The organism is Flagellimonas flava, assembly GCF_900129665.1.
Lineage (GTDB): Bacteria > Bacteroidota > Bacteroidia > Flavobacteriales > Flavobacteriaceae > Flagellimonas > Flagellimonas flava.
Genome location: NZ_FQWL01000006.1, coordinates 5,001 through 119,596 on the forward strand (window position 1 = coordinate 5,001; position 114,596 = coordinate 119,596).

Here is a 114,596-nt window from a genome sequence, read left to right on the forward strand (position 1 = left end):
GACACATTTCAATTTAAAAAACTTAAACAGGATGAATCGATTTCTTCTTCTAACATTTTTGTTGGTATCCTTTATGGGAAGTTCCCAAGAAAATCAGATAAAAGCGCTGGTTGGCGGAACGCTTATAGACGGATTTGGTGCAGACCCTATTAAGAATAGTGTCATTCTTATTAAGGGAGAAAGAATTATAGAGGTCGGGAACATCGCAAACACCAAAATACCCTCAGGGGCCGAAATTATTTCCACGGAAGGAATGTCCGTTTTACCGGGGTTATGGGATATGCATGTCCATACCAAACTAACGGGTCATTCGGATTATGGATATTGGGACAAAGTATACCAACCACTTTGGCAAGATGTGATAATGCCCGCTTCCGTCCACCAATTGCTTTTGGCCGGAGTTACCAGTGCAAGGGACTTGGGCGCCCCTTTGGAACCCAGTATCGCGGTGCGTGATGCGGTAAACAATGGCGAAATACCTGGAGCCACCCTTTACGTCTCCGGGCCGTTTATACAACATAAACCTTATCCAGGTACCGAGAATTCAAGATGGGGTGTTGATAGTCCTGAAGATGGTCGAAAGAAGGTAAGGAAATTGGCTCAGGCAGGAGTGGATGTCATCAAGTTGATTGACCATGATCGGATGACAATGCCCGAAGTCAGAGCTGTTGTCGATGAAGCCCATAAGAACAGTTTGAAAGTGGTGGCACATAGCCACAGACCTGAAGAAATACGGAGAGGTTTGGAAGTTGGTGTGGATTGTTTTGAGCATACGGGCCTGTCATCTGCTCCCAGATATCCCGATGATATTATGGAAATGATCAAGGAACGCACGGCCGACATGAGCCAGGGGCCATTATTTTGGTGCCCAACCGTAGAAGTTTTGTACAATTTTGAATATAACAGGGATAATCTTGAATTTGTAGATGATGATTCGTGGCATTTGGGATTACCAGATACCATTATTACGGACATTAAGAACAGCATTCAACACCCTGACCGACTTCCATATTTTCAACTAATGCCATCAAGGAAGCCCACCTTGGAGACCAAAATCAATCAACTATTGGATGCTGGTGTAGTTTTGATGATTGGAACGGACAGTGGAATCCCCATGAAGTTCCATAGCCAATCTACGTGGCACGAATTGGATGTTTGGGTAAATGAATTTGGCATTGACCCCATGTATGCTATTCGTGGGGCTACGTATTGGCCAGCACTTTGGATGGGCGTTGCAGATGATGTTGGTACGGTTACTCCTGGTAAATACGCAGACATTATTGCCGTTAAAGGAGATGTATTGAGGTACATTAGCCTACTACAAGATGTGGATATGGTAATCAAGCATGGTAAACGTTATAAATAGAGGTTCTTGACCCCCCGTCCCAAATCTGAATTGCTGGAAGAAAAATGGAATGCCTATTCCCATGCGCTTGGCATTGTCCTTTCCCTATCTGGGATGTTTTTTTTGTTTCAACAGAATTTGGACGAAAAGCCATTCCTATTTGAAAGCATTTTTGTGTACTGTATATCGCTGATACTGCTATTTAGCGCTTCCACTATTTACCATGCAGTCCAAAACCCAAAACTTAAAAAGAAACTTCGTATTCTGGACCATATCAGTATTTATTACCTGATTGCCGGAACCTACACTCCCGTTTGCCTTACGGTACTTGTTGGTTCAAAGGGATGGTTACTTTTTTATTTGGTATGGGGAATAGCCTTATTTGGAACAATTTTGAAACTTTTTTTTACTGGGAAATTTGAAGCCTTTTCCCTTGCGCTCTATGCCATTATGGGATGGATTATTGTGTTGGATGGATCATACCTTGTTGATAATATATCCTCGCAAGGGCTTTTTTACTTATCTCTTGGAGGAGCATTTTATACCTTGGGTATCTTCTTTTATGCTAAAAAGAGCATTCCATTTAACCATTTGATATGGCATTTTTTTGTCCTCGGAGGCGCAATTAGCCATTGGATTATGATTTACAAAGTTTTACCGTGAATAGTTGTTGCATAAAGAGAGGGCAATTGCCCTCTCCTTGATTTATAATCCATTAAAATATTACTTTTTTAAAAGGCATAAGCTGGAATAGCTGCCAACCCGTTATAACGCTGCTGGCCACCTGTTCCAATTTGGTGAATATGGATAAGTTTGTTGTTCTCCAAATCCACTTGTGCAATATGAGTATTGGTAGTTTCACTAAATTCGTGAAGTAGAGCATAGATGATCCCGGAATCATTATGAATTAGATTTCTTATTTCATAATCTACAGGGTTCTCATTGGAAAAACCTTCCATGGTCAATACCATGACTTCAAGCTCTGTTAAAGTCAAATTTGATTTATAAATCTTAATTTGATCCAAGTTACCTGTACCCACAATTATTTCTTGGTTGCTTCCGCCATATGTCAATCCCAAACCACAGCATGGAAAATCATCTCCGTTAAAATCTATGGATTCATTAAGTAAGCCGGATGAATCAAAACTTGCTAATGCCGACACAAAAGGAAACTGTATTTCCAGGGTAGCAAGTATTGAGTTTTCAGGACTAATGATTAAATCCGTAATTTTTTCCCAGATTTTGTTATCATTCTCATCATTGTTTTCATTCCTTAGTTTGGCTTGAAAGTTCGTTGGATCAATGGAATATAGTTTAGACCGATCTGCCCCAAAACTGGTTGTGGAAACATAAAGTTGCCCATCATTATAATTGTAAACAACTCCACGTATCCTTATTAGTGGTTCCTCTACTGTTTTCATAGCTGTAAAAGCAGGCGTTAACCCCCCATCGGTCAAGTCCAAAACATAAAATTGCCCGGTATCTCGATTTGAGACCAACAGCTCTACCTTATCCGTTACTGAAGCGGAGATGGTCAAATCTGATTCTTTAATTACAAACTTTGCCACATCACTTTCCGTATCTGCAGGAGCAATTGAAGACCCAGACCAATCAAAATAAAAGTCTTCTTCGTAAATGTCTACTTCCCCATTATTGATTTTAACCCAAAGCTCATCGCCTTTGGATAAATCCTTGGGTATTTCAGCAGTATAGGAACCCCCATTGTTTAAAGAGTACAAAAATGACAGTTCTCCAGGAGCCGTATAAGCGTCATCATTGATGGTTGTTTGAGTGATATTGTAAAACACTTCACTCACTGGTGGATTGACATCGTCGGAAGTGGTATTTGGGTCATCATCCTTGCCACAATTCACATTCAGAAATACCCATCCGCATACCAATGCGTATAGGGCTAATTTTCTCATTTTCATTTTAAAAAGGTTTTAAGGTTATGGCGCGAATGTAGTTGGGTTCTCCACGCCGATTAGGGATCAATGGACAGAACCCCGTTCTGAATTGACGGATGCCCGTTTTGGATTGACGGATCTTTTGAACGTTATGGGAAAAATGGGATTTTACAGAAAGTAGGCCAAACCAACACCTAAAATGATCACAACCAGTTTGCGCAGGTTAAAGGAATGCCCTTGGGAACTTTCAAATAGGATAATGGTAGAAATGTGGAGGAAAACCCCAATAGCCAAAGAAGTCAATAAATAACCTCGGTCCTCTACCCAAGAGGAATGATGGGCCAAATAGCTTCCCATTGGGGTCATCAGTGAAAAAGCACCCATGAAGAGCAAAGTTGTTACTTTTTTCATCCTGGAATTCAATAGGAAGATACCTAGAACTATCGCAACAGGGATTTTATGAATGACAATACCATAGAGGATGGGTTGACTGTCGTAAATGGGGACTCCTTCTACAAGTGCATGAACGGACAGACTCAAAAACAATAACAGGGGAAAACGGTTTTCCTCAAGATTCAGGTGCATATGACCATGTTCTGCCCCTTTCGAGAAGAATTCCAGAAAGATTTGGAGTAGAACACCGGACAAAATGAGTATTGCCACAAGGCGTGGGTTATCGTGCTGGTAGACATGGGGCAGCAACTCAAAGAAAATTAGTGCCAACAAAAAGGCCCCGCTGAATGCCAACAACAGATGCACCTTTTTTTTATCCTTGGGTTGGGCAAACCAAGCAAAGGCAAATCCTCCCCAAACGGCTAAAATAGGAAGCAAAAAAATCAACAATACGGGAAAATCCATAGGCTAGGTTGAAGGCGCAAAAATAGCCTATTTTTACGGAAACTTATTTGTTGATAATGGCGGGAAACTTTAGAATGTTGGCCAAGACCCTATATGGTTTCGAGCCTATTTTGGCGAAAGAACTTAGGAATCTTGGAGCTGGAAGGGTAGAGGAAGGCGTGCGCAATGTTACATTTGAAGGTGACACTGGTTTTATGTACAAGGCCAATCTTTGTTTGCGAACAGCCTTGAAAGTCATGAAACCCCTTTCCAAATTTAAGGTGCACAACGAAAAGGAACTGTATCGCAATGTACTGGAGATGGATTGGCCAGAACTCTTTGATGATGACAAGACCTTTGCCATAGACACCACTATGAATTCGGATGTTTTCAGAAATTCCATGTTCGTATCGCAACGGGCCAAGGATGCCATTGTGGACAAGTTTAGGGCGGTCACCAAAAACAGACCTAACGTGGATTCCCATGACCCGGATATTCGAATAAACATACATCTCTATAAAAATAACTGTACCATTTCCCTGGATAGCTCAGGTAGCTCACTACACCAAAGGGGGTATAGGATTTCTACGAACATTGCACCAATCAACGAGGTGTTGGCGGCCGGTTTGCTATTGCATAGTGGATGGGATGGACAGACCGACTTTTTGGACCCGATGTGCGGCAGCGGAACCTTTTTGATAGAGGCCGCCATGATCGCATGCAATATTCCTGCAAATATCAATAGGGATCATTATGCCTTTATGAACTGGAAAGATTATGATGCTGAACTCCACCAAAAAATAGTAGATGCGAGTTTGAACAAAACCAGGGAATTTCGTCATCGTATTCTGGGATACGATAAGGCTCCGTCCGCGGTAAGGAAGGCACAAGAAAACGTTGATAACGCAAATCTGACCGAATACATAAATATAGAACGAAAGGACTTTTTTAGGACGGAAAAACCTGTGGAAGCTAAATTGCATATGGTGTTTAACCCCCCATACGGGGAACGATTACCCATAGCGGCTGACGATTTTTATGGGCGTATAGGAGATACCCTAAAACAACAGTACTCTGGCACCGAAGCGTGGATGATCAGCTCCAACATGGAAGCCTTAAAATATGTGGGGTTACGGCCATCACGAAAGATCAAAGCGTATAACGCCAAACTAGAGTCGAGACTTGTAAAGTATGAGATGTATGCGGGAAGTAAGAAGGCTAAGAATCAATCTAAATAGTTTACAATTTATTTACATTAAGTTCTATTTTAATTAACTTTACTGAAATCTTTGTGGAGCAATATGTCTAAAAAGAGCAAGCTTAAAAAACAACTAAAAAAGGCCAATAAAGAGGTAGCCAAACAAAAGAAAAAGGCCAAAAAGGCGCTTAAGTTGGTAAAAGCGTATAAGAAAGAAAAGGTAAAGAAAAAGGCGATTAAAAAAGTGTCCAAATTGGCTAAAGCCCAGAAATTGGAAGTAAAGAAAGCAGTAAAAAAAGCAACAAAGGCTAAAAAAGCCTTTAAGAAAGTAGCTTAAACTTAAGCGATACTATCCTAACTTTAAAAAGGAGTCAATTTTGGCTCCTTTTTTATATGGGAATATCTACAAAGTGCGCAATGGTGCACGACTCAATATATTTTTCCATTCCCGCTGGAATATGCGCTTGGTTCCAGTTTTGACCGGCAAAATTTATGATATCCTCTTTCGTGGCCCATTTTGATACCATGAGATAAGTTTTTGGATTCCAAGTCGTGGGCCTTGCAATTTCCAAGTTCAAAAGTCCATGTTGGCTATTGACCAAAGGAACCGATATTGCTTTAAATTTCTCTTCAAACTCGTTGTGAAGTTCCAATGGAACTTCTGCAGTAAAGACCCTAATAATCATAATTGACGGATTACTATTTCTATGACATTTTTATTTATCGGACCAAACGGCCAATTCATTTCCAGTAGGATCTTTAAAATGAAAGCGACTTCCACCAGGGAACGAAAAAATGGGTTTGGAAATTATTCCCCCCTCATCTTCTATACGCTGTTGGATTTGGGAAAGATTCTCGTGGTAAAGTACCACTAGGGCTCCATTCACGACTGGGTCATCAGCTTGCTCAAAACCACCTTCAAGACCACTGTTGTCAAAGGCGATATAAGTTGGGCCATAATCCGTAAAAGTCCAGCCAAAGGCATTTTGGTAGAATTGCTTGGTCCTTTCCAAATCCTTGGCCTTGAACTCAACGTAATTGATATGGGAATTTTTCATTGCGGTAGACTTATTGGGACTCGGCGGGAAGCTCTTTTTTCTTTTTTGACTTTTTATAAAAAGGTATCAAATAAGAGATGGTGTAATTGTAGCTGACACCAAAATTACTGCCGTCGGTAATCCTATTGAACCCGGGTATCCAAAGATTGGGAAAACGTTCCGCTTCCGAATTTGTTATCAAGAACCCCAACCTTGCGCTCATTCCAATATAAATATTGGCAAAGAGCTCTGCTTTGAGCCCTACCACAAATTCTAACCAAGAGGCGTTTAAGCCACTAAACTCCTCTCCCGGTTGAGCACCGGGTAAAAGTTCTGTTGGGTTAAAAAAACGATTTCCTTCAAAAATGCTGTACTGGTTCAAGGTTTGACTAAATGTGGCGTAGGAATACCTTCCCCCAATGGTAATGGCATTGTTCATACCAAACCAGTTTTCATATGTGTTGATATCGACGCCCAGTTTTAGATAACTACCAGAGGTAGTATAGTTGTACAGCGGTGTGCCTCCCAGGTCTTCGGTCTGCGTTTTTTCCTCATTTCCCAATTCACCGGCGAGATAAAGTTTTTGGGTCAATCTGTAATCACCTACAATTTCAAAACCAGTGTAATCGTCATCTAGGAAGGTGAATAACGGCCTATTCAAATCAATACCAACACGAAGACCATATTCTTGCTTATATTCCACCGTATCCTTGGGCTGTAGGTCTATAGGTTCATCCTGGCCAATTGCCGCAAATCCAATGGAAAAAATTAAAATGCTAATGAAATATTTTGACATGGATATTGTTGGAGTTTTCTACAGTTTGCTGTACCACATTAATATCTTGAATCCAGTTTTCGGCGCTTTCCGGTAAGGTGATGGATAGGTTATCGAATTGGGCCACAAAGCCACACGCCCTTGAAACAAACTCTTCCCTTACTGCATAATTGACGGTCAATTGGTCAATGTTTCCGGTTTCTTCACCTGTATCTGCATCGTCTGCAGAGTCCGAAATAAATTCAAATTGGGTGCTTCCGGTGGAAATTTGCAACGGAATGGATAGCGAATCAGGGGAATTTGTTCGATCACTAAATCTAAATGCATCGGAATCGGATAGGATTTGATCGTTGTCAACAGCCCTTATTCTGATTGAAGGCACATCCTTGAATACAGTGGTATCTTCAATGTCATAGAAACCAACAACAATTAAAGGGGTGTCACCGTCAACACAGATATCATCTTTTTCACAGGAGGCAAAATGAATCAATAAGAAAGCAATAAGTAAGCTGGGGAGTATTTTCTTCATTAAAAATTAAAAACAGACATTATCAAAAATTATACCCGTCTTTCCAAAAGTACAACATTTTCAACATGAAAGGTCTGTGGGAACATGTCCACCGGTTGCACTTTTGTGACCTTATAATCTTCCTTCATAAGTGCCAAATCCCTGGCTTGAGTGGCACTGTTGCAGCTCACATAAACAATTTTATCTGGAGCCGCCTGTAAAAGCTGTTCCACAACCAATTTGTGCATCCCATCTCTAGGCGGGTCCGTAATCACTACATCTGGACTTCCGTGTTGGGCTATAAAATCTTTATTGAACACATTTTTCATATCGCCAACATAAAAATCCACATTGGAGATATTGTTGTGTTTTGCGTTGGCCTTAGCATCCGAGATGGCCTCGGGAACCGATTCTACCCCAATGACTTTTTTTGCCCCTTTGGCAACAAATTGGGCAATGGTGCCAGTACCAGTGTACAGGTCATATACCAATTCATCTCCGGTTAGCCCGGCAAAATCCCGAGTAATTTTATACAGTTCGTAAGCTTGACTTGAATTCGTCTGATAGAAGGATTTGGCATTTATCTTAAACTGCAATCCCTCCATTTCCTCAAAAATATGATCGCGTCCAGAAAAACATATCACTTCTTGGTCGTAAATGGTGTCATTCGATTTCTGGTTAACTACATATAAAAGGGAAGTGATTTCCGGAAAACTTTGTTGGATATGACCTAACAAAAGCTCTCTTTGATCCTTGGTGTCTTCAAAAAATTGTAGCAAGACCATAATTTCACCGGTTGATGCGGTTCGGAGCATCAGTGTGCGTAAAAGACCTTCCTGTTGTCTTGGGTTGTAAAAAGAAAGTCCATTTTTGACGGCAAATTTTTTAATTTCTTTACGGATTGCGTTCGACGGGTCTTGCTGAAGATGACATTGTTCAATGTCCAAAATCTTGTCCCACATACCTGGGATATGAAACCCAAGGGCGTTTCGGTCCGGAATTTCCTCTTCAGACTTGATTTCCTCTTCGGTCAGCCATCGACTACTGGAAAAGGAAAATTCCATTTTGTTTCGGTAGAAATACTGTTTTTGTGACCCCAAAATAGGAATGATGGCTGGCAGTTCCAGATCACCAATCCTTAGTAGGTTATTTTCTACCTCTTTCTGTTTAAAATAGAGTTGGTGCTCATAACCCATATGTTGCCATTTACACCCTCCACAAACCCCAAAATGTTCGCATTTTGGTTCGGTTCTTTTATCAGAAAGCGTATGGAACTTCGTTGCCTTCCCTTCAAAATAGGCTTTTCTTTTTTTTGTGGTCAATACATCCACAACGTCACCTGGGACAGCATTGGAGAGGAAAATTACCCTACCGTCGGGTGCCTTGCCCACAGCTTTTCCTTTTGCTCCGGCATCAACTACTTCAACATGTTCAAACGTTCGTTGCCTATTCTTTCTACGCATGGCGCAAAAGTAATCATCGGTTTCCATAAAGAACAAGTAACTTGTGAAAATGTACATAGAAAAACCATCCGTTTTTGAACCTTTTTGATGGCTGTTCGTCCTTGTAGTAGATATTCGTATGAAAAGAACAGGATACGTATTTGATGGATTGATGGTACTGGAATACCAATCCGGTAACAAAAAATCGCTTGCCCTTCTGGTAAAACGCCATCATAAGCGCTTATGCCATCATGCCTATCGCTATACCTTGGATGTGGATGCCTCACAGGATATTGTTCAGGATTCTTGGGGGGTGATCATCAAAAAACTGGGAACATTGAGGGACCCGGATAGCTTTAGCAGTTGGGCCACTAGAATTGTGACTCGAAGAGCCTTGGATTACTTAAACAAGGCTAAACGAGACAAGAAGCACCTGGAAACCTACGAAAGGGAGTTTAACTTCCAAGATACTTTGGAGGGAAAGAATCTTCGGTTGCAGCGGCTGTTGGAGGCCATTAAAGAGCTCCCTGAAAACCAACAAACAGTACTTAGACTGTTCTATACCCAAGAATATTCGCTCAAGGAAATAGCGAATATCATGGAAATATCAGTCGGAACAACCAAATCACGCTTGTTCCATGCAAGGGAAAAATTGAAAAAAATCATTTTAAATCAAAAGCAATGAAAAAAGAGATGGAAGAAATAGATAAGTTGATCAAAGAGGCTTTATCTCAGGAGGAAGCAAAATTTTACGACGAACTGGGCGAGCAGAATATACTGGAAAAACTAGGCGGTGTCTTTAAAGGAAAAACTGCGTGGTTGGCCATTATCATGAACCTGGTCAATCTGGTTATCTTTGGCCTGTTGATTTATTGCGTGGTCGAATTTTTGGATACAGAGGTGACCAATGAACTTATAAAATGGGGTGTTGGCATTACCGCTTGTTTGGCCAGTATGAGTATGATTAAATTGTTCGTTTGGATGCAGATGGATAAAAATGATATACTTAGGGAACTAAAAAGACTGGAGCTTCAGGTTTCGGCATTGGCCCATAAAAAGTAGGATGTTACCTGAAAATTGTTGAAATATTTAATATTTTTGGGGCTCTACTAGGGATGATTTCTCTCCCACGCTGCTTTTTCGAGTCTTCGGAAGAATAAAGGTACAGAAGGAATAGTTGTTTTATCAATTTAAAAATTACTAAAATGGCTGTTTTAGAGCACTTAACGTCGCAGCAAGCGATAGATTTAGAAAACAAGTACGGAGCCCACAACTACCACCCACTTCCTGTAGTATTGAGCAGGGGGGAAGGCGTATATGTTTGGGATGTTGAAGGTAAAAAGTATTATGATTTTTTATCGGCATATTCCGCAGTAAACCAAGGGCATTGCCACCCCAAAATTGTAGGGGCAATGATGGATCAGGCGAAAACATTGACGCTTACTTCAAGGGCCTTTTACAACGACATGCTTGGAAAGTTTGAAAAGTATGTCACCGAAATTTTCAGCTTTGATAAGCTTTTGCCCATGAACACTGGTGCAGAAGCTGTTGAAACAGCAGTAAAAATCTGCAGAAGATGGGCCTATGAGAAAAAAGGCATTCCAGAAAATCAGGCCAAAATTATTGTTTGTGAGAACAATTTTCATGGGAGAACGACCACAATAATCTCGTTTTCGAACGACCCGGTGGCCCGAAAAAATTATGGCCCTTATACAGAAGGGTTCATCAAAATAGCTTACGATAACCTCGAAGCTTTGGAAGCTGCTTTGCAATCCAATTCGGATGTAGCAGGATTTTTAGTTGAACCGATTCAGGGAGAGGCTGGGGTTTATGTTCCCACAGAGGGGTATTTATCCGAGGCCAAAGCTTTGTGCGAAAAACACAATGTACTTTTTATAGCTGATGAAGTACAAACCGGAATTGCCAGAACGGGGCGTATGTTGGCGGTGGATCACGAAAATGTTAAGCCTGATATTTTAGTACTGGGTAAAGCACTGTCTGGAGGGGCATACCCGGTATCGGCAGTATTGGCCAATGATGAAATTATGGATGTGATTACCCCGGGCAGTCATGGGAGCACCTATGGTGGAAATCCCGTAGCGGCGGCCGTTGGTATGGCTGCTATGGAAGTGGTGCATGAAGAAGGCCTAGCAGAAAATGCCCAAGAATTGGGGGAGCTTTTCCGAAGCGAACTGAACAAATTCATTACTACCTGTGATTTAGTTGTAAAAGTGAGGGGAAAGGGATTACTTAATGCTATAGTAATCAATGATACTGAAGAAAGTTCCACAGCTTGGAACATTTGTTTGGCATTGCGTGACAACGGTTTGTTGGCAAAACCCACCCATGGGAATATTATACGTTTTGCACCTCCCTTGGTAATGAATAGGGAGCAGTTGCTGGATTGTGTTTCCATTATCATAAAAACGCTCCAAGAATTCGAAAAATAAAACCGATATAGGTTTGATAAAAGGGCTTGGTTTACCAAGCCCTTTTTTATGGAGTATATTTCTTTTTTGGTCTTATTTCTGTCTCAAGAAACCACTTTTTCCAAGAGTTTTATCGTCATTTCGTCTGCATCCCATGTCGCATTGATCCCAATAGGGAAAGTAAAATTGCCGGGGACATGTCCAAAACTCATACCATAAGCAGCAGGAATATTCAAGGGTGCAATTCTATCCATGAGCACTTCCTTTAAGTTAAAGGAAATAGGATTGGAACTTGAATTGCAACCTGCACAAACCCCAAACACAATCCCTCTTGCCTTTTTAAATGTTGGACCTTCGATGAGTTGTGTCAGCATACGGTCCATTCTATACGGTGCTTCCTCAACATCTTCTATGCAAACAATGGCGTCCGTAAAATCAATCTCATGAGGTGTTCCAATAAGGGCATTGATCAAGGTTAAACTGCCACCAACCAGCTTTCCCGTTGCAGTGCCGGAAGTAATGGTATAACGTTCATATTCTGGATTTTCCAAGAGTTCTGGGTCTTCCAGGACCACATTTTTGATGGTTTGGGATTGCCTTGGTCTTTGAAGTGTTTTTCTAAGTTGTTCCTTGCTGTAAGCATCATTTAGGGTGCTGCCCACTGGACCATGGAAGGTGATTAACCCCGTTTCCTTATAGATACCGTTTAACAGGGCCGTAATGTCGCTGAAGCCAACCAAAATCTTGGGATTGGATTTAATGGTATCATAGTTGATCATATGCATGATACGGGTACAGCCGTATCCACCCCTAGCACAAAGAATGGCATCGATTTCAGGGTCTGCAAACATAGTGTTGAGGTCAGTGGCCCTTTCCTCATCCGTATTGCTGAAGTAGCCATGATTCCCAAGGATACGGTCCGTGTGAAAGGGAATAAAGCCCATGTCCATCAGGGTATCTTTCATTTCTTTCATAACCTCCGGTTTAACAGCGTAACCCGGAGCAATGAGTCCTATTGTATCTCCTTTTTTTAGTCGCTTTGGAAGTATTTTTGATGTGCTCTGCCCCCAATGTTTTACTACAGGGTCAGTTTTGGGCAGCACTGCTGAAACAGACAGCAAGGCCGAGAGATTGATAAATTGCCTTCTTTTTATCATGAAAAGATATTTTGGATATTACTTAAACAAAAATAGCCACCATAAATATGGTGACTATTTTTCACTTTTTGTCATTGCCTGTTCAGGGCAAGGCTATATGTTTTTGATCAGGGAGCGGCAGCACCACCTTTGGCTTTTGCCCTTCGTAACTGTCGCTGGATTTTCTTGATGGCCGATTCAATGGACTTCTCTGGTTCAATAATGTTGTACTCGCCCCAGAAATCGGGATCCGAGAATCCGACCGCCTCATCACTAAGAATAATGGACTTTTTAAGTCTTTCCCTGGATTTTGGCGCGTTTCCTTGTAAATTTCTCTCCCAATCCGTCACGGCCATTTCGGCAGTCATACTATAAACGGAATTGAACAATTTATCTTCCCAATCCACCTTAAATTCCAGCAATACATTGCTGTAGCCATAATACCATTTTCCACCTTTCTCACGGTAATCCACACGATAGGCTACTTCAGTTGGCCATACATCTACTTTGGCAGGTTTTTTCCGTACAAAAAGTCGGGCAGCCCTGTGCTTATCGGTAATGTTCAATGTGTAAATGGCACTGGTAAGGGTCCTTTTCTCTACATCAATAAAGAGCTCCCCCGTGTACAAAGGTTCTTTTATACTTTCCCACTGCTTAAAATTTATAACATAAATCAGTTGGTCATTAATACGGGTGGAACGACTAAAAGTGAATTTATAGTCTGCTATGGAGCCATCGGCAAAAATATAATCAGGGTACTTCATAATATCCACATATAAAGTATTGAAAGGGCCTCCTTGGAGTTTTAGCGCAATGGTGTCCAATTTACTGTAATCGGTGCTCTTTCTGGCTTTGTACAACTCCACCGCATCCTTCCGAACTGAACTGTAGGGAGTTTTGTAAATATTTACCACCGCCTCTGAAAGTGAGACATTTCTTCTACGCTTTTTAATGGTCTCCCGGTAAAAGGCGGTCATCAATGTTGGGTCATCAAAATAGTTATCCCCTTTTCTTGCCAAAGTTTCTTTGACCAAAGCGGCCGCATCCTTAGGGGCGTTAATATCCACTTCGGATAGTTCCGTTACGGAAATCACCAAGGAAATCTTGTTTTTGTTGGGTTTTAGTTGGGAAAGCAAAATGTTTTTACTCTTATAGCCCAAGAAAGATACCACAACGGTCCCATCCGTTAATTCCGAAGGAATTTTAAGGATAAAATTTCCTTCAGTATTGGTAATGGTACTAATATTTGTTCCTTCCAGTGAAAGGGTAGCGAACACCAAAGGCTTTTTAGAGGAAGCATCAATCACTTCCCCTTTGTATTGTTTAAACTTTGTTTCGGTTTCTTGGTTTTGGAACGCAAGGGAGGTCTTGGTTCCAAAAGCTATTAAACATATTAAGGTCAAAGCTGCCGTTAAGGTCTTTTTTTGAATTCTTCTACAATTTTCATCCATGTTTACTGCGGTTTTTGATTAAAAAACTACTACTCTAAATTAATGATTTTTAGCGATATAATTGAATCTAAGTTTTTGCATCCGGTGTTGGATTTCAGTCAATTGCAGAATTTGATATTCGTGCAAGACTAAATTGCGTCTGCCAGATTCCAAGCCAATCTGGTTTTTTTCCATCGGGATAAGTTTCATCAAATAGTTTCAGGGTCAGTGTATTTCCTGTATATTGATAATGATAGAATTGCTTTCCTCCCTCAAAACCCGGTACTTTCGCCATGTGTGCCGTGGTAATGATGGTAGAATCGGAATTAACGTAACTACCGGTATTAAAAACTATGGAACCAAACCCTTCCAAAACTTCATTCTCAGTGGGATTACTTAAATTTTGAAATGGAGTTCGTTCATGTTCCAGGGGAGTCCAGCAAATACTATAACGGTCCGGAGTTACCAAGAAAATCCCTTTTTGTGCCGGAATTCTACTTACGATAGTATCGTTGGAAATCCATTGGACCTTTTCAATGGCCCAAGAACCCAATAAAGGATTTCTTTCAGCCTTTTCTCTTTTTGTACAGGACAGCACCAACGGAGACAGTAGTATGCAACAATATTTTAACCAGTTCATCACGGACAATACTTTCCATAAATGTAAAATGAAGAGGTATCAAAGTTGTCTCTTTGTGTAAACCTTTACCATTTTTAGGTTAAGATGCTCGCTTGGGATTCATGTATTGGGTGGGGTTTTGCTTCTCAAATTTTTTAAAAGCCTTATAAAAGGAGGCACGGTTGTTAAAACCAACATCATAGGCAATTTGGGCGATCGTGGCCTTCTCTTCGGTTTGGGTGAGCAACTTTTTGGCGGCCTCAACCCGGTATTTGTTTACAAAATCGAAAAAGGAAAGATTAAAATGCTGGTTGATGATTTGGGAAGTATGGTTTCTGGATAGATTGAGTTTTTTGGCCAGATCATCTAAACGCAGGGTGCTCTCCAAATAAGGCTCTTCCGACACCATAATGCGTTGCAGCTTGTCCCTCATTTCCAGGGATAAGGATTTGGATAGGCCAGTTTTTCTGTACTTTATAAAAGGAATTACTTCTTGAAGAGCCTTTCCTGCAAAGATTTCCGGCTGTACAAACCCAAAGAAGCTTAGTATTCCAATAAAACCAACAATTACGATATCTACAAAATAGTCGTAAGCCGGATTCATCAGATTGAAACGGGTTAGAAAGATATAGGAGGAAAAAGCTATGGCGAAGCCAAAATAAGACCCAATAAACCATTTTAACCATTTGTTCTGACGAAACCCTGAATTCCTGTGTGGACCAAAATGACGAAAGGTCAAAAAACCATAAAAAAACATCATGGCAATAACGACCCAGATACTTCCAACGGGCATCCAGGTATGTTGTCCAAAAGAGCCTTTTTGGAGCACTTCCAGTTTCGCATCAGTACCCAAAAAATAGAAGGGAGCATTTAATAGTATGAGCACTACAATTGGAACAAGGAATAGTACATCCGACATCTTAAATCCCGGTTTTACCAGCACACTTCTGCAAAATATATAGACGAGAGGGCCATAGGTAATCCATAAGGGAAAATGCGTATTGGTCAGGTGCACAAATTCTGGTTCCCCCAATTTATTAGACCATTTTAAACAGTTGTAGAGCAGTTCATAAGAGAAAAGAAGGGTGTAAGCCCCTAATAGGATGTTGGCAAACTTATTTCCCTTTTTTTTGAAGAAAAAAAGAAAGCCTATGCCAGTTCCTATTGCAACGAAAAAGAGAAAAAGGACAATGTGCCAAGCCATGTTTTATAGTTGAGTTCCAAAGATACGCTTACATGAAATTTTGATGTCTCTTTGTGTAGGGAGATACAATACGGAGTAAGGCCTTGGACAGAGAAAGGGTTAGTTTTTCGAATGTAGGAGTGCCAGGATTTCTTGGTTTTGGGTCATTTCAAAAACAGTAGTACCGTAGGTTGTTTCGATGTCCAGTCTAGGTTTGAAAGGCAATAACATTTTTATGAATTCCGCATTGCCATAAATAACGGCCCAGGTTAGGGGAGAGAATGTATTGATCTTATCCACTACATTGATGTTGGCGCCTCTTTCGATGAGTCTTAGACCAGTGGATGTATCATTCTTGATGGCGGCAGCAATTAGTGGTGGTAAAACAAACCTACTATCGGTACGATTTACATCTGCGTTGTGAGCCAAAAGATAGTCCACTACCTCGAGCTGTTCAAAATAGATAGCTCGATTCAAGGCGGTATGACCAGTCGGATTCATACCGTTAATATCGGCTCCCTTGGACAGGAGTAACTTCACCGTTTCCAAATGCCCTTCTTCCGAAGCTATCACCAGCAAAGGCGTCCCCGAAGCGTCAGTACTATTTGCATTTTGTTCCGATACTATTTGACTTAAGGTGTTTAATTCATTGAGTTTGACAGCATCTGCCAAGGTTTGTTTTTCCGAATCCAATGACACCGTCGTTACGCCATTTTTTAATAGGAGAGCAACAATTTCGGATTTCCATTCTTTAAGGGCCACTTGCAATACCCCTTTGGCATGGATACTTGCTAGATCGGTTTTTGCTCCGTGTTTCAGGAAAAGTTTAGTGAGCTCGGTTTGACCATAGTAGGCGGACCAATGAATTACCGGGTCACCATTTTTATCAATACTGTTCACGTCTGCCCCAGCCTCTAAGAGCAATCGGGCCATTTCGGGGCTGTTTACATTGCTGCATTGCATCAAGGCGGTGGTACGGAGATTGTCATGGTTGGCAAGATTGGGATTGGCGCCCTTATCCAGCAGAACTTTTAGAAGTTCTGGATGCTTTTGTCGAACCACAATGGAAATGGGATAAAATCCAGCTGAATCCTTTACATCCTTGAAATGAGTTGGGGATTTCTTGACTGTTTGTAGATCATTCTCCTTTAGGGCCTTAAAAAACGTATCGATTTTTTTTGGCGATACTCTCGTGTCCTGTGACCAGCCAATTGAACAACAAGATGCCATTAACAGCACCCAAAAATGTTTGCGCATTTGTTTTCTTTTTGCCAAAATAACCCACCCTGAGAAAAAGAATGTCTCTTGGTGTAGGCGAAAAGATTTTCTCCTATAAAATGAATGTGGAAACTAGTTCACCATAAATAGAGCATTGGCAAAAAAGAGCTTTCCATTTTCCCAAAATCCCCTGAATAGTGGGTTGTCCACCATATACACTACCTTGCCCTGCCCCACTTGCTCAGCTCCAAATAGTAGGGAGTTGCTCACTTTTTTTATGGCTTCGCTACCTGCAAAACCAGATATGGGTCTTGGATTTTCCCCTTCCAGATATACGGCGTTTCCGTTGGGCAAGTACTCGTAACCAGCGTTTCCGAGTTTAAGTGTAAAATAGGCATTGCCATAGCCATAGGCCAACGGATGTGTATGGTCCACTTTGGCTTTAAATATTGCTCCCGTAATGGCATTTTTAATACGTTCCCTTTGCGAGTTTTTATGTGGTTTGGGCTTATTTGCTGTGGAATCTTCTTCTAACTTCTTTTTTTGGATACCAAAGCCCTTCTCGCCATCAATACCGTTAATGGCACCTCCCATGGCAATAAGCTTACCCCCGGCTTTAACCCAATTTTTTAATTTTTCCAGCTGCTTTTCACCAAAATGTGTTGCATAATTCCCACTGGGAAGAATGAGCGTATGGTAATCTTTTAAATCCACTTTGTCTGCATAGTCGCTATCTATAACAGTAATTGGGTAGTGCAGCTGTTGTTCAAAAAAGTGCCAAATCTCTCCGAAACGAAGGGTAGAGGTCGGACCCCCTGATAGGATGGCAATTTTGGGTTTGGTGATCATTTGTACATAGGAAGAGCCAAAATCCTTTCCAGAGTCCACATAACCTGTGTTGGATGGGGTTAACTCTTGCCCAAATTCCTTACTTATCCTGGATAGCTCCGCAATAAAGTCAGGTTTGTTTTGGTTATCTCCCTTGGTGATGATTAAGCTGCCCCTTGAAAATGATTTTCCCTGAATGGAAAAAGGATGATCGGCCTTTCTTACACGAATGTCAGCTTTCAATAAGGCGGCCAAAAAACGGGCATCTTGCATGCTGTTCCAATCCGAAATATATGCGTAGGTATCTCCAGTAATCGTGTTGCTGATGGATGGCACTTCACTCTTTTGGCCTGAAACCAATGCTGTGGAAGCCACCGCATTCAATCCATAGGCGTAAGGAAGGGACCAAGCAGTAATATCATAGGTAAGGGAATCACTCAGCTTTGCCTTTGGTTCAAACAAGACCTTTACCAAGGTGCCTTTTGTCTGGTTAGTGGATACCACGAGGCTATTTTTTGGCACGGACATGCTGCCATTTGCCCCCGTTTGATAGTTGAATCCCTTTACGGAACTGACTGAAGGAGTTCCATATTCAATATTGTGTTTGCCCAATAGTTTCTTTAGCGCCTCTATCTTGTCTTGATTGCCGCTCAAGACATAGCTCTTGTACCTAAAGTTTTGATTTTTGTAGAACTTTCTGAATTCCGAATTCAGTTTTTCCGAATTGTTGGATGAAACTTCCACTGTGGAAAGTCCAGTGGTATGGTGATGGGTAAGACGATCTTTTAACGTAAGGGTATCCCCAATCCGCGTGATAACACCCAAACCTCCACGGCCACTTCCCCCTTGCTCGTAGGTCATTCCTATAGCGCCATTATAGGTAGGATAAGTGTCACCATAGCTGGGATAGAATAGGTCAAAAATTTCCTTGGTGAAATAGAACCAACCATTGGCATCAAAATATTTAGCGTGATTTTTACCAAGGGTCACCTGAAAGTCGCGCTGGAAATCAGTGATTACTTCATGGTAAGGTTCAGCCGCTGGGGCAAAATAATAGGGATTATCCACACCTTGTTCATGAAAGTCCACATGTACATGGGGCAACCATTTGTTATACACTTTTAGACGTTGCTGGCTTTCTACCTGTGTCAACCAGGCCCAATCCCGATTTAAATCGAACATATAGTGATTGCTTCTGCCACTCCACCAGCCTTCATTGTGCTCCTTACTGTTTGGGTCTACCTGATACGGTTTGTTCTTATACTGATTGTACCAATTGCTATAACGATCTCTTCCATCAGGATTTATGCAAGGATCCATGATAACAACCGCATTGTCCAAATAACTGCGTTTTGAAGTCAATAGCTCATAAAGGGTTTGCAAGGAAGCTTCCGTACCTGCACTTTCGTTACCATGTACATTGTAGCTCAACCAGACAATTGCCTTTGAAGCATTGCCGCCATCTCCTTGGGTGTCCTTTAGATGTTCCTGGCGAATGTTTTCCAGATTGGTAATATTATCGGCAGAAGAGACATAGGCCAACAACAAGGGCCTTCTTTCATTGGTTTGGCCATAGGTAGTCAATTTCACCATGTTCGGCATGGTCTCGGCCACATATTCGTAATAATCTACGACCTCATGGTGTCGTGTAAACTCAGTACCAAGTTCGTACCCCAAGAACTCGGACGGCGATTTTAAATTTTGTGCGGAAATAAAAACAGTGGAGAAAACAAAAATCGAGAATAAAAATCTTGTCATGTAAGATGCTGTTAGTTCGAATCAAATCTAACAATAAATTACAGAATAGCCATTTTTGAAATGGGAGATACGGTATGCGTAATTAACTTATTTTTAGGATGAGAAAAAAAGAAGAGAATTATCTTTAGCACCTCATTTTGAGCTTTAATGGAAGTAGAGTGTATACCTTTTAAGGAAACGGGTTATTTTTCCAAATTGATTTGCGATTATCTGGATCAAAAAGAAGATCTAAAACCTTTTTTCAACCGATTCCCCCAAATTCAAAATTTTAAAGAGCAAATTCAGGATAAGGCTAAAAACTATCCCATGGAAAATAGGGCAGTTTTGGTTGATCGGTTACAGGCCCAATATCAGGATTTCGAGATATCCGAAGCTACAAAGGACAATTTGGAGTTGCTAAAATCTGAAGGCACCTTTACAATTACTACAGGTCACCAGTTGAATCTTTTTACTGGACCTCTTTACTTTCTTTATAAGATTGTGTCCACCATTAATCTCACCAAGAGGTTAAAAGAACAGTACCCAAAATACGATTTTGTACCGGTTTATTGGATGGCTACGGAAGATCATGACTTTGATGAGATCAATTATTTTAATTTCAAAGGCCAAAAGGTACAGTGGAACCGGGAGGCTTCAGGTGCAGTGGGCCATTTGGATACAGATGGTCTGGACCCTTTGTTAGAGACTTTTGCTGCTGGCCTTGGGGATACCAAAAATGCGGAATACCTCAAAGAGTTGTTTTCGGCATCCTATCTAAACCATTCCAATCTGGCTGATGCAACCCGTTATTTAGCCAATACACTTTTTGGTGCCCAAGGGTTGGTCATTGTGGATGGCGATGATGTTGGGCTAAAGCGACTGATGCTTCCCTATGCCAAGCAGGACATCTTTGAACAGTTGCCGTATGAAAAGGTTACCGAATCCATCCAGCAATTGGAGGAAAAAGATAAGGATTACAAAATCCAGGTCAACCCAAGGGAAATCAACTATTTCTATCTGAAGGACGGAATCCGGGAACGACTTCAAAAAAAGGACGGCTATTTTGAAGTGGTCAATACGGATATCAAATTTTCCCAAGAAGAATTGGAAAAGGAGTTGAATGAATTTCCGAGGCGGTTCTCACCTAATGTAATCGCCAGGCCGCTATATCAAGAGGTAATTCTTCCTAATCTTTGTTACATAGGGGGAGGAGGGGAGTTGGCCTATTGGCTGGAACTCAAATCCTATTTTGAAGCTATGGGAGTGACCTTTCCCATGCTGTTACTTCGGAATTCCGCCTTGGTCATGACCAAAAAGCAGAAATCTAAATTGGAAAAGTTGGAGCTGAAAACAACTGACTTGTTTTTAAGACAGCATAGTTTTATAAACAAAAAAATCAGGGAAATATCCAACATCAATATCGACTTTTCCGAACAGAAAAAGTTTTTGGAGGAACAGTTTCAGGGTATGTATCAATTAGCAGAACAGACTGATAAGACCTTTCTTGGAGCTGTAAAAGCTCAGGAAGTGAAACAGAAGAAAGGTTTGGAGGCCTTGGAAAAGCGATTGTTGTTGGCTCAGAAACGAAAACTCAAGGACCATGTCGTAAGGGTAACGGACATCCAAAACCTTTTGTTTCCAAATCAATCTCTTCAAGAACGGCAATTGAATTTTTCAGAACTTTATTTGGAGTTTGGGGACCAACTCATTCCCCAACTGATGCGAAACCTGGACCCACTTGCCGGTCAATTTCTGGTTTTAACGTTTTAAATCTGTATTTTTTTGTTTTAGATAACTTTCTTAAAAACAGAAGTTTAGCTTCCATTTTTATCGATTCGAAGCATTTTTTTTCAAAAAAAATAAAATATAGGTAGGGTATTTTGGAAGCTAGTTGTTTTACTAGTGAAAATTGCTATGAAATTTTTAAAAATATGAGGTAAACTCATATGTTTAGGTTGGTTTTGATTTTATTTGAAAGCCCCGGAGTGGTTCCCGGGGCTTTTGTTTTTAACTAACTTAAATTAACCTTAGTCAATGACCCAAGGTCCTTCAAACCTATCCTGACCAATAGTGGCCGAGGAGAACCATTCATTGAGTTCATCGCCAGTATCCTCTATGAACAGGAATCGACTACTGCTCCCACCTATTGAAAATTCTGTGGTTGCCCCAACTTTATCAAATAATCTTCCGTTTTTGAAACTCTCAGCATCTCCAAACCATTCGTTGGAAGGAGTTAATGGCGACCAAGAACCCGAGCCACTTGAATCGTATATCTGATAATCATCCCCACTGGTCCCGAAAAAGGCCATTTTTGTGGCACCAACCCGCACCGCGGCACCAATGCCTTCACTTCCTAGAAAGAAATTACCGCTATCTCCGAAAATAGAATTTACCAAAAGCACGCTACCGGCAGCTCCTACGGGACTTGTTGGTAGCTGATTGGTTTCCGTGTAGTTATTCAAAATATAAATTTGTAAGCTAAAACCATCCCCACTAAAGATGTAGAGTCGTTCGGCAAGATTGTCCGCAAACTTCACCATGGCTCCAACATTTTCAAGATCTAGACCACCTAGGGGACCATTTTCATCGGTAATATCAAATATTTTGCTATCACCATCTTCCAAGATGCCCGGAGTGTTTCCGTTATACCACGCATATTGGGTACCCGCCTTATTAAAGATGACCACATCGCTGTTTCCTACATGCCCCATGGCTCCTATGCCATCTTCAAAAAGTTCCACTAGATCGGTATAAGCCCCTGGAGGCAATACTCCTTTTAATTCACAATTGACCACGTCGTATTCTGTTGCCAAGGAGGTGCCTACAATGGTGTCGGGCCGCTCAACGCTGCGAACCACATAGGACAAAGGCAGACCGGCCCTTATGTCGGTACTCTCAGCCAATTTGTTGGCGATATCGGAAATGTTGGTCTCTCCCGCAAGCTCAAAAGTTCCAGCGGCATCGCCCCCATAAGCAACAACCTTGATTTTGAGGTCATTGAGTTCTTCCATAGCGCTTACCCCTAATTCTCCTTCCACCTTATTTCTGAACGCACCATAGGCAACATTCAATTTGGCCTCCATTTCCTGGCGACTTGAAGTGGATTCCACCAACATATAAAAAATTCTTCCATAGGAAACTGATGAAATAAAGGTTGCGGGATTGTCCGTTTGAATATATGTATCCAACTGTTCTGGAGTAGCGCTGTCCGAGAAAATAGCATTGAGGCTTGTGGGTAGGTCAAAGCTCATAGTGTAATAGCGTTGGGTTAATTTAACCAGAGTACGATTGAATGTTTTTTCTGTGCTGAAAGAGAGGTCGGAAGAAACCTTTGTGCTGAAAGTTTGAACATCCAATCCCATTTCAAGGGCCAATTGACTTTCCGATTCAATCTGCAAAATATCCAAAGTGAAGTTGGCGGGCACTACATCCCCAGCTCCGGCGATGATATTGTTCATTGCATTTTGGATGCTGCTTTTAGATACTTGATCCACGGTAAAACTTGATTGAAGATTGCCATTGTTTAGGTCATAGGAAACGGTTCCACCAGCCCTTTCAACCACAATGGGGGAAGGAGTGGCATTGTTCAATGTTTTGCCCTGTAGCAGGCTTCCGGGATAAATAACATCCGCGCTGGTATTGAACAATGGGAATGTTCCGTTACCGTCGGTAACACTGACTCGTTTGGTTACACAGACAAACCGCTGCTCAATATCATCTCCGTCTTCGTTCTTGGTTACATAATCCTCATTTTGAGGTTCGGACGCTGAAAGTTCTGTGGTTGTCCTGTTATCTGGGAAGCTTTCAAAATCCCCTCCTTTGGCCACTACTTGAGCAAATGTTAGGTCAGCTCCGGAATCTGGGTCAGGGTTGGGGTTTGAGGTCGGGTCCGGATTGACATCCATTTCATCTGAATCTGAACTACAGCCCAAGAGCATAAACGTAAACAGAATCGCCAGCATTTTTACGATTGATTTTTTTGTTGTTTTCATCACCATTTGTTTTGTGGGTTATACTTGATTTCAATTTTGTGTGACCTGCCCGGAAAACGGTCTGCAGCCCTTAACCGAGCAAGACCACAAAACTGGTTTGTCAACTTAATGACACAGCAAACCTAAATCGCTGGTTTTGAGGAATGAAAAAACTGTGGTGGACAATAGGTGGACACCTGGAAATTAAATATGGGACAAAGGGTGGACTATGCTGTTAAAGCCTATGTTTAAAGGCTTAGCACAAGGTCTTGTAACGAATCTTCGGTGGTTATATCCAACTTTTTGCGGAGTCTATAGCGGGCTTTTTTTATCCCTTCCGGGGAAATATTAAGGATGTTGGCAATCTCTTTTGAAGAAAGATTCATCTTTAAAAGAGCCAAAAGGCGTAGCTCGTTGGAAGTGACTTGAGGGTATTTTGATTTTACATTACTATTGAAGTCTTTATGAACCTCTTCAAAATATCGTGAAAAATTCTCCCAGTTGTTATCGTCCTGCAAATCAAAATCAATGGTCCGGATAAGTTGTTGATAGCCTTTTTTGGATGTTTCATTTTCTTTGAGCTCTTGAGCCTTTTGTTTTAGGCTTTCCAAGACCTCATTCTTTTTGGCCAAGTGTAGGGCATGGGTGGTGAGTTCTTTTTTCTTGTAAGCCAGCTCAGCATCCACCTTTTCTTTTTCAAGTTTGTTGCGTTTCAATTTCTGGCGGATACCATAAAACCCAATTAAAGATAGGACCAAAAGGCCACCCAAGAGTATTTTCTGCAGTGTGCTGATTTCTGCCTGTTGTTCCAATACAGTTATCTCTTTATCCTGAAGTGCAATCTGTTGTTCTTTTTTTTCAGTGTCGTAGATAGTTCGGAGTTCCTCTATCTGCTGGGATCTGGTTTTGTCAAAAATGGAATCGTTAACGGTCTTGAACATTTCATGATCGGAGAGCGCCAATTTGAAATCGCTTTGCCTTTTATGAATCCCATATCTCAATTGCAGCGATTCACTTAGAATATCTTTTGCTCCTATTTCGGAGGAAATTTGTACCGCTCGATTTAAATGGTCCAGTGCTTCCATGGAGCTGTTATTCGCAATACTGATTTTCGCAAGCTCCATTAAATCGGTGGCAATTCTCTTCTTGTATTCCAATTTTGAGTGGATTTCCAAGGCCCTTTCCGCAAAATCCTTGGCTTTATGGAGTTCCTCAGATTCCCTGTACACACCTGCCAAGGCTATCAATGCGTTTCCTTTTATTTCTTCGTTCCCTATTTCCGTTGCGATTTCCAAACTTTCTTTAAAATACTTCTGGGCATTGGAGAACTGCCCTAGGGCCATATAATTGTCTCCTATGTTGTTGGCCGAATAGGCCTTGTACTGTTGATCGTTGAAATGGTCATATATGGAGTACGATTTTTCATAGTAGGTGGTGGCTTTTTCATGGTTTTCCAATAGAGTTTCAATATTGCCCAGGGCCATAAGCGCATCGCCTGCCCTAATCGTATCTTTGGTTTGTTCATAGAACTTTAGGGCTTTATGGGTTTCCTTGAGTGCGATATTATAGTTGCCCAACTCAATATGGATGCTACCGATCAACTCATACTCGGCTCCTATCAGATTGAAATCCGCATTATAAGTAGTTTTGATGGAATCCCTGTTTCGGTATAACTCTATATTCCTATTGGCGTACTCCAAGGCCTTTTCGTAGTTCCCGCGACTCTTCTCAAAAGAGGCCTGGGAGTGATTGATAAACAACAAACCAAGTGTATGGTCTTGCTTCTTAAAAGTCTGGTACGATTGATCGTAATAATATTTGGCCGAATCTATCTGCCCAGAGTTTTTGTAGGAATCCGCAAGATGCAGTTGACCGCTTCCAAGCCCTGTTTGATACCCTATTTTTTTTGATAAGGCAAATTCCTTCTTTGCGAACTCAAATGATTTTTTAGGATCCTTGAACATTAAATTCTCATAGATGATACCGTAATAAGCCACTTTCAAAGTGTCATCCGGCATTGTCTTGGTCACTTCTATGATGCTGTCAATGTTTTTGGGCCTTTGCGCAACTATAGATGTTGCCAAAAGCAAAAAGCTGAAACAACAGCAATATTTAAATGTTTTCATGGAGGTTGGTTTACCCTTTAAAAATAGGGAATTTAAAACCAACCGTTTGAAAAAGAATGAGTTAGCTAAAAAGCTCTTTAAAATGAGCTTTTACCTCGAATAAAGTGGCCTCTGCCATGGTGTCAAAACGAAGGTCGGCATGCCCCAAACGATCTTCAGGGCCAATCCCGACGCTATGGAACCCACCTGCCTTGGCGGCATCAATTCCGCTTTCTGCATCCTCAAATACAATGCATTCATCGGGCTGAAGGCTCATTTTTTCAGAACCATATAGGAAAATATCCGGTGCAGGTTTGCTTTTGGAAACACTGTTGCCATCGCCAATAACATCAAAGTAGCCGTTGGCGTTCAATTGTTGAAGAACTTTTATGGCATTTTTACTGGCACTTCCCAGGGCCACGCTAAACCCTTCTGCTCGCAAATGGGTCAGCAGTTCTTTGGCACCAGGGAGATAATCTTCTGGTGTCATATGGTCCAAACTGGCTACATAAATATCGTTTTTCTTTGTAGCCAATTCTTCAAGTTTACTTTCTTCAAGTGCGGTTTTGTTATGGTCCAGAATAACCTTGATGGAATCCATTCTGGAGATTCCACGCAATTTATCATTCACATCGCGGTCAAATTTCCAACCCATTTCATCTGCCAAGCTTTTCCAAGCTTCATAATGCAGTTCGGCTGTATCCGTGATTACCCCGTCCAAGTCGAAGATGAATCCCTTAATCATAGTTTGGTGTGTTTAGGAACGCAAAGAAATGACGAAAAATGTTAAGAAAAAAACTACTTTAGGTTATTTTCGATGTATGATTTGAATTCACCTTTCTGAGCCGATAGAATCTGTGAAGTGCTTTAAACATTGATGCAAAAGAGCAATTCAGAATCATTCTGATAGTGGATTTTGACCAGTTTGAATTTTTTTGAAAACTTGTCGAAAATATCCCGAAAAAGATACTTTTTCAACTGCGGCAAATTGCTATTTTTGCCCATGCATAACAACGTACTTATCCTAGACTTTGGCTCGCAGTACACCCAGTTGATTGCACGAAGGGTTCGCGAGCTGAACATTTACTCAGAGATTAAACCGTATAACAATCCACCAAAGGATCTATCCAACTATCAAGCCGTTATTCTATCTGGTTCTCCCTACTCGGTGAGGGCGGAAGATGCTCCCCACCCAGATTTATCCGAAATCAAGGGAAAAAAGCCGCTGTTGGGTATTTGCTATGGAGCGCAATATCTGGCCCAATTCAATGGGGGGAACGTGGCCCCATCTGCAACTAGGGAATACGGAAGGGCCAATTTATCCTATGTAAGGGAAAATGAAACTTTTCTGGAAGGATTGGGAGAAGGAAGTCAGGTTTGGATGAGCCATAGTGATACCATTAAAGAACTGCCACAAGGAGCTAATCGTTTGGCCAGCACCCATGATGTGGAATTTGCCGCCTTCCATTTGGAAGGAGAGCAAACCTATGGTATCCAATTTCATCCTGAGGTATACCACACTACGGACGGGAAAAAGCTATTGGAGAATTTTTTGGTGAAAATAGCAGGATTAAAACAGGATTGGACCCCGGATGCGTTTATTGAAACAACGGTTGCTGAACTGAAGGAGAAAATTGGCGATGATAAGGTAATCCTTGGGTTATCTGGAGGGGTCGACTCCAGTGTGGCGGCCATGCTGCTCCACAAAGCCATAGGCAAACATTTGCATTGTATTTTCGTAAATAATGGTCTGCTTCGTAAAAATGAGTTCGAAAGCGTGTTGGATCAGTACCAGCATATGGGACTCAATGTTAAGGGAGTAGATGCTTCGGCACGTTTTTTGGACGCCTTGAAGGGTGAATCGGAGCCCGAAAAGAAAAGAAAGATCATTGGTAGGGTTTTTATTGAGGTTTTTGATGATGAGGCACATAAGGTGGAAAATGCCAAATGGTTGGCACAAGGGACCATTTATCCGGATCGCATCGAATCGGTTTCCGCAAGTGGTGGGCCCTCGGCAGTGATAAAAAGTCACCATAATGTTGGCGGACTTCCGGATTATATGCAACTGAAAATAGTAGAGCCACTGCATTTATTGTTTAAGGATGAAGTGCGAAGGGTTGGAAAAAACTTGGGTATGGATCCTGCCATTTTAGGTCGACATCCTTTTCCTGGTCCTGGACTGGGTATTCGTATTTTGGGTGACATTACTGCGGAAAAAGTGTCTATTTTACAAGAAGTCGATGCCATTTTTATTGATGGATTGAAAAAATGGGGACTTTATGATAAGGTATGGCAGGCCGGAGCAATGCTTTTACCCGTAAATAGTGTAGGAGTGATGGGAGATGAACGCACATATGAAAAATGTGTGACCCTTAGAGCTGTCGAAAGTACGGACGGTATGACCGCAGACTGGGTAAATTTACCCTACGAATTTTTACAAAAGACCTCAAATGATATAATAAATAAGGTCAAGGGCGTTAATAGAGTAGTGTATGACATAAGCTCAAAGCCACCAGCAACTATAGAATGGGAATGAAAAAAATTATAACATCACTGGGTTTTCTGGCCTTTTTATTGGCCTCTTTCCAAGTATCTGCACAGAAGTATGCCACGCATGCCGTTAAGGAAGGTGAAACCTTGCAGAGTATTTCGCAACAATATAGGGTAACCCCTTATACCATCTTGCAGTCGAACAAGGAAATTAAAACAGCCGAAGATGTTAAGGTCAATACCATTTTGATCATACCATTGGATGGTTCCGCTGTGACAACGGAAACCCAACCACAGGAAAATGACCCGAAGGAGCAGATAAGGCCTATTAGCTTTTCAAGACATAGAGTAAGAAAAAGAGAGACCCTTTTTGGTCTTACCCAGCGGTATGATATTACAGAAGAACAACTTAAAAAATACAACCGGCAATTGTATGCCGAACCTTTAAAGAAGGGAATGGTGCTTCAAATTCCAAAATTCCCAGAACTTACCGAAGAGGAAGAAAGGGCGTTGGATTTTGAAACGTATTTGGTGCAACCAAAGGAAACACGTTGGAGTATTGCCCATAAATATGGAATTACGGTCGATAGTTTGGTAACGCTTAATCCAGATTTGGACAAAGGTTCCAGTCATCTGGCCATTGGACAAGAACTAAAGTTGCCAAGACCCAAAGGTGATAGCTTGGAAGATCAGCAGGTAGATTTGTTTACCTCGTTCACGGTGCCCGCAAAGCAAACACTTTATAGTTTAGGAAGGGAGTATGGAATTCCATCTGATTCCATTGTGAAGTTGAACCCTGAAATTATGAAGCAAGGCGGATTGAAAGAAGGAATGGTGCTGCGATTACCTAAGAAAAGGGATACTTCAGGTGATGTTAACACTGAAAACTTCATTTTTTACGAAGTCAAACCAAAGCAGAACATCTTTAGGCTGACACAGAATCTGAATGTAACGCGACAAGAACTTTTCGATTTAAATCCGGAATTGGAAAATGGCCTTAAAGCGGGAATGGTATTAAAGTTGGCGAAGGCCAAATCGGAGGGTCTCGAAGTCAAAAATGCGTTGGTGTTGGATAAAATTAACTTAGTTGATAGCATTGATGTTCAGAATAGGCCAAAACTGGTTTTTATGCTTCCGTTCCGTTTGGATAGAATTAACTTCAATGATTCCAAGAAAACGTCAAACCAAATAAAAACAAGAAGGGATTTGGCCCTTAGCTTGGGCTTTTATTCCGGTGCTATGGTAGCATTGGATTCTATTAAGAAAATGGGTGTTTCTGTTGACGTAAAAACCTATGATACGGAACTTAATCAAGCTAAAGTCAAAGAAATTTTATTCAGGGAAAACCTTTTAGGGGTCAATGCCATCATTGGCCCGGTGACGGCCAGTGCCCTGGATGAGGTGGCTGTGCAGGCAGCAGGAAAGGATATTCCGGTTATTGCTCCTGTTGCCTCCGAAAGTCAATTGAGTCACGGAAATGTGTTTTATTCCGTTCCAAAGGAGGATGTCCTTCGGGAAAAAATGCTATCCTATTTGAAGAAAATCCATACGGATGAAAATGTAGTGATTATAGCAGATTCTACCCATCAGGTGGCTCATGATTCCATATTGTCCAAATTTCCAGCGGCTGAGATTGCCAAGATCATAGACAACAAATCCCTGCACTTAGATCGGTTTCTTATTCAGTTATCGGAGGAAAAGGAGAACTGGGTCTTTGTGGAAACGGATCAGCCCAACATGGTCTCAAGTGTGAGTTCCATTCTAAACTCGGCGATTACGGAGGAAATGTCCGTTCGCATGTTCACTACCAACTACAGCAGTGCCTTTGAAAGCGATGCCATTTCCAGTACGCACTTGTCCAATCTACGTTTTGCGTATCCGTCGTTTTATAGGCAAGCAGGTTCTGATGCCTTTACCAAGGCCTATGAAAAAAAATATCGTGGTTTAAAACCGGATAGATATGCCGTGAGGGGATTTGATCTCACTTTTGATGTTTTGTTGAAGCTGGCCCACAAAAACAATCTTTTTCAAACCTCACAGATTGTGGGGTTAACGGAGTATACCGGTAATAGCTTCAATTACTTCAATGAAATGGCCTCTGGATACTACAACAAAGCTTCCTATTTAATGGAGTACGATAGTCTACGAATCAAAGAAATAAAACTGGATGACCTCTAAAGTAACCTACACGGGCGGATTAAGAACCACATGCCTACATTTGCGATCTAATAACGAATTTATCACTGATGCCCCGGTGGACAATAATGGTCTGGGACAGGCATTTTCACCAACAGATACGGTTGCCACAGGTTTGGCCAGTTGCATGCTAACCATGATGGGAATCAAAGCCAGGGATTTGGAAGTGGACCTTGCCGGTTCCACTGCTGAGGTAACAAAACATATGGCAGCTAATCCCAGACGTATATCAAAGATTGAGGTGAAGATGGAATTTCCGTCCAATGTTTCCGACAAGCACCGTAAAATTTTGGAGAATACAGCAAACACCTGTCCGGTCCATTACAGCTTGCATCCCGATATTGAAAAGGTAATCGAATTTAATTGGGTAAAATAATAACCATACTATGCTGCTTGCTATTTGGTTTTTTGGGTTTGGGCCAAGAAATTGAGGAAGGAGTATTATGGGATGCCAACACACTTTTAAAGTGGTCCGATTTTAAGGGAAAGGTGCCTCCGGCTGCAGAGCCAGCCGCCACTACGGCCAGTGGAATCAGTTATCGTTATTCGGCGAATCTGATTCATCATGAGGTAAAACTGGATTTTGAGGTAAATGCCTATTTCTATCCCAATGAATCTTGGTATAAACCCGAAGTCTGTGACGACCTTATTCTAAGTCACGAGCAATTGCATTTTGATATTGCGGAACTGTTCGCGAGAAAAATGAGGGATAAATTAAATCGAACATCGTTTTCTGACAATGTAAAACAGGAAATAAGGGATATTTACCGGGATATATTAAAGGAACTGGAAGATTTTCAGGATCAGTACGATTGGGAAACCGGGTTCTCACGTAACGCCGAAAAACAACTGGAATGGAACCGCAAGATTGCAAAAGCCTTGGGGAAAGAATAATGTACCCTATTTGATTTTTCCATCATGGAAGCCGGCTCGTTTCCATTTGCCAGATTCCCTTACCCATAAATGGGTGACCCTATAACTGTTAGTTACTATTTCTCCTTCTGATTTTTGACTTACTTTGACCCTGCCAGTGACTATTGCACTTGTACCGTGGAGTACTAATTCCAATTCATCCATTTCATATTGCAACACTTCCAGGTTTCCATTATTGATTTTTGAACTCCTCTTTTTTAGATAACCAACCCAGGCTTCCTTGCCAAAGGATTTGGAGGATCCATTGGAATGCACATAATTGGATGTAATCATGGATTCCAAAATAGCAACATCTCCATTTTGAAATGCTCTGTTGAATTTATGTATGGAGGTCAACAGTTCGTCCTTTGCCGCTTCCCTGGTTTCCGTAATTGATTGCTGTGAAACGCAAGGGGTTAAGCATAGTATCAGGAAGACAAAAAAAAGGAATATTGATTGCTTCATTGCTGGATGGTTTAGCATTGTTCAAAAATATTGGTGCCGGTTTCACCCGGTCTGGACTTCCACTCAAAATGTTCTGTTAGACGAATTTTGTTTTCGGGACCATGGGATAGCTCGGCTTTGGACATACCATTGTCCAGCTTACCATCAATTTGCAATTGGCAATAACTAAAGTGAAGTATGGATTCCTGTACGCTACCAACCAGAAAACCCAATTGTATCTGACCCCCAGAATAAGTTGCCTGAACGAGGTTTTCCTTTTGAGAAAATTGAAACAAGGTTTCATGATTGACCACTCCATTGGGAGCTGTTCGTATAACTTTCATTTGTATCTGGTTCAGATTGAACTTCATAACCTACAAATTGGTTTGGGTAACGGATTAGTCCAAACTTTCCAAAGTTATGTTCCGGAAGATGATTTTTCCTTTTCCGGCTGCTTGAAGCCCGATATGTCCCTCTACCAAACTTGTATCGACATGATTGGCGGTCAGGGTGTCATTGACCCATACGCTTATTTGGTCCCCTTGATTCCGAATTCGATACGTATTCCATTGATTCAAGGTGCTTACCCTTGCCAAGGGAACGGCCTTGGTTACAATGGACCCGGTTCTAAACTCTTGATTGGGATGTAAATCCCAAATATTAATTTCATGACAGTCCTTTGCATCAATATTTAAGGTTTTGCAACGTAAAAAGACCCCTGAATTTATGGTGCTATCCGGGTGAAACTCCAGGTTCAGTTCAAAATCCTTGTATGTTTTTTGGGTCATTACAAACCCATTGCCTTCTGTAATACTGCCCTCAAGCGCACCATCGGTAAAAGACCATGAAGCGTCTCCCTCTTTTACCCAGTCTTTGGTGTTTTCCTGAAAAAGGATTTCCCTATTCTGACAAGAGCTGGTTAGTATTAACGTTGAAATAGCCAATAAGAAAACAACTGATTTATTCATGGAATTATATGGTTTGATACTGGTTTGTTGGTAATTTTTTAGACGTCGCAACGCATAAATCCATCTTTAAGGGCTTCAATTTTATCATCCCAAGTAGTGATAAACTCCTGGGCCACATAACCCTTGAACCCAGTGTCCAAAATGGCCTTAATGATGGCTGGGTAGTACAATTCTTGGGTCTCGTCAATCTCGTTTCTTCCCGGTACTCCGGCTGTATGGTAATGGCCAAAATAAGGATGATAATTTTGGATGGTCCTGATAATATCCCCTTCCTGAATCTGCATGTGGTATATATCGAACAGCAACTTAAAGTTGTCACTGCCCAACCGTTTGCAAAGTTCAACGCCCCATAATGAACTATCGCACATATAATCTGGATGGTTTACCTGGTTAAACAATTCCATTTGGATGACGACCCCATGTTCTTCCGCCAAGGGCATTATTTGAGCTAGCCCATCCACACAGTTTTGTAGCCCAACATAATCGTTCATACCCCTGCGATTACCACTGAAACAAATCAAATTCGTATACCCCGCTTCGGCTACCTTCGGAATTACATCCGTATAGTTTTTGATAAGGGTCTCATGGTATTGGGGGTCGTTCCAACCTTCTGTAAGACTGATTTCCGCTCCGTTGCACATGGAGCAGTGGATGTCGTACTTTTTCAACAGGGACCAATCCTTGGGTCCGATAAGGTCAATGGCTTTAATGCCCAGTCCATTGAGCACTTTCAAAAATTCCTCTAGGGGAAGATGGTCAAAGCACCACTGGCATACGCTATGGTTCACATTATGCTTTAGCTCAAAATCCTTGATCGGTTTTTGTTCTTTGGCATTGATTGAAGTGGTGGCAAGACCAGCGGCTCCTGCAGCTGTGGTGGCTATGAAATTTCTTCTTTTCATGAGTGGGTATTTGGAATAGGAAAGATACTATTTTTGTTCGAAGCGATGGAACTCAAACCCGATTCAAAAAAATTGTTGGAACTGGCCCACTACAGAATGCCATTTGGCAAATACAAAGAACGGTATTTGGTAGACTTGCCCTTGGCCTATTTGGTCTGGTTCAGGCAAAAAGGATTTCCATCTGGAAAACTAGGGGAATACCTGACCACAATGCTCGACATTAAGGAAAATGGATTGGAGCCGCTCATAAGAAAAATCCAGAAAGAATTTCCAAAGGAATAATCCAGAATTCCGAAGGCAATTTGTACCTTTACACCCCGTAATAGAAATCCCAATATGTCACAGACCAAGTACATTTTCGTTACGGGGGGCGTTACTTCTTCCCTAGGAAAAGGAATTATCGCTGCTTCATTGGCCAAGTTGCTTCAGGCCAGAGGTTATCGCACCACAATCCAAAAATTGGACCCCTATATCAACGTAGATCCAGGTACCTTAAATCCCTATGAGCATGGAGAATGCTATGTCACCGATGATGGAGCGGAAACGGACCTGGACCTAGGACACTATGAACGGTTTCTAAATGTCCGAACCTCTCAGGCAAATAATGTCACTACAGGTAGAATTTATCAAAGCGTTATAGAAAAGGAGCGTAAAGGCGAATTTTTGGGCAAAACAGTTCAGGTGGTGCCACATATTACTAATGAGATTAAGGAACGCATCCAAATCTTGGGTAAAAGTGGGGATTATGATATTGTAATCACAGAGATAGGCGGTACCGTAGGTGATATCGAATCCTTACCCTATATCGAAGCCGTAAGACAGCTTCTATGGGAGCTTGGTGATAATAATGGTATTGTGGTGCATCTCACGCTAGTACCATTTTTATCCGCTGCAGGCGAGTTGAAGACCAAACCAACCCAACACTCCGTAAAAACCTTGATGGAAAGTGGGATCAAAGCAGATATTTTGGTCTGTAGGACGGAGCATCAGATTTCCGAGGACATAAAGAGAAAATTGGCCCTCTTTTGTAATGTACGCAAAGAAGCTGTTATCCAATCTATTGATGCTTCCACTATATACGACGTACCTGTTTTGATGCAGGAAGAAGGTCTTGATAAAGTTGCGCTGGAAAAACTAGCCCTTCCCAACGATGTGGAACCAGAATTGGGACAATGGAACCAATTTCTGGAAAAACACAAAAATCCAAAACACAAAGTGGTCATTGGACTTATTGGTAAATATGTGGAACTGCAGGATTCCTATAAATCCATTTTGGAGTCCTTTATACATGCCGGAGCAGCGAACGAGGTTAAGGTGGAAGTGCGTTCCATTCACTCAGCACATTTATCGGCCAGCAACATTGATAAAAAATTAATTGGACTTGATGGCTTACTGGTGGCGCCGGGATTCGGCGAACGTGGCATAGAAGGCAAGATTTTAGCAGTTCGCTACGCGCGTGAGAACGATGTTCCTTTCCTGGGCATCTGTTTGGGCATGCAAATGGCCGTTATTGAGTTTGCCCGAAATGTTTTAGGATTGACAGATGCAAATTCTACAGAGATGTCACCTAATACACCAAATCCAGTTATAAGTTTAATGGAAGAACAAAAACTTGTAACGGATATGGGCGGTACTATGCGGTTGGGCGCATGGGATTGTCAGCTTGCGGATGGAAGCCTTGTACACGAGGTATATGGGACTACCGACATTGCAGAACGACATAGGCACCGCTTTGAATTTAACAATGTCTACAAAGAACAAATGGAGGAAGCGGGGCTTAAGGCAACCGGATTTAACCCCAAAACCGGCTTGGTGGAGGTCATAGAGATTCCGTCGCATCCTTGGTTCATTGGGGTACAATACCATCCAGAATACCGAAGCACGGTAGCAAACCCGCATCCGTTGTTTGTAGGTTTTGTAAAAGCGGTGTTGGCGCAAAAACAGCAACAAACTAATGCCAGTTTGGCATAAACTGCGGTTTTGGACATATATTTGCCACCTGAAAAACGCAGATTGGTTTTTCACTAAATAACTTTCATGGAAGAAAAGAAATTGGATATCAATTCCATTATTGGATTTGTGTTGATTTTTGGAATACTCATTTTTATGTTCTATCGAAATCAACCTACACCAGAGGAATTGGAAGCTCAAAAGGTAGAGCAAGATAAAATTGAGGCAGCCGTAAAGCAGGAAGAAGAGGAAAAGAACCCCCAGATAGAGACTCCGGCACCCATTAATTTACAAGATTCTACGGCGGTGGCCGATTACAAGAATACCGTGGGGGCCTTTGGTTTTACCTCGACCACGGAAGGAACGACAAAACTGGAAAACGAGGTATTGTATTTGGAGGTTTCCAATAAGGGAGGGCAGATTATAGAGGCAAAGATGAAAAATTTTGTGACCTACGATTCTGTCCCTGTGTATATGGTAAAAGATGGCAATGCAAATTTTGGCATCAATTTTACAACATCGGACAATCGGGTTTTGAATACGGCCGATTTGTTCTTTGAACCAGCATTATCCACAAGTGGTGATAATAAGGTGCTTTCCATGAAGGCCAAGGTTGCCGAAAATCAGTTTTTGGAATACCGTTATGAGATGAAGCCCAACGATTACCTATTGGACTTTACTATTCGTTCCCAAGGCTTAAATGGGGTCATTAACGCTAGCCGGCCCATTGACATGCAGTGGGATTTAAAAGGTATAAGACATGGTAAAAGTGTGAAGTACGAAAACAGATACACGCGTTTGACCTATAACCATGAGGATGGAAAAATCAGTAAACTTTCTGAAAGCAGTGAATCCGATGAAGAGACTGAGGAAAACATTAAATGGTTGTCTTATAGACAGCATTTTTTCAGTTCTATCTTAACTTCTGATTCCCATTTTAAGACTGCGGAACTAAGCTCACAAAATTTGGTTGAGGAAGAAAGCAAGGAAACCAAATTTACCAAGATTTATAAAACCAAAGCCCCCTTAGAGCTTCAAGGTGGGGAGTTGTCCCAAAATATGCACTGGTATTATGGGCCAACAGATGTTAAGATTTTAGAGCGTTATGAAAACTTGGGATTGGCGGATTCAATCCCTTTTGGTTGGGGAATTTTCGGATGGATTAATCGGTATATATTTACCCCATTCTATAATTTCTTGAGCTCTTTCCTGCCATTTGGAATCGCCATTATTGTAATGACCATTTTGGTTCGATTGGCCTTGTCTCCTGTGACCTATAAATCCTATCTCTCACAAGCCAAGATGAAGGTCTTGAAACCCGAGATTACGGAACTTAACGAGAAGTTCAAAGACAATGCAATGAAGAAGCAGCAGGAAACCATGAAGCTGTACAATAAGGCAGGGGTGAGTCCTATGAGTGGATGTATACCGGCATTGTTGCAGCTTCCAATTTTCTATGCCCTGTTTATGTTCTTCCCGACTTCATTTGCATTACGACAAAAGTCTTTTCTCTGGGCGGAGGATTTGGCTTCGTATGATTCCATTTTTGAGTGGACAAACCATATTCCCGTGATTTCAAGTTTTTATGGAAACCATGTGAGTTTGTTCCCCATTTTGGCGTCCATTGCGATTTTCTTTTACATGACATTGACAACCGGACAAACCATGCAAATGCAGCAGCAGCCCGGTATGCCAAATATGAAATTCATCATGTACCTTTCTCCCCTGATCATGTTGATTTTCTTTAACAACTACGCCAGTGGGTTAAGTCTATATTATTTTGTGTCCAACTTGATTACCATCTTCATTATGCTGGCCATCAAGAACTATATTTTGGATGAGGACAAGATTCATGCGCAGATTCAAGAGAACAAAAAGAAACCCAAAAAGGAAAACAAGTTCCAAAAGAAAATGCGGGAAATGATGGAACAGGCGGAAGAACAAAAAAAGTCTGGCAGAAGATAAGCGTTTATTAAAAACAAAAACTCCCCCAGTCGCTTGGGGGAGCTTTCACCATTGAAAGGTATAGTTTGGAAAGATTTGGGACTCCAAAGATGCCACATAAAACCAGCCCAAAAAATTAATAGTTGTCAAACGGCCTTTTTTTGTATGGTAAAGAGACCACTTTTGATGTGTCATCGACGAACGGTTTAAGCTTATAGATAAAGGAACTCCCTTAAGTTGGATTAAGGGAGTCCTTTTGTAATATTTGACCTACAAAACCAACGGTCAAACACGTTTTGAATTAATGAAGAGCATCCAAAACTTCTCTTGGCAACAACACTTTGTCTATGATGTGAACTATACCGTTGCTTGCTTCGTTATCTGGACCTTCAACTTCCGCATCCACATGGGTCTTATCCCGGATAAAGACACCGTGATTGATAATGGCGAACAAGGATTCCCCCTGCACCGTATGAAGTCGTTGGTGATTGTACAGATCTGTTGAGGCTACTGCTGCTCCAGACACTACATGATAGGTCAGGATTTTTGCCAGCAATTCTTTTTCGGCCTCGGTATCAAAGTCTTCCAAACTGTTGTAATCGTCTCCTAATGCATGTAATAAATCTGCAAAGGCTTTGTTGGTCGGAGCGAATACCGTGAATGGACCATCTCCACTCAATACGTCAACCAAACCGGCATCGGCTTGGATAAGTGCATTCACCAACAAACTCAAATCATCAACAGACTGCGCTAATTCCACAATGTTTGGAGTAGGGGGGAATAGTATATCCAAAGCCTCTTGCGGTAAAAGTACTTTGTTGATGACATGGACTACTCCATTGCTGGCTTCAACATCTTGAAGCACAACTGTGGCATTCGTGTCCGTGGCATCTTCAATATGAACGGTTCCATTTTTAATGTTGATACCTACATTTTCGCCTTGGACTGTGGGAATGTGTTGTCCATTTGATAAATCAGTGGAGAAAGCGGCCGTACCTGCCACAACATGATAGGTAAGTACTTTTACCAATATGGCAATCTCCTCATCGGTGTCAAAATCACTGAGGCTGTGGAATCCTAGCAAATCCAAAAGATCCTCGAAAGCTTTGTTCGTAGGTGCGAACACTGTGAAAGGACCATCACCACTTAGCGTTTCCACAAGTCCAGCGTCGGCAGCAATAAGTGCATCGACCAACAAGCTAAGATCATCAGTTTCTATGGCTATTTCCACGATGTTTTTAAGTTGCAAGGACGCTACAAAATCAATAGCCACCTGAGGCAGTAGTACCTTGTTGATTACGTGTACCACTCCATTGCTGGCCTTAACATCTGGAAGTGCCACCTTAGCATTTTCGTGTGAAGCGTCTACAACATAGACATAACCATCTTTAAGGCTTATGCCGACATTGTCTCCCTGAACAGTTGGGATGTGCTGTCCATCCGATAAATCTGCGGAGAAGGCAGCAGTTCCGGCAACCACATGATAGGTCAAGATTTCGACTAGCAAATCCAATTCTTCTTGGGTGTCAAAATCACCAAGACTATTATAATCGTCTCCCAAAAAATCCAGTAAATTTCCAAACGCTTCATTGGTAGGAGCAAAGACCGTGAAGGGTCCTTCTCCACTCAACGTTTCAACAAGTCCCGCATTGGCAGCGATAAGCGCATCAACCAAAAGACTTAGGTCATCGGTCTCCACAGCAAGCTCAACGATGGTTTTAAGCTGCAGGGAAGCTACAAAATCCAAAGCCGCCTGAGGCAATAGTACTTTGTCAATAGTATGGGCCACACCATTAGAAGCTAAAATGTCGGTGTCGGTTATGTTGGCGTCTGTATCGGAAGCGTCTCCAATAACAAAGGTTCCGTCGTTGTCAATGATGGCCAGGGCATTATCGGGGAATGCCGTAGCGACTTCACCTGCCGCTAAATCGGCTTCCAAAACCTGGGCCGGAATCACATGATATAGCAAAATGTTCTTTAGCAGCTCTATTTCTTCGGGAGTATCAAAATCGTCAAGACTCATATAGTCATCGCCCAATACCATAAGCAATGCTTCAAAAGCATCGTTTGTAGGGGCAAAAACGGTGAAAGGGCCATCGCTGCTTAGCGTACCTGCCAAATCAGCTTTGAGGACTGCTGCCTCCAACAAGGAAAGTGCCTCTGTAGCTACAACAATATCCACCAATGTGCCTGTCCCGTTTAAGGCGGTAATAATTTCCTGCGGAAGCAAAACTTTGTTGATGACATGAACAATTCCGTTGGAAGCAGCTACATTGGGCAGTGTGACTTCGGCATCCATATCCGTAGCGTCTCCAATAAATACTCCACCATCTAAGTTTACGGTAACATCCTCGCCTTGTACGGTGGCAATCATTTGTCCATCTGATAAATCACCAGAGGCGGCAGCGATTCCTGCTACCACATGATACTGTAAAATAGTTGCCAAGAGTGCCCGTTCTTCCTCTGTATCGAAATCTTCAAGAGAGTCAAAACCGTCCAGACTTCCTAATAGTGCAGTGAAGGCTTCGTTTGTAGGGGCAAAAACAGTGAAAGGTCCATTTCCGCTTAGAGTACCTATTAAATCGGAATCTTCATTTTCGTCCGCTTTTGTCAAGGCGGCTACCAAAGAACTTAAAACATCTGTTTCCTGGGCTGTTTGAACAATGTTTTTGGAAATCTCATCTTCTGCAAACAGGGCGACTTGGTCATCTTCTGTTTCACAGGAATACAGTGAAAATAAAGCAAGAGCAATCATCAGGAGAAAGCTCCTAGGTTGTAAAATTGTTTTCATTTTAATAGTGTTTTGATTAATATATTGATGGGGTAAAAGGGGCCTTGCATGCAAGGCCCCTTTCAATTCTAATTCATTGTATCTGGAATCAGGACAGCATCCAAGACGTGGATTACTCCATTTATGGCTTGTACATCAACGGCGTCAATGCCTATTCCCATGTTGCCAGCTCCATCAGTGACATTTGCGATATTTCCATCAGTACCAGGCAAGGTGATTGTAAAGGTGTCGCCTTCCAAAGTGGCAGGTGTAACAGTATCACCATCGGGGGTAAGATCACCAGACCTAACATTGGCCCCGGCAATGACATGGTGCTGTAAAATTGGAATCAAATCAGCTTCACCGGGAATATCCGTCAATAGGTCAAAGGCGGCGTTGGTAGGCGCAAAAACAGTAAACGGATCGTCGCCATTGCCATCCTGTGCGGACAGAACATCCACAAAATCCACACTTGGGGTAAGCGTAGTCAAGGCTACTACCAAAGTTGCGAAGTTGGGGTCAGCTGTTGCGAAGGTCACCACGGTAGGTAGATCAATCACGGCATCTACCGCATGGATTACACCATTGGTAGCTACAATATCTGCTATCGCTACCGAACTTACCCCATTCAAAGTTACACCATCATCTGTGTTAATATATAGGCTTAGACTTTCATCGGTATCGAATTCTGCAGCTGTATTTACATATGAATTGGATAAACCAGAAGAGAAAGCTGCAGCACCAACTACGACATGGTTGGAAAGAATTGCATTAAGGTCATTTCCATTTGGATTTGTGAAGTCATCAAATGCCGCATTGACCGGTGCAAAAACTGTAAATGTTTCATCTTCCATGGATAGAAGATCCGTGAAAGTGGTATTCCCACCATCTGTTAAATTGGCCACTAAAGATGATAGATTTGGATTGGCAATGGCATGATCCACAATATTTGGAAGACCGATAACGGCATCCACAACATGGACCACTCCGTTTAGAGCTTTGATATCTGCAGCATCGACCGAAGAAACTCCGTTGAATGTAACGCCATCCGCTGTATCGAAAAAGATACTGATATTTTCTTCCCCGGCACCTGTGGCCATGGTATGGGTGTATCCCGACCCGAGACCTTCCAAATCTGCTTGAAACAAAGCGCCTTCGATTACATGGTTGAGCAATACATTTGTCAGCACTTCAACTGGAATATCTCCTAGTTCTGCACCATCCAGAAAAGTTGTAAATGCTTCGTCTGAGGGTGCCAAAACAGTAAATGGACCATCTCCACGGAGCACAGTTGGCAAATCTCCATTGGCGGCGGTAAGAGCTGCTACCAAACTTTCAAGATTTTCGTTACCTAAGGCCAAATCCGTAATAGGTACAAGAATAATGTCGGCCAAATCATCTAAAATAGTTTGCGGTAATAAAACCTTGTTGATGATATGAACTACTCCGTTGGTAGTTTCAACATTTGCAGTAGTTACTTCGGCATCAACATCTGTCGCATCTCCAATAAAAACTCTACCATCTAAGGATACTGTAAGTTCTGAACCTTGAAGGGTGGTCAAACTTTGACCATCACTTAGGTCCGTTGACTGGGCAGCTGTACCTGAAATGACATGATACGTAAGAATTACCGCCAAAAGGTCTTGGAGTTGCTCCGAATTGAAATCATCCAACGAATCAAAGCCGTCCAATTGGGTCAATAAATCTGCAAAGGCAGCATTGGTAGGTGCGAAGACTGTGAAAGGCCCATCACCACTTAAAGCACTAACTAGATCATTGTTGGCACTTTCATCAGCTTTTTGAAGGGCACTTACCAAGCTGCTTAAATCTGCAGTAGCCTGGGCCGCCTCAACAATATTGCTGGTAGGTACTTCGGGCGGCGGGTTGGAGGTTCCATTGTCATCCTCAGAACAGGAGGATAGAATTAATACAAAAATCAACATCGTCAGACTTGACAATTTAATTAGTGCTTTCATAGGGTTATTTTTAGATTAGACTTTGTTTAACATGACAAAGATGTCCTTAAACAAAAAAAGTTGCGTTTTGTTTATGTTTTTTTATAAAAAGTTTAACAAAAATCACTAAATCATAAATATTCAGATACAGAAAATCAGGATTGTGTATTTATTTAAGACGGATTATTTTAATTACGGAATGGGGTAGTTAGACAATATTTCATTCATTTTTACCGGGCTATACGGCATTTTTTCTTTAAAGTGAATTGCCTCATATAGGACCTATTATAAAGTTGCTTCTATTGTTGATAAGGGTTGCTAGGGATATAATGACATTGTTTATGTATTTTTTTTAAACATTAGTCAATATATAATACGAATCATGAAAAACATTGTTTGGCAAACCATGTAGTGGAAATAGGCTAAACTTCACCAATCATTTATCCTGTAGTTTTATTCGGTAAGTTGAAGCTTAGGTTCTCGACAACCTTTTACTGACAACATTTTGTATTTTTGCACGGTTAAAGGAATGTGATGAAAAAAGTAGTTGTAGGACTTTCGGGAGGAGTGGATTCCAGTGTTTCGGCCTATCTTTTAAAGAAACAGGGATATGATGTCATAGGACTTTTTATGAAGAACTGGCATGATGATTCGGTTATTATTTCTGAGGAATGCCCTTGGGTCGAGGATAGTAATGATGCTTTGATTGTTGCCGAAAAATTAGGAATACCCTTCCAAACTGTGGACCTGAGTGCGGAATATAAGGAACGCATCGTGGATTATATGTTCAATGAATATGAAAAGGGCCGTACCCCAAATCCAGATGTTTTATGCAATAGAGAAATAAAGTTCGATGTTTTTCTCAAAATCGCGCTACAGCTTGGTGCTGACTATGTGGCCACGGGGCATTACTGTAGAAAAGGTACCATTAAAAATGAAGATGGAAGCGAAACCTTTCAGTTGTTGGCAGGAGTCGATGGGAATAAAGACCAGTCCTATTTTCTGTGCCAGCTATCCCAAGAGCAATTGGCAAAAACTTTGTTTCCCATTGGAGAGCTTACAAAACCGGAGGTGCGTAAAATAGCCACTGATAATAGCCTAATAACCGCGGATAAAAAAGACTCCCAAGGCCTTTGCTTTATTGGGAAAGTTCATCTGCCCGAGTTTCTACAACAGAAACTGAAGCCAAAAAAAGGGGTTATTGTGGAAGTTCCTAATACAGCGGAACAGTTTAGCCCAGAAGTACCTGATTTTCAAGACAAACAAGCCGAACTGGCGTTCAATGCGGAGAAACCGTCTTATTCTGTGACAGATGGAAAGGTAGTTGGAGAGCATCAAGGAGCACACTACTTTACCATAGGTCAGCGTAAGGGACTAAATGTGGGCGGAACCAAAGAGCCTTTATTTGTTATTGAAACCGATGTAAAGGAAAATGTAATTTATACAGGACAGGGTAAAAGTCATCCTGGGCTTTTACGAAGTGCCCTTTTCGTAAAGGAGGATGAACTGCATTGGGTACGAAGCGATTTGGCTCTTAAAGTGGATGAAATCATGGAAGTTGAGGCAAGAATAAGGTATCGACAACCGTTGCAAAAAGCAACGCTTTACAAAACGGATAATGGCCTTTATGTTGACTTTGTAGAACCGCAATCTGCTATTACCGAGGGACAATTCGTTGCTTGGTACATTAATGATGAACTCATTGGCTCAGGAGTTATCTCTTAACTATGGATCCACGTAAAATCACAGAACTTTTTGGCATAGAATACCCTATCATTCAGGGAGGAATGATTTGGACCAGTGGTTGGCGATTGGCGTCAGCAGTTTCAAACGCAGGCGGATTGGGGCTTTTGGGAGCTGGAAGTATGTATCCGGATGTATTGAGAGAGCATATTATTAAATGTAAAAAGGCTACAAATAAACCTTTTGGCGTGAATGTGCCGATGCTCTATCCAAACATTGAGGACATCATGGACAGCATTGTCGAACTCGGAGTAAAAATTGTTTTTACCTCTGCGGGCAACCCTAAGACATGGACATCCTTTTTAAAGAAAAATGGAATTACGGTGGTTCATGTGGTAAGCAGTGTGAAATTTGCTTTGAAAGCCCAGGATGCTGGGGTGGACGCTGTGGTTGCAGAGGGGTTCGAGGCCGGAGGCCATAACGGTAGGGATGAGACCACCACCATGGTGCTTATACCGTCCGTCAAGGAAAAAATCAATATCCCCCTGATAGCTGCGGGAGGAATTGCCACAGGACAAGCTATGCTCGCTGCGATGGTCTTGGGAGCAGACGGGGTTCAGATTGGAAGTCGGTTCGCGGCAAGCCAAGAGGGTTCGGCACATGAACTTTTTAAACACCGGATTGTTGAAGCCAAGGAGGGAGATACCCATCTCACCTTAAAAGAACTGGCCCCAGTGCGTTTACTTAAAAATAAGTTCTATAAAAATGTCCAAGAAGCCTATGCCAAAGGAGCTTCCAAAGAAGATCTTATAGCTTTATTGGGACGAGCAAGGGCCAAAAGAGGAATGTTCGAAGGTGATATGGACGAAGGCGAATTGGAAATTGGACAGGTTTCTGGCCTCATCCACGATATTAAGCCCGCCGCAATCATACTTAAGGACATGATGAAGGAGTTTGAGAAGTCCAAAAAACTAGTTGCGGCATTTAGGAGCAACAGCTGATTATTTTATATATTTATCCCATTATGAGAACACTAATCCCCACGTTAGTGCTATTTCTTCTTGTGTCGCAGCTTAATGCACAAATAGAAAGGGATAAAGCACTTCACTTTTTAGGTGGCAGTCTTTTTGGTCTTGCAGGTGCTGGAATAGCAAAGCATGCTTCTGACGGTGATAGGGTATGGACTTTTGTTGGTGCCGTAGCAGCGAGTGCTCTGGTAGGAGTGGCAAAGGAGGCGATAGATGAAGGTCAAGAGGGAAACCAATGGGACAATGAAGATTTGGCAGCCACCATTTTGGGGGGAGTAACGGTAGGAGTTACTATTGAAATCTTCTCCAAAAAAAGAAATAAAAGGAGGCCCATGGGAAGTTTAACGACCCATCGATTAGATTGGAACCAGATTCAAGTAGATTCTGGGATTTCTAAGGTAATGGTTCCGGAGCACCAACTTCCATCATGGACTACATTAACACTGTCCACTAAGTCGCTTAAAGGATTAGAGTAACCCTTTCGCTTTTATTTCCAAATACTTATTAATGGTGTTGATCGTAAGACTTTCCGGCCGAGTGAGGATTGTCTGGATACCATAGCGTTGCAGTTCTTTTTGCATCAGTTTTTTCTCCAATGAAAACTTTTCGGCAATGGTTTTATGATAGATCGCCTGAAGATTTTCGGCATCTGTGGAAATCAACTCCTCCAGTTCGGTGTTTTCAAAGAAAATAACAACAAGGACATGTTTTTTGGCAATGGCTAGCAAAAAAGGAAGCTGCCTACGGAGGGCAGAAACATGTTCAAAGTTTGTATAAAGCAAAAGGAGGCTTCGCTGGTTTACCTTGCGTTTAATCTGTGCATAAAGTAAGCCAAAATCTGAATCACTGAACAGAGTGGATATATTGTACAGTTTTTCCAGTATGGTATTCAGATGTGATATTTTTTGGACTGCCGGAACAAACGTCTCTATATTTTTGGAAAAGGTCAGCATCCCCGTTTTGTCGTTTCGCTTGAGGGCAACATTGGAAAAAGCCAAGGTGGAGTTAATGGCATAGTCCAGAAGCTTTAATCCATTAAATGGCATTTTCATTACCCTCCCGGTATCTATAATGGAATAGATGGGTTGTGATTTTTCGTCTTGATATTGGTTCACCATCAATTGATTCTTCTTGGCTGTAGCCTTCCAATTAATAGTGCGCATATCATCTCCTTTGATATACTCTTTGATTTGTTCAAATTCCTGGGTATGGCCAATCCTTCTAATCTTTTTTAACCCAAACTCACTTAGTCGATTATTGATGGCCAAAAAATCATACTGTTGCATCTGTATGATGGAAGGATAGACTGGAACCATTTGGTCTTTCTGAAAAACAAATCGTCTTTTTACAATTTGCAAAGGGCTGGAGACATAAACATTCAGGTTCCCAAAGACATATTCTCCGCGTTCTACAGGTCTCACCGAATAATCAAAAGTCTGACTTTCATTTTTGGAAAGTGCCAAATGTTGGGCGAAATCTCTCTTCTGAAATTGAACTGGGAGTTCATCAATTACGACAATCCCGGTCCTAAATGCATATTTGGAGGTTACTTTAACCGTTAGAACATTGTAATCGCTATTGGAGAGTTTTTGTGGAAGATTTCGTTTGGCGTATATCGTATTCGTTGGAGCATAAAGGAAATATGTATCCAAAAGGAATAGGGTTATCAAAACAAAAACCAGAATCCAGCTAATAGGATAGAGTAGGGGAAACCAATATGAAAACACAAAGGAAGCTGCCAAGATGGCGACGTACCAAAAAAAATGATTGTGTATGTAAAACGATTTTAGAAACTGCATGCTTAGCGCGGAATTTCTACCGATTCCATTATCATTTGCACCACGTTTTCTGTGGTCATACCCTCCATTTCACGTTCTGGTGTCAGGATCACCCTGTGGTTCAGTACTGGAACCAATGCTCGTTTTACATCCTCGGGAATAACGAAATCCCTCCCTGAAATGGCAGCAAAAGCTTTAGCCGCTGAAAGTGTTGCAATGGATGCCCTTGGTGAAGCGCCAAGATACAAATGGGGATGATTTCTTGTGTTGGTAATGATATTGGCGATATAGCTGATTATTTTTTCCTCCACAATCACATCATGGATGTTCTTTTTATACTCTGCTAACTTTTTTGGGGTAAGCACAGATTTGATTTTATCTTGAGGTTTCTCGCCCTTTCTTTCATGATGGCCCTTAATGATCAATACCTCCTCTTCCAGGGTGGGATAATCTATTTTGATTTTGAATAAAAAACGATCCAATTGGGCCTCGGGGAGGGCATAGGTGCCTTCCTGCTCAATAGGGTTTTGAGTGGCCAGGACCACAAAGGGTTCCGCCATTTTATAGGTCTTGCCATCAATGGTTGCCTGACGCTCCTCCATAGTTTCAAAAAGGGCGGCCTGAGTTTTGGCTGGGGCCCTGTTAATCTCATCAATCAGAATGATATTGGAGAAAATAGGGCCTTTCTTAAACTCAAATTCCGAGTTCTGGACATTAAAGATGGAGGTACCTAAAATATCACTGGGCATAAGGTCCGGCGTAAATTGGATTCTACTGAATCCCGTTTTTAGGGTTTTTGCAAAAAGCTTGGCCGTTATGGTCTTGGCAATTCCCGGAACTCCTTCAATAAGGGCATGACCATCGACCAGCAGGGAAACAATCAATAAATCGATAAAATTATGTTGTCCTACGATTATTCGGGACAATTCTTGCTTAATCTCCTCAACCGTGTTTTTCAATTCCTCTAAGGGAACTCGACTGTCGAAGTTCAAATCATTATTTTCCATCTACTTTTGCTTTAAATGCTTCTATTTTTTTGTTTAGTTCTTCTAATCCGTTATCCGGAATTTTCTCTTGGGACTGCAGTTGTGCTATTAGTTTAAACAGCTCCCTGACATCGTTAAGGTCGTTGTTGCTTCGAATCGCCAAATTTTTTAGGAAGGATTCATCCAACTCCTGGGTGGACATGTTCAGACGCGAACGAATATATTCTAGAAAGTAAGATATTTTGTTCAGGGTGATTTGCTTTTGCTCCCCTTTTTCAAAATACATATCCGCGATGGTGCGGGTAAATGCCAAAGTTTGGTTTTTTAATGGTATTAAAACCGGAATTGCCCGTTGCTTGCGCTTCCCTTCAAAAATCACATAAATAAGGGCACCAATCAGCATCATATAATAGGCCCATTTAAACTCTTTGGTATTTAAAAACAGGTACATGGGCGAAGTGTAAAACGATTTACCTGATTTGTGATGATTGTCAATATAAATTTGCTGCTCCCTATCAATATAGGAAAGTAAGCCTGCTGTATAGTCCCTTTGGTCGTCTTTTAGAATGAAATAGTTCGTGAATGCTTTTGGAAAGGTCGATAAGATAATTTTCCCATCCCCAAAGGGTTGTTGAATCACATTGATTCCTTTAGAAATGGCGTCCGTGCTATCCAACTGTTTTCTTGCGGTTCCTAGAACAACTGTGTTTAAGGTATCCACCCTGTTGAAGGTGATGGTATTGTAGTCTTTTTCGAAGACAACTTCTTTCTGGTTTAGGTTCGGGTTAACCAGATGATGATAGAATTTGGGCTTTAACTCACCTCCTGCGAACATATACCGTTCTTCTAGGTTAAGCGTATCCAATAACTGACGTTCAAAACCATTGGAGGCCACAAATAAGGTATTGCCCTGATCCACCCAATCCAAAAGGGTGTGTAATTCGGTTTCTCCAAAGGAAACGTGGTCGTTCACAAAGAAATAAGTGCCACTGATCTTTTCCGAACGGGTCAAAAATTCAAAAGGCGGTCTGTTTACAGGATTGACCTGGTTTGTAAAAAGATTGTGCATCAAATCATTCAGTACGTAGGTGCCGTAAGGAATCTTATGATGTGTAACAAAGGAGGGGAACCAATTGACTTTTTTGGGCTTATTGTATTCCAACAGTAGAATCAGCCCAACGGTTAGCACACCTATAACAATATATACCCAGCCCTTCCTAAACATTACTTCCAATTGCATTTTTAAGTGACACAAATACGTTTTCAGCTTTTGTGTATCGTTCCTGGTCTATATTGAATTCACCATACCAAATATAATCGTATAGCAAGGTGGCCTTACTGAAGGAAGATTTTAATGCATTTCCGGAGAGTTCGCGAATGTAATCGTCATTGGTTTTTTGCAATTGCCAATCAATAAGTTCCCTTTCCGTAAGCATTTTTAGTATAAAAAGATAGTAGTATCTAATGGCCAACCTATAGTTGTTTTGAGCTAGGGCCTCCTGTATAAGTTCCTGAATGTTTTCTGTTTTGATAATACGCTCCTCCTCGGATAAAACCACCAAATTTGGATTCTTTTGGGAATAGATCAGCGACCGGGTATTCGCTTTGATAAAAAACCTTATAATCAGGAACAGCAAGATTGCCAGTAGGATGTAGGGTAGAAAACGCAGAAATACAGCTAAGTACCCCACGGCTTGCTCCATCCCAAATAGCCATTCAAAAAAGCCAATAAGGAGGTTGTAAAACCAATTTTGTAGTGCGTCAAGCCAGGAATTGTCGGCTTTTACGATTTCATAGTTGAAGGCATCGTCCTCCAGATAGGTTCTTAGGTCTTCTTTGCTGATTTCCAAAGGAGCAAAGTCCGATCTATCCTGTTTGACAAGACTATCGTTTTGGGCAATTCCCTTTAGGCACATTAACAGCAGTAATCCCAACAACCAAATTTTCCGCATGGACTTTTATGATTTCCCCAAGCCTTCGATACGCTCGTAAGTTCCCGTAAAATTTTTCTTTTCGTTAAGGTTGAAGTAAATCAGAACACTTGCTACCAAGGTAATGATGTTGAGCAGGAACTGAACCGAGACAGCCAGAAGGTTCAAGATGATATAAATGGGGTCAAAAATACCTCCTCCGAAAGCCAAGGGGTCTGTTTCTCCGGCCATGGTGCCCATCTTTACAAACATATAGATATAGGCCGGAATATTGAAAGCATACCCTGCTACACCCACAATAATGCCTATCACCAAAAACGTTGCAAAGGTAATCCACCAGTTATCCTTGATTAGGGTAAAGCTATATCCGTACGCATCAGTGACTCCTTTTTGGTTGAAAACCATAACACTGAATGATAGTGCCAGAATAGGATACAGGTAGATTCCCGGTATAAAACAAAACAGGAAACCAAGCCCAATGGAAAACCCCACCAAAAACCCTAGACCTATAAAACTCCAAAAATTGGAGTACACATTTTTTCTGATTTCCTCAAAGTTGGTCGTTCCGTTATTGTTTGCATAGGATTTAATGTAGTAGAGTACTGTTGCCTGGGCCATCACATATGCGGCTATGATACTGATAAAAAAAAGAAAGAACACCAACACCATCATAATGGGGTTGAACAGGTCGTTTGAGCTCTCTACATTAAAAGTGGCCAAATCCCCGATGAAGTAATAGTAGAAGCCCAGGGATACCAACATCACCAATAGGTAAGGCCCAACAATTTTTAAAATAGTACCAAAAAATGGTTTGAATTGGTTTCGGATAAATCCAAACGCATCCGACAGGATTTCGCCCAATTCCCTTTGTTTTTTAAATTCAATGTATGGTTGCATGTTTTGCTTTTCGTTTTAATTGGTTAGGATAAAGAATATAGTAAAATATGATGAGGTACAAGGAGGAGGCTATGATCAAAACGGCAAGCCAATCGGGCATCTCGGTGTGCCTTGTCACAAACCCTTCCAGAAAACCTGCCAAAATAAAAAAGGGAACGGTGCTTACCATGATTTTTAATCCGTTTTTCACTCCCCTCTTGAACGATTCCAAACGCGTATAGGTCCCTGGAAACAGCATGCCATTGGCCATTACCAATCCTGCGCAGCCTGCAATGATGATTACCGATATTTCAATGGTGCCATGAATCCAAATGGTGCGTACAGATTCCCACAACAGTCCCTTTTCATAAAAAAAATATTGGAAACTTCCCAGCATGATTCCATTCTGGAGCATTATATACAAGGTGCCTATACCCAAGAAAATCCCGAACGCAAAAGCATATACGGCAACTTTAATATTGTTGATGGTAATTCCCAAGAACATATTGAACTCCCCTTGCTGCTTGTACACGGCCATGGGGTCACCTTTTTCAATGTTTTCCAAGGTCATATTAACGTAGCCATCACCCAAGATGGAACGAACAAAATCCCCTTCATTTGCAGACGAAAAGGCTCCCACCAATGAGAAAAAAGTAAAAACCAAAAAAGCAATCAGTAGCTCTCTATGATGGTTATGGAACATGGAGGGAAACTCTGTTTTCCAAAAGGTGACAATACGGTTCTTGGATTCCCGTTTTGTTTTATAGATTTTTTGATGCGCTTGGGAGGCAAGGGTATTTAGATAGAATTCTGTATTACTTTTTGGGTAAAACGTTTTGGCGTAGCTCAGATGGTCCGTGATTTCGATATATAGGTCGGAAAGTTCATCAGGTTGGAGTTGGCCCGTATTGTTCAGGACATTTTCAAAAGCGACCCATTTGTCCTTATTTTGCTTTACAAAAGCAGCCTCTCGCATTAAATCTGATGGTTTGTAAGTAAAGAAACTAAAATATGGATCAATTTCAAATAGAAACGGCCCAAAATGTGAGCATCACCCAGAACACTTCAAACCTGGGAGAACGCATGTTGGCGTATCTTATAGATAGCTTTGTGATTGGGGTATACACGATTTTGATTTTTATCCTACTTATATCTTTGGAAATGGACATTGCTGATCAGTGGGCAATTTATTTGATATTGAGTTTGCCCGCTTTTTTGTATTACCTTCTTTTCGAAACTTTTTCTGATGGGAAGACCATCGGAAAAGGGCTTATGTCTTTGAGAGTTGTAAAATTGGATGGTTCCAAACCCAACTTCGCCAATTATTTTGTTCGATGGGTGCTTCGAATCATTGATGTGGCCCTGACTTCCGGGGGTGGTGCTGTATTGACGATTTTGATACGGGGAAAAGGCCAGCGCTTGGGTGATATTGCGGCCGGCACAACGGTAATCAGTGAAAAAAAGAGGGTTTCTCTAAAAGATACGCTGTTACGGGAATTGCCCGAAGACTTCAACCCCCAATTTCCGCAGGTAACTGTTTTTAAGGATAGTGAAATGCAGACCATTAAGGAGTTATACGACAAATCTAGACTCAATGGAGATCACAATATCATTATTTCATTGGACAAAAAGATCAAGGAAGTGACCGGCATCCAGTCGACCCTCCAGCCCATGGACTTTGTGGATGTGGTCATTAAAGACTACAACTACTACACACAAAAAATGTAGTTATGTTTTATCAAGCCATTGATATTTTAGGGACGGTTGCCTTTGCCATTTCTGGTGTGCTTGTCGCCATGGAGAAAAAGTTGGATTTGTTCGGTGTGCTTATCATTGCCTTTGTAACGGCCATTGGTGGGGGTACTTTACGGGACCTGCTTATCGGAAACACACCTGTGGTTTGGATGCGTGACCTTACCTATGTTTTTACTATTCTGATCACAGTGGTGTTTGGGATATTATTTGTGAATCAGTTGAAATACCTTAGACGTTCCCTTTTCTTATTTGATACCATAGGAATTGGCCTGTATACCATGGTGGGATTGGAAAAAGGACTTCAAGCCGAGCTTTCGCCCATTATGTGTATAGCCTTGGGGACCATGACTGCAAGTTTTGGTGGAGTCATCCGGGATATTTTGTGCAACGAAATTCCTGTTATCTTTAGAAAGGAGATTTACGCCACTGCCTGCATCCTTGGTGGAGCCAGCTATTTTTTGTTCACCCAATTTCCCATTCAGGAAAGCTATGCGTATATAGCCGCAATTCTTGTGGTGATAACGTTGCGTTTGGTTGCGGTCAGATTCGGAATCAGCCTCCCCAATATTTATAGGAACGAGGATTGATTAGAGCACTTCGGCCTTCAGAATGTAAACATTTTGCCAAGGCCAATCCCCATCACCTACGGGAACATTATTAATGGCATCCACTACATCCATGCCTTGCACAACACGCCCAAATGGGGTGTAGGAACCATCAAGATGGTATGATCCTGGTTTGGTCACAACAATAAAAAACTCATAGGGTGAAGCCAATTTGTGGGGATTGTCACGCTCACTACTTGGCATGGAAATCGTACCTCGATGGTGCTTATGGCCTTTGCGGGTATCCGGTGGAAGCAAATACCTGCCAATCAATCGTCGTTTTTTGGATGTCTCCTTGTCATCCGAGTTCCCGCCCTGAATAATAAAGTTCTTGACTATTCTGTGAAATTGGGTATTGTCAAAATACCCTTTGCGACTCAAATAGATAAAATTGGCCTTGTGGTAAGGCACGTTATCATAGAGCTCCACAGTAAAGCTGCCCATACTTGTGGTGAGTCTGACTCTGTTTTCTTTGACTTCCTTGGCATAATTAAAAAAGAAATCAATGGCATTTTCTTCATTGAGCACAAATGCCTGCTCTTCTTCTTCTTGCTCTTCCTCTATGACTGTTGTTGAAGTATCAGTAGAATCCTTTTGGGTTGCTTTAGGCCCAACTTTTTGGGTGTCTTTTTTGGGAGTTTCACCGCAAGAGAGGAGAAAAAATAGTAGTATACTTGTAGTTAAAGCCGATGGTCTTAGCAACATGGATTTTAAAGAATTTTATCAACAAGCTCTAAAAATAAAAAATCTACCTCTTCCCGGGACGGATTCCCACCACAAAATGTCGCCTTTACTACGCAAACAGTGGCTGGAGTCAAATAGAATTGCACAAATGAATCCAAAAAAGGCCGGTGTTATGGCTTTGTTTTATCCTGATGCGGAACAGTTGACCAAAATGTTGTTGATTTTGCGCAAAACGTATAACGGGGTGCATTCCAACCAGATAGGATTCCCTGGGGGAAAAGTGGAGAAAGCGGATAAAAACCTTATGGAAACGGCACTTCGGGAGACCCATGAGGAAGTCGGTGTGCAACCTCAAGCTGTTGAGGTAATTCGGGAACTAAGTGAGGTTTACATTCCTCCGAGCAATTTTATGGTACAGCCGTTTATGGGATTATATGCCGAACCGGACCCATTCGTAATTCAGCAGAGCGAGGTGGAGGCTTTGGTTGAGGTAAAATTGTACGATTTTTTGGACGATTCCAATCATATCGAAGAAACTTTAAGTACTTCCTACGCAAAAAACATTAGTGTACCCGCTTATAAACTAAACGGTTATACCGTTTGGGGAGCTACTGCCATGATGATGGCCGAAATCAAGGAGCTCCTGGAGCAAGTGCTTTAGCCGCTATTTTGTAAATTAGCCCAGAACAGGTGATACATGGGTCTATTCAAAGAAAATCCTTTCGGTCATATCTTATTTCTAAAGCGATGGTTAATCCGCATTGCAGGAATGATGACCCATCAGCGTTACAAGGGATTCAATACTTTGGAAATTGAAGGTTCCCAAATTATTCGGGACTTGCCTGAAACCAACGTTCTTTTTGTTAGCAACCATCAGACTTACTTTGCTGATGTGGTCGCCATGTTCCATGTCTTCAATGCCAGTTTAAGCGGGAGGGAGGACAGTATCAAAAATCTTACTTACCTCTGGAATCCCAAGTTGAACATCTATTATGTTGCGGCTAAGGAAACGATGAAAAAAAGCCTATTGACCAAAATTTTGGCGTATGCAGGCTCCATAAGTATTGAACGTACTTGGCGGGCTGATGGACAGAATGTGAATCGTCAGGTAAAATTCAGCGACATCAGCAATATCGCAAAGGCCTTGGATGACGGCTGGGTGATTACCTTCCCACAGGGTACCACAACACCTTGGAAGCCTTTGCGCAAGGGAACCGCGCATATCATTAAAAGATACAAACCAGTAGTGGTTCCTGTGGTAATTGATGGTTTTAGACGTTCGTTCGATAAAAAGGGATTGCGGGTAAAGAAGAAGGGCATTCTGCAATCCATGCAAATAAAGGCACCCTTGGAAATTGATTACGAAAATGAATCCATTGATTCCATTATTGAAAAGCTGGAATACGCCATTGAGCAACATCCTTCTTTCTTAAAAGTAATTTCCGAAGCGGAATTGGCAGCCTATGAGGCCGACCATCAGAAAAGAAGGTACAGTTACAAAGGGGATTAAACTTCCAGTTTTTGAAGTTCCCTATAATTCTTTCTCAGTTTACGCGTAAGCAGACCATAAAGCAAAAAATAAATTCCTCCGAAAATAAAGGTAAATACAACACCCAATACAGCAAAAATGGCCATTACAACCCACTTTACCTTTTCTTGGGGCATGTCGCCAAGGCTACCCCTAAGGTCTAATGTCTCCACGACATTATCACTAAAATAGATACCCACAACCAACATTCCGAAGGTCAACAACACCATGGAAAGTGAAAAAATCACATAATGCTTTACCGTTTTTCGAGTGCGTAAAATGTTGCTGGTAAGTTGTTTTGCACTATCAAGAACTGAGATCTCCCGATATCGTTTATAGAACTGATAGATGAAATAAAAAATAATAGGATACTGAACAATACTTACACCCAGCACTATTTTGGTGAGCCCCAGATCGGCATATACATCCGGACTGTTTCGCAGGGATGGTATAAGATATAACAAGTGGGGAATTATAAATTCGATGATGCTGATATAAAAAATCCATTTTACGATGGAAGATGATTTCTTCCAGATCATTTTATAGATTTCGTCATAGGACAGTTTAGGAAGATGCTCCCCCTTTTTCTGCCAATCTTTTTTCAAGAGTTCCAATTCATCCATCATAGGGTCAAGGATTTAATATGGTTCTTAGCTTGTTCTTTACTCTGTTCATCTTCACCCTGGCGTTAACTTCTGTGATACCTAAGGTTTCGGCAATTTCGCTGTAGTCCTTATCCTCCAGATATAAAAAGACCAGGGCTTTATCAATATCGCCCAATTGCTTTACAGCTTTGTACATCAGTTTTAGTTGACGTTCTTGGGTATCATCATATTCGTCGGCTTTAATCTTAAAGATTACGGAATCATAATCTTGCGTCTGAACACGTCTCTTCGACTTTCGGTATAGAGTTATAGCTGTGTTCAAGGCCACTCTGTACATCCAGGTACTGAATTTGGCATCTCCCCTAAACTTGGGATAGGCCTTCCATAACTGGATCGTGATTTCCTGGAAAAGGTCATTGTGCGAATCCCTATCATTGGTGTATAGGGTGCACACCTTGTGAACAATGTTCTGATTGTTCTCAAGTTCCGTCACAAAGCGATGTTCCAGTTCCGAATTCACAAAGGTTGGTTGTTTGCTCTATATGTGTTTACAAAGCAACTTTTGTTACAGTTTTAATTGGCTTTTCCCTTATTTGCGATAGTCCAAGGCTGGTGGGCGATCTCCTAGCAACGGAATATACTTGAAGTCTTTCCCACGCCTCTCTTCCAATTCTGCTTTGGCCTTGGTAACAATACCGGGATTTTCAAAAAGATCTACAGCCGTAAGCGTTAGCGCCTTGGCAGCCACCATCATTCCCTTGTTTCCGATGGAAGTGCCACCAGCTGCCACGGCCTGCCAGCTATGTGCCGGGGTTCCAGGTACCCAAGTTGCTGAACTCATACCGACGGTGGGAACCGTAAAACTTACATCACCTACATCGGTGGAACCGTAGGCCCTTGCCTCTTCTTTATAGGGCTGAACGGAAATTGCACGATTAACATCGAGATTTTCGTAACCAAGACTTTTGGAGATTTTTTCCGCAAACACCTCTTCGTCATCAGAATAACTCACCCCGCCAACCTTGGAAAGGTTGGAATGCATTATTTTTTGCAGAGTCAAATTAGGAAGTAATTCATGGGTGCCCCCTATCATTTCATAATCCATGGTAGTGCCCGTGCCTAAAGCGGCTCCCTCGCCAGCTTTTACTATTCGGTCAAAGATATCAATTACAACATCCCTGCGGTTGTGACGGGCATAATAGTACACTTCTGCAAAATTAGGTACCACATTTGGTGCCTTTCCACCATCTGTGATGACATAGTGGATACGCGCCTCTTGAGGAATATGCTCCCGCATCATGTTCACCATTACGTTCATGGCTTCCACGCCATCCAAAGCAGACCTCCCACGTTCGGGTGCCCCCGCAGCATGAGCTGAGGTTCCATGAAACCTAAATTTTGCAGATTTATTGGCCAAAGCAGCTCCGGCACTGGCCGCATTTTGGGAACCTGGATGCCAATGTAAAGCCACATCCACATCATTGAACAACCCCTCACGGACCATATAGACCTTACCTGATCCACCTTCTTCGGCCGGACACCCATAAAAACGTATAGTGCCTTTACCGTTGTTTTTCTTTAACCAACTTTTGGCTGCTATGGCAGCGGCCGTGGAAGCGGTACCAAAAAGATGATGACCACAGGCATGTCCCGCAGCCTTATTCGCGGATTTTTTTTCTGCCACTGCTTGTTGGGATAATCCCGGAAGGGCATCATATTCCCCCAAAATGGCAATGACCGGCGAACCTGAGCCGTATTCAGCAATGAAGGCGGTTGGGATTCCAGCTACTCCTTTTTTGATGCTAAAACCTTCATCGGCCAATGTTTTTTGTAAAAGTGCCGAGCTTTTGTGCTCCAAATAGCCCATTTCGGCAAGTTCCCATATTTCTTGGGCAATAGCACCATAGGTTTCAGATTTAGAGTCCAAAGTTTTTAGTAAATCCTCCCTGGTTTCTTGGGAATTGGACGGCTGCATGCAGAGCAGGGCACTAAGGCCTAGAAAGACAAGTTTTTTCATTAGGTGTTGTTTCATTAGTCAAGAATTAAAGATAGTAAAAAACCCATCTTCAGATAACCTTTACCATGATTGAATGTTTAAATTTGCACCCATGTCCAGTATGAACATTCCTCAGTCCAGTTTTCCAAGGGTCATTATTATTGGAGGGGGTTTTGGCGGAATTGCCTTAGCCAAAAAACTGGCAAAAAAAGATGTCCAGGTGGTGTTGCTGGATAAACACAATTACCACAATTTCCAACCTTTGCTTTATCAGGTCTCTACAGGGGGATTGGAACCCGATTCCATTGCGTACCCCATTCGAAAAGTACTTCAAGGTTATCCAAATTTTTATTTTAGATTGGCAGAGGTACTGGAAGTGGATACCTCCATGCGAAGATTGCAGACCAATATTGGGGAAATCCAGTACGATTATTTGGTGGTGGCAACTGGATCTAGAACCAATTTCTTCGGAAACAAGAATATAGCCGAAAAGGGAATGGCCATGAAGACCATCCCTCAATCTTTAAACCTAAGAAGCCTCATTCTTGAGAACTTTGAGCAAGCACTGCTAACCGACGACCTTCATGAGCGTGATGCTTTGATGAATTTTGTCATAGTGGGCGGTGGTCCTACGGGTGTTGAATTGGCAGGCGCGTTGGCAGAAATAAAAAAGGGCATCCTTCCCAAGGACTATCCTGATTTGGATACCCGACGGGCTCAAATTAATCTTGTGCAGGGCGGTAGTCGTATTCTTCCAGCAATGAGCGCCGTTGCATCTACAAAGGCTGAGCGGTTTTTGGAAAGGTTAGGGGTAAATGTATGGAAGGGTATTCGGGTTACCGATTATGATGGTAAGCTGGTATCAACCAATACAGATACTTCATTTGAGGCCTGTACCTTGGTTTGGGCAGCAGGAGTTCAAGCGGTATGTTTGGATGGCTTGGACAGTAAGGATTTTCTTTGCCGTGGTAACCGCCTTCGCGTAAACGAGTTCCACCAAGTTGACGGTTTTGAAGAAATTTTCGCCATCGGTGATGTGGCCCAAATGGAAAGCGAACCTTACCCTCACGGGCATCCCATGATGGCACAACCAGCAATCCAACAGGGGCAGAACCTTGGGGAAAACCTAGTGCGAATGATTGAGGGGAAAGACCTCAAACCTTTCATATATAGGGATAAAGGAAGTATGGCTACCGTGGGTCGAAACAAGGCTGTGGTAGACCTCCCTAGATTCAAGTTTCAAGGTGTTTTTGCTTGGTTTGTTTGGATGTTTGTCCATTTGTATTTCTTAATTGGATTTAGGAATAGGGTAGTGGTCTTCATCAACTGGGTATACAACTACATCCGTTTTGACCGAGAGGCCCGATTGATTATTCGACCTTTTAAAAAACAGTATCAGGTCAATGGAAAGGACAAGGTCACAATATAGCTGCTCTAAGCTTTTATGAATTTAATTGGGATTGTACCAGTCTTGTTTCTAAAGGTTAAATTTTAGCCAATAGGGAAAGGAGCTATGTTGTATTGCGCTAATTTGTAGGGAAAACCTTCAAAATGTTCAAAAAACCACTAGCCGTTTTGACAATTTTGATAGCGATTCAGTACGGAATGGGCCAAATTCCAGGTAATCCAACCGTAAAAAAAGAATCTCCGGTCTCAATAGATGGGTTTGATTATCCACAATTTGATAAGTTTTCCAATTTCGCATGGTTCCGAACAAGGCTACGTTTAAGCAATACCACTGAATTTAGTATTGGAGGAGAGCATTTCCGAAGTTATGCGGCGGATCGGATTACCATACCTATTGAACTAAGACAATATATTTCCAACAAAACCTATTTGATGGGAGGTTTCCAGTTAGAGTGGGACCTTATGAATGAAAACCAAGGAGTTCCGAATCCTATTCCCAGAAATGAAATATTCTATGGTCTTGGTCATGATGTGCGGCCCAACTGGTCCTTGGAGGCCAGGGTGGTGAGTCCGGTTGGTGATCCCAAGTTCCAAAAATTTGGGTTGGAAGGGGTGGAAACAAGATTCGAACTTGGAACCAGACTGAAATTTTGAAAAAATTACTCTCTTGGATGAAACTCCTTCAGTACATCGGCAAGATGCTTCCGGTTCACATGCATATAAATTTCGGTGGTGGTTATACTCTCATGACCAAGCATTTGCTGAATTGCCCTTAAATCGGCACCGTTCTCTAAGAGGTGTGTGGCGAAAGAATGTCTGAAGGTATGTGGACTAATTCGTTTTTTAAGATCGATTTTCTCGGCCAAATTTTTGATAATAGTGAAAATCATGGCTCTGCTAAGCTGCTTGCCCCTTCTATTTAGAAAAAGAAAATCTTGGTGCTCCTTATCAATGTTTTGATGAATCCTAATCTGGTCACAATACATATTGATGTATTTTTTATTAATGGAACTTATGGGAACAAACCGTTGTTTGTTTCCTTTTCCTGTGACGCGGATAAAATCCTCATCGAAAAATAGATCGGAGAGTTTGAGATGAATCAATTCCGAGACACGGAGGCCGCAACCGTACAAGGTTTCCAAAATGGCCCTATTCCGTTCTCCCTCAGGTTTTGAAAGGTCGATCGCAGCTATTAACGCATTAATTTCATCAGTGGAGAGGGTGTCGGGAAGTTTACTTCCCAATTTTGGGGTTTCAATAAGGTCCATGGGGTTGTCCTGGCGATAATCTTCAAAAACCAAATAGTTAAAAAAGCCTCGGAGGCCCGAAATAACCCGTGCTTGGGAACGTGGGGTAACCATTTTGGCCAGATGGTAAACAAACTGCTGTAGCGATTCCTTGTCGATTTGGGCCGGCGAGATTACCATCTCATGCTCCTCCAAATAGTGTTTCAATTTTTGGATGTCCCTAGTGTATCCTAAAATAGAGTTTTCGGAAAGTCCGCGTTCAATTTTAAGGTAATGTTGGTAATCCTGTATGCCCTGGTTCCAGTTCATGTTCTAAATATAGCTACAATTCGAAACTTTCATTTTTCGAATTCATCTCCAAATCATGCATCTATCAATTCAAAAGGGGCATTCGTCAATTGGCAACATAAAATTACCCAGTACAGAACTAATTTCAACTCATGTTCACTGCGGATTAACGGTGGATTTTAAAAACCTGATTAACAAAAATTAACATTTATCAATACTAGATCTGACAGGGAAGCGTTCTTTCTATCTATAAGTTTTATCCATTATGAAAAGAACATACCTTGTTGTCTTAGTCTTTTTTACTATGATTTTTAATGCCTTCTCACAGGACAGAAGCAGTTTTAAAGCTGGTTTTATTGCCGGATTACCTGTTGGCGATGCCGCTGATGTATCTAGTTTTAGTGTGGGATTGGATGTAAATTACCATTGGGGTGTTTCGGAATTGTTGGACCTAGGTCTGGCAACCGGATTTATCCATGCTTTTGGCGAAACCTTGGATAACCAAACGGAATTTGAAGACATTCAATTTCTGCCAGTAGCTGGTTCCATCCGTATTTACCCTACTTACCACTTCAAGTTTGGAGGTGATATCGGATACGGTGTAGGCATTAATGAAGGTAATGATGGTGGATTGTATTACAGACCCATTGTGGGGTACAATATTACCGGAAACACGGAACTAAATGTTTCCTATACCGCGGTGAATAATGACGCCACTTTTGGTATCGCCATGGTTGGGATCCTGTTTCTTTTCTAGGAAAAAGCGGTTCAAAAAAGCAAAGGTCGTATTTAGGTTTGGTTAAATGTTAGCAGGATTTGGATGCCTTGGCACCAATTTTTTAAAGCGTAACTATAAACCATAAATACGATTAAAATGAAAAAAATCATCTTTGCTTGTTCCATTGTTTTTTCCCTTGCCACAGCTACAAAAGCCCAAACCAGTTATACTGGTGCAATCGGTCTTGGGGTTGATGCCTTTGACGAAGCTACCTTTTTCGGTGCCAAGGGTAAATATTTCTTCTCGGAAAAGCATGTTGGTCAAGCTGACGTTGGATTTGAGGACAACGCTACGATCATAACACTTTTGTATTCCTTTCACAAGGAATTTGTGGGAGCCCGAGGGTTAAGATGGTACTTGGGTGCCGGTCCAAGCATAGTTTTGGTACAGGATTTCGATAATATTTTCGCACTGAGACCACATCTGGGGCTGGATTTTAAGCCGAATGGGGTACCCTTTGTGGTCAATTTCGATTGGCGACCAGCTTTGGTGCTCAGCGAAACTGGGGATGGGGATCCTGCTTCTTTTGGCCTGGGATTGCTGTTCACCATAAACTAGGATAAAGTATTTCAGTTAAGAAAAGCGGGCACTTGCCTGCTTTTCTTTTTAACAGATATTGTACTTTTAGAGCATGAAAATTATGATTATCAATGGTCCCAACTTAAACCTCCTTGGAAAAAGGGAACCGGAGGTGTATGGAAGTACCACATTTGAGGAATACTTGGAAAAGCTGAAGCAGAAGTTCCCAAACGTTGATTTGGACTACTACCAGTCCAATGTGGAAGGAGAATTGATAACCAAAATTCAAGAGGTGGGTTTTTCCTATGACGGGATTGTGCTCAATGCAGCCTCCTACACCCATACTTCTGTCGGAATTGGTGACGCCGTCAAGGCGGTGGATTCGTCTGTGGTTGAGGTACACATATCCAATACCCATAAACGGGAGGATTTTAGACATGTTTCCTACATTTCTTCAGGAGCCAAGGGAGTGATTTTGGGCTTTGGTTTACAGAGCTATGATTTGGCGATAGAAAGTTTCCTATAATTCGACCTACTATTCCAGTGTTTTTAGATACTTTTTATCCGCATAAAAGGTCCCAAATGGCAGCAAGGAAGCTGCAAACAATACAATAAAACGCTTGATGCCCCATTTTTGGGTCCAACAAAATACCAGGGCTATAGCAACGTATGCTATAAACAGAGCCCCATGCGCATAGCCCACAAATTTGTTGGGTTCCAGTATATCTGCCCAATATTTTAACGGCATGGTAATGCCAAACAACAACAAATAGGAGATTCCTTCAAGAATGGCGGTAATCCGAAACGCTTTCAGCATTGATTATAGGTGGATTACTTCATCATAGGCAGCCGCAACCGCTTCCATCACTGCTTCGCTCATGGTAGGGTGCGGGTGGACCGCTTTTAAGATTTCATGCCCCGTGGTTTCCAATTTACGTCCAACAACTGCTTCAGCAATCATATCTGTAACACCGACCCCAATCATGTGGCAACCTAACCATTCTCCATATTTGGCATCAAAAATAACTTTCACAAAACCATCTGGAGTCCCCGAGGCCTTGGCCTTGCCACTCGCAGAAAACGGAAACTTACCCACCTTGAGTTCATAGCCTTGTTCTTTTGCCTGTTTTTCGGTAAGTCCAACGGATGCAACTTCTGGAATACAGTATGTACAACCAGGAATATTTCCATAATCCAAGGCTTCAACGTGCATACCTGCAATTTTTTCAACACAAAGAATACCTTCAGCCGATGCCACGTGGGCCAAAGCCTGACCTGGGGTAACATCACCGATGGCGTAATAACCGGGAATATTGGTTTGGTAATAATCATTGACAAGGATTTTATCCCTGTCCACAACGATACCAACATCTTCCAGGCCAATGTTTTCAATATTGGTTTTGATTCCTACCGCTGATAGCACAATGTCAGCTTCAAGAACTTCTTCACCTTTGGCGGTTTTTACAGTGGCCTTAACCCCTTCTCCAGATGTATCCACATTCGTGACTTCAGCAGAAGTTTTGATTTTTATCCCGTTCTTTTTAAAATTTCGCTCCAATTGTTTAGAGACATCCTCGTCCTCAACCGGAACAATATTGGGCAAATATTCCACAACGGTCACCTCAGTGCCCATGGAGTTGTAGAAATAGGCAAACTCCACACCAATGGCACCACTGCCAACAACAATCATCTTTTTGGGTTGGGTTTCTAGCGACATGGCCTCCCGATAACCGATAACTTTCTTTCCATCTTGCGGAAGACTTGGCAATTCACGGCTTCTAGCACCAGTGGCTATAATGATATGGTCTGCAGTATATTCTGCCGTGTCACCGTGCTCACCTTTTACCAAAACTTTCTTCCCAGGCTGCACCTTTCCATATCCATTTAGAACTTCGATCTTGTTCTTTTTCATCAAAAACTGCACACCCTTGCTCATACTGTCCGCTACACCACGGCTTCTGTTAACAACTGCTCCAAAATCATGCTCTACCTTTTTGGCACTCAGCCCGTAATCTTCAGCATGCTTTAGGTATTCAAAAACCTGGGCCGACTTCAATAGGGCTTTGGTTGGGATACAACCCCAATTAAGACAGACACCACCCAGACTTTCCTTTTCCACAATAGCTGTCTTGAATCCAAGCTGCGAGGCTCGTATTGCCGTTACATATCCTCCAGGACCACTACCCAAAACTATTACATCGAAGTTGCTCATTAGAATTTGAATTTGAATTGATAAAAATAGAACCCACCCTTATTGGACGGGCAGGTGCAAAAGTACGCAATTAGAGGGGCAAAAACCAAGCTTTTGGTCTTACGGAATTGTTACAAAAAAACGGTTGGTGTGTAGAGGCGTCTAGCCGAACATTTTTCTATTGAAAGCTTCAGAACCTCCTTTGGGTATGGAAAGTGAAATCCAACTTTTTCCTTTGATCATTTTGCCCAGAAAGACCAACTGACCAACATGACTTGAATAATGGGCAAGTTGTCGGTTCACGGCCTCAATAATGGAATGTTCCTGATTCCGAATCTTAACTTTAGTGTTGAAATTGGAAGCATTAACGCTATCCAAAGCTTCAAAAAGGCAGTCCCACCCATTTTTCCAGGCGGCCAACATCTCCGGTTTTGAGGCATAAGGAGCTTCAAACTCCATTTCCCTGTCTCTCCATGTCTTTTCCCCATCCTCGGTCAAAAAATTGGTCCAACGACTGAGCATGTTACCCACCATATGTTTAACAATAATGGCAATGGAATTGTCAGTATCCGCGTATTTCCTATGAATTTCTTCATCGGTGAGCTGTGCGAAGGTTTTTTCGCCCAAAGACTTGTAGCGCTCAAACTCAAACCGAACACTTTTCATATAGTCGGTTTGGAAACTCATTCTTCGGATTCTGGATCGAAACCAATACTTACGGAGTTGATACAATAGCGCTGCCCTGTGGTCTCTTGTGGGCCATCGTTAAAAACATGTCCCAGATGACTTCCGCAGTTAGCACAGACCGTTTCTGTCCGGATCATACCATGGGAAGTGTCTCGGATATATTCGATGGCACCTTCCACAGCTTGGTCAAAAGACGGCCATCCGCAGCCACTTTCAAACTTGTTCCCGCTCTCAAATAGTTTGGCGTTACATGCCTTGCAGTGATAGTCCCCGTTTTCAAAATGGAGGTTGTATTGACCGGTATGGGGCCGTTCGGTACCTTTTTGCCGAAGTACATAATATTCCTCTGGGGAAAGCTCCTTTTTCCAGTCTTCCTCTGTTTTGTCAATGCGATACTTTTTGTCCATTTCTCGGGTTGATTTCAATGCAAATTAGCTTAGTCCGCGATAAAATCCAAGGCTACACCATTTATACAATGTCTTTTACCCGTGGTATTTCTGGGGCCATCATTAAATACGTGGCCCAAATGTCCTCCGCAGGTGGCGCAATGTTCTTCTGTTCTGGCGTAGCCTATCTTATAATCAACATCGTAGGCCACATTCCCCTTAATTTCACGATCGAAACTTGGCCAGCCCGTACCGGATTTAAACTTATTTTCACTTCTGAACAACGGGGTGGCACAGGCAGCACAGACATATGTTCCCTTCTCCTTGTTATCCAAAAGATCGCTGCTAAATGCATTTTCGGTAGCTGCTTTTCTAAGAACATAATATTCCATGTCCGTGAGCTCCGATCTCCACTCAGCATCGGTCTTGGTAACTGGATATTCTTTTTCTTTTTCTGAAGATTTTTGCTCTTCCTGGGATACACCTTTGCATCCGGCAAGGACAAGCAAAACCACAAATAACAATTTTTTCCCCATTTCGTTTTTTTAGGTAGACGTGCTACGTACTGAATCCTTTCAAAATAACAATTATAAGTTTTGGAATAAAAAAAATCCTGCCGGAAAACAGCAGGATTCTAAGAATTAGCATTTTTTGAATCTCTAGTTCAACTCCAATTTCCTTACTTGATTTTCTTTAATGCCCAGGGCGGACATTACATTGGAAATGTTTGAGGTATCCATTTTGGATGAATCCGCAAAAACACTGGGAACGAAAACGAGCCTAAACGACTGGTTGTCCGTAAAATTCGTATCCAAGGCTGAAAGATCAAAATTTCCATCGATAAAAATCTCGGTATCCACAAAATTATGGGCCGCCACATATTGTATAGTGCCTTCTGGTAGAAAGAAACTCTGCGGTATTTGACTCCATGCATCGGCGGTACTTCCGTCATCAAGGTCTACAGTTCCATCAAATCGATATACAAGCACAGCATCGGCTTCAAATACTTCGAAATCGGTTACATCGCTATAGGTAATTATGGTGCTATAAATATTGCCGTCCACGTCGTAGGCGAAATTAACTCCATCTACTTCAACGACTTGACCTTGAATCCCGTCCTGACCGTCTAGGCCATCCAATCCATCCAGCCCGTCAAAGCCGGGAGGTCCTTCGGGGCCTTCGCAAGCGACCGTGAAAAGGATGATAAAAGCCCCTAGTATAGTATTGAAATTTTTCATGATTTTTGATTTTTGATTTGCGTTCATTTTTATCTCTTTCCACTTAGAAAATCAAAAAGCATTCCATTTTTTAAATCACCCTGTTTTTTTGTGATAAGAAGCGCTTTGAATCGATTACTTGGTCAAAGATGTGTAATATTGTAATTGTTAAACCAACGCTTATGTCCAAGGTCATTGCCCACAGTTTTTTCACCGAGTTTGATATCAATCTGTTCAAGGCAGGAAAACATTTTAGACTTTACAATAATTTGGGTTCCCATCTTGTTGAAGTAGATGGCGTAAAAGGAACCTATTTCGCGGTTTGGGCACCCTCGGCCAAAACGGTTTCTGTTGTTGGGGATTTTAACGATTGGGACGGCAGGAACCACGAGCTGTACGTTCGTTGGGACGAAAGCGGTATCTGGGAGGGTTTTATCCCAAAAGTGGGGAAAGGAACCAAGTATAAATACAAAATTCAATCGCATAATAATGACATTTGGACCGAAAAAGCGGATCCCTTTGCACGTTATTGTGAACAGCCCCCCAAGACAGCCTCGGTAGTTTGGGACGGAGATTATACCTGGAAGGACAAAAAATGGATGGATACCCGGGAGCAGCACAATGCATTGGACAAGCCCTACTCGGTTTACGAAGTGCACTTGGGCTCTTGGAAGAAAAAGAATGGATGGGAGTTTCTTTCGTATGAAGAACTTGCGGATGATTTGGTAAACTATGTCCATGAAATGGGATTTACGCATGTGGAGTTTATGCCCATTATGGAATACCCTTTTGATCCCAGTTGGGGCTATCAACTTACCGGATATTTTGCGCCAACGTCTCGCTTTGGAACACCTGAAGAATTTAAAAAGTTGGTTGACAAGTTCCATGAGAAAGGCATTGGGGTTATTTTGGACTGGGTGCCTTCGCATTTTCCGGAAGATGCACATGGACTTGGTTTTTTTGATGGGTCAAATCTCTATGAGCATCCTGATAGACGAAGAGGGTACCACCCCGACTGGAAAAGTTTGATATTCAATTATGGCCGAAACGAGGTACGGGCTTTTTTGATCAGTAATGCTGTTTTTTGGCTAGATCAGTTCCATGTGGATGGGTTGCGTGTTGATGCTGTTGCCTCCATGCTGTATTTGGATTATTCGAGAGAAGATGGTGAGTGGGAGCCCAACATATATGGAAACAATGAGAACCTGGAAGCCATGTCATTCCTTAGGGAAATGAATACTGAAGTGTACGCCAGCTTTAAGGGTGTGCAGACTATAGCAGAGGAATCAACAGCTTTTAATGGGGTTTCCAAGCCTGTGGATTTGGGCGGACTTGGTTTTGGAATGAAATGGATGATGGGATGGATGCACGATACGCTTGAATTCTTTAAGAAAGAGCCTATTTTTAGGTCCTATGACCTAAACGACATCACATTCAGCATGACCTATGCGTTCACTGAAAACTTCATGTTGCCCTTTTCCCATGATGAGGTGGTCTATGGTAAAAAATCTTTGTTGTATCGGATGCCTGGTGACGAATGGCAGCGTTTTGCCAACCTCCGGCTCCTATTTGGCTATATGTTCACTCATCCTGGTGGAAATCTGCTCTTTATGGGTGGTGAATTTGGGCAATCCTCGGAATGGAATTTTCAGGAAAGTCTGGAGTGGCATCTTACGCAGTACGATTTTCATTCCGGAATACAAGGGGTCATCAAGGATTTGAACAAAGTTTACAAAGAACAACCTGCTCTGCATCAAAAACAATTCAGCCCAGAAGGTTTTCAATGGATTGAGCACAACGATCAGGAAAACACGGTTTTAACCTATATCCGAAAAGGAAATGAACCCGAAGATGATTTGATCATAGCTTGTAATTTCACCCCGGTTCCAAGGGAGAATTATAGGGTTGGGGTACCAAAAACCAAGCAACTGAAGCTCATATTCAACAGTGATGAAACCAAATATTCTGGTAGTGGAACAGGTAAAAAGACTTTGAGGCCCACCAAGAAGGAATGGAACGGATATCCACAATCGGTATCCATGACACTTCCACCTCTGGGAGTGGTAATTTATAAGTAAGCGGGAAACGCAAACGTTGTAGTTAAGTTTGTGTTCAAAACATCTTTTTAATTTCTCACCCTAAAGTCTTTCTTTTGTGGGTCACATAACCCAACGGCTATGATTACCAACACGGAAATTGAGAAAAGGGGCAATCAGCACCCTAACCATATAGTTGACTTCAAGCAAGAAAACGATAAGCTATATTTTACCACCCAAAATGGTGTAATTCTTGAATTGACCATTCTTAGGGATAGTGCAATTCGTTTTAGATATGCCACAGAACATGTTTTTGAGCCTGACTTTTCCTATGCGATAAGCGATGATGTAAGTCTTGGCTACAATGAACTGTCTGTAAAGGATGAGATCCCAGAATATGTTATTACCACGTCCAAAATCAAGATTTATGTCAACAAGACCAACCTCAGGGTGCAAATTGCGGATTTGGAAGATACCATGATCTTGGAAGATGAGCTTGGGTTCCACTGGGAAGAGAATTATGATTACGGAGGAAACATCGTTAAAATGGGCAAGGTTTGCCATACCGGGGAAAGCTATTACGGTATGGGTGATAAGGCTTCGCATACCAACTTAAAAGGTAAGAGGGTGAACAACTGGGCAACAGATTCGTACGCCTATGGAAAAGACCAAGAACCTTTGTATAAAGCCATTCCCTTTTATGTGGGATTAAAGGAAAATATTGCTTACGGTGTGTTTTTTGACAATTCGTTCAGCACCTATTTTGATTTTGCCAACGAAAAACGAAATGTTACCAGCTTTTGGGCAGATGGTGGGGAGATGAACTACTATTTCTTTTACGGGCCAAAAATGGGGCAGGTAGTTGAGGCGTATACGGATTTGACCGGCGTGCCGGAGCTTCCTCCGCTTTGGGCACTTGGCTTCCATCAATCAAAATGGAGCTATTACCCGGAGAAAAAGGTAAAGAATATAGCCTCGAGCTTCAGAAAATTGAATATTCCATGTGATGCGATTTATCTGGACATCGACTATATGGAAGGCTTTAGGTGTTTCACTTGGGACAATAAGCGTTTTCCAAATCCTAAAAAAATGATCGAGGAATTGGAAGAGGATGGTTTTAAAACCGTTACTATGATCGATCCGGGCATCAAGATAGATCGGGACTATTGGGTATACCAACAAGCCATGGACAACGGTTTTTTCTGCCGACGTGCGGATGGCCCCCATTTTAAAGGAAAGGTATGGCCTGGAGAATGTAAGTTTCCAGATTTTACCCACCCCGATGTTCGAGAATGGTGGGCGACCCTATATAAGGAAATGATTGCCGATTTGGGTGTCAAGGGAGTCTGGAACGATATGAACGAACCGGCAGTGATGGAGGTGCCTACTAAAACTGCAAATCTTGATGTACGCCACGATTACGATGGGCATCCATGTAGCCATAGAAAGGCGCACAATGTATACGGTATGCAAATGGTAAGAGCCACCTATGATGGAGTCAAGAAGTTTATGTTTCCACGCAGACCCTTTGTGTTGACACGGGCCGCATACTCAGGCACGCAAAGATATTGCGCTACTTGGACGGGGGACAATGTTGCTACTTGGGAACATCTTTGGATCGCCAATGTGCAGATGCAGCGTATGTGCATGAGTGGTTATTCTTTCGTTGGGTCGGATATCGGTGGTTTTGCCGAGCAACCTAACGGCGAACTTTTCGCCAGATGGATGCAATTGGCCGTATTTCACCCATTCTGCAGGGTACACTCCAGTGGAGATCATGGGGATCAAGAACCTTGGTCTTTTGGTGATGAAATCACAGATATCGTAAGGAAATACATTGAGTTGAGATACCAGCTGTTGCCTTACCTGTATACTATGTTTTATAAATACATCAGAAGTGGACTTCCCATGCTTCAATCCCTTGTCTTTTATGATCAGGAGGATTCGCAAACACATTTTAGGACCGACGAATTTCTCTTTGGTGAAAAGCTTTTGATCTGCCCCGTACAAGAACCCAATGCACAGGGAAGGAGAATGTATTTCCCAGTAGGGGAGTGGTATAATTATTGGACCGATGAGGTAGTTTCTGGAGGGGTTGAGAAATGGGTGTCGGCAGATATAGAGACCATCCCCTTGTTTGTGAAAGAGGGGGCAATGATACCAAAGTACCCTGTACAGCAATATGTTGGGGAAAAGGAAATTACGGAATTGGCAATCGATGTATATTACAAAGAGGGTATTGAAAACTCAAGTGTATACGAGGATCAGCAAGATGGATATGACTATAAAAAGGGCAGGTACAGTTACAGAAGGTTTAGACTTCGAGGTAAGGAAAACGAACTTATCATTCAACAGTTCAAGGACGGTGATTTTATCACACCATATGAAAAGATGAAATTGACTTTTCATGGCTTGCCATTTAAAATCGGTGTAGTGGAATTGGATAATGAACAAATAGACCCGAAAGACATCAAATTGAACGGCAATAACCAGATTGAAATCAGCAAGGATTTTACCGAACTGCATCTTTTCGGAGCATAATTTTTTGTATTTTCCCTAGACTAAACACTATTAACAAGTATGAAAAGAGTAATTCTAACGGCAGTTGTTTTTTTGGCAGTTGCCGCATGCAAGACAAATCCGTTTACAGGGAGAAGTACGCTTAATTTTTACCCCAATAGCCAAATTTTCCCAATGGCTTTTGCCCAGTACGATCAGTTCTTGAATGAAAACAAGGTGATCACGGGCACTTCTGATGCCAAGATGATTGAAAAAGTTGGACAGCGCATTGCCACAGCGGCAGAGCGGTGGTTGGATGCCAACGGTTACCCTGGGTATCTAAAAGATTACAAATGGGAATACAATCTGGTAAACGATGAAACCGTAAACGCATGGTGCATGCCGGGTGGAAAAATTGTCTTTTACACGGGAATCTTGCCCATCACACAAACGGAGACTGGGGTTGCGGTAGTCATGGGTCATGAAGTAGCGCATGCGTTGGCCGATCATGGTGCGCAGCGAATGAGCGCTGGAATGCTGCAGCAGATTGGTGCGGTAGCGGGTAATGTGGCGATTAAGGACCCACAGAAGCGGAACACCTTTAACCAAGCCTATGGCCTTGGATCAACGGTTGGTGTAATGCTGCCTTTTAGCAGGGGACATGAAACCGAGGCGGACCGTATTGGGCTTCAGATTATGGCCATAGCAGGCTACAATCCGGATGAGGCTGCCAATTTATGGCGACGAATGAAAGCAAAGTCGGGAGGACAGGCTCCACCAGAATTTATGAGCACGCACCCATCAAATGATACAAGAATAAACAATCTCACCGCTTGGGCTCCGGCAGCAAAACAAGAGGCCGCCAAGTTTGGTGTGACATCATTTAAATAACCAATTGATTAACCAAATTTTAATGCCATTTAGAGCGAAATGGATGCCTTCGGGTTTTCCTCCTTTGCTGTAAGTGGCATTTTTTATACCGAAAGACCATGGCACAAGTACTCGCAATGAAGGGAAGTAAGAAATTGTTGAATGCTTGGGCCTTTTACGACTGGGCCAATTCGGTATACAGTTTGGTAATCTCCTCGGCCATTTTCCCAATTTTTTATGGAGCCCTGTTCCGTGTTGCTGAAATCGAGAAAGTAACCATTTTCGGAGGGGAGATTGCAAGAGCTCCTTTGATCAGTTATGTAACGTCCTTAGCTTTTGTCTTTATTGCCATCGTGACGCCTCTGGTGTCTGGAATCGCAGATTATTTGGGAAACAAGAAAATCTTCCTGAAGTTTTTCTGCTATCTAGGCGCACTCTCTTGCATTGGTCTATATTGGTTTTCCTTGGAAAACATCTACTTTGGATTGATTTGCTACTTTTTCGGTTTGGTCGGGTTTTGGGTGAGTTTCGCCATTAACAATTCGTACCTGCCCGATATAGCCTACCCAGAACAGCAGGATAAAGTTAGCGCGAAGGGATTCTCATTGGGATATATTGGTAGCGTTATACTTTTGGTTTTTAACCTGGCTATGGTGATGCAACCTGCGGTATTTGGAATTACGGATAGTGGGGGCGAGGTAGCCGAAATCAAGGCCATGAAATATTCATTTATTTCTGTGGGCATTTGGTGGATTTTATTTAGTCAGTATACCTTCTTTCATTTACCTAAGGGCTATAAAAGGGAAGGGCAGCGCACCAATATCGTCCTTAATGGTTTTAGGGAACTGAAACAGGTATGGAGACAATTGGGGACTGAAACTCGGTTAAAAAGATATTTGGGTGCCTTTTTCGTCTATAGTATGGCGGTACAGACCATTATGTTAATTGCCACTTATTTTGGAGAGGAAGAAATTAATTGGGGCAGCGATGGTGAACGTACCACCGGACTGATTGTTAGTATCCTAGTGATACAAATTGTGGCCATACTTGGAGCTACTGTGACGGCATTGGCGTCCAAGGCGTACGGCAACATCAAAACTTTGGTAGTCATCAACATCTTTTGGATTTTGCTTTGTGTCTATGCTTATTTTTTACAGACCCCAATGGATTTCTATATCGCTGCAGGCTTGGTGGGAATTGTAATGGGCGGAATTCAAGCCCTCTCCAGGTCTACCTATTCCAAGTTTTTACCAGAAACCACGGATACCACTTCGTTTTTTAGTTTTTATGACGTAGCGGAAAAAATCGGAATTGTAATAGGTACTTTTTTGTATGGCGCCGTGGCCCAACTCACTGGTAGCATGAGAAACAGTACCATCTTCTTGGGATTGTTCTTTCTGATTGGCGCATTCTTGTTGACGAGGGTAAACAAGAAAAAATAACGGAATGGTGAATCTTCCGAGCATAAAAGAGAGGGTCAGATGCGTATCAATACCAACCATTATTTTACTTTCGTTTCTTTCATGCGGCAGGGTAGAGGACAAGAATATTGCCAAGGCCGTAGAAGAGTATTACGACACTTTCAAGGCAAGGGAGGATTTTGATAAATTCATTTCCTTCTATGACGATGAGGTTATTCTGGAGGATGTGGTAAATGCAGATAGAATAGAAGGAAAGAGGGCACTCACAGAGTTTTTTGATTGGAATAACCCAAACTTTGAAAAAGGAAGTACTGACACGCTGGTCATTTATGAACAGATTATTGATGGCAACAAGGTTGTAACTAGAGGTTATTTCACTGAATTTTTTTGGGGAGGAACAGAGTTTGAAGCCATGCACTTTGTTACGATACTCACGTTCAATGAGTCCAGTAAAATAATCAAACAAATAGATTGGATCAATTACCCTTCAAATTTGATTGACTATAATAACAGAAGAAACTCCAACCACTGGATTAAAAAGTAAAAACCTGGACCATTGGCCCAGGTTTCTCCTGTTTTTGATTGATGTTGATTTGTTTTTTGATTGGTAATAAACTCCTTATCCTTTGGATATGTCTCCAGAACCAGAGGATTTACTTTTAATTTTTGATGGATTGCCCCTGTAACTAATATCTCCAGACCCAGATACGCGAGCATCAATGGATTGGTTGGCGGTAACTTTTATATCTGCGGAACCTGATACTTGGGCTGTTACATTTTCGGCTTCAAGGTCGTAGGCTTTTACATCACCGGAACCGGATACCTGTACGGACAGATCAGTGGCTCTTCCTTCAAGATTGATATCTCCAGAACCTGAAAGTGAGGCATCTACTTTCTCTGCTTCAATGGACAGAGTAACATCTCCGGACCCAGACATACTGGCGCTAAAATAATCGGATTTAAGTATAGTTTTACCAACGATATCCCCAGAACCGGAAAGCGCAACGGACTCAATATCCTCAACGGGCACGGTCACATGGATTCCCGTGTTCCAACTAGAAGGTCTAAGATTCACCCCTCTTTCCTGCTTTATGATCAATTTGCCGTTTTTCACCTCGGTTTTAATATGGTCTAAAAGATTGGACTCTCCCCTTAGGGTAATTTCTCCCTCGTTCCCGGCTACAAGTTCTACATCGAACCAACCGGCAAGTGCAACGGCGTCATATTCCCCAACGGAACGTTCCAAAGTGACAACATTACCGTTTCCTTTAATTCTTCTACCCCATTGGGCATTGGTTATGGCCACCATGGATAGCGCTAGCGTTAATGTGATTAGTTTTTTCATGATTGTGTTTTTATGGATTGTTTTTTGATTTTTAGTTTTGATAAAAGGTTACCCCACCATAATCTGTGGTGATGAGAATGGTATTCCCTGAATTTTCACTTCCGTAATATCCCTTGTAATATTTCTCAGAGGATTTTTCCTTACTAATATTAATTTCAAAAGCATCTTTTCCACTTACACCAGCATACTCCGCAGATATTTCAAAATCGAAGTGGTATTCTGGATGGTAGCCAATTTTGATTCCCGTGTAATCGGTTTTGATATTCACATCACCGGCATCGGGGGCCAACTGGTCTATTTTAAGTGAACCGTAATCTGAGGTGACACTGATTTTTCCGTGAACTGTTCCCAATTTCACACCTACATAATCACCATTTCCATTTACGTTATTGACCTCCCTGACTTCCAATGAACCATAGTCACTGGAATATTCAAGATTCTCCATCTGATTTACCGTACTGTTGGTGTAATCCGCCTTTATGGTCAGATTACCGGCCTTTTCTACAGTAAATCCTGAGTAGTCCGCTATAATTTCACCACTGTTGATGTATTCAAAATTAGATCTGGAAGTATAGTCAAAACGGAGTTCGTTGTTTCTTCCTCGGAGTTCCCCTATGTCGATTTTACCGTAATCGCAGTTTATTTTGGCATGGCCATCCACCCGATCCAGATAGATGTTTCCGTAATCGTTATTTAGGTTTACGCTGTTCTTAACAGGAATCTTTATGGTGTAGTTGACCTGAACGTTCACATTTTTGCGTCTTCCCCAGCTCCATCCCCAGCTGTTTCCACGATCTCCGAAAATGGTTCGGGCTGATACTAGGTTACTGCTGTTTTCGAAATCCACATCAATTTCATCCAGTCTTTTCTGAACCCTTTCTTCGTTGTTTCCATTGGTTTTGATGCGCACTTCAATAACAACCCTGTCTTCGTTCCACGATGTGATATTAAGATTGCCATAGCTGTTCTTCACTTTAAAGAGAGCGTCTGAATTAACGTTGAACTCCTTTTTTATGGTTTTTTCCTTGGTGTATCTTCCAGGCAGTTTGTTACTGTCTGCATGAGATACCAGTGGCAACAGGAAAAGTGTTGCTAGGATATATTTAAATAGTAACGTTCTCATCATAATATGATTTAATATTCTTAATGTTTTCAATATTGGTCAGTACCTCCTTGAGAAGGTCTATTCTGGTCTGGAAATTGGTAATCATGGCATTTAAAATTATTTTGCTGTTACCACCATTCACCAATTCCTGTTCTAAGGCTTCGTAATCTTTTCCCAGTTTGTCCAATTGTTGCAGGGTGTCATCCACAAGCTTCGCGGTTTCAGGGGACTTTTCGTCTTTTAGCTGCTGTACCTGCTCTTCAATAAGGTTGGCAAAGTAGAATTCGGTTTGGGATACTTCCGGAGCTATCTCAACAACCTGTTCCTTAATACTGGGATTGGAGCTGAATACCTGCACTGCCAACATGCCAATGAGTGCAATGGACGCAGCTATTGATAACGGTTTCCACCAATTGGACTTCTTTTGCGGAAGGGAGGTTACACCTTTGGACTGGTTTAACTTCTCCAGAAACCTTGCTTGGTGCCCATCCTGCGGTGCTTCAAAGTCAAAACTGCCTTTGAGGTTCCCGAACAACTCATCTATTCTATCCTGTTCCATAATCAAGCATTTATTGTCAATTTCTTTCTTAGACTTTCTTTGGCCCTTGAAATTGTGGTTCTACAATTTGCATAACTGATGTCCATAATTTCACTGATTTCTTCATAATCGTAACCTTCAACTAAATGTAAGGTCAAAGAAACTCTGTAATTGTCTTTCAAACTTTTCATGGTTTCCATCACTTTTTGAGCCTTCAGTTCTGTGTAACCATTCTGATTAAGATCAACTGCATCATTGTCTTCGACCTTGTACATTATTTCATCTAAGTCCACAGCTCTCATTTTTTGCTGTTTCTTGTAATGATGGATGCTATTGTTAATTACAATTCGCTTCAGCCATGCCCCGAAGGTCACCTCTGCTTTGAACGTATGCAGTTTGGTAAATGCGTTTAAAAACGATTCCTGCATTACGTCTTCAGCTTCGGCGGAATCCTTTACAATCCTGAAGGCTGTGTTGTACATCGCCTTGTAATAGCGGTTGTAAATTTCCAACTGTGCACTTTGTTTCCCCTTTAGGCACGATTGAAGCAGTGCATCAATATGTTCATTTTGGTGGCTCAAAAAATGAATGGTTTGTCTTATAGATGGCCCAATTTATCAATTGTTACACTTTTTTTTAATTTTTTAAATTTTATTGGCATAACAATTGCCCTTCTAGGGAAAGAAAGGGGGCAAATCTTAGAGCAATGCCTGTTTTAAAGGCGTTTTTCAAGATTTCTCCCAATGATAGAACTGAAGATTTATGTCATTTGTGACAAAATGACCGAACTAATGTATATGGGAGAAATAAAAATTTCAACTTTTGACAATATATCACTACAAGGATTGGATGAGGATGCGGAGTTAATACCTCTGCTCACACCAGAGGATGAGGAGGAAATGAACCGGGAAGACCTACCGGAGACCTTACCTGTACTTCCCTTGCGCAATACCGTACTTTTTCCTGGAGTTGTTATACCAATTACCGCAGGAAGGGATAAGTCAATCAGCCTTATTAAGGATGCCAACAATGGCACTAAAACCATTGGGGTGGTTTCCCAAAAAGATGAGGAGACCGAAAACCCTGGGGTAAACGACATTAACACCTTGGGTACTGTAGCCAGAATTCTTCGAGTTTTGCAAATGCCTGATGGAAACACCACTGTGATCATTCAAGGGAAAAAACGTTTTGAGATTGCAGAGGTTATTACCGAACAACCCTATCTGACCGCTACCGTTCGTGAAGCCAAGGAGGAACGACCCAATGAAAAAAGTGAGGAATTTGCAGCCATCATCGATTCCATTAAGGAATTGGCGTTTAAGATTATTAGGGATAACCCAAATATTCCCAGTGAGGCCACTTTCGCCATTAAGAATATTCAAAGCAATTCGTTCCTGATCAATTTCGTCTCTTCTAATTTGAATTTGAGTGTAGCGGAAAAGCAAAACCTACTGGAGATTCCAAACCTTCAGGAAAGGGCATTGACCACCTTGAAATACATGAATATGGAGCTTCAGAAATTGGAGCTGAAAAACGATATTCAATCCAAGGTGCGCAGCGATATGGATCAACAACAGCGCGAGTATTTTCTGCACCAGCAGATGAAGACCATTCAGGAAGAACTGGGTGGCGTGTCTTATGAGGAAGAGGTAGACGAAATGCGCATCAAGGCCAAAAAGAAGAAGTGGGATAAAAAGGTGAAAGAACATTTTGAGAAAGAACTTTCCAAAATGCAGCGGATGAATCCCCAAGTGGCGGAATACTCCATTCAAAGAAATTACCTGGATTTGTTCTTGGATTTACCTTGGAACGAGTTCTCGAAGGATAAATTCGATTTAAAAAGGGCACAGCAGATTTTAGATCGTGATCATTATGGCCTAGAGGATGTAAAACGCCGTATTATTGAATATTTGGCTGTGTTGAAGCTGAGAAATGACATGAAGTCGCCTATTCTTTGTTTATATGGACCTCCGGGGGTGGGTAAAACCTCCTTGGGGAAATCCGTAGCGGAGGCGCTGGGTCGTGAGTATGTTCGCATGTCCTTGGGAGGATTACGGGATGAAGCCGAGATTCGAGGACATCGTAAGACCTATATCGGGGCTATGCCGGGAAGGATTGTCCAAAGTTTGAAAAAGGCAGGGACTTCGAATCCTGTTTTTATTCTGGACGAAATTGATAAACTTTCGAATAGTCACCAAGGCGACCCTTCTTCCGCGATGCTGGAAGTACTTGATCCGGAACAGAACAGCGAGTTTTATGATAATTTCCTGGAAATGGGTTATGATCTATCCAAAGTTATGTTCATCGCCACGGCGAATAATCTAGGTACCATTCAGCCGGCACTGCGAGATCGGATGGAAATTATAAATGTAACGGGGTACACCATCGAGGAAAAGGTGGAAATCGCCAAGAAACATTTGTTGCCCAAACAGCTTAAAGAACATGGACTTTCTACAAAAGACTTGAAGATAGGAAAACCCCAATTGGAGAAAATTGTTGAAGGGTATACCCGCGAATCTGGGGTTCGTAACCTGGAAAAGCAACTTGCTAAAATGGTTCGCTATGCGGCCAAATCCATTGCAATTGAGGAGGAATACAACATCAAGGTCACGAGTGCGGACGTGGAAAAAGTTTTGGGACCTGCACGTTTGGAACGCGATAAATATGAGAACAACGATGTGGCCGGCGTGGTCACCGGTTTGGCCTGGACAAGTGTTGGTGGTGATATTTTATTTATTGAGTCCATTCTATCCAAAGGAAAAGGAGCCCTGAACATCACAGGTAACCTGGGCAAGGTGATGAAGGAATCAGCCACCATAGCCATGGAATACATCAAATCCAATGCGGATACATTTGGAATAGATCCAGAGGTATTTGAAAAGTACAATGTGCATATTCATGTTCCGGAAGGAGCAACACCTAAAGATGGCCCAAGTGCGGGCATCACCATGTTAACATCTTTGGTGTCCTTGTTTACCCAACGGAAAGTGAAAAAGAGCCTGGCTATGACCGGAGAAATTACCCTAAGAGGTAAGGTATTGCCCGTTGGGGGAATAAAAGAAAAGATTTTGGCTGCGAAAAGAGCACGAATCAAAGAAATCATTCTTAGTGAAGATAACAGGAAGGACATCGGGGAAATTAAGCAGGATTATTTAAAGGGACTTACCTTCCATTATGTTTCTGACATGAGTGAAGTTATAGATATTGCCGTTACCAATCGAAAGGTAAAGAACGCCAAAACACTGTAAATATCCTTATTTATTGGAACTCCCGCAAGCAAAAGTTGGGGAGTGAAATTGACCGATTCTTTTAGGACTTCTCCGTACTTTTGAAATATGGGAAAAATAACCATTGCCATAGATGGGTACTCTTCCACAGGGAAAAGTACCATAGCCAAAAAATTAGCGCAAACACTCGATTACATTTATGTGGATACCGGTGCTATGTATCGGGCAGTTACACTTTATGCCATTAGGTCAGGATATATTGGAAAAACCGAAGATATACCCGCTCTTATCCAAAATTTACCCGCCATTCAGCTTCAGTTCGTGCCGAACCAAGATCTAGGATATTCGGAGATGTTCCTGAACGACGAAAATGTGGAACGGGAAATTCGTACTATGGAAGTTTCGGGGCAGGTGAGTAAGATTGCCGCCATTCCTGAAGTGCGGCACAAGCTTGTTGAGATGCAACAACAAATGGGCAATGGAGGCGGATTGGTCATGGACGGAAGGGACATTGGTACTGTGGTATTTCCCAATGCCGAATTAAAAATATTTATGACCGCTTCACCAGATGCACGTGCTACCCGACGCTACAAGGAACTACTGGATCGTGGTGAGGAAGTTTCTTTTGAGGAGGTGTTGGAAAATGTTCAGAAACGCGATTTTATTGATTCTACACGGGAGACTTCACCCTTGCGCAAGGCGGAGGACGCTATTGAGTTCGATAATAGTGATATGGGATTAGAAGAGCAGTTTGAACGAATTTACGATTTTGCCCAAAGAGTGATTGCAAATCAAAGTTAGAAATTCCGGCCCAAAAGAGTTTTTTTGGTGTTCACTTATCGGTCTCGTATAAGAATAGTGCGGTTTTGGGTCCGAGGATTTCCCGAAGGAAAATCGGAGTGACCAAATACGCACTAACCTTTTGATTTATGCTTAAACTTAAGCATTATTTTTATACAATGTTGTAAACCGGCTTTATGCTATTTGTTCAATTCTAGCTCCTTTACATAATGGATAAGAATTCACGAAATCCATAATTGATTCTTTCATTTCAGTAAAAGAGTCAGCGTAATAATAAAGAGCAGTTTCAGTTCCGCCTTCCCAATACTTTGTGATTTCAGAACTGTCATTAGTCAATTTTTTTATTTCCGAAATCACAAAATTAATATCACAGTTTTTGTAAACTTCTGGGTCTAAATTCTGTCCGTCAATGTAAATTGCTAATCCTTCTTTTTGTCCGAACTCTATTTTTCGGTCAGTTTTTTCTATTGTCAATTTTGAGCCTTTAGGTGCTCCAAGTTCCTCAAGCTTTTTAATTATTAATTGAATATCATTTTCGTTTATTTCGTTGGAATTTAGTTTAATTTCTAAATCACAATATTCAAGTTCTCCTGATTTCAACTGCATTGTTCCGCCTCCAGTCACTTCACCAATTCCGTTTGCTTTAAGCAATTCTTCTAAAGGGGCTTCATAGATTTCTCCTCTGTCGAGAGGCATAATTTTGTCATTTAAGGTAGCCACAATGAAATTTCCGATATTGCTATTTTTTTGTTTTCCGAAGAGTTTTTTTATGAAGTTCATAGGTTTGTTTTTTGTTTACAAAAAAAGATAAAAATCGTTTAAGTGAATTTTAACTCATGATAAATGAAGTTCAAACTTTTCAAGTTTAAATTCCATCCCAATTTGACGAATGCCTCTTTTGAGTTGATGGATGGGTTATATGGATTTACGGACTTCTTTGCAGGAAACCTTTAGAATCGCAGTTTGTGATTAGTGAAAATTCGTGTCAGACCATTGGACACAAAAAAACGGCCAAGTAGAACTACCTGACCGCCTGTATGGTACTAAAAATTCTTTATTAGATATTCGGAATCACCAAAACTTGATCAGGATGGATTACATCCGGATTACTTAGAATATTGGTGTTGGCATCAAAAATCTTGTTGTATTTCATGGCATCTCCATAGTAATGCTTTGCAATTTTGCTTAGGGACTCTCCACTTTTTACCGTATGTCTGTGGTAAACGGAATCATCGCCAACGGTAATGTTAGCCTTAATATCAGAAGGGCTTTCCCCACCGATTTGCTTGATTTTATCCCAAATTACGTTCTTCTCGTAAGGCGTTGCTGCCTCTCCTTTTATTTTCAACACACCACCATCTTCGGATACGTCGCCACCTTTAATTCCCAATTCCTGTCCTAAATCCAAAACGGCCTGATATTTTGCTTTTGCACTCATAATTTTCTTTAATGTATTTAATGGTTAATATTAGGAAACAAGATATCAATAAAAGTCACATTTTGGCCCAATTTTTCATTAATTATTGCCGGATTGGCAGAAGTGGCCAACAAGGGTTTGTAATACAAGGAATTAATTGTATTTTTGCACTCCTTTTTAACAAAGTGGCAAGAGGAAAAGGGACATAGAAAAAATAGATAACAACTTCCATAGTGATTGTTTAACTCTTGTACAACTGTGGAATACAAATTTAAATCAGCACATGGCTGAAGAAAAAGTAAACGTTGAGGTAGCAGAAGCTGCAGCAACAGAAGTAAAAGAAGAAGTGACCACTCAACAGAATCCTCAGGAATTCTTGGAAAATTTTGATTGGGACAAGTACGAAGAGGGTATTGAAAAAGTAGATGACTCAAAGCTTAGCGAGTTCGAAAAGCTTGTTGAGGAAAACTTTGTGGACACTGCCGATGAAGAGGTAGTGGAAGGAACTGTGGTTCACATGACCGACCGTGAAGCTATCATCGACATCAATGCCAAATCTGAGGGTGTGATCTCCCTAAATGAGTTCCGTTACAATCCAGACCTTAAGGTAGGAGATAAAGTTGAGGTACTTATAGATATTCGTGAGGACAAAACAGGACAATTGGTATTGTCTCACAGAAAGGCAAGAACAATCATGGCTTGGGATCGTGTAAATGCGGCCCATGACAAAGAAGAAATCGTTACTGGTTTTGTAAAATGCAGAACCAAGGGAGGTATGATCGTTGATGTTTTTGGAATTGAGGCATTCTTGCCAGGTTCCCAAATCGATGTTAAGCCTATCCGCGATTACGATCAGTATGTAGGGAAGACCATGGAGTTCAAGGTGGTTAAAATCAACCATGAGTTCAAAAACGTTGTTGTTTCCCACAAGGCACTTATCGAAGCTGACATTGAAGAGCAGAAAAAGGAAATCATCAGCCAGCTTGAAAAAGGTCAGGTACTTGAAGGTGTTGTTAAGAACGTTACCTCTTACGGGGTGTTTATCGACCTTGGAGGTGTGGACGGATTGGTTCACATTACCGATCTTTCCTGGAGCAGGATCAACCACCCGAATGAGGTTGTTGAACTAGACCAAAAATTGAATGTTGTTATTTTGGACTTTGATGATAACAAGTCCAGAATCCAGTTAGGTCTTAAACAATTGGAGAAACATCCATGGGATGCCTTGGGTGATGAGATAAAAATTGGTGACAAGGTAAAAGGTAAGGTTGTGGTTATTGCTGACTACGGTGCCTTTATCGAAGTAGCCGATGGTGTTGAAGGTTTGATTCACGTATCCGAAATGTCATGGTCGACCCACTTGAGGTCCGCCCAAGACTTTGTGAAGGTTGGTGATGAAATTGAAGCCGTTGTATTGACCTTGGATCGTGAGGACAGAAAAATGTCGTTGGGTATCAAGCAATTGACTCCAGACCCATGGACCGATATCACTTCCAAATACCCAGTTGGATCTAGACATAAAGGAATCGTTAGAAACTTTACCAACTTCGGTGTATTTGTTGAAATGGAAGAAGGTATTGATGGATTGATCTACATTTCTGATCTTTCTTGGACTAAGAAAATCAAGCACCCATCTGAATTTGTCACTGTAGGTGATACTTTGGAGGTTGAAGTATTGGAATTGGATGTTGAAGGACGTAAGTTGAGCTTGGGTCACAAACAGACTACCGAGAATCCTTGGGACAAATACGCTGAGGAGTTTGCCGAAGGTACTGTACACAAAGCTTCGATCGCAGAAATCGTTGATAAAGGTGCCACCGTTAATTTCAATGAGGATATTGTAGGATTTGTTCCTTCAAGACACATGGAAAAGGAAGATGGCAAGAAACTTGGCAAGGGTGAAGAAGTAGATTTCAAAATCATCGAGTTCAACAAAGATTTCAAGCGTGTTGTTGCTAGTCATACCGCTATCTTTAGAGAGCAAGAAGAACGCAACGTGAGCACGGCCAGAAGAAAAGCTGCCGCTGCCGCTGAGGAAACCAAAACTACTTTTGGTGATGCTAATTCGCAGCTTCAGGCGTTGAAGGATAAAATGGAAGCCGATTCCAAGAAGAAGTAATCGGAGTATATCCAAAATAAGTAAAGCCCCACTGGAAACAGTTGGGGCTTTTTTATGCGGCATACCTTTATTAAAGAATTGTTTACTTTTGCAGTCAATAGTGTTGGAAGCATAGCAAATGAGTCAAAAAGTACTTCTTACCTCCAAAGAAATTAACATCATCCTGCACCGTTTAGCTTGTCAACTTCTCGAAAATCATCTTGACTTTAGTAATACCGCCCTCATTGGAATTCAACCCAGAGGTATTTTCTTGGCGGAACGCTTGGCCAAGATCCTTCAGGAGGAGTACAAAGTGAAAAACATTGAATTGGGATCTTTGGACATCACCTTTTACCGAGACGACTTTGGAAGAGTGGATAAGACACTAAAAGCCAATACCACCAAGATTGACTTTTTGGTGGAAGATAAAAATGTGGTTTTTATTGATGATGTCTTATATACTGGAAGAAGTATTAGGGCGGCATTGACGGCGATTCAATCTTTTGGGAGACCTTCGGATATAGAGCTGCTAACCCTTATTGACCGCAGGTTTAGCAGACATCTCCCCATTCAACCCAACTATCGGGGTAGACAAGTGGATGCTATTAATGAGGAAAAAGTAAAGGTGATGTGGGAGGAGAACGACGGAAAGGACATTGTGTATTTGGTAAATAAATAATAGAAATGAGCGAATTAAGTGTAGACCACTTACTGGGCATTAAATATCTAAACAAAAAGGATATTGAGCTCATTTTTGAAACTGCGGACCACTTTAAGGAAGTTATCAATAGGTCCATTAAAAAGGTCCCTACACTAAGGGATACCACAATAGCCAACATCTTTTTTGAGAACAGTACCCGCACAAAATTGTCCTTTGAACTGGCTGAAAAACGCCTGTCCGCTGATGTTATCAACTTTTCGGCTTCCCAATCCTCGGTGAAAAAGGGTGAGACCCTAATAGATACCGTCAATAATATCCTTTCCATGAAGGTGGATATGGTGGTGATGCGCCATCCCAATCCTGGTGCTGGTATATTTCTTTCAAGACACGTAAATGCTTCAATTATCAATGCAGGGGATGGTGCCCATGAGCACCCAACACAGGCTTTATTGGATTCGTATTCAATTCGTGAGAAATTGGGTGATGTTGGGGGTAAAAATGTGGTGATAGTGGGAGATATTTTGCACTCAAGAGTGGCACTCTCCAATATTTTTGCATTAAAGCTGCAAGGAGCAAACGTAAAGGTCTGCGGCCCCAAAACTTTGATTCCCAAACATATTGAATCCCTTGGCGTATCAGTGGAAACCAACTTGAAAAGGGCTTTGGAATGGTGTGATGTGGCCAATATGCTTCGAGTTCAGAATGAACGTATGGATATCAGTTATTTTCCTTCTACCAGAGAGTATGCCCAGCAATTTGGAGTAAACAAAAAGCTCCTGGACAGTTTAGATAAACAGATTGTGATAATGCACCCAGGCCCCATTAACAGGGGTGTGGAAATCACAAGTGACGTTGCAGATTCCAATCAATCCATTATCTTAGGGCAAGTTGAGAATGGAGTAGCCATCCGTATGGCAGTGATTTATCTGTTGGCGGCAAAAAAATAATATCATGATTTTCGATAAGGAAGGAACTACAACCACTGTTTTCCAGGAAAAGACGACCCTCCCAACTTTCTTGGAAAATTTGAAAAAAGGATACCCGAAAATAAAACACGATAACATAATTGTGAATCTCTTTTCTTTTGGAAAGTTGACTGCGGGAAATGTGTTGGAGTTTTTGGATATTTCCAGAACGCATAGGGCTTCAGGTAAGTCTTTTGTCCTTGTGTCCAACAAGGTCTCTTATGATGAGGTACCTGAGGAAATCAGCTTGGTTCCCACCCTTCAAGAAGCTAAGGACATTATAGAAATGGAGGAAATTGAGCGAGATCTTGGTATCTAAATTTTAAATTAAGAAGTATTGGGTGTTAAATTGAAAATAGCCGGATTTGGAAATGTCTGTTTGTTCTTGAATGCCTTGGATTTCAAACCCCTCAGGCAAAACCTCTCACCCTTTACCCAAGCTTGATGAGACTAACTATATTGGGCTGTTATTCGGCCACTCCAAGAACATTTACCAATCCGACTTCGCAGGTTCTTGAAATTCGGAATCATTTGTTTTTAATAGACTGTGGGGAAGGTACGCAGGTACAGCTTCGAAAGTATAAGGTCAAATTTTCACGAATCAAGCATATTTTTATCTCCCATTTACATGGGGATCACTTTTTTGGACTTCCTGGACTCATATCCACTTTTAGGCTCTTGGGCAGGGAAAACGAACTGCATATTTACGGGCCCAAGGGTATAAAGGAGGCCGTGACCTTGCTGCTTAAATTAGGGGATTCATGGACAAATTATCCTTTGATTTTTCACGAACTTGAATCAAAAAGCTCACAATTGCTTTTGGAGGATGATGTGATAAGTGTGCATACAATCCCCTTGGATCATAGGGTGTATACCAATGGTTTTTTGTTTAAAGAAAAACCTGCTCCTCGAAAACTGGACATTACCGCGGTAACTAGGCATAAAATCGACCGAAGTCAGTTTAACAATATCAAAAATGGAGCAAATGGACTACTGGAAAATGGAGATGAAATTGACAATGTGGACTTAACACATAATCCACCCACTCCTAAAAGTTATGCCTTTTGCAGCGACACTGCCTACAATGAAACCATATTGCCCTTAATATCCAAAGTGGACGTGCTTTACCATGAGTCAACGTTTTTGGAATCTGAATCCAAATTATGTAAGAAAACGAAACATGCCACGGCCAAACAAGCTGCCAGTATAGCCAAAAAGGCAGAAGTCGGAAGCCTAATTTTGGGGCATTACTCCACACGATATAAGAGCATAGAACTTTTCAAAGAAGAAGCTATGGAGGTCTTTCCGGATGTGGAGCTGGCAGACGATGGCAAATCTTTTGAGATTTAAGCGCAAACAATAGACCCCCTCCTTTTTAATCTCCCTTCTTTTACTGAAATTTGTGTATCCGACACTAGGTTATGCAAGAAGATTTAAGCGATTATCGAAAGTCATACGAAAAGAGTTCCCTCATAGAAGGCGCCATAAAAGCCAACCCTTTGGAACAATTTCAAAAATGGTTCTACGAAGTGGAGGCATCTGGTGGCCCGGATGAACCCAACGCAATGACCATTTCCACGTTGGGGTCCGATGGCTTCCCCAAGAATCGTGTGGTGTTGATGAAAAAGTATACCTACGAAGGCTTCATTTTCTATACGAACTATTTAAGCGAAAAGGGCAAGGCCATTGAAAAGAACCCAGCTGTCTGTTTATCCTTTTTTTGGGCCAATTTGGAACGACAAATAATTATAAAGGGCAAAGCGGAGAAAGTGGCCGAAAATCTTTCTGACGGGTACTTTGAATCCAGACCCCTGGGAAGTCAATTGGGTGCGGTGGTGTCCGATCAAAGCGAGGTGATAAGCTCTCGGGAGGTGTTGGAAACCAAACTCAAGGAGTTGGAGAAAGAATCGGAAGGCAAAACAATAACCAGACCAAAACATTGGGGAGGTTATCTAGTAAGGCCTTCATCCATTGAGTTTTGGCAAGGACGTCCAAACCGATTACACGATAGGATACGCTATACATTGCAATCCGATTTTAACTGGAAAATAGAACGACTGGCTCCTTAAAATCTAGAACATGAAACAGATTATTTTGGTTAGGCATGGAAAATCCTCATGGGAATATGATGTTTCGGACAAGGATAGACCTCTTAAGCAAAGAGGTATCAACGATGCGCATCTGGTATCAAAGGCATTCGCACAAAAAGCGATACATCTCGATCATTGTTTTTCGAGCTCCGCCAACAGAGCGCTCCATACCAGCATGATTTTTACGAGAAACTTGGGATTCAATTTGGATAATTTTTTAATTAGCGAGAAACTCTATGATTTTTCAGGCAATAGCGTTAGGGAATTCGTAAAAGACCTTGATGACAATTTAGAAACCATTATGTTGTTCGGACATAACTATGCCTTTACAACGCTTGCAAATACTTGGGGAGATCAGTATATTGACAATGTTCCCACCTCCGGGCTTGTGCATATCAAATTTGATGTGCGGCAATGGGCAAAAATAGCCAAGGGAAGTTCTGAAACCGTGATTTTTCCAAAACACCTTAAAACTAAATGATTAAAGTAAAAAACGAATACGTAAATCGAGAGATTAGTTGGTTACATTTCAATGCTAGGGTACTTCAAGAAAGTGCCGATCAAAAAGTACCATTAATTGATAGGTTACGGTTTTTGGGAATTTTCAGTAACAATCTCGATGAGTTTTTTAAGGTTAGATACGCTACGGTTAAACGCATTGTTGACGCTGGAAAGACAGGGAAAAGTGTTTTGGGCGGAGAGAAAGCGAAGGATCTATTGGAGGAAATCACCAAAATAGTGATTGCCCAGCAGGCACGTAGCTTGGAGATATTAAACAGCATTGAGGAAGAGCTGAAGAAGGAAAATATATTCATCATCAATGAAAATGAGGTGAGTGAGAGTCAGGCGGAGTTCATTCATGAATATTTCTTCAAAGAGGTCAACCAAGAGCTCATGACCATTATTTTGAATGACCTTACAGAGTTTCCTCTTCTAAAGGATACAGCAGCGTATCTGGCGGTTAAAATGGTAATGAAAGGCGACGAGTCCAATGGTACCTATGGACGAAACAGATATGCACTTATTGAAATACCAAAGGGGATAGACCGCTTTATTGTCTTGCCGAAAGAAGGGGACAAGAACTTCATCATTATCCTGGACGATTTAATTCGATTTTGCCTGGACAGTGTTTTCACCATGTTTGAGTTTGAATCCATTTCGGCCCACATGATTAAAATTACACGGGACGCGGAACTAGATATCGATAATGATTTGACCAAAAGTTTTATCGAAAAGATTTCCTCGAGTGTTGAGCACAGAAAAATCAGTGACCCGGTCCGTTTCGTGTATGATAAAAGTATAGACAAGGATACGCTCCAATTTTTAAAAGAGAAAATGAACATCGTGGATACCGACAGTGTAATTCCAGGTGGAAGGTACCACAACAGAAGGGATTATATGGGGTTCCCTAGCTTGGGCAGGCAGGATTTGATGTATAAAAAAATAGAGCCACTTCCTGTAAATGGATTTAGTATGGAAGGAAGTTTGTTGGAGATGATTGCCCAAAAGGACTATATGATCTATACTCCTTACCACACTTTCGCTTACGTCACCAAATTTCTTAGGGAGGTTGCTTTGGACCCCAAGGTAAGGGCCATCAAAATTACAGTATATCGTTTGGCCAATGACAGTCAGATTGCCTCTGCATTGATCAACGCTGTCAAAAATGGGAAACAGGTGACAGTGCAGATTGAGCTTCAGGCCCGCTTTGATGAACAAGCTAATATCCAATATGCCAATCAGCTTCAGGCTGAGGGGGTTAAACTAATTTTTGGTGTACCAGGTCTAAAGGTTCACAGTAAGATTTGTCTCGTGGAACGTGAAGAACAAGAAGGTATTAGGAGATATGGTTTTATCAGCACGGGGAATTTTAATGAATCTACGGCCAAAATCTATACAGATTATACCTTGTTTACCGCCCACGATGGTATATTAAAGGAAATGGGGAAAGTGTTCGACTTTTTCGAAACCAACTATAAAATTCATAAGTACAAGCACCTAGTGGTATCCCCGCACTATACCAAGTCCACATTTATAAAGCTGATTGACAATGAAATTGAGAACGCACAGGCTGGTGGCGAGGCATATATAAAAATTAAGATGAATAGTTTTACCTCCTACAAGATGGTAGACAAATTGTACGAAGCCAGTAGGGCAGGGGTAAAAATCCAATTGATAATTAGAGGGGTATGTTGTTTGGTGCCGGGAGTTCCGGAGATGAGTGATAATATAGAGGCCATAAGCGTGGTGGACAAGTTTTTAGAGCACCCAAGGCTTTTTATTTTTGGAAATAACGGCAACCCGAAAATTTACATTTCTTCGGCAGACTGGATGACCCGTAACCTGGATTTTAGAGTTGAGGTCGGTTGTCCAATTTATGATCCGGATATAAAACAAGAATTGTTGGATACCTTCAATATTTCATGGGAGGATAATCAGAAAGCCCGTGTTTTCTCAGAAAAGCAGGATAATGCCTATCGCGTAAATGATGAAGGCGAGACTGAAATACGATCTCAGTTTGCCCTCTACGATTACTACAAAGACAAACTGGAATCCTAAAGCTACACCTTTGGTAATTCGAAAATTCGCCGCTATTGACATTGGGTCGAATGCCGTTCGTCTCTTGGTTAACAATGTTATAGAGCAGGAGGATAAACCCACAACGTTCAAAAAAAGTGCCCTAATTAGAGTTCCTGTTAGATTGGGGGAGGATGCATTTACGCTTGGCAAGGTTTCAGAAAACAACCTAAATCGATTAGTGAAAACCATGTGCTCCTTTGATTTGCTCATGCAAGTCTACGGCGTAGAGAAATACATGGCGGTGGCTACATCAGCATTGCGTGAGTCGGAAAATGGTAAGGAAGTGGTGGACAGGGTGCAGAAAGAAGCCGGAATAGGAATAGAAATCATTGATGGTAAACGAGAGGCTACCATAATCGCTTCAACAGATTTAAAAGACCTAATTAAGAAGGACCGTTCGTATCTGTACGTTGATGTTGGAGGGGGAAGTACAGAATTCACAGTTTTTTCCCAAGGAGAACCCAAGTCTTCCAAGTCCTTTAAGATAGGAACTGTGAGGATTTTAAATAATTTGGTTAAAGCTGAGATGTGGCAGCTCGTGGAAGAATGGATTAAAGAGCATCTTGGGGAAGGAGCAAAGGTTGAGATTATTGGGTCAGGAGGCAACATTAACAAGCTGCACAAGATGTCGGGAAGAAAAGTGGGCCAACCACTGTCCTTTATCTGGTTGAATGCACAATACCACTTCCTGAATAGTATGGAGTACGAAGACCGTATTTCAGAATTGGGTTTAAACCAGGACAGGGCCGATGTGATTATTCCAGCTGCAAAAATATTTTTATCTGCCGCAAAATGGAGTGGCGCCAAGAAAATTCATGTCCCTAAAATAGGCTTGGCAGATGGGATGATCAAAACCTTGTATCACGAGCAGAGCTAGCCATGCATGGTCTCCTTTTTCCCTAGATTTTTCATTAGCTCTGCCTCATATTCCAAAAGTTGTAGCCATTTTTTATCCACTTCTTCCTTATCACCATATTTTCGGGCAAATTTTAGGAACATTGTATAATGGTTGGCTTCGCTCACCATGAGGCTACGATAAAATTCGGAAAGTTCTTCATCGTTTATTTCTTCGGAAAGTAATCTGAAACGTTCGCAACTTCGGGCTTCAATCAATGCGGCATATAGTAGCTTGTGCACCAAATGTGTCTGTCTACTTCCGCCTTTTGGAAAAAATTTCATGAGCTCAATGACATATTCATCCTTACGTTCACGACCCAAAACCCAGCCTCGTTTCAAAATTTTATCATGAACCATATTAAAATGTCCCATTTCCTCTCTGGCCAAGGCAGTCATTTCTTTTACCAACTCCGATTTTTCAGGAAATCCAATAATCAGTGAAATAGCAGTGCTTGCGGCCTTTTGTTCGCAATAGGCATGATCGGTCAGAATTTCTTCAATGTTTTTCTCAACGATATTGACCCACCTTGGATCAGTTGGTAGTTTTAGGCCTAGCATTTCGAAATTGCGTTTATAAGTTTGGAGGCAAAGATAGAAGTAATCTGTTCAAAATGGATAAAATAAACTGGTATAGCTATCTTTGGTTCTCGCTTTGAAATTGCATAAAAATTGAACGCGACAAAACCTTAAATCCTCAATATCTTGAACTTATTTTTTAAAATCCTAGGGGGTTTGTTTGCCCTCCTTTTTTTGTACTCAACCCTGGTGCAACACAATGATCCTGATGCAATGCGATGGTATGCATACTATGGCGTGGCCCTACTGGCGTCCATTCTTTTTGTCTTTGGTAAATTAAGAACCCAATGGGCGTTTCTCTTGTTCCTTTTCTTTGTATTTAAGATGGTTCAGGTCTGGCCAGAATCTTTCGAAGGCCTTGCCATAGGTGAAGGAGATATTAAAAATATAGAAGAAGGCAGGGAAGCAATGGGGCTTGGTATCTCGGCCTTGGCAATGCTTATTTTTATGCTTCGGTCTTGGTATGTAAAAAAATCAAAAGTCTAAATCAAATTCTTTCCTTAGCATATCAATAGCCGGATTTTTTTCCCGCAACTTTTGATATTTTTCCTCTGGAGTGAACGCAAATTTTTTGGCGACTTCTTCGTTCACGGAAATTTGCAGGGTAATGGAGTAGTTGTCCAATTTTTGTTTAAGATAATCCAGCATTAAACTTTGCTCCCTTTCAATTTCCTTTTTCATGGTACTGTTGGGCAGCTCGATCCAAATGGTATAATCGTCCCTAAGTTTGGGAACGTCTGCTTGCAGGTTGCTGGCAAGTATTTTTCTACCTTGATCTTCCAAGAGTTGGACAAAATCGTTCCAATGCATTTGCATGTCCTCTTGGGTAAATAGAGTAGTTGGCAAATCTTGCTGGTCCACAACTGGGGACTTTATACTTTCATGATACTTTTTGGCCTTAATGCTGCTTAGCGAAAGCCCAGAAACCCTTTTACCGGAAGATTTTAAATCTATTTTCGGTTTTGTGGGAGCAATAGCACTTTGTTGTTCTATTACTGATTGTTCTTCTACCCCTTCTGCGGGAATCGGAGCAGGTTCTTCTGTATTGGTTTCCTTTTGAGGAGTAGATGCCACATCTAACCGCTCTTCTGTTACCTTGAAAAAAGAGGCGGGAATTATGAAATCAAGGTTTTTTTTTTCTCCATCAAAGGTGATGGAGGCCAATTTCATTAGAGCAAGCTCAACCAACAGGCGCTGATTTTTGCTGCTCTTATAGCTTAAATCGCAAGTGTTTGCAATTTCCAGTGCTTTCAATAAAAAACCTTTGTTTGCCTTAGCGGCCTGCTCTTTATAATGCTGTTTTACATCTTCGCCAACCTCCAGTAGTGTATGGGTATCAGGATGCTGACATACCATAAGATCCCTAAAATGGGAGGCCAAACCTGTAATGAAATGATGTCCATCAAACCCAAGAGCAAGTGTGTCATTAAAAAGCAAGAGTAATTCAGGGATCTTGTTCTCAAGAATCATATCCGTTGCGCTGAAATACGTGTCGTAATCCAGCACATTCAAATTTTCCGTTACCGCCTTTCTGGTAAGTGTTTTTCCGGAAAAACTTACTACACGGTCAAAAATGGAAAGCGCATCGCGCATAGCACCATCAGCTTTTTGTGCAATAATGTGAAGGGCGCTTTCTTCGGCATCAATGCCCTGTTCCTGAGCAATATATTTTAAATATTCGGCAGCATCCCTCACGGTAATCCGCTTAAAGTCAAAAATTTGACATCGAGACAGGATAGTGGGTATAATCTTGTGCTTTTCCGTGGTGGCCAAAATAAAAATGGCATGTTTCGGAGGCTCTTCCAAGGTTTTAAGAAAGGCATTGAAGGCCGATTGGGAGAGCATGTGCACCTCATCAATGATATAGACCTTGTATTTGCCCACTTGGGGCGGAATGCGAACTTGATCAATTAGACTCCTTATATCATCAACTGAGTTATTGGAAGCTGCATCCAACTCAAAAATGTTGAAAGCAAAATCCTCATCTTCCCGCTCTGTTCCATCTTGATTAATCTGTTTGGCCAAAATTCGAGCACAAGTGGTCTTTCCAACACCTCTGGGACCACAGAACAAAAGAGCCTGGGCCAAATGGTTGTTGTCAATCGCATTGAGCAAGGTGTTTGTAATAGCCTCCTGACCCACAACGTCCTTGAACGTTTGGGGTCTATATTTCCGGGCTGATACAATGAAAGGTTCCAAATCGGGAAAAATTGATTAATACAAATATAAAAATAGGATTGGGCAAAGTAGCTTCAGCAAGCTACTAAGCCCTTTTTTTTATTAACAATTGGGTTACCTTTGCCGCCAGCAGGCCACCTTATCGCTGCAATTTTGGGCAACTGAAATTGAAGAGGAAAGTCCGGACACCAAAGTGCGGCATAGCGGGTAACACCCGTCCGTTGAAAAACGAGGACTAGTGCAACAGAAAGCAAGTACAGTTCGGCTGTAGTGAAATCAGGTAAACTCTATGCGGTGAAACGTCATGTAAACCGGTGTTCGAGGGCTGCACGCCCAAACCGGAGGGTAGGCGGTTTGAGCTCCAAGGTAACCTGGAGCCTAGATAAATGATAAGGCAAGACAGAATCCGGCTTATGGCCTGCTTTTTATATTTCCTGGCCCGTTTCAGCTTCAAAAAAACTAAAAACGCTGCCCCCGTATTTTCTGCTTTCAGAAAAACAAGGATGTTGGGACAAGTCAGTTAAACTGGAATGCTCCACTACAAGCAACCCATCTTCCAGCAGATGTTTATTGGCAAACACCATATTTACAAGGGTTTCAAATTTGGAATCTTCAAAACTGTATGGTGGATCGGCAAAAATGAGATTGAACTTATCTGTAGTTCGTTCCAAAAACTTGAATACATCTGATTTGACTGCGGTCATAGGAGAATCCAACTCTTTGGCCACCTTCGCGATAAACTGCACACACCCGGGAAACCCGTCAACGGCGGTTAGTTCATTACAACCTCTAGAGGCAAATTCAAAGCTTATATTCCCCGTACCGGCAAATAGATCCAGAACTTTGAGGTCATCCAGGTAAAACCTGTTGTTCAGAATGTTGAAAAGGCCTTCTTTGGCCATATCAGTGGTAGGTCTAACCGGGAGTTTTTTTGGGGCACTGATTCTTTTTCCCTTAAACTTGCCTGAAATGATGCGCATTACAGTTTGTTTATGGAGGTAAAATCAATGGTCTGGCTTTCCAGCTGATCCAGAGGGTAGGAAGAATCAACGGGTACGAAAACCGAAACGTTTCTGATATAGGTATAGCACAGATTAAACAAATCATCTCCTTCCTCGACGAGTCCAAAAAGTTTGAGTTGAATTTCTTCCAAATTCATTTGCAGCTGCTCTAGACTAAAGAGCACATAGTAGAGAAAGTCTTCCTTGGTCTTATACTCAAAATGGTTATAAAACAACAGCTTCTTATCCGAAATCACCACAAGCTCCATTTCCTTTGATGAAACCTGAACATAACAGGAAGGTTGGGCCGCCATGCGATTTTGGTTCATAAGGGTAGAAATCAATACGGTACCGCTATGTTTAAACTCAAATTCCCCAAAAAGATCAAAAATGTGGTTGTTCACGTTGGCAAAAGGAACATAAACATTTATTATATCCTGATGCGGAATCTCATCGTAAGTGATATGATCCGTCGCCATGATTTTGGCGTTGAACTTCAAGTAGTTGGGCAATTCATCTTTTTTAAAAAGCGTTTTTGGGACCAAACTGAAAAGTCCGCTTTTGTGTATGACCACTACTTCGGAAAAAGAGGTTCCAACAGTGCTGTTTTTATTGAGAATGCTTTTAAGCTCCTTCAGCAGCAGATAAGGAGTGGAAGATGTTTTGAAGATAACTTTTTCAAAGGCAACTATTTCTTTTGAAATAGTATCGAGCACACAAAAAGAAAGTCCATTCAAACCAACTTGAATGGACAGTTTCTTAAAATTATCTTGGGAACCGGGTTCCTGAGTCTTATTGATTTTTTCTGTCATAGATTGGAGGCCAGTTTCCGTTGGTACTTACATCGGTAAGTGAACCAACTTTAATCTCTGTACCATTTACTTCCTCAACACTCTGATGGGCATTCTCCCTTGCTCTTAGGTCAGTTGGCTGATCGTAAAGCACAACATCCTTTTTTATTTTAGCTTCAAAAACTGGGGCCTTGTACCCTTGTTTGTCAATGATATCCGATTTCATTTCAAACTTCTCGCCGCCTTGGGCATAAGGTACCTCCATCATTGATTTGTAACGGTCATCGTTTTTGAACAATGAATCCTTCACTTTAATGAATCCTAGGGTATCAATGATTATAGTATCTTTTTGAAGGTCAATTTGATAGGCCTTATCAAAACGCATGAAGGAAGAATCCCTTTGTTGCGTAATGGTGTAGCTTCCGGTATCTACAAATTGGATAAGGCTATTGAAATCCTTGGCAAATCTTCCATTAACCGTTTTATAGGCTTCTTGGGAATCCCTGATGTCTTTTAACTTTGCAATAACTTGGGAGAATCTTTCCTTCCGTACCTTTTTAAACTCGATAGGCGCGTTGATGGACTGATAAATTTTATATCCTAAGAAAATACTCAGAAGACCAAAGACTAGCACAAGAACTGGCTTGATCTTTTGAGGCAAAAAACGGTCAATCAAGAAAACTAGGCCTACGGTCACTAGGCAAATTACTACTACGATAAGAATTAAGTTTAACATACGAATATTGTCTTTCTTAGTTAATTTAGCGGTTACTGACAAATCTACAATTTTTTTTTAATCACGAAACTTTTTGCTTTAAAAATCCATGACGCCCAAAGTAGCCTATGACTGACCCAAAACCCTCCGGATTTTTAGAAATTCTCAAACAGAAATTTCCATATGAGCCTACCCTGAAACAGGCGCAGGCCTTAGATAATTTATCTCAGTTTGTTTTGGATAAAAAGGGGAATCAGGTTTTTCTTTTAAAGGGGTTTGCGGGCACGGGCAAGACCACCATCGTGGGAACAATAGTGAGTAGTCTATGGAAGGTAAAAATGAGCGCAGTACTTATGGCCCCAACAGGAAGGGCAGCCAAGGTAATGTCTGTCTATTCAGGGGATAAGGCATTCACAATACACAAGAAAATCTACTTTCCTAAAAAACAAACGGGTGGGGGAATTCAATTTGTTTTGGCTCCCAACAAGCATAGAAATACCCTATTCATTGTAGACGAGGCTTCCATGATTCCGGATATCCCGGCAGACTCTAAACTGTTTGAAAATGGATCCCTACTTGATGATTTAATGTATTACGTGTACTCTGGTCATAACTGTAAGCTCATGTTGATTGGCGATACGGCCCAGTTGCCACCAGTAAAGCTGGAGTTGAGCCCAGCCTTGGAGGAGGACCGCCTTTCTTTGAATTACGATAAGGATGTCCAATTTTTGGAGTTGGATGAGGTAATGCGTCAGACAAAAGATTCGGGGATTCTTCATAACGCGACCAATTTAAGAGAGCAGCTTCAATCCCACTTTTATGAAGGGTTTAAGTTTGAACTTGGGGCATTCAAGGATATTGTAAGGTTGATGGACGGTTCTGAAATTCAAGAAGCTATTGATTCCTCCTACCATCAGAATGGAAAGGAGGAAACCGCCATTATAGTAAGGTCCAATAAAAGAGCCAATCTATACAATCAAAATATTAGGGAGCGCATACTTTTCTTGGATAACGAAATTGCAGTAGGGGACTATATGATGGTAGTAAAGAACAACTATTTTTGGCTACGTCCCAATTCTGAAGCTGGATTTATTGCCAATGGCGATATCATTGAGATATTGGAATTGTTCTCCATTAAGGAACTTTATGGTTTCTCGTTTGCAGAAGTAAAAGTAAAAATGGTGGATTATCCCAATCAGAAGCCTTTTGAGACCGTGCTATTGTTGGATACCATAAAAGCGGAAACCCCCTCCCTTTCCTATGAAGATGGCAATAGACTGTACCAAGAGGTTCAGAAGGACTATGCACATGAAAAGTCAAACTACAAGAGATTCCTTGGAGTAAAGAACAACCGATATTTCAATGCGCTCCAAGTGAAGTTTTCCTATGCCATTACCTGCCATAAATCACAAGGAGGGCAATGGGAAAACGTTTTTGTGGAGCAACCCTATCTCCCGAACGGTGTGGACAAGGACTACCTTAGATGGCTATATACGGCGCTCACAAGGGCTAAGGAAAGATTGTATCTCATTGGATTTAAGGACGATTTTTTTCTTGACTAGGAATACCCTATTTTAGTCACAAGCATGGGCATGACACCAGATACCATAATCAGCATTTTTTTAGGCATAGGATTGGCTGCTTCAGTAGGGTTTAGAGTATTTCTTCCTCTGTTTGCACTTAGTTTAGCTGCATATTTGGGAGTCTGGGAACTAAATGAAAACTGGCAGTGGATTGGCAGCTTGGCCGCACTGATTACACTTGGTGTAGCGACCTTTGCAGAGATTTTCGCCTATTTCATTCCATGGGTGGATAATGCCTTGGATAGTTTGGCCGTTCCCTTGGCCGCTATAGCTGGCACTGCAGTTATGGTGTCTACTGTGGCCAACCTTGATCCAGTAGTTACCTGGTCCTTGGCAATTATAGCTGGAGGGGGAACCGCTACCGCTATTAAAGGAGCCAATGCTGCTGGAAGACTAACCTCATCGACCACAACGGGAGGAGTGGCGAACCCTGTGGTATCAACCATAGAAACCGGAACTGCCGTGGCAGTGTCCACTGCTTCAATTTTGGTGCCACCCATCGCAGCCATTTTAGTGATTATTATTTTGTTCGTCATTTTCAGGATATATCGTAAGTTGCGTCCCAAGAAGTAACGGAATAAACAGAACAAACCGATCAAGTGAAGATAATTTCAATGATACCGGCGAGGTACCAAGCCTCTAGATTTCCTGCTAAGCTCATGCAAGATCTTAAGGGAAAACCAGTAATAATCCGAACTTATGAGGCAGCCGTTCAAACTGGATTATTTGATGAGGTCTATGTGGTCACCGATAGTGAAGTGATTTTTGATGTGATAACGGGGATTGGTGGAAAGGCGCTTCGAAGTAAAAGAGAACATGAAAGCGGAAGTGACCGGATTGCGGAGGCAGTTGAGGATATGGATGTCGATATTGTAATCAATGTTCAGGGAGACGAACCATTCATCGACAAGGAGAGCTTAACAAAAGTGATCCATGTATTTAAAAATGATACGGAATCAGAAATAGACCTAGCTTCCCTTATGACACCAATTACGGATTGGGATGAGATTTCAAACCCCAACACGGTAAAGGTAATCGTGGATAATCAGGATTTTGCACTCTATTTTTCTCGATCTCCGATTCCCTATCCACGAGATGAGAATGTAGAAGCCGTATATTACAAACACAAGGGAATTTACGCCTTTCGAAAAAGGGCCCTGTTGGATTTTCAACGCTTACCTATGCTTCCTTTGGAAGCCAAAGAAAAAATTGAAGCTATACGGTTTCTTGAATATGGAAAAAAAATAAAGATGGTGGAAACCCACGTGACCGGCATTGAAATTGATACCCCCGAAGACCTAGAACGCGCCAAAAAAGCATGGATATAGATTATAAGGACATAAAAGTTATTGGTTTTGACGCAGATGATACCCTTTGGGTCAATGAAACCTATTTTAGGGAGACCGAGGAGCGTTTTGCTGAGCTCCTGGAAGGTTACGAGACCAAGAATAAGGTGGACCAAGAGCTTTTCAAAATGGAAATGCAAAACCTGGAAACCTATGGATACGGTATAAAGGGATTTGTTCTTTCCATGATAGAATCTGCATTGGACTTGTCCAACAACAAAATCCCGCAAGAAACCATTCTGGAGATTATTGCCCTTGGGAAAAAGATGATTTCCCATCCCGTGGAACTGTTGGACGGGGTAGAGGAGGTACTGTCAAAACTGGAAAATAAATATCGTTTAATTGTACTGACCAAAGGGGACCTGTTGGATCAGGAACGGAAATTGGAAAAATCCGGCATTTCCAAGTATTTCCACCATGTGGAGGTGTTGAGCGACAAAAAGGAGAGCAATTACAGGAATCTATTGGAACATTTGGAAATACATGTTGATGAGTTTCTTATGATAGGTAATTCCTTGAAATCTGACGTGCTGCCCATTCTAAACATTGGAGCCAAAGCGATTCATGTGCCTTTTCATACTACTTGGGCGCACGAAATGGTCAACGAGGAAGATGAAAAGGTGAACAATCACCTAAAATTGGGCACCTTAAAAGATGTCCTTAAGTACCTGGATAACTAATGAATTCGGAATTCAATTTGGAGAAGAAAGAAACCATATCGAGCAAAAGCACCGCGTACCGTAATTTCCCTATGGTTCCCAGGGTTGTTTTTGGCAGAAATAGTTTCTCGCAACTTGGCGAAATTTTATTGGCCAAAAGAAAAAGCATGGATGCCCCCTTTATTTTTTTGGTAGATGACTTTTTTGAAGGAAATGGTTTAACCCATAGGATTCCGTTGATGTTCAATGATGAGTTGATTTTTATATCAGCTGATGAAGAACCTAAGACCGAGCAGGTAGATGCCCTGGTACAACGAATTAAACAAAACTATGAAGAGCTTCCTTCTGGTATTATAGGTATTGGTGGAGGGACGCTTTTAGATCTTGCCAAGGCTGTTTCCATTCTGTTGAACAATAAAGGTCAAGCTAAGGATTATCAAGGTTGGGATTTGGTGCACAAACCTTCTATCTACCATGTGGGAATCCCTACCATTAGCGGTACTGGAGCTGAGGTTTCCAGAACTACCGTGTTGCTGGGTCCTGAGAAAAAACTAGGTATCAATTCGGATTTCACACCTTTTGACCAAGTTCTGCTAGATCCCGATTTGACTGTTACCGTACCAAAAGAACAGTGGTTTTACACGGGAATGGACTGTTTTATTCATTGTATAGAGTCACTCAATGGAACCTATCTAAATGCTTTTAGCCAAAGTTATGGCGAAAAAGCTCTTGAACTCTGTGAAGAAGTCTTTTTAGGAGATTTATCGGAGGAAGAATCTAGGGATAAATTGATGATGGCTTCATGGCATGGAGGAATGAGCATTGCTTACTCCCAAGTTGGGATTGCCCATGCCATGAGCTATGGACTGGGTTACTTGCTTGGCATAAAACATGGCATTGGAAACTGTTTGGTTTTTCAACACTTGGGGGAGTTTTATCCGGAGGGGGTGACTCTTTTCAAGCGGATGATGGAAAAGCATGGTATCCAAATGCCAAAGGGGATTTGTGCCAACCTTGCGCAAAGTGATTTTGATACGATGGTTGGGGTCTCCTTAGGAATGGAAGCACTATGGGAGAATGCCTTGGGAAAAGATTGGAGAAAGATAATGACCCCTGAAAGACTGCAAGAGATCTACCGAAGAATCTGATTAATTTCTTCGCCCCTATAATTTCACCAAATATTATGCACCGACTGGCCAAGTTTCTATATTTCAAAGTTCTGAGATGGAAGCTTGTTGGCGAGTTTCCCGATGTGGATAAGTGTGTGGTGGCTGTTGTGCCCCATACCCATTGGCTGGATTTCTTTTTAGGACTATTGATACGAAAAGTACTCAACAGGGAAATCAACTATATCGGAAAAAAAAGTCTCTTTAAACCTCCTTTCGGCTGGTTCTTCAGATGGACAGGTGGTGCCCCCATAGACCGTACCAAGAATTCCAACACCGTGGACAGTGTTGCGGAAATTTTCAGGGAAAGAAAAGTATTCCGGTTTGCGCTTGCGCCAGAGGGTACCAGAAAAAAAGTTTCCGCACTAAAGACAGGTTTTTATCATATTGCCAAAAAAGCCGGGGTGCCCATTGTACTAGTAGCTTTCGATTTTGGCAAAAAAGAAATCAAAATTTCGGAACCCTTTATACCATCAGACGATATTCAAAAAGATTTTCGTGAGATACGCGACTTCTTTAAGGGAGTAAAAGGAAAAGTTCCGGAATATAGCTACTAAGTCTTGTTGAGTGGTTTGGCCTTAGGTTTCTCAACTTTCTTTTTGTTACCTGGAAAAACCAAATTGGTGCTGGAATAAGAACTTCCGAAGGTTAGGGCAGCTGCGTATACCTGTTGAATGGCGTCTACCACCTGGGCATCAGAAAGTTGTTGGAGCGGATGCGTATAGACAGACCAAATAATTTCGTCACTCAGGGCATATTTAACGTCCAAAGCGGAATGAAAATTGGCCACCAAGGCATTTAAGATTTCGTCCTCACCAATCTCATCAAGTTTCACTACAGGAGCTATAATACGCATCCGATTGGCATTTTCGTCATACACACATATTAGCATGGCGTCATTCAAGACAAAATGGTAGGAGTTGCCAACTACTTTTACAGTATCCGACTCCTGTTCTATAATCTCATATAGTTTTTCTGGAGTCATTTCTTGGGCTGCAAGGCCCATTGAATAACTTGCAAATAATAAGAATAAAAGGCGGTGCATAATCTTCGGTTTAAGAATTGGTCGAGAAATAGTATTCCGCTTTACAACACCACTCTGTGGAATTACCTATTCTTTCATGGCGTGGTATACGTTCTGCACGTCATCATCTTCTTCAATTTTTTCAAGAAGTTTTTCCACATCGGCCACTTGATCTTCGCTAAGTTCTTTGGTCACTTGAGGGATACGTTCAAAACCAGAGGAGATAATCTCAATTTCACGGGATTCCAATTCTTTTTGAATAGCCCCAAAACTTTCAAATGAGGCATAAATGTGGATACCGTCCTCATCTACAAAGACTTCTTCGGCTCCAAAATCAATGAATTCCAGTTCTAACTCTTCCGGATCTAAACCTTCTCCGTTTATGGTGAAATTGCACGTATGGTCAAACATGAATTCAACGGAGCCTGAAGTACCCAAACTGCCATTACATTTATTGAAATAACTGCGAATGTTGGCCACCGTACGGGTGTTGTTGTCCGTTGCGGTCTCAATTAAGATTGCGATACCGTGAGGAGCGTAGCCTTCAAAAAGCACCTCTTTAAAGTCTCCCTGACTTTTGTCCGAAGCCCGTTTTATAGCCCGTTCAATATTGTCCTTAGGCATATTGGCGGCCTTCGCATTTTGAATCACGGCACGCAAACGGGCATTGGAATCAGGGTCGGGTCCACCCTCCTTTACTGCAATAACGATATCCTTTCCGATACGCGTAAAAGCTTTGGACATTGCTGCCCAACGCTTCATTTTTCGTGCTTTCCGAAACTCAAATGCTCTTCCCATTTTTATTGTTGATTTTGGACAGCGACAAATTTAGCAAAAAATGCCCCCCAGTCAAGCCGAAGCTTTATCCTTTGGACGTAATATCTTCTATGGCGGTAGCTAAATCAAAATCGTTTTGGGTAATACCACCAACATCATGGGTGTTGAGTTTAATGGTGAGCTGGTTGTACACATTTTCCCAATTGGGGTGGTGGTTTTGCTGCTCGGCCTCAAAAGCAATTCGGGTCATTATAGAAAAAGCCTCTTTGAAATCCTTAAAAATGAACGACTTTTGAATACTTCCGTTTGCATAGGTCCATCCATCCAGCTCTTGAAGTAGATTTTCTATTTGGGCATGGTCTAACTTAGTCATGTTCTAAAATTCTTTTACTTACTGCAATTTATAAACTTTGCCGGCTTTCATAACAAATTCTACTTTTTCCAAAACCGAAATGTCCTCCAAAGGGTTCCCTCTTACAGCAATGATGTCGGCCCATTTTCCCTTTTTGATACTTCCGGTCTTTTCCCCTACCCCTATCAAGGCGGCGGCATGAAGGGTAGCCGATTTGAGGATGTCTTTAGGGGGTATTCCAGCTTTTTGCATTAATGAAAATTGTTCGGCATTTCGACCATGTTCAAAAATGGAAGCGTCCGTTCCAAATGCCATTAGCACCCCTTGGGTATAGGCGTTGAAAAAGGTGGCTTCAAGATCTCTGTAGATTCCTTCGTTGCCCTTGTTCAAACCTTTGTCGCTATAATCCTCGTTCTTCTCGATCAAATCCACATAGGCAGCAAGTAAATCCATTACAAGAAATACCTTGTTCTCTTTCATTAGATCTATCGATTCCTGGTCCAAGAAAGTCCCATGCTCTATGGAATTGACACCGGCCCTTACAGCATTTTTAATCCCATCGGCGCCATGGGCATGCGCTGCCACCTTAAGTCCTCGTTTTTTTGCCTCCTCAACGGCAGCTTTCATTTCTTCAATGGTAAACGAGGCTGCACCCGGAATGGAATTGGCAGTACCAAAACCCCCAGTGGCATTTATTTTTATGAGATCAACCCCATTTTTCATCAAGGTTCGGGTTCTTTTGCGTATTGCTGCGGGTCCGTCCACAGGGTTCCCCGGATTATGGCGTAGTCCAAGGTGGGGAGCCATCCAATTCGCCCAAGCGCCATGTCCACCGGTGATGGTCAATGCTTTACCGCTTACATACATTCGGGGACCTTCCGCCCAACCTTTTTTTATGGCATCCCGCAGGGCAACATCGGTATAGAAATCACCTCCTACATCGCGAACTGTTGTAAACCCAGCCTCTAAAGTTTTTTTGGCGTAGGTTGCTCCCAAAATACCATACGAAGCTATGGGCAGTTCGTAGACGTCAATAGAGGTATCAAATGAAGGGTCCGTTAAATGGGTATGACAATCGATTAAACCTGGTAAAACGGTGTATTCGGATAAATCAATGACATTTGATAAATTATCTTTTTTATCCATCGAAACAATATCCTGGATCTTATCCCCTTCAATCAAAATGATGACATTCTTAAGGATTTTGGATGCTTTCACATCCACCATTCGTCCCGCCCAAATTGCTTTGCTCTCTTCTTGGGCTGACAGGCTTATGATGGAAAAAATCAGCAGGAATGGCTGAATGGTTAGAAATTTCCCCATTATGGTTTTCATACCTAACTTCTTTAAAATTGTAATATCAAAATGGGGGAAATTCCTTCTACAAGATAAAGAATAAATGCAGATGTTGGAATGCGGTCTAGGAGGTTCTCAAAATCTTCTCCATCTTACGACCTTTGGCCAGTTCATCCACCAATTTGTCCAGATAACGTACCTGTTGGGTGAGGGGGGTAGTAATGTTCTCAATGCGATACCCGCAGATGACACCCTTGATCAAATACGCATTGGGGTGTATTGTTGCCTGTTCAAAGAAGTCTTTGAAAGTGATTTTTCTGTAATATGTTTTTCAAGGGTAGCCTCGTCGAAACCCGTTAACCAACGTATTACCTGGTGCAGTTCTTCTTGGCTGCGACCTTTCTTCTCAACCTTCGACAAATAATGAGGATAAACCGAGGTGAAGGTCATGTTTGCCATCCGTTGGTCATGTTCGGGTGTGGTGGCCATATCCAATTACTTTTTAGTTTTTATTTTTTTGTGAAAGATAGTTTTTAAGAATTAGTTCTACCCCCAATTTCAATAACCTTGTGGATTCTTGATTGTTCAAATTAGCTACATCCTTGGTAATAATTAAGGGCTCAATTCCCATCAGAAGAGTAAGCAGTTTAATTACATCTTTCTTTTGATCAGATGGAATATCTTCATCTTTGAGGGCAAGTTCAAGGGTCTTTATCCGGCGCCCCCCTCTTTTCGACTCAACGGCATCGGGAACCAAAACTGCACTTAGATACTTACGGAACGCATGTTCGTTCTCCAGGGTCAGTGTATTGAAATAATCCTGGATTCCGAACACTTTTTCTTCCAAGCTTTTGCCCTCAAAGTTCTTTAGAATAGCCTCAGAGCTAAGTGTGGTAATGTCAAGGCTGGCCTCCGTAGTCAAAATTTCCATGTTGGAGTAGTATCGGTACACAGTAGCGCGTGAAACGCCCGATTTTTTGGCAACATCCTCCAAGTTAAATGCAATTCCCTTTTTAAGAAAGTACTGAGCACTTTTTAATAATTTATCCCGAGTTTCTTGCTTCTGATTGGTTCGACCTGTTTGAATATACCCTTCTTTCATGAGACAAATATCTTATAAGTTTTTGAAAATTCAAAAGTATGTCCTATGTTTGTGAGACAAATGTCTTATAAAATGAAAAATTCGAACACTAGATGGGTGCTAGGACATAAGGTTACTGTACATGACACCTCAGGGGATTATGACTTAATGTATGCTGAAACGCCGCCCCATGTTCCGGGCCCACCTCCGCATCTACATAATTCGTATAAGGAGTCCTTTTTGATTTTGGAAGGGGAGATGGAGTTTATGGTCAATGGGGAAATCAAAAATGTAAAGGCTGGGGAGTCGGTGGACATCCCGCCCAAGACCCTCCATACTTTTGGCAACAGAAGCAATACAACCTGTAAATGGATCAACATCCATAGCCCAAAAGGTTTTCGGGAATTTTTTGAACAGATGGGGTTGCCTGCAGATCAAGAAAAATCCCAAGAAAATTCTGTGGCACCAGAGATTATTGGGAAAGTTATTGCTACAGCTGCAGATTTTGATATGGTAATTAGGACTTAGTGATGTCGCTAAGGCTTTTTAGGTTGTTTCAATAGTAATGCTGCGGCCAATTCCGAGACCAGCCATTCCTCGGCAATTTTACCATCTTTAAAACGACTGACTACCATTTCCGTCCAAGTTATCTTTTTATTGGATGCCGGAATACTCCGTAGGGCCTTTATATGAACTCCCGTTAAGGTACGTTGCCAAGTAAGGGTGTTTTCATCTTGGGAGAGTATCTTGATTTTTACGACTTTAATGTTATCAATGGAGGTCAGCATCTGCTTTGTCCAGCGGTAAAGAAAATCATGGCCTTCATAAGTTTTATCCCCCGCATGGGCCACATAGTGGGCAGAAAATACGGTTGCAATATGCTCTGTTTCTCCTTTGCAGACAATGTTTTCTACTCCTAATTTGATGAGTGCTTCTTTGGTCATGGTTCTATACTGCTGTTGAATACCTCAATTTTTAATCTCCACATTTATATGCACGGCTAGGTTATTTTGCTTGGGTGGAATAGGGCAAGTGGTGTAGGTCTGGCGTCACGCTTAAAAGTAAAAAAATAATTACTAGGTATTATTCTCGTCTTGATGAATGTTAAATATTAAACACGAAATGTTCAAAGGAAAACTGAATCTGAGTTTGAACTTGAACTTGAATTTTTTGGGTAAAGGGTAAAGGAATCTGATTTCCGACAATTGATTTCTGAAACCGAATTCAAAATCTAAAACTCTACATTGAAAATCACTAGAGGTAATTGAAAAACAATTCAATGGCATTTCCTAGAATAAACCCCCAAATAGCACCAAGAAGTGTAATTTTTCCAAGGTCGAACGTATTGGTAAATGCTAGCCATAGTGCTGCTAAAGCGCAGACAGTAAAGAGTACCATCGCATAAATGGGTACCATACTTGTAAACAGGCCTGCCAAATTGAAAATGGGATCTAGAATGGCTGTAAACCCAAATAGTGCAAGACTAAAATTGGCCTTGGAATGTTTATTAAATACATAATAGCCGGCTACCAGAAGTTCTATACTGATGGCCAAAGGACCAAATTGACTATAATACTCCCTTCTAAAATATCCTTCAAAAGTCTCTGGAACCTGTATGCTTAAATAGTATAGCACCCCTAACACTATGGCAATTCCCATGAATACAATTGCAACAATTTTCCTGATGTTCAAATTCTAAGGTGGTTAGCTGGTTATGTAGCTCATTAAAGATAACAACAAATTATAAATGGAAAGCTAAACTTGAACTTTTTCTGGTAGAGGCTCGGATTATTAAAACTTAATAACTAATAACTAATAACTGACAACTGAAACCTGATAACTGACAACTGACAACTGATAACTGACAACTGATAACTGACAACTGAAACCTGATAACTCAAACCTGAAACCTGAAACCTGAAACCTGACAACTCTGATTCCCAACCTCGAATGCAAAGGTCAAAACCAATATTGAAGGCTAATCAACCGGGATGTGATGGTCAATAATCTCCTGATACTTGATTCGTAGATTTTTGGGAAGTTTATTATCCTTGGGCAAGGCGGCCAGATAGCGGTCTTCGTTGGTGGTGAACACCCGCTTTAAAATTGGATGGAAGTTACCCATTTGTTTGATGACTTCTTTGATAAACTCTTCATGTTGGATAAGATCCACACTTCCTAAATGATAAATACCCGTTTTATCCCTATTGATGAGATAATGGATTTGCTGTGTGAGGCGGTCATCGTTGGTCACATTAATGATTAAATTGGGGAAAACCTCAATGGGTTCGTTACCCTCCAAAAGTGTTTTTATCTCCTTGATACGAGGTGAAGTGTTGCCAAAGACCATGGGTACGCGCAAAATGGCGGCTTTCTTTTTGGGTAACCGCATCATCATGTTCTCGATTTTGATTTTTAAACGCCCGTAAACACTTTCAGACAACGTTTTATCATGTTCATAGCTGGGAAATTTACTATATGCATCAAATACATTGGCCGATGAGATAAAGTATAGTTTTACATCGTTCTTGATCAAGTACTCCATTAAATGTTGATGCGCCTGAACCTGCGCTCCAAAATCTCCTCTAAGTGCCGAAATGATAAAATCCGGTTGAACCTGTTCAACAATCCTTACAATATCATCCTCCCGCATGTCGTATCGAAGAAACTGTCCATTTTCACTATATATAGTGCTATGGCAATAAGTGCCAAAGGTGTTGAAATAGTTGCAGAGCTCCTTGTAAATTGCATTGCCAATAAACCCGCTGCCCCCTAATATGAGTATCTTTTTTTTATCCAAACATTAAAATATTGATAGGCCAGTAGCCGTTGTCAATTGTTCCAACGCCTGCATACCCAATTTGGAATTTCCTTTTTCGTTGAGCCCGGGCGACCATGTGGCCACACAGAACTGGTTGGGCAAAAGTGCCACAATACCACCCCCAACACCACTCTTTCCAGGTAATCCTACCTCAAAGGCAAACTCCCCGGCCTCGTCATAAAAACCACAGGTGAGCATTAGGGCATTGATTCTTTTTACCTGGGATAGGCTTAAGTAATTCTTGTTCTGGAGACAATTGCCCCGGTTCATAAAAATGTAAAACACCTTTACCAATTGCTCACAACTCATACTGATCGAGCAGGAGTGAAAATAGAAATCCAGTACTTCGGAAACCTTATGGCTCAAATTTCCGAAGGATTTGATGAGGTTGGCGGCCGCGTGGTTGCGGAATCCTGTTTCTTGTTCGGATTGGGCCACTTCCAAGTCAAAACTTATGCTTTGGTCTCCTGCAATGGCTCGCACGTAATCCAAAAATTCCTGCTTGGGATTTTTTAGGTGCGAAATCAAGACATCACAAACAACTATGGCCCCAGCATTGATCAGCGGATTTCTTGGGATGCCATTTTCCATTTCCAGAAGTGATAGATGGTTGAAGGGGTCCCCTGATGGTTCCACATCCACCCGTTCCCAAAGTTTATCCCCTACCAGGCCAAAAGCCATGGATAACAACAGCACCTTGGAAATACTTTGGATGGAAAATCGTTCTTTGGCGTCGCCCTCCGAATGTATGTTGCCCTCATGGTTCAAAATGGAGATGCCAAATTTATTGGCGTCCACATGGGCCAACTGTGGAATGTAATCGGCCACCTCGCCCTTGTTGGACTCCTGCTGGGCCATGGCAACGATATCCTGCAAAATGGGCCTAAAATCCACCATTATCCCTTATAAAATGGCAATTTTATAACTGTTGCAGGTACACTACCCTTTCGTATTTGAATATATACCTTGCCGTCGGCTTTGCTGTGTTCCTTACTTACATAACCTAAACCAATACCCTTTGAAAGTGAGGGTGACATGGTACCTGATGTTACCTTTCCTATTGCATTACCATCTACATCTACTATGGAATAGCCCTGTCTTGGAATACCACGTTCATCCAGTTCAAAGGCAATCAATTTTTTGCTGACACCTTCCTCTTTTTGTTTGGCAAGGGCTTCGCTGTTTACAAATTCCTTGGTGAACTTGGTAATCCAACCCAAACCAGCCTCAAAAGGGGAGGTGGTATCATCAATATCGTTTCCGTAAAGGCAATAGCCCATTTCCAATCGGAGGGTATCGCGAGCAGCTAGGCCGATAGGCTTGATGCCGAAATCAGCGCCTGCTTCCAACACCTTGTCCCAAACCTGTTGTACTTCAGAGTTTTTGCAATAAATCTCAAATCCTCCGGAACCGGTATAACCTGTTGCCGAAATAATGACATGGTCTATCCCAGCAAAGTCCCCAACCACGAAATTGTAGAACTTAATTTCGGATAAATTAACAGAGCTAAGGGACTGCATAGCCTCAACTGCCTTCGGACCTTGGATCGCTAAAAGGGAATAGTCATCAGAGATGTTACGCATGGTGGCACCGATAGCCTCGTTATACTTGGAGATATGATCCCAATCCTTGTCGATGTTGGATGCATTGACCACCAAAAGATAAGTTTCTTCCTTGATTCGATAGACAATCAAATCGTCCACAATCCCACCGTTCTCGTTGGGGAAACAACTGTATTGGGCCTTACCCACGGTAAGTTTTGAGGCATCATTGGAAGTTACTTTTTGAATGAGTTCCAAGGCCTTCGGACCTTCAATCAAAAATTCGCCCATATGGGATACATCAAAAACACCAACGGACTTTCTTACCGTCTCGTGTTCCACATTTACGCCCTCATAAGAAACAGGCATATTATACCCAGCAAAAGGAACCATTTTGGCACCTAGGACTTCATGGGTTTTGGTCAAAGCAGTACTTTTCATAATTCGAAGTTTACGGGGTAAATTTATTCGAATTCAACAAGAACTTGGCTTAAAAATCCTAATCTTTTGCACAAACCTTTGTTAATTGAAAGCAAAAGCGGCTAACTGTTCAAAAGATGCGATTTTAACCCCTGGTAGGAATCAATTTTTATGGATGATTTTTCCTTGTCCATTACTTTTTGGATTTGCAATGGAATTTCTGGGGAGATGTTCAAGGTATCCTCTACCACATCCAAAAACTTTACCGGGTGGGCGGTTTCTAGAAAAATACCTAAAGTGTCCGGATTTAATTTTTGATATTCCTTAAGTCCCAAATAACCAACTGCTCCATGGGGGTCTGCCACATAGCCAGAGTTTTGATGGATTTTCTTCATGGCCCCTCTGGTAGCATTATCCGAAAAGGAATACGAAGAGAAATGGTTTCGCAATTCATCCAAATTGTTTTGGTATAGCTTTCTGATGCGGACAAAATTGCTGGGGTCACCCACATCCATGGCGTTGGAAATGGTAGCAATAGAGGGTAACGGTTCATAAACTCCTTTTTCGAGGAAGTTGGGTACTACCCTGTTGGCATTGGTGGCGGCTACAAAGTGTTTTACCGGCATGCCCAGTTTTTGGGCCACCATTCCGGCACAGATATTTCCAAAATTCCCTGAAGGAACCGAAAATACGATTTCCATTCCTTTGGATTTGGCCTGCTTGTAGGCGAATAGGAAGTAGAATAGTTGGGGCAACCATCGTGCTATATTTATGCTATTGGCCGAAGTCAATTTTTTTTGGTCGGTGATTTCAGTATCCAAAAACGCTGTTTTTACCATGCGTTGACAATCATCAAAGGTACCGTCAACCTCCATGGCCTCAATATTCTGACCCAAAGTGGTCAGCTGTCGTTCCTGTATGTCCGAAACCTTTCCACTTGGATAGAGAATCACTACCTTGACACCTTCAACTCCCAAAAATCCGTTGGCCACGGCTCCTCCGGTGTCCCCAGAAGTTGCCACCAAAACCGTCACTTCCGTTTTTTCTCCTTTGGAGAAGTGGCCAAGGCAATTGGCCATAAATCGTGCGCCCACATCTTTAAAGGCCATTGTAGGGCCATGGAAAAGTTCCAAGGTTGCAACATTCTCCTCTAGCTCCACCAAGGGAAAATCGAAGTCCAAAACGTTCGCAATGATTTCTTTTAAGGCTTCATTCGAGATGTCATCCTTTACAAACTGATGGATGGCCTGAAAGGCAATCTCGTGATTGGACAGGTTTTCTATTCGTTCGAAGAAGCCCCTAGGTAAGGCATCAATCCGTTCTGGGAAATAAAGACCCTTGTCGGGGGCAATTCCTGCAATTACCGCTTCTTTGAAACTTGCTTGGTTTTTGCTCTGATTTAAACTATAAAATTTCATTATGTCTGCTATAGCGGTTTTACCCCTTGGGTGTTGACTTTGGATACATGTATATCAAAATCGATTCCAATGGATTTATAGGTTTGGTGCATTGCCTCGGCCACCTTTTCAGCTGTGACTTCACCTTGGCTTAACGCAAATATGGATGGCCCAGAACCGGAAATACCACTTCCCAGGGCACCTGCCTGTTTTGCGCCCGAGGTTATGTCATCGAATCCTGGAATAAGAATAGATCGAATGGGTTCCACAACATGGTCCTCCAAGGAGCGACCAATTAACTCATAATCCTCTTGGAACAGGCCGGCGATAAGGCCGCCAAGGTTACCCCATTGCCGGATTCCTGTTTCCAGCGTGAGTTTGGTCTTTAGAATTTTACGGGAATCGGAAGTTTTTATCTCTATTTGCGGATGGATTACCGTTGCAAACAACTCATCCGGAGTTGGGATTGAAACAATATCCAAAGGATTGTAACTGCGTACCAGGGTGAACCCACCATAAATTGCCGGAGCCACATTGTCCGCATGGGCCACCTGACTCGCAAGTTTTTCGCCCTGCATGGCAAATTGCACCAGTTCCAGGTTGGAAAAAGGTTGACCTAATAGTTCGTTCATTGCCCAAACAGCACCGGAAGAGCTGGCCGCACTGCTCCCAATTCCACTTCCCGGCTTAATTCGCTTATCGATTTCTATTTCAAAACCACCACTATAGTCGCTTTTCTCGAGCAAGGCCAATCCCGCAACTCCAGCTACATTTTTTTCAGTTGCCAATGGAAGATCCTGACCAATGATGTTAGTGATTTTGATACCTTTTTTAGCTGTTTTCCTCACGATCATCACATCTCCAACAGCATCCAAGGCTAGGCCCAGAACATCGAACCCACAAGAGACGTTAGCTATAGTAGCAGGACAAAAAACTTTGATTTCTTCCATCTTAGAAATTTCCAATTCTAATAATATCGGCAAAGATACCAGAAGCGGTTACATCCGCCCCGGCCCCAGCGCCTTTTATAATCATGGGTTGGTTGGGATAACGCTCGGTAAAGAAGAGGACAATATTGTCACTCCCCTCAAGATTGTAAAAGTCGTGTCCCTTTGGAATTTGTTGTAATCCCACTTTGGCCTTCCCATTTTCAAATTGAGCCACATATTTGAGTTTGCTATCTTCATCCCTGGCAGATTTGTACATTTCTTGGAACCCGTCCTCATGCTTCACAAGGGAAGCAAAAAAGGCCTCGTTGGAATTGGTTTCCAAACTCTCTTTGGGCAGAAAGGCATCATTTTCAATTTGCTCAATGTCAAGTTTGTTCCCGCTTTCTCTTGCCAGAATCAGGATTTTGCGCATCACGTCAATTCCGCTAAGGTCTATGGTAGGGTCCGGCTCGGTATAGCCTTCTTCCTGCGCTTGCTTAACAATATCATGAAAAGTGACTTGGTCATTGAAGTTGTTAAAAACAAAGTTCAGGCTGCCTGAAAGTACCGCTTGTATCTTTTTCACCTTATCCCCAGAGGCAATAAGGTTTTTCAAGGTATCAATGATAGGAAGGCCAGCGCCAACGTTTGTCTCGAACAAAAATGGCGCATTGTATTTTTTGGCCAGTTGTTTTAGTTCACGGTAAAAATCGTAATCCGAAGAGCAGGCGATCTTGTTACAGGTAACCACAGAAATACTATTTTTTAGATAATCGGGATAGCCCTGTGCTACTTCTTTGCTGGCGGTATTGTCCACAAATACGCTATTTCGAAAATTCAGGGTCTTCACCTTTTCAAAGAATTTGACTTTGTCAGCTTTTTCCCCACCAGCTATAGTGGTTTCCCAATCCTTAAGATTTATACCATTTTCATCAAAGACCATGTTTCTGGAATTGCTCATCCCAATAACCCTGATATTCAGTTTCAGTTCTTCTTTTAGATAGGTCTGTTGCTGCAGGATTTGTGTAAGGAACTTAGACCCCACATTACCAACGCCCATCACAAAGAGGTTAAGCTGTTTGATGTTCTCTTCAAAAAATTCTTCATGAAGGGAATTCAAGGCTTTTTTGACATCTGTTTTTTTGATCACGGCGGAAATGTTCCGTTCTGAAGCCCCTTGTGCAATGGCCCTAATATTTACATTGTTCCTACCCAAAGTACTGAACATTTTCCCACTCAGACCTTGATGACTTTTCATGTTGTCGCCTACCAATGCCACTATGGTCAAGTCCTGCTCAACAATGACGGGATTGATTTTTTTCCGTGCTATCTCATATTCAAAAGCCTCGTTGACCGCTGCAGTTGCCCGCTTTACATCATCATCGGAAATTCCCACACAGATGGAATGTTCAGAGGAGGCCTGGGTAATTAAGACAACGCTAATGCCGTCTACCGAGAGTGTTTCAAAGAAACGTTTGGAGATTCCGGGGATTCCAATCATTCCCGGCCCTTCCAATGATAAAAGGCTGATATTGCCCACATGGCTAATGCCCCGGACCGTTTTACCACCTCCGTTGGTATTTTTGGTGATCAGGGTTCCTTCATCCTCTGGGCTAAACGTATTTTTGATGACAATTGGGATTTCCTTTCCCAATACAGGTTGTATGGTAGGAGGATAAAGTACTTTGGCCCCAAAATGGGAAAGTTCCATAGCTTCCTCATAACTGATATGGGCCACACATTTGGCCTGTTTTACCAATTTGGGATTGGCTGTGTACATTCCACTGACATCGGTCCAAATCTCAAGAATTGAGGCATTTACTGCTGCTGCGATAATAGCAGCTGTATAATCAGAACCACCTCTGCCCAGAGTGGTTGAATTCCCATCTGAATTGGAAGCAACAAAACCTGGTAATACATGGATTTGATGTTTCGATTCATTGAAATAGTCACCGCAGTTCTGATTGGTAACCTTAAAATTA

114 protein-coding genes, 1 other RNA gene and 1 pseudogene (1 of these 116 only partly in view) are annotated in these 114,596 nt (G+C 41.8%); 52 read left to right on the top strand and 64 right to left on the bottom strand.

What is annotated here, in order from left to right; translation table 11 throughout:
- The first annotated feature begins 31 nt into the window (after positions 1-31).
- The gene (locus BUC10_RS14760) at positions 32-1,366 is read left to right on the top strand and encodes an amidohydrolase family protein (protein ID WP_073181074.1); all 1,335 of its coding nucleotides are present in this window, start codon (positions 32-34) and stop codon (positions 1,364-1,366) included.
- Positions 1,367-1,372: 6 nt separating this feature from the next.
- Positions 1,373-2,008 (top strand): PAQR family membrane homeostasis protein TrhA, encoded by a 636-nt coding sequence (gene trhA, locus BUC10_RS14765; RefSeq protein WP_073181075.1) that lies wholly within the window; start codon positions 1,373-1,375, stop codon positions 2,006-2,008.
- A gap of 68 nt (positions 2,009-2,076) precedes the next feature.
- On the opposite strand, the gene BUC10_RS14770 is transcribed toward trhA, so the two are convergent.
- Both BUC10_RS14770 and BUC10_RS14775 read right to left on the bottom strand, forming a co-directional pair.
- Positions 2,077-3,270: a hypothetical protein gene (locus BUC10_RS14770; protein ID WP_165614915.1), complete on the bottom strand. Its 1,194-nt coding sequence runs from the start codon at positions 3,268-3,270 to the stop codon at positions 2,077-2,079.
- Between the two features lie 150 nt (positions 3,271-3,420).
- Entirely contained in the window at positions 3,421-4,110 is a 690-nt protein-coding gene (locus BUC10_RS14775; RefSeq protein ID WP_084732674.1) for a ZIP family metal transporter, read from the bottom strand.
- Positions 4,111-4,166: 56 nt separating this feature from the next.
- Here BUC10_RS14775 and BUC10_RS14780 point away from each other — a divergent pair, with 56 nt between their 5' ends.
- Together BUC10_RS14780 and BUC10_RS14785 are read left to right on the top strand one after the other, a co-directional pair.
- Positions 4,167-5,327, top strand: coding sequence for a THUMP domain-containing class I SAM-dependent RNA methyltransferase (locus BUC10_RS14780; RefSeq protein ID WP_073181077.1), 1,161 nt, complete (start codon positions 4,167-4,169; stop codon positions 5,325-5,327).
- A 63-nt stretch (positions 5,328-5,390) separates the two neighbouring features.
- Positions 5,391-5,624, top strand: a complete 234-nt coding sequence (locus BUC10_RS14785; RefSeq protein WP_073181078.1) for a hypothetical protein — start codon at positions 5,391-5,393, stop codon at positions 5,622-5,624.
- Between the two features lie 52 nt (positions 5,625-5,676).
- Here BUC10_RS14785 and BUC10_RS14790 read toward each other — a convergent pair whose 3' ends face one another.
- From BUC10_RS14790 to rlmD, 5 genes are read right to left on the bottom strand one after another with little or no spacing between them, the layout of a single operon-like run.
- Entirely contained in the window at positions 5,677-5,973 is a 297-nt protein-coding gene (locus BUC10_RS14790) for an antibiotic biosynthesis monooxygenase family protein (RefSeq protein WP_073181079.1), read from the bottom strand.
- A 30-nt stretch (positions 5,974-6,003) separates the two neighbouring features.
- Positions 6,004-6,345, bottom strand: coding sequence for a VOC family protein (locus BUC10_RS14795; RefSeq protein ID WP_073181080.1), 342 nt, complete (start codon positions 6,343-6,345; stop codon positions 6,004-6,006).
- 10 nt (positions 6,346-6,355) lie between these two features.
- A complete protein-coding gene (locus tag BUC10_RS14800) occupies positions 6,356-7,120 on the bottom strand; it encodes a DUF6048 family protein (RefSeq protein ID WP_073181081.1) in 765 nt (254 codons plus the stop codon).
- Positions 7,101-7,628, bottom strand: a complete 528-nt coding sequence (locus tag BUC10_RS14805; RefSeq protein ID WP_073181082.1) for a DUF6452 family protein — start codon at positions 7,626-7,628, stop codon at positions 7,101-7,103. Before BUC10_RS14805 ends, BUC10_RS14800 begins: the two co-directional genes overlap by 20 nt.
- Positions 7,629-7,657: 29 nt before the next feature.
- A complete protein-coding gene (rlmD, locus tag BUC10_RS14810; RefSeq protein WP_073181285.1) occupies positions 7,658-9,070 on the bottom strand; it encodes a 23S rRNA (uracil(1939)-C(5))-methyltransferase RlmD in 1,413 nt (470 codons plus the stop codon).
- Positions 9,071-9,188: 118 nt separating this feature from the next.
- Between rlmD and BUC10_RS14815 the strand changes: the two genes are divergently transcribed.
- The 3 genes from BUC10_RS14815 (at position 9,189) to rocD (ending at position 11,499) form a co-directional block, all read left to right on the top strand.
- Positions 9,189-9,734 carry an RNA polymerase sigma factor gene (locus BUC10_RS14815; protein WP_073181083.1) on the top strand — a complete coding sequence of 182 codons (546 nt, stop codon included), beginning with the start codon at positions 9,189-9,191 and terminating at the stop codon, positions 9,732-9,734.
- Positions 9,731-10,111, top strand: a complete 381-nt coding sequence (locus tag BUC10_RS14820) for a DUF6768 family protein (protein WP_073181084.1) — start codon at positions 9,731-9,733, stop codon at positions 10,109-10,111. Before BUC10_RS14815 ends, BUC10_RS14820 begins: the two co-directional genes overlap by 4 nt.
- A 143-nt stretch (positions 10,112-10,254) precedes the next feature.
- Positions 10,255-11,499 (top strand): ornithine--oxo-acid transaminase, encoded by a 1,245-nt coding sequence (rocD, locus tag BUC10_RS14825; protein ID WP_073181085.1) that lies wholly within the window; start codon positions 10,255-10,257, stop codon positions 11,497-11,499.
- Between the two features lie 83 nt (positions 11,500-11,582).
- Here rocD and BUC10_RS14830 read toward each other — a convergent pair whose 3' ends face one another.
- The 6 genes from BUC10_RS14830 to BUC10_RS14855 form a co-directional block, all read right to left on the bottom strand.
- Positions 11,583-12,635 carry a S66 peptidase family protein gene (locus BUC10_RS14830; RefSeq protein ID WP_073181086.1) on the bottom strand — a complete coding sequence of 351 codons (1,053 nt, stop codon included), beginning with the start codon at positions 12,633-12,635 and terminating at the stop codon, positions 11,583-11,585.
- 107 nt (positions 12,636-12,742) lie between these two features.
- A complete protein-coding gene (locus BUC10_RS14835) occupies positions 12,743-14,065 on the bottom strand; it encodes a carboxypeptidase-like regulatory domain-containing protein (RefSeq protein WP_073181087.1) in 1,323 nt (440 codons plus the stop codon).
- 94 nt (positions 14,066-14,159) lie between these two features.
- Positions 14,160-14,684, bottom strand: coding sequence for a lipocalin-like domain-containing protein (locus BUC10_RS14840; RefSeq protein WP_073181088.1), 525 nt, complete (start codon positions 14,682-14,684; stop codon positions 14,160-14,162).
- A gap of 79 nt (positions 14,685-14,763) precedes the next feature.
- Positions 14,764-15,867 carry a helix-turn-helix domain-containing protein gene (locus tag BUC10_RS14845; protein ID WP_073181089.1) on the bottom strand — a complete coding sequence of 368 codons (1,104 nt, stop codon included), beginning with the start codon at positions 15,865-15,867 and terminating at the stop codon, positions 14,764-14,766.
- 99 nt (positions 15,868-15,966) lie between these two features.
- Entirely contained in the window at positions 15,967-17,103 is a 1,137-nt protein-coding gene (locus tag BUC10_RS14850) for an ankyrin repeat domain-containing protein (protein WP_073181090.1), read from the bottom strand.
- Between the two features lie 93 nt (positions 17,104-17,196).
- On the bottom strand, positions 17,197-19,650 hold the full coding sequence (locus BUC10_RS14855) for a M14 family metallopeptidase (protein ID WP_073181091.1): 2,454 nt from the start codon (positions 19,648-19,650) through the stop codon (positions 17,197-17,199).
- Between the two features lie 147 nt (positions 19,651-19,797).
- Between BUC10_RS14855 and bshC the strand changes: the two genes are divergently transcribed.
- Positions 19,798-21,399, top strand: coding sequence for a bacillithiol biosynthesis cysteine-adding enzyme BshC (gene bshC / locus BUC10_RS14860; protein ID WP_073181092.1), 1,602 nt, complete (start codon positions 19,798-19,800; stop codon positions 21,397-21,399).
- Positions 21,400-21,656: 257 nt separating this feature from the next.
- Here the strand turns inward: bshC and BUC10_RS14865 are convergent, their stop codons facing one another.
- The 3 genes from BUC10_RS14865 to pgmB all read right to left on the bottom strand — a co-directional run bounded on the left by BUC10_RS14865 (position 21,657) and on the right by pgmB (position 26,450).
- Positions 21,657-23,621, bottom strand: coding sequence for a thiol-activated cytolysin family protein (locus tag BUC10_RS14865; protein ID WP_165614916.1), 1,965 nt, complete (start codon positions 23,619-23,621; stop codon positions 21,657-21,659).
- A gap of 227 nt (positions 23,622-23,848) precedes the next feature.
- Complete coding sequence (locus BUC10_RS14870; RefSeq protein WP_084732675.1) at positions 23,849-25,726, bottom strand: tetratricopeptide repeat protein; 1,878 nt, start codon at positions 25,724-25,726, stop codon at positions 23,849-23,851.
- A 61-nt stretch (positions 25,727-25,787) separates the two neighbouring features.
- A complete protein-coding gene (gene pgmB, locus BUC10_RS14880; RefSeq protein WP_073181096.1) occupies positions 25,788-26,450 on the bottom strand; it encodes a beta-phosphoglucomutase in 663 nt (220 codons plus the stop codon).
- Positions 26,451-26,708: 258 nt separating this feature from the next.
- Here pgmB and guaA point away from each other — a divergent pair, with 258 nt between their 5' ends.
- From guaA to BUC10_RS14900, 4 genes are read left to right on the top strand one after another with little or no spacing between them, the layout of a single operon-like run.
- Positions 26,709-28,241 carry a glutamine-hydrolyzing GMP synthase gene (gene guaA, locus BUC10_RS14885; protein WP_073181097.1) on the top strand — a complete coding sequence of 511 codons (1,533 nt, stop codon included), beginning with the start codon at positions 26,709-26,711 and terminating at the stop codon, positions 28,239-28,241.
- A complete protein-coding gene (locus BUC10_RS14890) occupies positions 28,238-30,373 on the top strand; it encodes a LysM peptidoglycan-binding domain-containing protein (RefSeq protein WP_084732683.1) in 2,136 nt (711 codons plus the stop codon). The genes guaA and BUC10_RS14890 overlap by 4 nt, the downstream gene beginning before the upstream one ends.
- Entirely contained in the window at positions 30,363-30,767 is a 405-nt protein-coding gene (locus BUC10_RS14895; protein ID WP_073181099.1) for an OsmC family protein, read from the top strand. Before BUC10_RS14890 ends, BUC10_RS14895 begins: the two co-directional genes overlap by 11 nt.
- Positions 30,755-31,285 carry a DUF922 domain-containing protein gene (locus BUC10_RS14900; protein WP_073181100.1) on the top strand — a complete coding sequence of 177 codons (531 nt, stop codon included), beginning with the start codon at positions 30,755-30,757 and terminating at the stop codon, positions 31,283-31,285. Before BUC10_RS14895 ends, BUC10_RS14900 begins: the two co-directional genes overlap by 13 nt.
- A 6-nt stretch (positions 31,286-31,291) precedes the next feature.
- Here the strand turns inward: BUC10_RS14900 and BUC10_RS14905 are convergent, their stop codons facing one another.
- The 4 genes from BUC10_RS14905 to BUC10_RS14920 are packed head-to-tail and all read right to left on the bottom strand — an operon-like array spanning position 31,292 to position 33,617.
- Positions 31,292-31,768 carry a nuclear transport factor 2 family protein gene (locus tag BUC10_RS14905; RefSeq protein WP_165614917.1) on the bottom strand — a complete coding sequence of 159 codons (477 nt, stop codon included), beginning with the start codon at positions 31,766-31,768 and terminating at the stop codon, positions 31,292-31,294.
- Between the two features lie 11 nt (positions 31,769-31,779).
- Positions 31,780-32,118, bottom strand: a complete 339-nt coding sequence (locus BUC10_RS14910; RefSeq protein WP_073181102.1) for an avidin-fold protein — start codon at positions 32,116-32,118, stop codon at positions 31,780-31,782.
- A 27-nt stretch (positions 32,119-32,145) separates the two neighbouring features.
- Positions 32,146-32,715 carry a 3-keto-disaccharide hydrolase gene (locus tag BUC10_RS14915; RefSeq protein ID WP_073181287.1) on the bottom strand — a complete coding sequence of 190 codons (570 nt, stop codon included), beginning with the start codon at positions 32,713-32,715 and terminating at the stop codon, positions 32,146-32,148.
- 38 nt (positions 32,716-32,753) lie between these two features.
- Positions 32,754-33,617 (bottom strand): hydroxypyruvate isomerase family protein, encoded by an 864-nt coding sequence (locus BUC10_RS14920; protein ID WP_073181103.1) that lies wholly within the window; start codon positions 33,615-33,617, stop codon positions 32,754-32,756.
- A gap of 45 nt (positions 33,618-33,662) precedes the next feature.
- On the opposite strand from BUC10_RS14920, the gene BUC10_RS14925 reads away from it, so the two are divergent.
- The 3 genes from BUC10_RS14925 (at position 33,663) to yidC (ending at position 37,532) form a co-directional block, all read left to right on the top strand.
- The gene (locus tag BUC10_RS14925; protein WP_073181104.1) at positions 33,663-33,899 is read left to right on the top strand and encodes a DUF3820 family protein; all 237 of its coding nucleotides are present in this window, start codon (positions 33,663-33,665) and stop codon (positions 33,897-33,899) included.
- 54 nt (positions 33,900-33,953) lie between these two features.
- Positions 33,954-35,588 carry a CTP synthase gene (locus BUC10_RS14930; protein WP_073181105.1) on the top strand — a complete coding sequence of 545 codons (1,635 nt, stop codon included), beginning with the start codon at positions 33,954-33,956 and terminating at the stop codon, positions 35,586-35,588.
- Between the two features lie 66 nt (positions 35,589-35,654).
- Positions 35,655-37,532: a membrane protein insertase YidC gene (yidC, locus tag BUC10_RS14935; protein WP_073181106.1), complete on the top strand. Its 1,878-nt coding sequence runs from the start codon at positions 35,655-35,657 to the stop codon at positions 37,530-37,532.
- Between the two features lie 280 nt (positions 37,533-37,812).
- On the opposite strand, the gene BUC10_RS14940 is transcribed toward yidC, so the two are convergent.
- Together BUC10_RS14940 and BUC10_RS14945 are read right to left on the bottom strand one after the other, a co-directional pair.
- The gene (locus tag BUC10_RS14940) at positions 37,813-40,302 is read right to left on the bottom strand and encodes a fasciclin domain-containing protein (RefSeq protein WP_084732677.1); all 2,490 of its coding nucleotides are present in this window, start codon (positions 40,300-40,302) and stop codon (positions 37,813-37,815) included.
- 68 nt (positions 40,303-40,370) lie between these two features.
- Positions 40,371-42,257, bottom strand: a complete 1,887-nt coding sequence (locus BUC10_RS14945; RefSeq protein WP_073181108.1) for a fasciclin domain-containing protein — start codon at positions 42,255-42,257, stop codon at positions 40,371-40,373.
- Between the two features lie 513 nt (positions 42,258-42,770).
- Between BUC10_RS14945 and mnmA the strand changes: the two genes are divergently transcribed.
- Genes mnmA through BUC10_RS14960 form a run of 3 tightly spaced genes read left to right on the top strand, consistent with a single transcriptional unit; the run spans position 42,771 to position 45,423 of the window.
- The gene (gene mnmA, locus BUC10_RS14950) at positions 42,771-43,961 is read left to right on the top strand and encodes a tRNA 2-thiouridine(34) synthase MnmA (protein ID WP_073181109.1); all 1,191 of its coding nucleotides are present in this window, start codon (positions 42,771-42,773) and stop codon (positions 43,959-43,961) included.
- Between the two features lie 2 nt (positions 43,962-43,963).
- A complete protein-coding gene (locus BUC10_RS14955; protein WP_073181110.1) occupies positions 43,964-44,920 on the top strand; it encodes an NAD(P)H-dependent flavin oxidoreductase in 957 nt (318 codons plus the stop codon).
- A 23-nt stretch (positions 44,921-44,943) separates the two neighbouring features.
- Entirely contained in the window at positions 44,944-45,423 is a 480-nt protein-coding gene (locus BUC10_RS14960; protein WP_073181111.1) for a YfiM family lipoprotein, read from the top strand.
- On the opposite strand, the gene BUC10_RS14965 is transcribed toward BUC10_RS14960, so the two are convergent.
- From BUC10_RS14965 to BUC10_RS14990, 6 genes are read right to left on the bottom strand one after another with little or no spacing between them, the layout of a single operon-like run.
- On the bottom strand, positions 45,415-46,746 hold the full coding sequence (locus BUC10_RS14965; protein WP_073181112.1) for a DUF58 domain-containing protein: 1,332 nt from the start codon (positions 46,744-46,746) through the stop codon (positions 45,415-45,417). The two genes, BUC10_RS14960 and BUC10_RS14965, sit on opposite strands and share 9 nt — an antisense overlap.
- Positions 46,747-46,748: 2 nt before the next feature.
- On the bottom strand, positions 46,749-47,732 hold the full coding sequence (locus tag BUC10_RS14970) for an AAA family ATPase (protein WP_073181113.1): 984 nt from the start codon (positions 47,730-47,732) through the stop codon (positions 46,749-46,751).
- A complete protein-coding gene (locus BUC10_RS14975; RefSeq protein ID WP_073181289.1) occupies positions 47,722-48,936 on the bottom strand; it encodes a DUF4350 domain-containing protein in 1,215 nt (404 codons plus the stop codon). Before BUC10_RS14975 ends, BUC10_RS14970 begins: the two co-directional genes overlap by 11 nt.
- Entirely contained in the window at positions 48,929-49,663 is a 735-nt protein-coding gene (locus BUC10_RS14980; protein WP_073181114.1) for a DUF4129 domain-containing protein, read from the bottom strand. The genes BUC10_RS14975 and BUC10_RS14980 overlap by 8 nt, the downstream gene beginning before the upstream one ends.
- A gap of 6 nt (positions 49,664-49,669) precedes the next feature.
- Complete coding sequence (locus BUC10_RS14985; RefSeq protein WP_073181115.1) at positions 49,670-50,539, bottom strand: hypothetical protein; 870 nt, start codon at positions 50,537-50,539, stop codon at positions 49,670-49,672.
- The gene (locus tag BUC10_RS14990; RefSeq protein WP_073181116.1) at positions 50,523-51,494 is read right to left on the bottom strand and encodes a stage II sporulation protein M; all 972 of its coding nucleotides are present in this window, start codon (positions 51,492-51,494) and stop codon (positions 50,523-50,525) included. The genes BUC10_RS14985 and BUC10_RS14990 overlap by 17 nt, the downstream gene beginning before the upstream one ends.
- 35 nt (positions 51,495-51,529) lie before the next feature.
- Between BUC10_RS14990 and BUC10_RS14995 the strand changes: the two genes are divergently transcribed.
- Both BUC10_RS14995 and BUC10_RS15000 read left to right on the top strand, forming a co-directional pair.
- A complete protein-coding gene (locus tag BUC10_RS14995) occupies positions 51,530-52,246 on the top strand; it encodes an RDD family protein (protein WP_073181117.1) in 717 nt (238 codons plus the stop codon).
- Positions 52,247-52,248: 2 nt separating this feature from the next.
- Entirely contained in the window at positions 52,249-52,860 is a 612-nt protein-coding gene (locus BUC10_RS15000) for a trimeric intracellular cation channel family protein (RefSeq protein WP_073181118.1), read from the top strand.
- On the opposite strand, the gene BUC10_RS15005 is transcribed toward BUC10_RS15000, so the two are convergent.
- On the bottom strand, positions 52,861-53,583 hold the full coding sequence (locus BUC10_RS15005) for a peptidylprolyl isomerase (protein WP_073181119.1): 723 nt from the start codon (positions 53,581-53,583) through the stop codon (positions 52,861-52,863). It lies immediately after the preceding gene.
- Between the two features lie 127 nt (positions 53,584-53,710).
- Between BUC10_RS15005 and BUC10_RS15010 the strand changes: the two genes are divergently transcribed.
- Both BUC10_RS15010 and BUC10_RS15015 read left to right on the top strand, forming a co-directional pair.
- Positions 53,711-54,223, top strand: a complete 513-nt coding sequence (locus BUC10_RS15010; RefSeq protein WP_313786075.1) for an NUDIX hydrolase — start codon at positions 53,711-53,713, stop codon at positions 54,221-54,223.
- A 36-nt stretch (positions 54,224-54,259) separates the two neighbouring features.
- The gene (locus BUC10_RS15015) at positions 54,260-55,072 is read left to right on the top strand and encodes a lysophospholipid acyltransferase family protein (RefSeq protein ID WP_073181121.1); all 813 of its coding nucleotides are present in this window, start codon (positions 54,260-54,262) and stop codon (positions 55,070-55,072) included.
- Here the strand turns inward: BUC10_RS15015 and BUC10_RS15020 are convergent.
- The 3 genes from BUC10_RS15020 to BUC10_RS15030 form a co-directional block, all read right to left on the bottom strand.
- A complete protein-coding gene (locus BUC10_RS15020; protein ID WP_073181291.1) occupies positions 55,069-55,713 on the bottom strand; it encodes a hypothetical protein in 645 nt (214 codons plus the stop codon). The two genes, BUC10_RS15015 and BUC10_RS15020, sit on opposite strands and share 4 nt — an antisense overlap.
- A gap of 7 nt (positions 55,714-55,720) precedes the next feature.
- Positions 55,721-56,215, bottom strand: coding sequence for an RNA polymerase sigma factor (locus BUC10_RS15025; RefSeq protein ID WP_073181122.1), 495 nt, complete (start codon positions 56,213-56,215; stop codon positions 55,721-55,723).
- A 69-nt stretch (positions 56,216-56,284) separates the two neighbouring features.
- On the bottom strand, positions 56,285-57,712 hold the full coding sequence (locus BUC10_RS15030) for an amidohydrolase (protein WP_073181293.1): 1,428 nt from the start codon (positions 57,710-57,712) through the stop codon (positions 56,285-56,287).
- A 100-nt stretch (positions 57,713-57,812) separates the two neighbouring features.
- Between BUC10_RS15030 and BUC10_RS15035 the strand changes: the two genes are divergently transcribed.
- Positions 57,813-59,120 carry an NAD(P)/FAD-dependent oxidoreductase gene (locus BUC10_RS15035; protein WP_073181295.1) on the top strand — a complete coding sequence of 436 codons (1,308 nt, stop codon included), beginning with the start codon at positions 57,813-57,815 and terminating at the stop codon, positions 59,118-59,120.
- Positions 59,121-59,242: 122 nt separating this feature from the next.
- Positions 59,243-59,752 carry a hypothetical protein gene (locus BUC10_RS15040; RefSeq protein WP_073181123.1) on the top strand — a complete coding sequence of 170 codons (510 nt, stop codon included), beginning with the start codon at positions 59,243-59,245 and terminating at the stop codon, positions 59,750-59,752.
- A 5-nt stretch (positions 59,753-59,757) separates the two neighbouring features.
- On the opposite strand, the gene xerD is transcribed toward BUC10_RS15040, so the two are convergent.
- Positions 59,758-60,654, bottom strand: a complete 897-nt coding sequence (gene xerD / locus BUC10_RS15045) for a site-specific tyrosine recombinase XerD (protein ID WP_073181124.1) — start codon at positions 60,652-60,654, stop codon at positions 59,758-59,760.
- 244 nt (positions 60,655-60,898) lie between these two features.
- On the opposite strand from xerD, the gene BUC10_RS15050 reads away from it, so the two are divergent.
- The 3 genes from BUC10_RS15050 (at position 60,899) to aroQ (ending at position 62,456) form a co-directional block, all read left to right on the top strand.
- The gene (locus tag BUC10_RS15050; protein ID WP_073181125.1) at positions 60,899-61,390 is read left to right on the top strand and encodes a hypothetical protein; all 492 of its coding nucleotides are present in this window, start codon (positions 60,899-60,901) and stop codon (positions 61,388-61,390) included.
- Between the two features lie 117 nt (positions 61,391-61,507).
- Positions 61,508-61,969 carry a hypothetical protein gene (locus BUC10_RS15055; protein ID WP_073181126.1) on the top strand — a complete coding sequence of 154 codons (462 nt, stop codon included), beginning with the start codon at positions 61,508-61,510 and terminating at the stop codon, positions 61,967-61,969.
- 73 nt (positions 61,970-62,042) lie between these two features.
- On the top strand, positions 62,043-62,456 hold the full coding sequence (gene aroQ, locus BUC10_RS15060) for a type II 3-dehydroquinate dehydratase (RefSeq protein WP_073181128.1): 414 nt from the start codon (positions 62,043-62,045) through the stop codon (positions 62,454-62,456).
- Between the two features lie 9 nt (positions 62,457-62,465).
- Here aroQ and BUC10_RS15065 read toward each other — a convergent pair whose 3' ends face one another.
- The 6 genes from BUC10_RS15065 to BUC10_RS15090 all read right to left on the bottom strand — a co-directional run bounded on the left by BUC10_RS15065 (position 62,466) and on the right by BUC10_RS15090 (position 66,432).
- On the bottom strand, positions 62,466-62,747 hold the full coding sequence (locus tag BUC10_RS15065; RefSeq protein WP_073181129.1) for a DUF3817 domain-containing protein: 282 nt from the start codon (positions 62,745-62,747) through the stop codon (positions 62,466-62,468).
- A gap of 3 nt (positions 62,748-62,750) precedes the next feature.
- Entirely contained in the window at positions 62,751-64,142 is a 1,392-nt protein-coding gene (lpdA, locus tag BUC10_RS15070; RefSeq protein WP_073181131.1) for a dihydrolipoyl dehydrogenase, read from the bottom strand.
- A 141-nt stretch (positions 64,143-64,283) separates the two neighbouring features.
- Positions 64,284-64,808 (bottom strand): DUF1572 family protein, encoded by a 525-nt coding sequence (locus BUC10_RS15075; protein WP_073181133.1) that lies wholly within the window; start codon positions 64,806-64,808, stop codon positions 64,284-64,286.
- Positions 64,805-65,215, bottom strand: coding sequence for a peptide-methionine (R)-S-oxide reductase MsrB (gene msrB / locus BUC10_RS15080; RefSeq protein ID WP_073181136.1), 411 nt, complete (start codon positions 65,213-65,215; stop codon positions 64,805-64,807). Before msrB (BUC10_RS15080) ends, BUC10_RS15075 begins: the two co-directional genes overlap by 4 nt.
- A gap of 29 nt (positions 65,216-65,244) precedes the next feature.
- Positions 65,245-65,730 (bottom strand): peptide-methionine (R)-S-oxide reductase MsrB, encoded by a 486-nt coding sequence (gene msrB / locus BUC10_RS15085; protein ID WP_073181138.1) that lies wholly within the window; start codon positions 65,728-65,730, stop codon positions 65,245-65,247.
- A gap of 123 nt (positions 65,731-65,853) precedes the next feature.
- Positions 65,854-66,432, bottom strand: coding sequence for a dihydrolipoamide dehydrogenase (locus tag BUC10_RS15090; RefSeq protein ID WP_073181296.1), 579 nt, complete (start codon positions 66,430-66,432; stop codon positions 65,854-65,856).
- 161 nt (positions 66,433-66,593) lie between these two features.
- Between BUC10_RS15090 and glgB the strand changes: the two genes are divergently transcribed.
- From glgB to BUC10_RS15115, 5 genes are all read left to right on the top strand, one after another.
- Positions 66,594-68,489 carry a 1,4-alpha-glucan branching protein GlgB gene (glgB, locus tag BUC10_RS15095; RefSeq protein ID WP_073181298.1) on the top strand — a complete coding sequence of 632 codons (1,896 nt, stop codon included), beginning with the start codon at positions 66,594-66,596 and terminating at the stop codon, positions 68,487-68,489.
- A 99-nt stretch (positions 68,490-68,588) separates the two neighbouring features.
- Complete coding sequence (locus tag BUC10_RS15100) at positions 68,589-70,988, top strand: glycoside hydrolase family 31 protein (protein WP_073181140.1); 2,400 nt, start codon at positions 68,589-68,591, stop codon at positions 70,986-70,988.
- 39 nt (positions 70,989-71,027) lie between these two features.
- Complete coding sequence (locus BUC10_RS15105; protein WP_073181143.1) at positions 71,028-71,837, top strand: M48 family metallopeptidase; 810 nt, start codon at positions 71,028-71,030, stop codon at positions 71,835-71,837.
- Between the two features lie 98 nt (positions 71,838-71,935).
- On the top strand, positions 71,936-73,258 hold the full coding sequence (locus tag BUC10_RS15110) for an MFS transporter (RefSeq protein ID WP_073181145.1): 1,323 nt from the start codon (positions 71,936-71,938) through the stop codon (positions 73,256-73,258).
- Positions 73,259-73,262: 4 nt separating this feature from the next.
- Positions 73,263-73,781, top strand: a complete 519-nt coding sequence (locus BUC10_RS15115) for a nuclear transport factor 2 family protein (protein ID WP_073181147.1) — start codon at positions 73,263-73,265, stop codon at positions 73,779-73,781.
- 75 nt (positions 73,782-73,856) lie between these two features.
- On the opposite strand, the gene BUC10_RS15120 is transcribed toward BUC10_RS15115, so the two are convergent.
- From BUC10_RS15120 to BUC10_RS15135, 4 genes are read right to left on the bottom strand one after another with little or no spacing between them, the layout of a single operon-like run.
- Complete coding sequence (locus BUC10_RS15120; protein ID WP_073181149.1) at positions 73,857-74,582, bottom strand: head GIN domain-containing protein; 726 nt, start codon at positions 74,580-74,582, stop codon at positions 73,857-73,859.
- A 31-nt stretch (positions 74,583-74,613) separates the two neighbouring features.
- A complete protein-coding gene (locus BUC10_RS15125; protein WP_073181151.1) occupies positions 74,614-75,705 on the bottom strand; it encodes a DUF4097 family beta strand repeat-containing protein in 1,092 nt (363 codons plus the stop codon).
- Positions 75,686-76,246, bottom strand: coding sequence for a hypothetical protein (locus tag BUC10_RS15130; RefSeq protein ID WP_073181154.1), 561 nt, complete (start codon positions 76,244-76,246; stop codon positions 75,686-75,688). The genes BUC10_RS15125 and BUC10_RS15130 overlap by 20 nt, the downstream gene beginning before the upstream one ends.
- A gap of 2 nt (positions 76,247-76,248) precedes the next feature.
- On the bottom strand, positions 76,249-76,806 hold the full coding sequence (locus BUC10_RS15135) for an RNA polymerase sigma factor (protein ID WP_073181156.1): 558 nt from the start codon (positions 76,804-76,806) through the stop codon (positions 76,249-76,251).
- A gap of 216 nt (positions 76,807-77,022) precedes the next feature.
- On the opposite strand from BUC10_RS15135, the gene lon reads away from it, so the two are divergent.
- Entirely contained in the window at positions 77,023-79,473 is a 2,451-nt protein-coding gene (gene lon, locus BUC10_RS15140; RefSeq protein ID WP_073181300.1) for an endopeptidase La, read from the top strand.
- Positions 79,474-79,560: 87 nt separating this feature from the next.
- Complete coding sequence (gene cmk, locus BUC10_RS15145) at positions 79,561-80,253, top strand: (d)CMP kinase (protein ID WP_073181157.1); 693 nt, start codon at positions 79,561-79,563, stop codon at positions 80,251-80,253.
- 174 nt (positions 80,254-80,427) lie between these two features.
- On the opposite strand, the gene BUC10_RS15150 is transcribed toward cmk, so the two are convergent.
- Positions 80,428-81,033: a hypothetical protein gene (locus tag BUC10_RS15150; RefSeq protein WP_073181159.1), complete on the bottom strand. Its 606-nt coding sequence runs from the start codon at positions 81,031-81,033 to the stop codon at positions 80,428-80,430.
- Positions 81,034-81,310: 277 nt separating this feature from the next.
- A complete protein-coding gene (locus BUC10_RS15155; protein ID WP_073181161.1) occupies positions 81,311-81,691 on the bottom strand; it encodes a LysM peptidoglycan-binding domain-containing protein in 381 nt (126 codons plus the stop codon).
- 262 nt (positions 81,692-81,953) lie between these two features.
- Here BUC10_RS15155 and rpsA point away from each other — a divergent pair, with 262 nt between their 5' ends.
- The 9 genes from rpsA (at position 81,954) to BUC10_RS15200 (ending at position 90,941) form a co-directional block, all read left to right on the top strand.
- On the top strand, positions 81,954-83,789 hold the full coding sequence (rpsA, locus tag BUC10_RS15160) for a 30S ribosomal protein S1 (protein ID WP_073181163.1): 1,836 nt from the start codon (positions 81,954-81,956) through the stop codon (positions 83,787-83,789).
- A gap of 118 nt (positions 83,790-83,907) precedes the next feature.
- The gene (gene pyrR / locus BUC10_RS15165) at positions 83,908-84,447 is read left to right on the top strand and encodes a bifunctional pyr operon transcriptional regulator/uracil phosphoribosyltransferase PyrR (RefSeq protein ID WP_073181165.1); all 540 of its coding nucleotides are present in this window, start codon (positions 83,908-83,910) and stop codon (positions 84,445-84,447) included.
- Between the two features lie 5 nt (positions 84,448-84,452).
- Positions 84,453-85,376: an aspartate carbamoyltransferase catalytic subunit gene (locus BUC10_RS15170; RefSeq protein WP_073181167.1), complete on the top strand. Its 924-nt coding sequence runs from the start codon at positions 84,453-84,455 to the stop codon at positions 85,374-85,376.
- A gap of 4 nt (positions 85,377-85,380) precedes the next feature.
- Positions 85,381-85,713 (top strand): ribonuclease Z, encoded by a 333-nt coding sequence (locus BUC10_RS15175; RefSeq protein WP_073181170.1) that lies wholly within the window; start codon positions 85,381-85,383, stop codon positions 85,711-85,713.
- 125 nt (positions 85,714-85,838) lie between these two features.
- Positions 85,839-86,744: a ribonuclease Z gene (locus BUC10_RS15180; protein ID WP_073181172.1), complete on the top strand. Its 906-nt coding sequence runs from the start codon at positions 85,839-85,841 to the stop codon at positions 86,742-86,744.
- Positions 86,745-86,815: 71 nt separating this feature from the next.
- A complete protein-coding gene (gene pdxH, locus BUC10_RS15185; protein WP_073181174.1) occupies positions 86,816-87,463 on the top strand; it encodes a pyridoxamine 5'-phosphate oxidase in 648 nt (215 codons plus the stop codon).
- Positions 87,464-87,473: 10 nt separating this feature from the next.
- Complete coding sequence (locus BUC10_RS15190) at positions 87,474-87,965, top strand: SixA phosphatase family protein (protein WP_073181175.1); 492 nt, start codon at positions 87,474-87,476, stop codon at positions 87,963-87,965.
- Positions 87,962-90,043, top strand: a complete 2,082-nt coding sequence (gene ppk1 / locus BUC10_RS15195) for a polyphosphate kinase 1 (RefSeq protein ID WP_073181178.1) — start codon at positions 87,962-87,964, stop codon at positions 90,041-90,043. The genes BUC10_RS15190 and ppk1 overlap by 4 nt, the downstream gene beginning before the upstream one ends.
- 10 nt (positions 90,044-90,053) lie before the next feature.
- Complete coding sequence (locus tag BUC10_RS15200) at positions 90,054-90,941, top strand: Ppx/GppA phosphatase family protein (RefSeq protein ID WP_073181185.1); 888 nt, start codon at positions 90,054-90,056, stop codon at positions 90,939-90,941.
- On the opposite strand, the gene BUC10_RS15205 is transcribed toward BUC10_RS15200, so the two are convergent.
- A complete protein-coding gene (locus tag BUC10_RS15205) occupies positions 90,938-91,519 on the bottom strand; it encodes a MiaE family protein (RefSeq protein WP_073181187.1) in 582 nt (193 codons plus the stop codon). The genes BUC10_RS15200 and BUC10_RS15205 overlap by 4 nt on opposite strands.
- A gap of 174 nt (positions 91,520-91,693) precedes the next feature.
- Here BUC10_RS15205 and BUC10_RS15210 point away from each other — a divergent pair, with 174 nt between their 5' ends.
- Positions 91,694-92,023: a transmembrane 220 family protein gene (locus tag BUC10_RS15210; RefSeq protein ID WP_131819092.1), complete on the top strand. Its 330-nt coding sequence runs from the start codon at positions 91,694-91,696 to the stop codon at positions 92,021-92,023.
- Here BUC10_RS15210 and BUC10_RS15215 read toward each other — a convergent pair.
- Positions 92,012-93,736, bottom strand: a complete 1,725-nt coding sequence (locus BUC10_RS15215) for a DNA polymerase III subunit gamma/tau (RefSeq protein ID WP_073181190.1) — start codon at positions 93,734-93,736, stop codon at positions 92,012-92,014. The two genes, BUC10_RS15210 and BUC10_RS15215, sit on opposite strands and share 12 nt — an antisense overlap.
- Positions 93,737-93,841: 105 nt before the next feature.
- On the opposite strand from BUC10_RS15215, the gene rnpB reads away from it, so the two are divergent.
- Positions 93,842-94,144: RNase P RNA component class A (rnpB, locus tag BUC10_RS15220), an RNA gene on the top strand.
- On the opposite strand, the gene BUC10_RS15225 is transcribed toward rnpB, so the two are convergent.
- The 3 genes from BUC10_RS15225 to BUC10_RS15235 are packed head-to-tail and all read right to left on the bottom strand — an operon-like array spanning position 94,141 to position 96,243.
- Entirely contained in the window at positions 94,141-94,695 is a 555-nt protein-coding gene (locus BUC10_RS15225) for an RsmD family RNA methyltransferase (RefSeq protein ID WP_073181192.1), read from the bottom strand. The genes rnpB and BUC10_RS15225 overlap by 4 nt on opposite strands.
- On the bottom strand, positions 94,695-95,528 hold the full coding sequence (locus BUC10_RS15230) for a DUF3822 family protein (RefSeq protein WP_073181194.1): 834 nt from the start codon (positions 95,526-95,528) through the stop codon (positions 94,695-94,697). Before BUC10_RS15230 ends, BUC10_RS15225 begins: the two co-directional genes overlap by 1 nt.
- Entirely contained in the window at positions 95,509-96,243 is a 735-nt protein-coding gene (locus tag BUC10_RS15235) for a hypothetical protein (protein WP_417935132.1), read from the bottom strand. Before BUC10_RS15235 ends, BUC10_RS15230 begins: the two co-directional genes overlap by 20 nt.
- Positions 96,244-96,350: 107 nt before the next feature.
- Between BUC10_RS15235 and BUC10_RS15240 the strand changes: the two genes are divergently transcribed.
- From BUC10_RS15240 to BUC10_RS15265, 6 genes are read left to right on the top strand one after another with little or no spacing between them, the layout of a single operon-like run.
- Positions 96,351-97,784 (top strand): ATP-dependent DNA helicase, encoded by a 1,434-nt coding sequence (locus BUC10_RS15240; RefSeq protein ID WP_073181196.1) that lies wholly within the window; start codon positions 96,351-96,353, stop codon positions 97,782-97,784.
- Between the two features lie 30 nt (positions 97,785-97,814).
- Positions 97,815-98,378 carry a DUF4126 domain-containing protein gene (locus tag BUC10_RS15245; protein WP_073181304.1) on the top strand — a complete coding sequence of 188 codons (564 nt, stop codon included), beginning with the start codon at positions 97,815-97,817 and terminating at the stop codon, positions 98,376-98,378.
- A gap of 41 nt (positions 98,379-98,419) precedes the next feature.
- A complete protein-coding gene (kdsB, locus tag BUC10_RS15250) occupies positions 98,420-99,133 on the top strand; it encodes a 3-deoxy-manno-octulosonate cytidylyltransferase (RefSeq protein ID WP_185116263.1) in 714 nt (237 codons plus the stop codon).
- Positions 99,124-99,831, top strand: a complete 708-nt coding sequence (locus BUC10_RS15255) for an HAD family hydrolase (RefSeq protein WP_073181200.1) — start codon at positions 99,124-99,126, stop codon at positions 99,829-99,831. The genes kdsB and BUC10_RS15255 overlap by 10 nt, the downstream gene beginning before the upstream one ends.
- On the top strand, positions 99,831-100,958 hold the full coding sequence (locus BUC10_RS15260; protein ID WP_073181202.1) for an iron-containing alcohol dehydrogenase family protein: 1,128 nt from the start codon (positions 99,831-99,833) through the stop codon (positions 100,956-100,958). The genes BUC10_RS15255 and BUC10_RS15260 overlap by 1 nt, the downstream gene beginning before the upstream one ends.
- A gap of 35 nt (positions 100,959-100,993) precedes the next feature.
- Positions 100,994-101,533, top strand: a complete 540-nt coding sequence (locus BUC10_RS15265; protein WP_073181204.1) for a 1-acyl-sn-glycerol-3-phosphate acyltransferase — start codon at positions 100,994-100,996, stop codon at positions 101,531-101,533.
- Here the strand turns inward: BUC10_RS15265 and BUC10_RS15270 are convergent.
- From BUC10_RS15270 to BUC10_RS15295, 6 genes and pseudogenes are all read right to left on the bottom strand, one after another.
- Positions 101,530-102,021 (bottom strand): type III secretion system chaperone, encoded by a 492-nt coding sequence (locus tag BUC10_RS15270; protein WP_131819093.1) that lies wholly within the window; start codon positions 102,019-102,021, stop codon positions 101,530-101,532. The two genes, BUC10_RS15265 and BUC10_RS15270, sit on opposite strands and share 4 nt — an antisense overlap.
- A 66-nt stretch (positions 102,022-102,087) precedes the next feature.
- Positions 102,088-102,798, bottom strand: a complete 711-nt coding sequence (locus BUC10_RS15275; RefSeq protein WP_073181206.1) for a YebC/PmpR family DNA-binding transcriptional regulator — start codon at positions 102,796-102,798, stop codon at positions 102,088-102,090.
- Between the two features lie 64 nt (positions 102,799-102,862).
- Positions 102,863-103,150 (bottom strand): 4a-hydroxytetrahydrobiopterin dehydratase, encoded by a 288-nt coding sequence (locus tag BUC10_RS15280; RefSeq protein WP_073181207.1) that lies wholly within the window; start codon positions 103,148-103,150, stop codon positions 102,863-102,865.
- Between the two features lie 18 nt (positions 103,151-103,168).
- A complete protein-coding gene (locus tag BUC10_RS15285) occupies positions 103,169-104,464 on the bottom strand; it encodes a metal-dependent hydrolase family protein (protein WP_084732681.1) in 1,296 nt (431 codons plus the stop codon).
- Between the two features lie 85 nt (positions 104,465-104,549).
- Positions 104,550-104,914, bottom strand: a pseudogene (locus BUC10_RS15290) (DUF2200 domain-containing protein).
- A 13-nt stretch (positions 104,915-104,927) separates the two neighbouring features.
- Complete coding sequence (locus BUC10_RS15295; RefSeq protein ID WP_073181209.1) at positions 104,928-105,527, bottom strand: TetR/AcrR family transcriptional regulator; 600 nt, start codon at positions 105,525-105,527, stop codon at positions 104,928-104,930.
- Between the two features lie 72 nt (positions 105,528-105,599).
- Between BUC10_RS15295 and BUC10_RS15300 the strand changes: the two genes are divergently transcribed.
- Positions 105,600-106,034, top strand: a complete 435-nt coding sequence (locus BUC10_RS15300) for a cupin domain-containing protein (RefSeq protein WP_073181322.1) — start codon at positions 105,600-105,602, stop codon at positions 106,032-106,034.
- 8 nt (positions 106,035-106,042) lie between these two features.
- Here the strand turns inward: BUC10_RS15300 and BUC10_RS15305 are convergent, their stop codons facing one another.
- From BUC10_RS15305 to thrA, 8 genes are all read right to left on the bottom strand, one after another.
- Entirely contained in the window at positions 106,043-106,450 is a 408-nt protein-coding gene (locus BUC10_RS15305) for an ester cyclase (RefSeq protein ID WP_073181211.1), read from the bottom strand.
- A 310-nt stretch (positions 106,451-106,760) separates the two neighbouring features.
- Positions 106,761-107,165 carry a hypothetical protein gene (locus BUC10_RS15310; RefSeq protein WP_073181213.1) on the bottom strand — a complete coding sequence of 135 codons (405 nt, stop codon included), beginning with the start codon at positions 107,163-107,165 and terminating at the stop codon, positions 106,761-106,763.
- A gap of 319 nt (positions 107,166-107,484) precedes the next feature.
- A complete protein-coding gene (locus BUC10_RS15315) occupies positions 107,485-108,306 on the bottom strand; it encodes a sugar nucleotide-binding protein (RefSeq protein WP_073181215.1) in 822 nt (273 codons plus the stop codon).
- 3 nt (positions 108,307-108,309) lie between these two features.
- Positions 108,310-109,224, bottom strand: coding sequence for a glutaminase (locus tag BUC10_RS15320; RefSeq protein WP_073181216.1), 915 nt, complete (start codon positions 109,222-109,224; stop codon positions 108,310-108,312).
- On the bottom strand, positions 109,224-110,309 hold the full coding sequence (gcvT, locus tag BUC10_RS15325) for a glycine cleavage system aminomethyltransferase GcvT (protein WP_073181218.1): 1,086 nt from the start codon (positions 110,307-110,309) through the stop codon (positions 109,224-109,226). Before gcvT ends, BUC10_RS15320 begins: the two co-directional genes overlap by 1 nt.
- Positions 110,310-110,410: 101 nt before the next feature.
- Positions 110,411-111,706 (bottom strand): threonine synthase, encoded by a 1,296-nt coding sequence (gene thrC / locus BUC10_RS15330; protein ID WP_073181220.1) that lies wholly within the window; start codon positions 111,704-111,706, stop codon positions 110,411-110,413.
- An 8-nt stretch (positions 111,707-111,714) separates the two neighbouring features.
- A complete protein-coding gene (locus BUC10_RS15335) occupies positions 111,715-112,635 on the bottom strand; it encodes a homoserine kinase (protein WP_073181222.1) in 921 nt (306 codons plus the stop codon).
- 1 nt (position 112,636) lies between these two features.
- Positions 112,637-114,596, bottom strand: the 3' portion of a protein-coding gene (gene thrA / locus BUC10_RS15340; protein ID WP_073181224.1) for a bifunctional aspartate kinase/homoserine dehydrogenase I. It continues 485 nt past the right edge of the window; only the last 1,960 of its 2,445 coding nucleotides appear in the window; its start codon lies off the right edge, out of view; it ends in the stop codon at positions 112,637-112,639.

Excerpts from the sequence above, each read along its gene's own strand:
- pdxH (WP_073181174.1), top strand. The coding sequence starts at position 86,816 with ATGCAAGAAGATTTAAGCGATTATCGAAAGTCATACGAAAAGAGTTCC.
- BUC10_RS14785 (WP_073181078.1), top strand. The coding sequence starts at position 5,391 with ATGTCTAAAAAGAGCAAGCTTAAAAAACAACTAAAAAAGGCCAATAAA.
- BUC10_RS14965 (WP_073181112.1), bottom strand. The coding sequence starts at position 46,746 with ATGCAGTTTCTAAAATCGTTTTACATACACAATCATTTTTTTTGGTAC.
- BUC10_RS15205 (WP_073181187.1), bottom strand. The coding sequence starts at position 91,519 with ATGCTAGGCCTAAAACTACCAACTGATCCAAGGTGGGTCAATATCGTT.
- BUC10_RS14955 (WP_073181110.1), top strand. The coding sequence starts at position 43,964 with ATGGATCCACGTAAAATCACAGAACTTTTTGGCATAGAATACCCTATC.
- kdsB (WP_185116263.1), top strand. The coding sequence starts at position 98,420 with ATGATACCGGCGAGGTACCAAGCCTCTAGATTTCCTGCTAAGCTCATG.
- BUC10_RS15265 (WP_073181204.1), top strand. The coding sequence starts at position 100,994 with ATGCACCGACTGGCCAAGTTTCTATATTTCAAAGTTCTGAGATGGAAG.
- BUC10_RS14910 (WP_073181102.1), bottom strand. The coding sequence starts at position 32,118 with ATGAAGTTCAATCTGAACCAGATACAAATGAAAGTTATACGAACAGCT.
- BUC10_RS15040 (WP_073181123.1), top strand. The coding sequence starts at position 59,243 with ATGTTCAAAAAACCACTAGCCGTTTTGACAATTTTGATAGCGATTCAG.
- BUC10_RS15260 (WP_073181202.1), top strand. The coding sequence starts at position 99,831 with ATGAATTCGGAATTCAATTTGGAGAAGAAAGAAACCATATCGAGCAAA.
- BUC10_RS14905 (WP_165614917.1), bottom strand. The coding sequence starts at position 31,768 with ATGAAGCAATCAATATTCCTTTTTTTTGTCTTCCTGATACTATGCTTA.
- BUC10_RS15285 (WP_084732681.1), bottom strand. The coding sequence starts at position 104,464 with ATGAAAACCATAATGGGGAAATTTCTAACCATTCAGCCATTCCTGCTG.
- BUC10_RS14760 (WP_073181074.1), top strand. The coding sequence starts at position 32 with ATGAATCGATTTCTTCTTCTAACATTTTTGTTGGTATCCTTTATGGGA.
- BUC10_RS15255 (WP_073181200.1), top strand. The coding sequence starts at position 99,124 with ATGGATATAGATTATAAGGACATAAAAGTTATTGGTTTTGACGCAGAT.
- BUC10_RS15035 (WP_073181295.1), top strand. The coding sequence starts at position 57,813 with ATGAACATTCCTCAGTCCAGTTTTCCAAGGGTCATTATTATTGGAGGG.
- BUC10_RS15190 (WP_073181175.1), top strand. The coding sequence starts at position 87,474 with ATGAAACAGATTATTTTGGTTAGGCATGGAAAATCCTCATGGGAATAT.
- BUC10_RS15030 (WP_073181293.1), bottom strand. The coding sequence starts at position 57,712 with ATGAAAAAACTTGTCTTTCTAGGCCTTAGTGCCCTGCTCTGCATGCAG.
- msrB (WP_073181138.1), bottom strand. The coding sequence starts at position 65,730 with ATGGGGAAAAAATTGTTATTTGTGGTTTTGCTTGTCCTTGCCGGATGC.
- BUC10_RS14865 (WP_165614916.1), bottom strand. The coding sequence starts at position 23,621 with ATGAAAACAACAAAAAAATCAATCGTAAAAATGCTGGCGATTCTGTTT.
- BUC10_RS15295 (WP_073181209.1), bottom strand. The coding sequence starts at position 105,527 with ATGAAAGAAGGGTATATTCAAACAGGTCGAACCAATCAGAAGCAAGAA.
- BUC10_RS15235 (WP_417935132.1), bottom strand. The coding sequence starts at position 96,243 with ATGTTAAACTTAATTCTTATCGTAGTAGTAATTTGCCTAGTGACCGTA.
- thrC (WP_073181220.1), bottom strand. The coding sequence starts at position 111,706 with ATGAAATTTTATAGTTTAAATCAGAGCAAAAACCAAGCAAGTTTCAAA.
- BUC10_RS14975 (WP_073181289.1), bottom strand. The coding sequence starts at position 48,936 with ATGTTTAGGAAGGGCTGGGTATATATTGTTATAGGTGTGCTAACCGTT.
- ppk1 (WP_073181178.1), top strand. The coding sequence starts at position 87,962 with ATGATTAAAGTAAAAAACGAATACGTAAATCGAGAGATTAGTTGGTTA.
- BUC10_RS15310 (WP_073181213.1), bottom strand. The coding sequence starts at position 107,165 with ATGGGAATTGCCATAGTGTTAGGGGTGCTATACTATTTAAGCATACAG.
- rpsA (WP_073181163.1), top strand. The coding sequence starts at position 81,954 with ATGGCTGAAGAAAAAGTAAACGTTGAGGTAGCAGAAGCTGCAGCAACA.
- BUC10_RS15225 (WP_073181192.1), bottom strand. The coding sequence starts at position 94,695 with ATGCGCATCATTTCAGGCAAGTTTAAGGGAAAAAGAATCAGTGCCCCA.
- BUC10_RS14830 (WP_073181086.1), bottom strand. The coding sequence starts at position 12,635 with ATGATAAAAAGAAGGCAATTTATCAATCTCTCGGCCTTGCTGTCTGTT.
- BUC10_RS14895 (WP_073181099.1), top strand. The coding sequence starts at position 30,363 with ATGACCTCTAAAGTAACCTACACGGGCGGATTAAGAACCACATGCCTA.
- pyrR (WP_073181165.1), top strand. The coding sequence starts at position 83,908 with ATGAGTCAAAAAGTACTTCTTACCTCCAAAGAAATTAACATCATCCTG.
- BUC10_RS15050 (WP_073181125.1), top strand. The coding sequence starts at position 60,899 with ATGAAAAGAACATACCTTGTTGTCTTAGTCTTTTTTACTATGATTTTT.
- BUC10_RS15110 (WP_073181145.1), top strand. The coding sequence starts at position 71,936 with ATGGCACAAGTACTCGCAATGAAGGGAAGTAAGAAATTGTTGAATGCT.
- xerD (WP_073181124.1), bottom strand. The coding sequence starts at position 60,654 with ATGAACTGGAACCAGGGCATACAGGATTACCAACATTACCTTAAAATT.
- BUC10_RS15010 (WP_313786075.1), top strand. The coding sequence starts at position 53,711 with ATGAATCCAAAAAAGGCCGGTGTTATGGCTTTGTTTTATCCTGATGCG.
- bshC (WP_073181092.1), top strand. The coding sequence starts at position 19,798 with ATGGAAGTAGAGTGTATACCTTTTAAGGAAACGGGTTATTTTTCCAAA.
- BUC10_RS15275 (WP_073181206.1), bottom strand. The coding sequence starts at position 102,798 with ATGGGAAGAGCATTTGAGTTTCGGAAAGCACGAAAAATGAAGCGTTGG.
- BUC10_RS15055 (WP_073181126.1), top strand. The coding sequence starts at position 61,508 with ATGAAAAAAATCATCTTTGCTTGTTCCATTGTTTTTTCCCTTGCCACA.
- BUC10_RS14945 (WP_073181108.1), bottom strand. The coding sequence starts at position 42,257 with ATGAAAGCACTAATTAAATTGTCAAGTCTGACGATGTTGATTTTTGTA.
- guaA (WP_073181097.1), top strand. The coding sequence starts at position 26,709 with ATGCATAACAACGTACTTATCCTAGACTTTGGCTCGCAGTACACCCAG.
- BUC10_RS14920 (WP_073181103.1), bottom strand. The coding sequence starts at position 33,617 with ATGAAAAGAAGAAATTTCATAGCCACCACAGCTGCAGGAGCCGCTGGT.
- BUC10_RS14805 (WP_073181082.1), bottom strand. The coding sequence starts at position 7,628 with ATGAAGAAAATACTCCCCAGCTTACTTATTGCTTTCTTATTGATTCAT.
- BUC10_RS14890 (WP_084732683.1), top strand. The coding sequence starts at position 28,238 with ATGAAAAAAATTATAACATCACTGGGTTTTCTGGCCTTTTTATTGGCC.
- BUC10_RS14795 (WP_073181080.1), bottom strand. The coding sequence starts at position 6,345 with ATGAAAAATTCCCATATCAATTACGTTGAGTTCAAGGCCAAGGATTTG.
- BUC10_RS14980 (WP_073181114.1), bottom strand. The coding sequence starts at position 49,663 with ATGCGGAAAATTTGGTTGTTGGGATTACTGCTGTTAATGTGCCTAAAG.
- BUC10_RS15100 (WP_073181140.1), top strand. The coding sequence starts at position 68,589 with ATGATTACCAACACGGAAATTGAGAAAAGGGGCAATCAGCACCCTAAC.
- BUC10_RS15175 (WP_073181170.1), top strand. The coding sequence starts at position 85,381 with ATGATTTTCGATAAGGAAGGAACTACAACCACTGTTTTCCAGGAAAAG.
- yidC (WP_073181106.1), top strand. The coding sequence starts at position 35,655 with ATGGAAGAAAAGAAATTGGATATCAATTCCATTATTGGATTTGTGTTG.
- BUC10_RS15320 (WP_073181216.1), bottom strand. The coding sequence starts at position 109,224 with ATGGTGGATTTTAGGCCCATTTTGCAGGATATCGTTGCCATGGCCCAG.
- BUC10_RS14990 (WP_073181116.1), bottom strand. The coding sequence starts at position 51,494 with ATGCGAGAGGCTGCTTTTGTAAAGCAAAATAAGGACAAATGGGTCGCT.
- msrB (WP_073181136.1), bottom strand. The coding sequence starts at position 65,215 with ATGGACAAAAAGTATCGCATTGACAAAACAGAGGAAGACTGGAAAAAG.
- BUC10_RS14960 (WP_073181111.1), top strand. The coding sequence starts at position 44,944 with ATGAGAACACTAATCCCCACGTTAGTGCTATTTCTTCTTGTGTCGCAG.
- BUC10_RS15130 (WP_073181154.1), bottom strand. The coding sequence starts at position 76,246 with ATGGAACAGGATAGAATAGATGAGTTGTTCGGGAACCTCAAAGGCAGT.
- BUC10_RS14845 (WP_073181089.1), bottom strand. The coding sequence starts at position 15,867 with ATGGCTTGGCACATTGTCCTTTTTCTCTTTTTCGTTGCAATAGGAACT.
- aroQ (WP_073181128.1), top strand. The coding sequence starts at position 62,043 with ATGAAAATTATGATTATCAATGGTCCCAACTTAAACCTCCTTGGAAAA.
- BUC10_RS15155 (WP_073181161.1), bottom strand. The coding sequence starts at position 81,691 with ATGAGTGCAAAAGCAAAATATCAGGCCGTTTTGGATTTAGGACAGGAA.
- BUC10_RS15305 (WP_073181211.1), bottom strand. The coding sequence starts at position 106,450 with ATGACCAAAGAAGCACTCATCAAATTAGGAGTAGAAAACATTGTCTGC.
- BUC10_RS14815 (WP_073181083.1), top strand. The coding sequence starts at position 9,189 with ATGAAAAGAACAGGATACGTATTTGATGGATTGATGGTACTGGAATAC.
- BUC10_RS14780 (WP_073181077.1), top strand. The coding sequence starts at position 4,167 with ATGGCGGGAAACTTTAGAATGTTGGCCAAGACCCTATATGGTTTCGAG.
- rlmD (WP_073181285.1), bottom strand. The coding sequence starts at position 9,070 with ATGCGTAGAAAGAATAGGCAACGAACGTTTGAACATGTTGAAGTAGTT.
- BUC10_RS14985 (WP_073181115.1), bottom strand. The coding sequence starts at position 50,539 with ATGCAACCATACATTGAATTTAAAAAACAAAGGGAATTGGGCGAAATC.
- BUC10_RS15270 (WP_131819093.1), bottom strand. The coding sequence starts at position 102,021 with ATGCACCGCCTTTTATTCTTATTATTTGCAAGTTATTCAATGGGCCTT.
- BUC10_RS15020 (WP_073181291.1), bottom strand. The coding sequence starts at position 55,713 with ATGGATGAATTGGAACTCTTGAAAAAAGATTGGCAGAAAAAGGGGGAG.
- BUC10_RS15005 (WP_073181119.1), bottom strand. The coding sequence starts at position 53,583 with ATGTTGCTAAGACCATCGGCTTTAACTACAAGTATACTACTATTTTTT.
- BUC10_RS14870 (WP_084732675.1), bottom strand. The coding sequence starts at position 25,726 with ATGAAAACATTTAAATATTGCTGTTGTTTCAGCTTTTTGCTTTTGGCA.
- BUC10_RS15015 (WP_073181121.1), top strand. The coding sequence starts at position 54,260 with ATGGGTCTATTCAAAGAAAATCCTTTCGGTCATATCTTATTTCTAAAG.
- rocD (WP_073181085.1), top strand. The coding sequence starts at position 10,255 with ATGGCTGTTTTAGAGCACTTAACGTCGCAGCAAGCGATAGATTTAGAA.
- BUC10_RS14855 (WP_073181091.1), bottom strand. The coding sequence starts at position 19,650 with ATGACAAGATTTTTATTCTCGATTTTTGTTTTCTCCACTGTTTTTATT.
- BUC10_RS14995 (WP_073181117.1), top strand. The coding sequence starts at position 51,530 with ATGGATCAATTTCAAATAGAAACGGCCCAAAATGTGAGCATCACCCAG.
- glgB (WP_073181298.1), top strand. The coding sequence starts at position 66,594 with ATGTCCAAGGTCATTGCCCACAGTTTTTTCACCGAGTTTGATATCAAT.
- BUC10_RS14820 (WP_073181084.1), top strand. The coding sequence starts at position 9,731 with ATGAAAAAAGAGATGGAAGAAATAGATAAGTTGATCAAAGAGGCTTTA.
- BUC10_RS15245 (WP_073181304.1), top strand. The coding sequence starts at position 97,815 with ATGACACCAGATACCATAATCAGCATTTTTTTAGGCATAGGATTGGCT.
- BUC10_RS14770 (WP_165614915.1), bottom strand. The coding sequence starts at position 3,270 with ATGAGAAAATTAGCCCTATACGCATTGGTATGCGGATGGGTATTTCTG.
- gcvT (WP_073181218.1), bottom strand. The coding sequence starts at position 110,309 with ATGAAAAGTACTGCTTTGACCAAAACCCATGAAGTCCTAGGTGCCAAA.
- lon (WP_073181300.1), top strand. The coding sequence starts at position 77,023 with ATGGGAGAAATAAAAATTTCAACTTTTGACAATATATCACTACAAGGA.
- BUC10_RS15300 (WP_073181322.1), top strand. The coding sequence starts at position 105,600 with ATGAAAAATTCGAACACTAGATGGGTGCTAGGACATAAGGTTACTGTA.
- BUC10_RS14800 (WP_073181081.1), bottom strand. The coding sequence starts at position 7,120 with ATGTCAAAATATTTCATTAGCATTTTAATTTTTTCCATTGGATTTGCG.
- BUC10_RS15075 (WP_073181133.1), bottom strand. The coding sequence starts at position 64,808 with ATGAGTTTCCAAACCGACTATATGAAAAGTGTTCGGTTTGAGTTTGAG.
- BUC10_RS15150 (WP_073181159.1), bottom strand. The coding sequence starts at position 81,033 with ATGAACTTCATAAAAAAACTCTTCGGAAAACAAAAAAATAGCAATATC.
- BUC10_RS15125 (WP_073181151.1), bottom strand. The coding sequence starts at position 75,705 with ATGAGAACGTTACTATTTAAATATATCCTAGCAACACTTTTCCTGTTG.
- BUC10_RS14970 (WP_073181113.1), bottom strand. The coding sequence starts at position 47,732 with ATGGAAAATAATGATTTGAACTTCGACAGTCGAGTTCCCTTAGAGGAA.
- BUC10_RS15065 (WP_073181129.1), bottom strand. The coding sequence starts at position 62,747 with ATGCTGAAAGCGTTTCGGATTACCGCCATTCTTGAAGGAATCTCCTAT.
- pgmB (WP_073181096.1), bottom strand. The coding sequence starts at position 26,450 with ATGATTAAGGGATTCATCTTCGACTTGGACGGGGTAATCACGGATACA.
- BUC10_RS14775 (WP_084732674.1), bottom strand. The coding sequence starts at position 4,110 with ATGGATTTTCCCGTATTGTTGATTTTTTTGCTTCCTATTTTAGCCGTT.
- BUC10_RS14790 (WP_073181079.1), bottom strand. The coding sequence starts at position 5,973 with ATGATTATTAGGGTCTTTACTGCAGAAGTTCCATTGGAACTTCACAAC.
- cmk (WP_073181157.1), top strand. The coding sequence starts at position 79,561 with ATGGGAAAAATAACCATTGCCATAGATGGGTACTCTTCCACAGGGAAA.
- mnmA (WP_073181109.1), top strand. The coding sequence starts at position 42,771 with ATGAAAAAAGTAGTTGTAGGACTTTCGGGAGGAGTGGATTCCAGTGTT.
- BUC10_RS15115 (WP_073181147.1), top strand. The coding sequence starts at position 73,263 with ATGGTGAATCTTCCGAGCATAAAAGAGAGGGTCAGATGCGTATCAATA.
- BUC10_RS15230 (WP_073181194.1), bottom strand. The coding sequence starts at position 95,528 with ATGACAGAAAAAATCAATAAGACTCAGGAACCCGGTTCCCAAGATAAT.
- BUC10_RS15335 (WP_073181222.1), bottom strand. The coding sequence starts at position 112,635 with ATGGAAGAAATCAAAGTTTTTTGTCCTGCTACTATAGCTAACGTCTCT.
- BUC10_RS14925 (WP_073181104.1), top strand. The coding sequence starts at position 33,663 with ATGGAACTCAAACCCGATTCAAAAAAATTGTTGGAACTGGCCCACTAC.
- BUC10_RS15280 (WP_073181207.1), bottom strand. The coding sequence starts at position 103,150 with ATGACTAAGTTAGACCATGCCCAAATAGAAAATCTACTTCAAGAGCTG.
- BUC10_RS14850 (WP_073181090.1), bottom strand. The coding sequence starts at position 17,103 with ATGCGCAAACATTTTTGGGTGCTGTTAATGGCATCTTGTTGTTCAATT.
- BUC10_RS14930 (WP_073181105.1), top strand. The coding sequence starts at position 33,954 with ATGTCACAGACCAAGTACATTTTCGTTACGGGGGGCGTTACTTCTTCC.
- BUC10_RS15090 (WP_073181296.1), bottom strand. The coding sequence starts at position 66,432 with ATGAAAAATTTCAATACTATACTAGGGGCTTTTATCATCCTTTTCACG.
- BUC10_RS14940 (WP_084732677.1), bottom strand. The coding sequence starts at position 40,302 with ATGAAAACAATTTTACAACCTAGGAGCTTTCTCCTGATGATTGCTCTT.
- BUC10_RS15170 (WP_073181167.1), top strand. The coding sequence starts at position 84,453 with ATGAGCGAATTAAGTGTAGACCACTTACTGGGCATTAAATATCTAAAC.
- BUC10_RS15240 (WP_073181196.1), top strand. The coding sequence starts at position 96,351 with ATGACTGACCCAAAACCCTCCGGATTTTTAGAAATTCTCAAACAGAAA.
- BUC10_RS15120 (WP_073181149.1), bottom strand. The coding sequence starts at position 74,582 with ATGAAAAAACTAATCACATTAACGCTAGCGCTATCCATGGTGGCCATA.
- lpdA (WP_073181131.1), bottom strand. The coding sequence starts at position 64,142 with ATGAGCAACTTCGATGTAATAGTTTTGGGTAGTGGTCCTGGAGGATAT.
- BUC10_RS15105 (WP_073181143.1), top strand. The coding sequence starts at position 71,028 with ATGAAAAGAGTAATTCTAACGGCAGTTGTTTTTTTGGCAGTTGCCGCA.
- BUC10_RS14840 (WP_073181088.1), bottom strand. The coding sequence starts at position 14,684 with ATGAACTGGTTAAAATATTGTTGCATACTACTGTCTCCGTTGGTGCTG.
- BUC10_RS15000 (WP_073181118.1), top strand. The coding sequence starts at position 52,249 with ATGTTTTATCAAGCCATTGATATTTTAGGGACGGTTGCCTTTGCCATT.
- BUC10_RS14915 (WP_073181287.1), bottom strand. The coding sequence starts at position 32,715 with ATGAATAAATCAGTTGTTTTCTTATTGGCTATTTCAACGTTAATACTA.
- BUC10_RS15180 (WP_073181172.1), top strand. The coding sequence starts at position 85,839 with ATGAGACTAACTATATTGGGCTGTTATTCGGCCACTCCAAGAACATTT.
- BUC10_RS14835 (WP_073181087.1), bottom strand. The coding sequence starts at position 14,065 with ATGGATGAAAATTGTAGAAGAATTCAAAAAAAGACCTTAACGGCAGCT.